General features: G+C 48.1%; 105 protein-coding genes, 3 tRNA genes and 6 pseudogenes (1 of these 114 running past the window's edge). 59 read left to right on the top strand and 55 right to left on the bottom strand.

The window, feature by feature from the left end:
• From yebS to HH682_RS00555, 4 genes are all read left to right on the top strand, one after another.
• Nucleotides 1–223, top strand: partial view of a membrane integrity lipid transport subunit YebS gene (gene yebS, locus HH682_RS00570; protein ID WP_214235226.1) — the end only. It extends 1,022 nt beyond the left edge of the window; only the last 223 of its 1,245 coding nucleotides appear in the window; its start codon lies beyond the left edge, outside the window; the stop codon is at nucleotides 221–223.
• Nucleotides 192–2,825: a PqiB family protein gene (locus tag HH682_RS00565; RefSeq protein WP_214235224.1), complete on the top strand. Its 2,634-nt coding sequence runs from the start codon at nucleotides 192–194 to the stop codon at nucleotides 2,823–2,825. Before yebS ends, HH682_RS00565 begins: the two co-directional genes overlap by 32 nt.
• Before the next feature lie 72 nt (nucleotides 2,826–2,897).
• Complete coding sequence (gene rsmF / locus HH682_RS00560; protein ID WP_338049284.1) at nucleotides 2,898–4,322, top strand: 16S rRNA (cytosine(1407)-C(5))-methyltransferase RsmF; 1,425 nt, start codon at nucleotides 2,898–2,900, stop codon at nucleotides 4,320–4,322.
• Nucleotides 4,323–4,548: 226 nt separating this feature from the next.
• Complete coding sequence (locus tag HH682_RS00555; protein ID WP_214235220.1) at nucleotides 4,549–5,013, top strand: hypothetical protein; 465 nt, start codon at nucleotides 4,549–4,551, stop codon at nucleotides 5,011–5,013.
• Between the two features lie 49 nt (nucleotides 5,014–5,062).
• Here the strand turns inward: HH682_RS00555 and HH682_RS00550 are convergent, their stop codons facing one another.
• Together HH682_RS00550 and HH682_RS00545 are read right to left on the bottom strand one after the other, a co-directional pair.
• Nucleotides 5,063–5,614, bottom strand: coding sequence for a YagU family protein (locus HH682_RS00550; RefSeq protein WP_420826169.1), 552 nt, complete (start codon nucleotides 5,612–5,614; stop codon nucleotides 5,063–5,065).
• Nucleotides 5,615–5,809: 195 nt separating this feature from the next.
• Nucleotides 5,810–6,151 (bottom strand): DUF2511 domain-containing protein, encoded by a 342-nt coding sequence (locus tag HH682_RS00545; RefSeq protein WP_214235216.1) that lies wholly within the window; start codon nucleotides 6,149–6,151, stop codon nucleotides 5,810–5,812.
• A gap of 134 nt (nucleotides 6,152–6,285) precedes the next feature.
• Here HH682_RS00545 and HH682_RS00540 point away from each other — a divergent pair, with 134 nt between their 5' ends.
• Nucleotides 6,286–6,519, top strand: a complete 234-nt coding sequence (locus HH682_RS00540; RefSeq protein WP_214235214.1) for a DNA polymerase III subunit theta — start codon at nucleotides 6,286–6,288, stop codon at nucleotides 6,517–6,519.
• Here HH682_RS00540 and HH682_RS00535 read toward each other — a convergent pair.
• Nucleotides 6,509–8,566, bottom strand: coding sequence for a S9 family peptidase (locus HH682_RS00535; RefSeq protein WP_250318465.1), 2,058 nt, complete (start codon nucleotides 8,564–8,566; stop codon nucleotides 6,509–6,511). The genes HH682_RS00540 and HH682_RS00535 overlap by 11 nt on opposite strands.
• A 153-nt stretch (nucleotides 8,567–8,719) precedes the next feature.
• Here HH682_RS00535 and purT point away from each other — a divergent pair, with 153 nt between their 5' ends.
• Nucleotides 8,720–9,904 (top strand): formate-dependent phosphoribosylglycinamide formyltransferase, encoded by a 1,185-nt coding sequence (gene purT / locus HH682_RS00530; protein ID WP_214235212.1) that lies wholly within the window; start codon nucleotides 8,720–8,722, stop codon nucleotides 9,902–9,904.
• 33 nt (nucleotides 9,905–9,937) lie between these two features.
• Here the strand turns inward: purT and zwf are convergent, their stop codons facing one another.
• Nucleotides 9,938–11,425, bottom strand: coding sequence for a glucose-6-phosphate dehydrogenase (gene zwf, locus HH682_RS00525; RefSeq protein ID WP_214235210.1), 1,488 nt, complete (start codon nucleotides 11,423–11,425; stop codon nucleotides 9,938–9,940).
• Nucleotides 11,426–11,707: 282 nt separating this feature from the next.
• Between zwf and pyk the strand changes: the two genes are divergently transcribed.
• Complete coding sequence (gene pyk / locus HH682_RS00520; RefSeq protein WP_214235208.1) at nucleotides 11,708–13,150, top strand: pyruvate kinase; 1,443 nt, start codon at nucleotides 11,708–11,710, stop codon at nucleotides 13,148–13,150.
• A gap of 29 nt (nucleotides 13,151–13,179) precedes the next feature.
• Here the strand turns inward: pyk and lpxM are convergent, their stop codons facing one another.
• From lpxM to znuA, 3 genes are all read right to left on the bottom strand, one after another.
• Nucleotides 13,180–14,154 carry a lauroyl-Kdo(2)-lipid IV(A) myristoyltransferase gene (gene lpxM, locus HH682_RS00515; RefSeq protein WP_214235206.1) on the bottom strand — a complete coding sequence of 325 codons (975 nt, stop codon included), beginning with the start codon at nucleotides 14,152–14,154 and terminating at the stop codon, nucleotides 13,180–13,182.
• Nucleotides 14,155–14,298: 144 nt separating this feature from the next.
• Nucleotides 14,299–15,621 (bottom strand): murein DD-endopeptidase MepM, encoded by a 1,323-nt coding sequence (gene mepM / locus HH682_RS00510; RefSeq protein WP_214235204.1) that lies wholly within the window; start codon nucleotides 15,619–15,621, stop codon nucleotides 14,299–14,301.
• A 15-nt stretch (nucleotides 15,622–15,636) separates the two neighbouring features.
• On the bottom strand, nucleotides 15,637–16,602 hold the full coding sequence (znuA, locus tag HH682_RS00505; RefSeq protein WP_214235203.1) for a zinc ABC transporter substrate-binding protein ZnuA: 966 nt from the start codon (nucleotides 16,600–16,602) through the stop codon (nucleotides 15,637–15,639).
• A gap of 81 nt (nucleotides 16,603–16,683) precedes the next feature.
• Here znuA and znuC point away from each other — a divergent pair, with 81 nt between their 5' ends.
• Both znuC and znuB read left to right on the top strand, forming a co-directional pair.
• Nucleotides 16,684–17,442, top strand: coding sequence for a zinc ABC transporter ATP-binding protein ZnuC (gene znuC / locus HH682_RS00500; RefSeq protein WP_214235201.1), 759 nt, complete (start codon nucleotides 16,684–16,686; stop codon nucleotides 17,440–17,442).
• Nucleotides 17,439–18,224, top strand: a complete 786-nt coding sequence (znuB, locus tag HH682_RS00495) for a zinc ABC transporter permease subunit ZnuB (RefSeq protein WP_214235199.1) — start codon at nucleotides 17,439–17,441, stop codon at nucleotides 18,222–18,224. Before znuC ends, znuB begins: the two co-directional genes overlap by 4 nt.
• 381 nt (nucleotides 18,225–18,605) lie before the next feature.
• On the opposite strand, the gene ruvB is transcribed toward znuB, so the two are convergent.
• From ruvB to aspS, 6 genes are all read right to left on the bottom strand, one after another.
• Nucleotides 18,606–19,619, bottom strand: coding sequence for a Holliday junction branch migration DNA helicase RuvB (gene ruvB, locus HH682_RS00490; protein ID WP_214235197.1), 1,014 nt, complete (start codon nucleotides 19,617–19,619; stop codon nucleotides 18,606–18,608).
• Between the two features lie 8 nt (nucleotides 19,620–19,627).
• Nucleotides 19,628–20,251 carry a Holliday junction branch migration protein RuvA gene (gene ruvA, locus HH682_RS00485; RefSeq protein WP_214235196.1) on the bottom strand — a complete coding sequence of 208 codons (624 nt, stop codon included), beginning with the start codon at nucleotides 20,249–20,251 and terminating at the stop codon, nucleotides 19,628–19,630.
• 91 nt (nucleotides 20,252–20,342) lie between these two features.
• Nucleotides 20,343–20,864 carry a crossover junction endodeoxyribonuclease RuvC gene (gene ruvC, locus HH682_RS00480; protein ID WP_071429838.1) on the bottom strand — a complete coding sequence of 174 codons (522 nt, stop codon included), beginning with the start codon at nucleotides 20,862–20,864 and terminating at the stop codon, nucleotides 20,343–20,345.
• Between the two features lie 29 nt (nucleotides 20,865–20,893).
• Nucleotides 20,894–21,637 (bottom strand): YebC/PmpR family DNA-binding transcriptional regulator, encoded by a 744-nt coding sequence (locus tag HH682_RS00475; RefSeq protein WP_214235194.1) that lies wholly within the window; start codon nucleotides 21,635–21,637, stop codon nucleotides 20,894–20,896.
• A gap of 66 nt (nucleotides 21,638–21,703) precedes the next feature.
• A complete protein-coding gene (gene nudB, locus HH682_RS00470) occupies nucleotides 21,704–22,141 on the bottom strand; it encodes a dihydroneopterin triphosphate diphosphatase (RefSeq protein WP_214235192.1) in 438 nt (145 codons plus the stop codon).
• Complete coding sequence (gene aspS / locus HH682_RS00465) at nucleotides 22,141–23,919, bottom strand: aspartate--tRNA ligase (RefSeq protein WP_214235190.1); 1,779 nt, start codon at nucleotides 23,917–23,919, stop codon at nucleotides 22,141–22,143. The genes nudB and aspS overlap by 1 nt, the downstream gene beginning before the upstream one ends.
• A gap of 246 nt (nucleotides 23,920–24,165) precedes the next feature.
• Between aspS and cmoA the strand changes: the two genes are divergently transcribed.
• Together cmoA and cmoB are read left to right on the top strand one after the other, a co-directional pair.
• Nucleotides 24,166–24,894 carry a carboxy-S-adenosyl-L-methionine synthase CmoA gene (gene cmoA / locus HH682_RS00460; protein WP_214235188.1) on the top strand — a complete coding sequence of 243 codons (729 nt, stop codon included), beginning with the start codon at nucleotides 24,166–24,168 and terminating at the stop codon, nucleotides 24,892–24,894.
• Nucleotides 24,891–25,871, top strand: a complete 981-nt coding sequence (gene cmoB / locus HH682_RS00455; RefSeq protein ID WP_214235186.1) for a tRNA 5-methoxyuridine(34)/uridine 5-oxyacetic acid(34) synthase CmoB — start codon at nucleotides 24,891–24,893, stop codon at nucleotides 25,869–25,871. The genes cmoA and cmoB overlap by 4 nt, the downstream gene beginning before the upstream one ends.
• On the opposite strand, the gene cutC is transcribed toward cmoB, so the two are convergent.
• Nucleotides 25,839–26,651: a copper homeostasis protein CutC gene (cutC, locus tag HH682_RS00450; protein WP_214235184.1), complete on the bottom strand. Its 813-nt coding sequence runs from the start codon at nucleotides 26,649–26,651 to the stop codon at nucleotides 25,839–25,841. The genes cmoB and cutC overlap by 33 nt on opposite strands.
• A 77-nt stretch (nucleotides 26,652–26,728) precedes the next feature.
• Here cutC and HH682_RS00445 point away from each other — a divergent pair, with 77 nt between their 5' ends.
• Nucleotides 26,729–27,865 (top strand): MalY/PatB family protein, encoded by a 1,137-nt coding sequence (locus HH682_RS00445; RefSeq protein WP_214235182.1) that lies wholly within the window; start codon nucleotides 26,729–26,731, stop codon nucleotides 27,863–27,865.
• A gap of 11 nt (nucleotides 27,866–27,876) precedes the next feature.
• Here the strand turns inward: HH682_RS00445 and HH682_RS00440 are convergent, their stop codons facing one another.
• On the bottom strand, nucleotides 27,877–28,431 hold the full coding sequence (locus HH682_RS00440) for a VOC family protein (protein ID WP_214235180.1): 555 nt from the start codon (nucleotides 28,429–28,431) through the stop codon (nucleotides 27,877–27,879).
• A 228-nt stretch (nucleotides 28,432–28,659) separates the two neighbouring features.
• On the opposite strand from HH682_RS00440, the gene argS reads away from it, so the two are divergent.
• The gene (argS, locus tag HH682_RS00435; RefSeq protein ID WP_214235178.1) at nucleotides 28,660–30,390 is read left to right on the top strand and encodes an arginine--tRNA ligase; all 1,731 of its coding nucleotides are present in this window, start codon (nucleotides 28,660–28,662) and stop codon (nucleotides 30,388–30,390) included.
• Nucleotides 30,391–30,613: 223 nt separating this feature from the next.
• Here argS and HH682_RS00430 read toward each other — a convergent pair whose 3' ends face one another.
• The 16 genes from HH682_RS00430 to otsB form a co-directional block, all read right to left on the bottom strand.
• A complete protein-coding gene (locus HH682_RS00430) occupies nucleotides 30,614–31,024 on the bottom strand; it encodes a flagellar protein FlhE (RefSeq protein ID WP_214235176.1) in 411 nt (136 codons plus the stop codon).
• A 1-nt stretch (nucleotide 31,025) separates the two neighbouring features.
• The gene (flhA, locus tag HH682_RS00425) at nucleotides 31,026–33,101 is read right to left on the bottom strand and encodes a flagellar biosynthesis protein FlhA (protein ID WP_214235174.1); all 2,076 of its coding nucleotides are present in this window, start codon (nucleotides 33,099–33,101) and stop codon (nucleotides 31,026–31,028) included.
• Entirely contained in the window at nucleotides 33,094–34,242 is a 1,149-nt protein-coding gene (gene flhB / locus HH682_RS00420; RefSeq protein WP_214235172.1) for a flagellar biosynthesis protein FlhB, read from the bottom strand. The genes flhA and flhB overlap by 8 nt, the downstream gene beginning before the upstream one ends.
• Nucleotides 34,243–34,391: 149 nt before the next feature.
• Entirely contained in the window at nucleotides 34,392–35,033 is a 642-nt protein-coding gene (gene cheZ / locus HH682_RS00415) for a protein phosphatase CheZ (protein WP_214235170.1), read from the bottom strand.
• Nucleotides 35,034–35,042: 9 nt separating this feature from the next.
• Nucleotides 35,043–35,432: a chemotaxis response regulator CheY gene (cheY, locus tag HH682_RS00410; protein ID WP_214235169.1), complete on the bottom strand. Its 390-nt coding sequence runs from the start codon at nucleotides 35,430–35,432 to the stop codon at nucleotides 35,043–35,045.
• A 47-nt stretch (nucleotides 35,433–35,479) separates the two neighbouring features.
• Nucleotides 35,480–36,529: a protein-glutamate methylesterase/protein-glutamine glutaminase gene (locus tag HH682_RS00405; RefSeq protein WP_214235167.1), complete on the bottom strand. Its 1,050-nt coding sequence runs from the start codon at nucleotides 36,527–36,529 to the stop codon at nucleotides 35,480–35,482.
• Complete coding sequence (gene cheR, locus HH682_RS00400; protein ID WP_420826167.1) at nucleotides 36,526–37,371, bottom strand: protein-glutamate O-methyltransferase CheR; 846 nt, start codon at nucleotides 37,369–37,371, stop codon at nucleotides 36,526–36,528. Before cheR ends, HH682_RS00405 begins: the two co-directional genes overlap by 4 nt.
• 90 nt (nucleotides 37,372–37,461) lie before the next feature.
• Nucleotides 37,462–39,129, bottom strand: a complete 1,668-nt coding sequence (locus HH682_RS00395) for a methyl-accepting chemotaxis protein (protein ID WP_214235163.1) — start codon at nucleotides 39,127–39,129, stop codon at nucleotides 37,462–37,464.
• A 78-nt stretch (nucleotides 39,130–39,207) separates the two neighbouring features.
• On the bottom strand, nucleotides 39,208–39,687 hold the full coding sequence (gene cheW, locus HH682_RS00390; RefSeq protein ID WP_214235161.1) for a chemotaxis protein CheW: 480 nt from the start codon (nucleotides 39,685–39,687) through the stop codon (nucleotides 39,208–39,210).
• 15 nt (nucleotides 39,688–39,702) lie between these two features.
• The gene (cheA, locus tag HH682_RS00385; protein WP_214235159.1) at nucleotides 39,703–41,658 is read right to left on the bottom strand and encodes a chemotaxis protein CheA; all 1,956 of its coding nucleotides are present in this window, start codon (nucleotides 41,656–41,658) and stop codon (nucleotides 39,703–39,705) included.
• A 3-nt stretch (nucleotides 41,659–41,661) separates the two neighbouring features.
• Complete coding sequence (gene motB / locus HH682_RS00380) at nucleotides 41,662–42,606, bottom strand: flagellar motor protein MotB (protein ID WP_214235157.1); 945 nt, start codon at nucleotides 42,604–42,606, stop codon at nucleotides 41,662–41,664.
• Complete coding sequence (motA, locus tag HH682_RS00375; protein WP_214235155.1) at nucleotides 42,603–43,490, bottom strand: flagellar motor stator protein MotA; 888 nt, start codon at nucleotides 43,488–43,490, stop codon at nucleotides 42,603–42,605. Before motA ends, motB begins: the two co-directional genes overlap by 4 nt.
• 86 nt (nucleotides 43,491–43,576) lie before the next feature.
• Nucleotides 43,577–44,161, bottom strand: a complete 585-nt coding sequence (gene flhC, locus HH682_RS00370; RefSeq protein WP_214235153.1) for a flagellar transcriptional regulator FlhC — start codon at nucleotides 44,159–44,161, stop codon at nucleotides 43,577–43,579.
• 13 nt (nucleotides 44,162–44,174) lie between these two features.
• Nucleotides 44,175–44,510, bottom strand: a complete 336-nt coding sequence (flhD, locus tag HH682_RS00365; RefSeq protein ID WP_214235151.1) for a flagellar transcriptional regulator FlhD — start codon at nucleotides 44,508–44,510, stop codon at nucleotides 44,175–44,177.
• A 572-nt stretch (nucleotides 44,511–45,082) separates the two neighbouring features.
• On the bottom strand, nucleotides 45,083–46,462 hold the full coding sequence (gene otsA, locus HH682_RS00360) for an alpha,alpha-trehalose-phosphate synthase (RefSeq protein ID WP_214235149.1): 1,380 nt from the start codon (nucleotides 46,460–46,462) through the stop codon (nucleotides 45,083–45,085).
• Between the two features lies 1 nt (nucleotide 46,463).
• A complete protein-coding gene (gene otsB, locus HH682_RS00355; protein WP_338049283.1) occupies nucleotides 46,464–47,288 on the bottom strand; it encodes a trehalose-phosphatase in 825 nt (274 codons plus the stop codon).
• 219 nt (nucleotides 47,289–47,507) lie between these two features.
• Here otsB and msrA point away from each other — a divergent pair, with 219 nt between their 5' ends.
• The 4 genes from msrA to umuC all read left to right on the top strand — a co-directional run bounded on the left by msrA (nucleotide 47,508) and on the right by umuC (nucleotide 50,198).
• Nucleotides 47,508–48,041, top strand: coding sequence for a peptide-methionine (S)-S-oxide reductase MsrA (gene msrA / locus HH682_RS00350; RefSeq protein ID WP_214235147.1), 534 nt, complete (start codon nucleotides 47,508–47,510; stop codon nucleotides 48,039–48,041).
• 138 nt (nucleotides 48,042–48,179) lie between these two features.
• Nucleotides 48,180–48,267, top strand: a tRNA-Ser gene (locus tag HH682_RS00345).
• 243 nt (nucleotides 48,268–48,510) lie between these two features.
• A complete protein-coding gene (umuD, locus tag HH682_RS00340; RefSeq protein ID WP_214235145.1) occupies nucleotides 48,511–48,933 on the top strand; it encodes a translesion error-prone DNA polymerase V autoproteolytic subunit in 423 nt (140 codons plus the stop codon).
• Complete coding sequence (gene umuC, locus HH682_RS00335; RefSeq protein ID WP_214235143.1) at nucleotides 48,933–50,198, top strand: translesion error-prone DNA polymerase V subunit UmuC; 1,266 nt, start codon at nucleotides 48,933–48,935, stop codon at nucleotides 50,196–50,198. Before umuD ends, umuC begins: the two co-directional genes overlap by 1 nt.
• Here umuC and HH682_RS00330 read toward each other — a convergent pair.
• From HH682_RS00330 to phoH, 3 genes are all read right to left on the bottom strand, one after another.
• A complete protein-coding gene (locus HH682_RS00330) occupies nucleotides 50,171–51,241 on the bottom strand; it encodes an NAD(P)H-dependent flavin oxidoreductase (RefSeq protein WP_214235141.1) in 1,071 nt (356 codons plus the stop codon). The two genes, umuC and HH682_RS00330, sit on opposite strands and share 28 nt — an antisense overlap.
• Before the next feature lie 22 nt (nucleotides 51,242–51,263).
• Nucleotides 51,264–51,743: a GNAT family N-acetyltransferase gene (locus HH682_RS00325; RefSeq protein WP_250318464.1), complete on the bottom strand. Its 480-nt coding sequence runs from the start codon at nucleotides 51,741–51,743 to the stop codon at nucleotides 51,264–51,266.
• A 121-nt stretch (nucleotides 51,744–51,864) separates the two neighbouring features.
• The gene (phoH, locus tag HH682_RS00320) at nucleotides 51,865–52,653 is read right to left on the bottom strand and encodes a phosphate starvation-inducible protein PhoH (RefSeq protein WP_214235138.1); all 789 of its coding nucleotides are present in this window, start codon (nucleotides 52,651–52,653) and stop codon (nucleotides 51,865–51,867) included.
• Between the two features lie 675 nt (nucleotides 52,654–53,328).
• Between phoH and HH682_RS00315 the strand changes: the two genes are divergently transcribed.
• The 4 genes from HH682_RS00315 to efeB all read left to right on the top strand — a co-directional run bounded on the left by HH682_RS00315 (nucleotide 53,329) and on the right by efeB (nucleotide 58,956).
• The gene (locus tag HH682_RS00315) at nucleotides 53,329–54,120 is read left to right on the top strand and encodes an MBL fold metallo-hydrolase (RefSeq protein ID WP_214235136.1); all 792 of its coding nucleotides are present in this window, start codon (nucleotides 53,329–53,331) and stop codon (nucleotides 54,118–54,120) included.
• A gap of 813 nt (nucleotides 54,121–54,933) precedes the next feature.
• On the top strand, nucleotides 54,934–56,460 hold the full coding sequence (gene efeU, locus HH682_RS00310) for an iron uptake transporter permease EfeU (RefSeq protein ID WP_214235134.1): 1,527 nt from the start codon (nucleotides 54,934–54,936) through the stop codon (nucleotides 56,458–56,460).
• Nucleotides 56,461–56,487: 27 nt separating this feature from the next.
• The gene (efeO, locus tag HH682_RS00305; RefSeq protein WP_214235132.1) at nucleotides 56,488–57,693 is read left to right on the top strand and encodes an iron uptake system protein EfeO; all 1,206 of its coding nucleotides are present in this window, start codon (nucleotides 56,488–56,490) and stop codon (nucleotides 57,691–57,693) included.
• A gap of 3 nt (nucleotides 57,694–57,696) precedes the next feature.
• The gene (gene efeB, locus HH682_RS00300; RefSeq protein ID WP_214235130.1) at nucleotides 57,697–58,956 is read left to right on the top strand and encodes an iron uptake transporter deferrochelatase/peroxidase subunit; all 1,260 of its coding nucleotides are present in this window, start codon (nucleotides 57,697–57,699) and stop codon (nucleotides 58,954–58,956) included.
• 81 nt (nucleotides 58,957–59,037) lie between these two features.
• On the opposite strand, the gene putP is transcribed toward efeB, so the two are convergent.
• A complete protein-coding gene (putP, locus tag HH682_RS00295; protein ID WP_214235527.1) occupies nucleotides 59,038–60,519 on the bottom strand; it encodes a sodium/proline symporter PutP in 1,482 nt (493 codons plus the stop codon).
• Between the two features lie 375 nt (nucleotides 60,520–60,894).
• On the opposite strand from putP, the gene putA reads away from it, so the two are divergent.
• Complete coding sequence (putA, locus tag HH682_RS00290) at nucleotides 60,895–64,839, top strand: trifunctional transcriptional regulator/proline dehydrogenase/L-glutamate gamma-semialdehyde dehydrogenase (RefSeq protein WP_214235128.1); 3,945 nt, start codon at nucleotides 60,895–60,897, stop codon at nucleotides 64,837–64,839.
• Nucleotides 64,840–64,877: 38 nt separating this feature from the next.
• Here the strand turns inward: putA and HH682_RS00285 are convergent, their stop codons facing one another.
• Complete coding sequence (locus HH682_RS00285) at nucleotides 64,878–65,594, bottom strand: RNA polymerase sigma factor FliA (protein WP_338049282.1); 717 nt, start codon at nucleotides 65,592–65,594, stop codon at nucleotides 64,878–64,880.
• A 231-nt stretch (nucleotides 65,595–65,825) separates the two neighbouring features.
• The gene (locus tag HH682_RS00280) at nucleotides 65,826–66,662 is read right to left on the bottom strand and encodes a flagellin N-terminal helical domain-containing protein (protein WP_214235124.1); all 837 of its coding nucleotides are present in this window, start codon (nucleotides 66,660–66,662) and stop codon (nucleotides 65,826–65,828) included.
• 176 nt (nucleotides 66,663–66,838) lie between these two features.
• Here HH682_RS00280 and fliD point away from each other — a divergent pair, with 176 nt between their 5' ends.
• The 3 genes from fliD to HH682_RS00265 are packed head-to-tail and all read left to right on the top strand — an operon-like array spanning nucleotide 66,839 to nucleotide 68,956.
• Nucleotides 66,839–68,269, top strand: coding sequence for a flagellar filament capping protein FliD (fliD, locus tag HH682_RS00275; protein WP_214235122.1), 1,431 nt, complete (start codon nucleotides 66,839–66,841; stop codon nucleotides 68,267–68,269).
• A gap of 10 nt (nucleotides 68,270–68,279) precedes the next feature.
• On the top strand, nucleotides 68,280–68,672 hold the full coding sequence (gene fliS / locus HH682_RS00270) for a flagellar export chaperone FliS (protein WP_214235120.1): 393 nt from the start codon (nucleotides 68,280–68,282) through the stop codon (nucleotides 68,670–68,672).
• 5 nt (nucleotides 68,673–68,677) lie between these two features.
• A complete protein-coding gene (locus HH682_RS00265; RefSeq protein ID WP_214235118.1) occupies nucleotides 68,678–68,956 on the top strand; it encodes a hypothetical protein in 279 nt (92 codons plus the stop codon).
• 18 nt (nucleotides 68,957–68,974) lie between these two features.
• Here the strand turns inward: HH682_RS00265 and yedD are convergent, their stop codons facing one another.
• Complete coding sequence (gene yedD, locus HH682_RS00260; RefSeq protein WP_214235116.1) at nucleotides 68,975–69,415, bottom strand: lipoprotein YedD; 441 nt, start codon at nucleotides 69,413–69,415, stop codon at nucleotides 68,975–68,977.
• A 141-nt stretch (nucleotides 69,416–69,556) separates the two neighbouring features.
• Between yedD and HH682_RS00255 the strand changes: the two genes are divergently transcribed.
• Complete coding sequence (locus tag HH682_RS00255; protein WP_214235114.1) at nucleotides 69,557–69,880, top strand: DUF6388 family protein; 324 nt, start codon at nucleotides 69,557–69,559, stop codon at nucleotides 69,878–69,880.
• A gap of 63 nt (nucleotides 69,881–69,943) precedes the next feature.
• Here the strand turns inward: HH682_RS00255 and leuE are convergent, their stop codons facing one another.
• On the bottom strand, nucleotides 69,944–70,582 hold the full coding sequence (gene leuE / locus HH682_RS00250) for a leucine efflux protein LeuE (RefSeq protein WP_214235112.1): 639 nt from the start codon (nucleotides 70,580–70,582) through the stop codon (nucleotides 69,944–69,946).
• 214 nt (nucleotides 70,583–70,796) lie between these two features.
• Here leuE and ggt point away from each other — a divergent pair, with 214 nt between their 5' ends.
• From ggt to HH682_RS00230, 4 genes are all read left to right on the top strand, one after another.
• A complete protein-coding gene (gene ggt / locus HH682_RS00245) occupies nucleotides 70,797–72,560 on the top strand; it encodes a gamma-glutamyltransferase (protein WP_214235110.1) in 1,764 nt (587 codons plus the stop codon).
• 98 nt (nucleotides 72,561–72,658) lie between these two features.
• Nucleotides 72,659–72,757: a YoaK family small membrane protein gene (locus HH682_RS00240; protein WP_214235109.1), complete on the top strand. Its 99-nt coding sequence runs from the start codon at nucleotides 72,659–72,661 to the stop codon at nucleotides 72,755–72,757.
• A 441-nt stretch (nucleotides 72,758–73,198) separates the two neighbouring features.
• The gene (locus HH682_RS00235) at nucleotides 73,199–73,378 is read left to right on the top strand and encodes a hypothetical protein (RefSeq protein WP_214235107.1); all 180 of its coding nucleotides are present in this window, start codon (nucleotides 73,199–73,201) and stop codon (nucleotides 73,376–73,378) included.
• A 227-nt stretch (nucleotides 73,379–73,605) separates the two neighbouring features.
• Nucleotides 73,606–74,496 (top strand): formate/nitrite transporter family protein, encoded by an 891-nt coding sequence (locus tag HH682_RS00230; RefSeq protein WP_214235105.1) that lies wholly within the window; start codon nucleotides 73,606–73,608, stop codon nucleotides 74,494–74,496.
• A gap of 192 nt (nucleotides 74,497–74,688) precedes the next feature.
• Here the strand turns inward: HH682_RS00230 and fliE are convergent, their stop codons facing one another.
• The gene (gene fliE / locus HH682_RS00225) at nucleotides 74,689–74,988 is read right to left on the bottom strand and encodes a flagellar hook-basal body complex protein FliE (RefSeq protein ID WP_338049281.1); all 300 of its coding nucleotides are present in this window, start codon (nucleotides 74,986–74,988) and stop codon (nucleotides 74,689–74,691) included.
• A 221-nt stretch (nucleotides 74,989–75,209) separates the two neighbouring features.
• On the opposite strand from fliE, the gene fliF reads away from it, so the two are divergent.
• The 13 genes from fliF (at nucleotide 75,210) to fliR (ending at nucleotide 85,650) form a co-directional block, all read left to right on the top strand.
• The gene (fliF, locus tag HH682_RS00220) at nucleotides 75,210–76,853 is read left to right on the top strand and encodes a flagellar basal-body MS-ring/collar protein FliF (protein WP_214235103.1); all 1,644 of its coding nucleotides are present in this window, start codon (nucleotides 75,210–75,212) and stop codon (nucleotides 76,851–76,853) included.
• On the top strand, nucleotides 76,850–77,842 hold the full coding sequence (gene fliG, locus HH682_RS00215; RefSeq protein WP_214235101.1) for a flagellar motor switch protein FliG: 993 nt from the start codon (nucleotides 76,850–76,852) through the stop codon (nucleotides 77,840–77,842). Before fliF ends, fliG begins: the two co-directional genes overlap by 4 nt.
• Nucleotides 77,835–78,527, top strand: a complete 693-nt coding sequence (locus HH682_RS00210; protein ID WP_214235099.1) for a flagellar assembly protein FliH — start codon at nucleotides 77,835–77,837, stop codon at nucleotides 78,525–78,527. Before fliG ends, HH682_RS00210 begins: the two co-directional genes overlap by 8 nt.
• Nucleotides 78,527–79,891, top strand: a complete 1,365-nt coding sequence (gene fliI / locus HH682_RS00205) for a flagellar protein export ATPase FliI (protein WP_250318462.1) — start codon at nucleotides 78,527–78,529, stop codon at nucleotides 79,889–79,891. Before HH682_RS00210 ends, fliI begins: the two co-directional genes overlap by 1 nt.
• Entirely contained in the window at nucleotides 79,891–80,334 is a 444-nt protein-coding gene (gene fliJ / locus HH682_RS00200) for a flagellar export protein FliJ (RefSeq protein WP_214235095.1), read from the top strand. The genes fliI and fliJ overlap by 1 nt, the downstream gene beginning before the upstream one ends.
• The gene (locus HH682_RS00195) at nucleotides 80,331–81,416 is read left to right on the top strand and encodes a flagellar hook-length control protein FliK (protein WP_214235093.1); all 1,086 of its coding nucleotides are present in this window, start codon (nucleotides 80,331–80,333) and stop codon (nucleotides 81,414–81,416) included. Before fliJ ends, HH682_RS00195 begins: the two co-directional genes overlap by 4 nt.
• Nucleotides 81,417–81,559: 143 nt before the next feature.
• A complete protein-coding gene (gene fliL, locus HH682_RS00190; RefSeq protein WP_214235092.1) occupies nucleotides 81,560–82,057 on the top strand; it encodes a flagellar basal body-associated protein FliL in 498 nt (165 codons plus the stop codon).
• Nucleotides 82,058–82,062: 5 nt separating this feature from the next.
• On the top strand, nucleotides 82,063–83,067 hold the full coding sequence (gene fliM, locus HH682_RS00185; protein ID WP_214235090.1) for a flagellar motor switch protein FliM: 1,005 nt from the start codon (nucleotides 82,063–82,065) through the stop codon (nucleotides 83,065–83,067).
• Entirely contained in the window at nucleotides 83,060–83,467 is a 408-nt protein-coding gene (gene fliN, locus HH682_RS00180; RefSeq protein ID WP_214235088.1) for a flagellar motor switch protein FliN, read from the top strand. The genes fliM and fliN overlap by 8 nt, the downstream gene beginning before the upstream one ends.
• A gap of 10 nt (nucleotides 83,468–83,477) precedes the next feature.
• Nucleotides 83,478–83,852, top strand: a complete 375-nt coding sequence (locus tag HH682_RS00175; RefSeq protein WP_214235086.1) for a FliO/MopB family protein — start codon at nucleotides 83,478–83,480, stop codon at nucleotides 83,850–83,852.
• Nucleotides 83,853–83,887: 35 nt separating this feature from the next.
• Nucleotides 83,888–84,583: a flagellar type III secretion system pore protein FliP gene (gene fliP / locus HH682_RS00170; RefSeq protein WP_250318477.1), complete on the top strand. Its 696-nt coding sequence runs from the start codon at nucleotides 83,888–83,890 to the stop codon at nucleotides 84,581–84,583.
• A gap of 17 nt (nucleotides 84,584–84,600) precedes the next feature.
• Nucleotides 84,601–84,870 (top strand): flagellar biosynthesis protein FliQ, encoded by a 270-nt coding sequence (gene fliQ, locus HH682_RS00165; RefSeq protein ID WP_214235523.1) that lies wholly within the window; start codon nucleotides 84,601–84,603, stop codon nucleotides 84,868–84,870.
• Nucleotides 84,871–84,873: 3 nt separating this feature from the next.
• Nucleotides 84,874–85,650, top strand: coding sequence for a flagellar biosynthetic protein FliR (gene fliR / locus HH682_RS00160; RefSeq protein ID WP_214235082.1), 777 nt, complete (start codon nucleotides 84,874–84,876; stop codon nucleotides 85,648–85,650).
• Between the two features lie 463 nt (nucleotides 85,651–86,113).
• On the opposite strand, the gene HH682_RS00155 is transcribed toward fliR, so the two are convergent.
• On the bottom strand, nucleotides 86,114–87,067 hold the full coding sequence (locus HH682_RS00155) for a DUF808 family protein (protein ID WP_214235080.1): 954 nt from the start codon (nucleotides 87,065–87,067) through the stop codon (nucleotides 86,114–86,116).
• Nucleotides 87,068–87,090: 23 nt separating this feature from the next.
• Nucleotides 87,091–87,366, bottom strand: a complete 276-nt coding sequence (locus HH682_RS00150; RefSeq protein ID WP_214235078.1) for a hypothetical protein — start codon at nucleotides 87,364–87,366, stop codon at nucleotides 87,091–87,093.
• Nucleotides 87,367–87,546: 180 nt separating this feature from the next.
• Here HH682_RS00150 and shiA point away from each other — a divergent pair, with 180 nt between their 5' ends.
• From shiA to HH682_RS00130, 4 genes are all read left to right on the top strand, one after another.
• Nucleotides 87,547–88,851 (top strand): shikimate transporter, encoded by a 1,305-nt coding sequence (gene shiA / locus HH682_RS00145; protein WP_214235076.1) that lies wholly within the window; start codon nucleotides 87,547–87,549, stop codon nucleotides 88,849–88,851.
• A 142-nt stretch (nucleotides 88,852–88,993) separates the two neighbouring features.
• Nucleotides 88,994–89,650, top strand: coding sequence for a hypothetical protein (locus tag HH682_RS00140; protein ID WP_214235074.1), 657 nt, complete (start codon nucleotides 88,994–88,996; stop codon nucleotides 89,648–89,650).
• A gap of 64 nt (nucleotides 89,651–89,714) precedes the next feature.
• The gene (locus HH682_RS00135; RefSeq protein ID WP_214235072.1) at nucleotides 89,715–90,584 is read left to right on the top strand and encodes an EamA family transporter; all 870 of its coding nucleotides are present in this window, start codon (nucleotides 89,715–89,717) and stop codon (nucleotides 90,582–90,584) included.
• A 171-nt stretch (nucleotides 90,585–90,755) separates the two neighbouring features.
• Nucleotides 90,756–90,831 (top strand) — tRNA-Asn (locus HH682_RS00130).
• 83 nt (nucleotides 90,832–90,914) lie between these two features.
• On the opposite strand, the gene HH682_RS00125 is transcribed toward HH682_RS00130, so the two are convergent.
• From HH682_RS00125 to HH682_RS00110, 4 genes and pseudogenes are all read right to left on the bottom strand, one after another.
• Nucleotides 90,915–91,085: a hypothetical protein gene (locus HH682_RS00125; RefSeq protein WP_214235070.1), complete on the bottom strand. Its 171-nt coding sequence runs from the start codon at nucleotides 91,083–91,085 to the stop codon at nucleotides 90,915–90,917.
• Nucleotides 91,085–91,312, bottom strand: a complete 228-nt coding sequence (locus HH682_RS00120; protein ID WP_214235522.1) for a type II toxin-antitoxin system Phd/YefM family antitoxin — start codon at nucleotides 91,310–91,312, stop codon at nucleotides 91,085–91,087. Before HH682_RS00120 ends, HH682_RS00125 begins: the two co-directional genes overlap by 1 nt.
• Before the next feature lie 193 nt (nucleotides 91,313–91,505).
• A pseudogene (locus HH682_RS00115) lies at nucleotides 91,506–91,655 on the bottom strand (IS1 family transposase); the annotation flags it as partial.
• A gap of 25 nt (nucleotides 91,656–91,680) precedes the next feature.
• Nucleotides 91,681–92,375 (bottom strand): IS1 family transposase gene (locus tag HH682_RS00110; protein ID WP_214235068.1). Its coding sequence is split into 2 segments (ribosomal slippage): nucleotides 91,681–92,129 and nucleotides 92,129–92,375, totalling 696 coding nucleotides; the frame shifts between segments, so codons are not numbered across the junction.
• A 203-nt stretch (nucleotides 92,376–92,578) separates the two neighbouring features.
• Between HH682_RS00110 and HH682_RS00105 the strand changes: the two genes are divergently transcribed.
• The 3 genes from HH682_RS00105 (at nucleotide 92,579) to HH682_RS00095 (ending at nucleotide 95,191) form a co-directional block, all read left to right on the top strand.
• Nucleotides 92,579–92,749, top strand: coding sequence for a hypothetical protein (locus tag HH682_RS00105; RefSeq protein WP_214235066.1), 171 nt, complete (start codon nucleotides 92,579–92,581; stop codon nucleotides 92,747–92,749).
• A 208-nt stretch (nucleotides 92,750–92,957) separates the two neighbouring features.
• Nucleotides 92,958–94,358, top strand: a complete 1,401-nt coding sequence (locus tag HH682_RS00100) for a D-arabinono-1,4-lactone oxidase (protein WP_214235064.1) — start codon at nucleotides 92,958–92,960, stop codon at nucleotides 94,356–94,358.
• Entirely contained in the window at nucleotides 94,355–95,191 is an 837-nt protein-coding gene (locus HH682_RS00095) for a glycosyltransferase family 8 protein (protein WP_214235062.1), read from the top strand. Before HH682_RS00100 ends, HH682_RS00095 begins: the two co-directional genes overlap by 4 nt.
• Before the next feature lie 48 nt (nucleotides 95,192–95,239).
• Here HH682_RS00095 and HH682_RS00090 read toward each other — a convergent pair whose 3' ends face one another.
• The gene (locus tag HH682_RS00090) at nucleotides 95,240–96,988 is read right to left on the bottom strand and encodes a sensor domain-containing protein (RefSeq protein WP_214235060.1); all 1,749 of its coding nucleotides are present in this window, start codon (nucleotides 96,986–96,988) and stop codon (nucleotides 95,240–95,242) included.
• Nucleotides 96,989–97,122: 134 nt separating this feature from the next.
• On the bottom strand, nucleotides 97,123–98,565 hold the full coding sequence (locus HH682_RS00085; protein WP_338049279.1) for an EmmdR/YeeO family multidrug/toxin efflux MATE transporter: 1,443 nt from the start codon (nucleotides 98,563–98,565) through the stop codon (nucleotides 97,123–97,125).
• A 230-nt stretch (nucleotides 98,566–98,795) separates the two neighbouring features.
• Here HH682_RS00085 and HH682_RS00080 point away from each other — a divergent pair, with 230 nt between their 5' ends.
• Nucleotides 98,796–100,241 (top strand): AMP nucleosidase, encoded by a 1,446-nt coding sequence (locus HH682_RS00080; protein ID WP_214235056.1) that lies wholly within the window; start codon nucleotides 98,796–98,798, stop codon nucleotides 100,239–100,241.
• Between the two features lie 38 nt (nucleotides 100,242–100,279).
• On the opposite strand, the gene HH682_RS00075 is transcribed toward HH682_RS00080, so the two are convergent.
• Nucleotides 100,280–101,575 carry an NCS2 family permease gene (locus HH682_RS00075; protein WP_214235054.1) on the bottom strand — a complete coding sequence of 432 codons (1,296 nt, stop codon included), beginning with the start codon at nucleotides 101,573–101,575 and terminating at the stop codon, nucleotides 100,280–100,282.
• Nucleotides 101,576–101,812: 237 nt separating this feature from the next.
• Nucleotides 101,813–102,058 (bottom strand): annotated as a pseudogene (locus HH682_RS00070) (LysR family transcriptional regulator); the annotation flags it as partial.
• A 293-nt stretch (nucleotides 102,059–102,351) separates the two neighbouring features.
• Here HH682_RS00070 and HH682_RS00065 point away from each other — a divergent pair.
• Both HH682_RS00065 and HH682_RS00060 read left to right on the top strand, forming a co-directional pair.
• Nucleotides 102,352–102,427, top strand: a tRNA-Asn gene (locus HH682_RS00065).
• A gap of 179 nt (nucleotides 102,428–102,606) precedes the next feature.
• A pseudogene (locus HH682_RS00060) lies at nucleotides 102,607–103,884 on the top strand (tyrosine-type recombinase/integrase).
• Between the two features lie 411 nt (nucleotides 103,885–104,295).
• On the opposite strand, the pseudogene HH682_RS15640 reads toward HH682_RS00060, so the two are convergent.
• Nucleotides 104,296–104,602, bottom strand: a pseudogene (locus tag HH682_RS15640) (IS3 family transposase); the annotation flags it as partial.
• Between the two features lie 9 nt (nucleotides 104,603–104,611).
• Here HH682_RS15640 and HH682_RS00050 point away from each other — a divergent pair.
• A pseudogene (locus HH682_RS00050) lies at nucleotides 104,612–104,966 on the top strand (MFS transporter); the annotation flags it as partial.
• A gap of 73 nt (nucleotides 104,967–105,039) precedes the next feature.
• Here HH682_RS00050 and HH682_RS00045 read toward each other — a convergent pair.
• The 3 genes from HH682_RS00045 to HH682_RS00035 form a co-directional block, all read right to left on the bottom strand.
• Entirely contained in the window at nucleotides 105,040–105,393 is a 354-nt protein-coding gene (locus HH682_RS00045; protein WP_214235520.1) for an MmcQ/YjbR family DNA-binding protein, read from the bottom strand.
• A gap of 151 nt (nucleotides 105,394–105,544) precedes the next feature.
• A complete protein-coding gene (locus HH682_RS00040; RefSeq protein ID WP_214235050.1) occupies nucleotides 105,545–106,003 on the bottom strand; it encodes a nuclear transport factor 2 family protein in 459 nt (152 codons plus the stop codon).
• Nucleotides 106,004–106,155: 152 nt separating this feature from the next.
• The gene (locus HH682_RS00035; RefSeq protein WP_214235048.1) at nucleotides 106,156–107,091 is read right to left on the bottom strand and encodes an AraC family transcriptional regulator; all 936 of its coding nucleotides are present in this window, start codon (nucleotides 107,089–107,091) and stop codon (nucleotides 106,156–106,158) included.
• A 244-nt stretch (nucleotides 107,092–107,335) separates the two neighbouring features.
• Here HH682_RS00035 and HH682_RS00030 point away from each other — a divergent pair, with 244 nt between their 5' ends.
• The 4 genes from HH682_RS00030 to HH682_RS00015 all read left to right on the top strand — a co-directional run bounded on the left by HH682_RS00030 (nucleotide 107,336) and on the right by HH682_RS00015 (nucleotide 114,233).
• A complete protein-coding gene (locus HH682_RS00030) occupies nucleotides 107,336–108,238 on the top strand; it encodes an alpha/beta hydrolase (RefSeq protein ID WP_214235047.1) in 903 nt (300 codons plus the stop codon).
• A gap of 27 nt (nucleotides 108,239–108,265) precedes the next feature.
• Entirely contained in the window at nucleotides 108,266–109,003 is a 738-nt protein-coding gene (locus HH682_RS00025; protein WP_214235045.1) for an MmcQ/YjbR family DNA-binding protein, read from the top strand.
• An 87-nt stretch (nucleotides 109,004–109,090) separates the two neighbouring features.
• A complete protein-coding gene (locus HH682_RS00020; RefSeq protein WP_214235043.1) occupies nucleotides 109,091–109,441 on the top strand; it encodes a TfoX/Sxy family protein in 351 nt (116 codons plus the stop codon).
• A 7-nt stretch (nucleotides 109,442–109,448) separates the two neighbouring features.
• Nucleotides 109,449–114,233, top strand: a complete 4,785-nt coding sequence (locus HH682_RS00015) for an ATP-dependent helicase (protein ID WP_214235041.1) — start codon at nucleotides 109,449–109,451, stop codon at nucleotides 114,231–114,233.
• 213 nt (nucleotides 114,234–114,446) lie between these two features.
• Here HH682_RS00015 and HH682_RS00010 read toward each other — a convergent pair whose 3' ends face one another.
• The gene (locus tag HH682_RS00010; RefSeq protein WP_214235039.1) at nucleotides 114,447–114,770 is read right to left on the bottom strand and encodes a hypothetical protein; all 324 of its coding nucleotides are present in this window, start codon (nucleotides 114,768–114,770) and stop codon (nucleotides 114,447–114,449) included.
• 56 nt (nucleotides 114,771–114,826) lie between these two features.
• On the opposite strand from HH682_RS00010, the pseudogene HH682_RS00005 reads away from it, so the two are divergent.
• A pseudogene (locus HH682_RS00005) lies at nucleotides 114,827–115,343 on the top strand (transposase); the annotation flags it as partial.

The following is a 115,343-nucleotide window of genomic DNA, read 5'->3' as shown; positions in this document are numbered from 1 at the left end:
AAGGGCAGTAAAGTGGATTGGACGATGGTCTATGCTCGACCTATTTGTTATTTCGTTGATGATGTCATTGGTTGATCGTGACCAACTGCTTGCTTTTACCATGGGACCTGCCGCGCTTTATTTTGGTTCCGCTGTTTTTCTTACCATTCTATCCGTAGAATGGCTCGATAGCCGCTTACTCTGGGATGCCCATGCAACAGGAAATGCCGAATACACCGATTAGCGCCACGGTTAAAAAAAAGCGCAGACTTTCACCTTTTTGGTTTTTACCGATAGTGGCAATCCTTATTACTGGGTGGCTGCTCTGGAAAAATTATCAAGAGAGTGGGACGACCATCACGATAAACTTCCACACTGCAGATGGGATTGTTCCTGGTCGTACGCCTATTCGTTACCAAGGCGTTGAAATCGGTACGGTTCAAGATATCGTCCTGACGGATAACTATCGCGTTATAAAAATCAAAGCCAGTATCAAAAGTAGTATGAAAGATGCATTGCGGGCTAATACTAAATTTTGGTTGGTCACGCCACAGGCTTCATTAGCAGGGGTTTCAGGTTTAGATGCCTTAGTCGGGGGTAACTATATCGGTATGATGCCTGGAGATGGCGCGAGTACAGATAGTTTCACTGCCTCTGACAGCCAACCTAAAAACATTGTAAATAATGGCGGACTGATCATCCAGCTCCACGCGAGCGATTTAGGCTCGCTCAATACTGGCTCTCAAGTTTATTATCAAAAGGTTCCGGTGGGTCGCGTCTATGATTATAGTTTTGCCGCTCAAGGAAAAGGCGTATCGATTGACGTGCTTATTGAAAGACGTTATACCCAACTCGTTAAGAAAAATAGCCGGTTTTGGAACGTATCGGGGTTACAAGCAAAATTAGGCGCTTCAGGAATAAACGTTAACCTAACCAGCGTCCCTGCTTTAATTAATGGTGCCATTGCCTTTGATTCACCTCAAGACTCAGAATCTGCACAAAATCAGGCGCACTACGAGCTCTATCCTACTCTCGCTGAAAGTCAGCGTGGCGTCAATTTCACATTGAAATTACCCAGCGCAGATAACCTTACCGCAGGTTCAACGGCATTGATGTATCAAGGCTTACAAGTCGGTACTCTTACCCATATCACTCTGACCGATCAACAACATGTTACGGGTGAACTAACCGTCGATCCAAGCGTTGTCGGTTTGATGCGTAAAGGTACTCGTATCGAGATGCGCCAACCCAGTTTGCAAAGTGGTAACTTGTCAGTTGGCTCGCTGCTCACTGGAACGGTCTTACAGTTAATCCCTGGTGAGGGCGACGCTGCAACCGAATTCACCGTACTACCCGCAAGTCAATCATTGCTGCAGGTCCCCAACAGCTTAACGGTTGAATTAACGGCGCCAGAAAGTTATGGGATCGATGCAGGCCAACCCCTCATTCTTAATGGAGTGCCAATTGGTAAAATTGCGCAACGTACACTAACTGACCGCGGAGTGGTGTTCCAAGTCTCCATTGAGCCGCAGTATCGTCATTTTATTCATGCAGATAGCCAATTTATCGCGGATAGCCAAATTCGGATTCGGATGGGCCTCGATGGCTTAAAGCTGGTCGGCGCGCCACCGCAACAATGGATTCAAGGCGGTATTCGGGTTAACACCGGTCAGAAAGGACAACCGAGCGCACACTATCCTCTGTATGCTGACGACGATGCAGCAAAAGATAAAACACAAGGCGACAAACCTTCGGTTACGCTCAAACTCGAAGCCTCAAGCTTACCTGATATTCAAGCGGGAAGTATTGTGCTTTATCGGCGTTACCAAGTGGGTGAAATCGTTGACATTACCCCTAACGCTGACAATTTTATAGTGTCGGTGCATATCGCGCCGGAATACAGAAAATTGGTCTCAGATTCTAGCGTTTTCTGGGCAGAAGGTGGTGCTCGAGTCCAATTTAATTCTAACGGTATCACAGTACAAGCCACGCCTTTAAACCGGGCGTTAAAAGGCGCGATCAGTTTCGATAGCCTCTCCGGAGTCACCAAACACCAAGGGAAATATCGGGAGTTATTCGTGAGCCGAAATGCGGCCAATGCGGTAGGTAGTCAAATTATTTTCCATACTTTTGACGGCAGTAAATTGGCGGCAGGGATGCCAATTAAATATTTAGGTATCAATGTTGGACAAGTTGAGAGCCTCTCTCTCAGTCAAAATTTGCATCAAGTTGAGGCTAAAGCAGTACTGTACCCTGAATATGACCAACACTTTGCCCGCAGTGGTAGCCAATTCTCCGTAGTGTCACCGGAAATCTCATCGAACGGTGTCAACCATTTAGAGTCACTATTGCAGCCTTATGTCAACGTCGATCCGGGGACGGGTAGTGTACGACGCAGTTTTGAGCTACAACAAGACACTATTACCGATTCTCGTTACTTAGACGGTCTGAACATCTATGTTGATGCGCCCGATGCAGGGACCTTAACAGTAGGAACTCCAGTGCTATATCGTGGGGTTGAAGTCGGTACCGTTACGGGTACATCCCTCGGTAACTTAGCCGACCGCGTACAGATCGCGATGCGTATTAGTACACGTTATCAACATCTCGTCCGTAATAACTCTGTTTTTTGGCTAGCCTCAGGCTATTCTCTTGATTTTGGACTGACTGGCGGTGTCGTCAAAACGGGGACCTTTCAGCAATTTATTCGCGGGGGAATTCAATTTGCGACACCACCAACGGTGCCTCTAGCCCCTGAAGCTGAATCGAACAAACATTTCCTATTACGCGATGAAGCGCCGGGCGGTTGGCAGAAGTGGGGAACGGCCATTCCTCGCCAAGGATAATCCCAATTATACGGGCAGAATTTCTGCCCGTATTCATGCTACACTGAGCTTTTGACCGCTATGGATCCGATTGTGAGTGCTGAAGTTATCGATTTCCCCGCCCAATTTCTTGCGTTAATGCGTCAAGCACTTCCCAATAACGACGATTTCGCAGAGTTTATCTCTATTAGCCAACGCCCTTTACGACGTGCGATTCGGGTTAACACATTAAAAATAAGTGTGAAGGATTTTCTGGCCTTAACTGCCGAATATCCTTGGCAGCTCACGCCTGTACCTTGGTGCGAAGAAGGTTTTTGGGTTCAGCTCGACGACGAGCAGGTACCGTTAGGTAGCTATGCTGAACACCTGAGTGGACTGTTCTATATTCAAGAACCAAGCTCTATGCTGCCGGTTCAAGCACTCTTTGCTGCGGACGAATCCCCTCTCTCACTGATGGATATGGCCGCAGCGCCAGGATCTAAAACCACTCAGATCGCAGCTAAAATGGCTAACCAAGGTTTGATTGTCGCAAATGAATATGCGGCCAGCCGCGTAAAAGTCTTGCACGCCAATATTAGTCGCTGCGGGGTGACCAATACCGCCCTCACTCATTTCGATGCGCGTGTATTTGGTGCAGCACTTCCTGAACAATTCGAGGCAATCTTATTAGATGCGCCCTGTTCAGGTGAAGGGGTTATCCGTAAAGATCCCCAGGCCTTTGCACACTGGAGCCTAGAAAGTACACAAGAGATTGCTCAGACCCAGCGAGAGCTATTATTTAGTGCCTTCCACGCCCTGAAACCAGGCGGCCGGCTAATCTACTCAACCTGTACACTTAACCACATTGAAAACCAACAGGTGATTGCATCACTTATTGCTGCCTTTCCAGACGCGATAGCGGTCGAGTCCTTAGGTAATCTCTTTCCTGGCGCAGAACGAGTTGTTACGCCAGAAGGTTACCTTCACGTCTTCCCACAACGTTTTGATAGCGAAGGGTTCTTTGTAGCAAGTCTACGCAAAACCGTTGGCGTAACGACTTTAGCTCATCCTGGTTTCAAAGTAGGTAAACTCCCTTTCCAACCGGTACCTCTAAAAATTAAGCAAGCGATTAGTGAACAAGCAATGGCTATCGGGATCCAATGGGATGAATCACTCAGCCTCTGGCAACGGGATAAAGAGCTATGGCTTTTTCCCAAGCAGGTAGAATCGCTGATGGGTAAAGTCAAATTCTCACGCCTCGGCTTTCGATTAGCGGAAATACACAACAAAGGCTATCGCTGGCATCATGAAGCGATAACTGCATTAGCCAAGCCCATGCCGACTACTTTCGAACTGACAGCGGAACAAGCCAGTGAATGGTACCGAGGTAGAGACATCTATCCAGATACCGAATTACCTAAAGGCGACTGTTTGGTGACTTATCAGCAACAAGTGTTGGGGCTCGTAAAAATTATCAATCAGCGTATCAAAAATAGCTTACCCAGAGAGCTGGTACGTAACGGCCCACTCTTTAAGTAATGCTTCCCCAATCACCCTTTCTTGGTTGCGCCGAGAAAGGGACCAAGCTCTGTCAATACAACTATAGTTATGTCAGTTTATCCACGCTTACTTTAGGATACTTTTGATTCTTTACATTCGTGCACCCGACCAACTACAGCTAACTTGATATAATCGCCTAGCCTTTACTTTATAGAGCCTTCTCTCGGTCTTTAATGATTGTTTTATTTATCTTCTGGGAACTACAATGAAAAAAATCGCCCGACCGCTCCTGGTTTTACTGCCGGTGTGCTTGATGACGGTCTCAACGCTCAGCGAGTCTCGCTCATTCTCTTCTAGAGGCTTCGGCTCCTCAAGCATGTTTAAACGCCCTGTGTCGCCTAAAGCCACCCCGGCACCTGCGGTGCAACAAAATTTTGTATCGTCGGGGAAAAAAGGGATCCCTGGTGCAGAACAGTATCGCTCCCTCAGTCAACAAGCCCCGTCACAAAGGCTGAAGAATGCCATCAACACTCGAGCAAATAGCGGTGTTCGCCTTACCCAACTGGCTATGCTCTATTGGTTGTTAAGTAGTAGCAACACCCACGCATCGGAACTGACTGACGAAGATCGTACCTGGGTGAAAAAAGAGATTAAAGAGAAAGAGAAGAACGGGGAAAAACTCGAAGAGAACGCCCCGACTGCAGCCTCTTCCTCATCAGCTAAACCCTAGCACTGGGATTGACACCGAACCTCTTGACGATTCGGTGTCTAGTTCAATCTTAGCGATGCCAAGTGCCTTTAATCGGTTTAGCGAAAAGTGCCAATACCACTATTAGACTGAGCTCAATACTGACCGACCAGCAGATGTGGCCAATGATTTCACTACACAGCTCATAACCATTAAGATTCCATAACCATCCCGTTTTTCCTTCATCGTAAACCGGATTACGAAAACCTAATGCAGGAATAAGGAAACCATGCATTACGACAGTGATCACCACACCATAGGCCGCACCGTAGCCTAAACGGATCTTTGGCCAGTAGTAAGCGCCTGCGACATAAACAAAGGCGAACACAAAGCTAAACAGCCAGTGGTAAAGGGTTACTGCCCCTAAAACTGAATTACCTTGATAAAGATAATCAAGCGAGTGTTGGTTAACGCCTGCCCAACCCAGCCATGTATCGATATGTGCCCCTGGCGGAGAGATCTCTCCCGCAACTCGTGGAGGCATATTAACTTCCGAGCCCCACTTCACTAATGAACTCATAAACCCAGCTAACAGTGTGGCCGAAATGATAAGTTTACAATTTATTTTAGAAAACATACCCATCCCCTTGTTTGTAGAGAGCATAAATAGAGAGTGCTCAATTTGTGCTGATTCTACTGGGTTGGGAGATAATCTGTAGAGAAGTAACTGATTTATTATTGCGTTAGATCAAAGTTTTAGGAAAGATAGAGAGACCTTGTGGCGATCTCCCTTAGTCCTTAACCCTATTGTAATGTTTAACTGTTAGGGTGTCAGTAATCACTGCTTACAGAGTACCTGAGCACGCACAATCAATGGGGCTAGATCCATTTTTTTACCCGGATGCTGTGGGTCATCGGCCTGAATCAAGGTGATTGATTGCCCTTGGCTTTTCTTCTGATCAACATTCTGCTGAGCAATAGTATTAAGCGGGTATTGCATTAGCGTACTGTCATTAATCGCAAACAACCCACCGTCTTTATCACAACTTAGCATGACCTCTTCACGCGTAAGTGGCCACTGTTGTTTGCCTATTTCACGTCGACTCACCGTAATCACCTCCGAAGCGAAGGATTGTGCACTAACGATGGCAAGTAAAAATACGGGAAGGAGTTTTTTCATTGGAATAGCGCCTTAAATTCGTAATAATGAATACGCGATGTAACTTAACGCACAGTGTAGCAAATGACGCTTTTAAGTGGCAGAGGAAAGCGTTTGTTCTGAATGCTTTCCTGCCTAGAAGGAATAACATCACCATGACCTATAATCTCGCTGAACTCAGTCCAGAAGCAAAAGAGCAACTTAATACAGAGTTAGCGGCTGCTGGGGTCGCCTTTAAAGAACGCTATAATATGCCGGTTATCCCAATCCATGTTGAAAATGAGCAACCCGAGTCATTGCGCGCGCATTTTCAACAAAAACTGGCGACCTACCGCCAGTTATCTGTGACGTTGTCACGCTTACCTTACGAGCCTAAACTTAAGACTTAGGCCAGACCCCACTAGCTAGGCCCACCAAAAAACTGCACTCCCGAGCGATGTCAACATAAGCTTGATAGCGCCCGGATTTCCCGCCATGTCCCGCATCAAGGTCGGTATAAAGCAGTAGTTGATGATCGTCTGTTTTCAATTCTCTGAGCTTAGCTACCCATTTAGCGGGCTCCCAATACTGTACTTGCGAATCATGTAAGCCTGTGGTGACGAATAAATGTGGATAGGCCTGTTCACAGACATTGTCGTAAGGGCTGTAGGTGCTAATGATATCGTAATCTGCTTTATTACTTGGGTTTCCCCACTCATCATATTCACCGGTAGTGAGAGGGATCGATTCATCCAACATTGTGGTGACTACATCGACAAAGGGTACCTGAGCGAGAACCCCGTGAAATAACGTAGGCGCAATATTACTGACCGCTGCCACGAGCAAACCGCCTGCGCTCCCCCCCATGGCATAGCAGCGAAGCGGGTCCCCCATCCCTTGGGCTAATAATTGCTGTGTCGAATCGATAAAATCATGGAAACTATTCATTTTATTATTAAGCCGCCCGGCATCGTACCAAGCTCGCCCTAGCTCTCCCCCTCCTCTAACATGCACCATGGCATAAATAAATCCTCGGTCGAGGAGACTTTGCCGCGTAAAGCTAAAGTCAGCATCTAACGCTGCCCCATAAGCGCCATAACCGTAAACGAGTAGTGGATTTTTCCCAGGTTGTAAGCTGTCTTTACGCCAGACGAGAGAGACAGGCACTTTAACTCCATCGCGCATAGTCAACCAGCGCCAGTCACTTTGATAATCATCCTCTTCATAAAGCGGAATATGGACTTGCTTTAACAGTGTAAGCTGGTGCGTATTAAGATCCCATTCATAGGTCGTGGTAGGCGTAGTCAGACTGCTATAACCAAAACGTAAGCGTGAGGTATTGGCTTCGGGATTATGGCCAATCCATACCACGCCATTTTCCGCCTGCTTAGGCAGCTCAAATCGCTGACCGTCGTGAAGTGAATATTGGCAGAGCACCATTTTGCCCTGCTGACGTTCTTCGGTCACCAACCACTGATTAAAAAGCTGAAAATCTTCTAGCACCCTCTCTTCCGTCGCTGCAATAACTCGCTGCCAAGTGTGCTCCGCTGTCTCTGTCTCGACACAACGATAAAGTCCAAAATTGATCCCTTCATGGTTGGAGCGGATGAAATAACTCCCTTGAAAATGATCAACACTGTATTCGTGATTTTCACGTCTTGGCACTATACAGCGCGGTGCCAAGTGCGGCTTATCGGCATCGATTGACCATGCCTCGCTGGTGGTGGAACTATCAAGTAGAATAAACAAGCGTTGTTCAGAACTGCTACCCGTTAAGCTGACATAGTAACTATCGTCTTGTTCTTCATAAATCAAACAATCCTCTGCCGGATCACTCCCTAAAGTGTGGCGCCATACCTGCCAAGGTAATAGCGTCTGTGGGTCTTGCTTAATATAAAACAGAGTCTGTCCATCATTTGCCCAAACAATGGACGGTGAGATCCCTTCGATAACCGTGTCTAACCACGTTTGGCTAGCTAAATCTTGAATACGTAATACATATTCGCGGCGGGAAAGATAATCTTCAGTAACCGCCATGTAACGATGATCGGCGGTAATTTCCAATGCCCCAAGCTCATAATACTCTGCATTGTTGGCGCGTTGATTACAATTGAGTAAGGTTTGCCACTGCGCATCATCTCGATCCTCGCGCCATACCCAGTGTGGGTAATCATCTCCTTCCTGATAGCGCTGTTGATACCAGTGCCCAGCTTTTAAAAAAGGGACCGAATGATCATTTCCAGGGATTCTAGCGGTCATCTCCTGATAAAGTGTTGCTTCAAGACCCGCTAAAGGGGCCAGTTGTTGTTCGCACCACTTATTTTCGGCAATCAAGTAATCAATCACCTCTGGGTCACTCCGCTTATCATCACGCAACCATGCATAGTCATCTTGACGTGCCTCACCGTGCATCTGATGAATGAAAGGAATACGACGAGCTTGTGGACGAGTAATCATGGCGTTAGATACCGATAAAAAGGAGAGTAGAGTAAGTATCGCATGTTTCTCTTCCCCTTACCTACTTTCCCCTAAACCATCGTTACACGTGCCAACGCAAACGTTTTCGTTTAAACTTAAACCGATTAATATCTTTTGTTTAGGAAAGCGATTATGCGAAAATTCGGCACCGCGTTACGTGGCAATGCAACCAAAGTCTTATTATTAGGTTGTGGAGAATTGGGAAAAGAAGTGGCCATTGAATGCCAGCGTCTAGGTGTTGAAGTCATTGGCGTTGACCGTTACGAAAACGCTCCCGCGATGCATGTCGCACATCGTGCGTATGTCATCGATATGTTGGATGCCGACGCACTCACATCGGTTATCACGCTAGAGCAACCCGATTTTATCGTACCGGAAATTGAAGCCATTGCGACGGGTGCACTCGTCAACCTAGAAGCGATGGGCTTAACTGTTGTGCCTTGCGCGCAGGCAACACAACTTACCATGAATCGCGAGGGAATTCGTCAATTGGCGGCTGAGCAGCTGGGCCTCCCGACTTCCACTTATCGTTTTGCCAGCCAGCAACAGGAATTTTTAGAGGCTGTCGATGCCATAGGTTTCCCCTGCTTTGTGAAACCAGTAATGAGTTCTTCAGGCAAAGGCCAGAGCCTACTTCGCCATCGTGAGGCTTGCGCCGCAGCGTGGGACTATGCTCAACAAGGTGGACGAGCTGGCGCGGGACGGGTGATCGTTGAAGGCTTAGTCGATTTTGACTTTGAGATAACCTTACTCACCATCAGTGCGGTCGATGGCATTCACTTCTGTGCTCCTATCGGTCATCGTCAAGAAGATGGCGATTACCGGGAGTCATGGCAGCCGCAACAGATGAGCGCTATAGCACTCACTCGTGCCCAAGATATTGCCCGAAAAGTAGTCACGGCCCTATCCGGTTATGGCCTCTTCGGCGTTGAGTTATTTATCCGGGGTGATGAGGTGATTTTCAGTGAAGTCTCTCCTCGTCCCCATGACACAGGCATGGTTACTCTTATCTCCCAAGATCTCTCTGAATTCGCATTGCATGTTAGAGCATTTCTGGGGCTCCCTATCGGTAGCATCCGTCAATATGGACCTGCTGCCTCGGCGGTTATTTTACCTGATCTGAACAGTGAGGCGATTAGCTTTTCAGGGCTTGAAAATGCCTTAAAGGCGGGTCAACAATTGCGGCTTTTTGCTAAGCCCACTATTGTTGGACGTAGACGTTTAGGGGTGGCACTGGCGATAGGTGAAACCGTTGAGCAAGCCGTTTCGGCTGCATTAGAAAGTGCTGCAGCGATTGAGGTCTCAGACGGAGTGTAACAATAGACCGCCAGCTAAGCTGGCGGTAAATAATTACTCTAATGGGGTTTCAGACTCGTTCCATGAACGCCCATCACGGGTAATCATGGCAACCGAGGAAACTGGGCCCCAAGTCCCTGCTTGGTAAGGTTTGGCTGATTCACCATCCTTCTCCCAAGCTTCAATAATGGAGTCGACCCAAGTCCACGCCGCTTCAACTTCATCACGATGCACAAACAACGCTTGAATACCACGCATTGATTCTAATAATAACCGTTCGTAAGCATCCGCTAGATGACTCTCATTGAAGGTTTCAGAGAAACTCAGATCTAATTTTGTGGTTTGTAGCTTATGCTTGTGATCTAAACCAGGAACCTTGTTAAGAATCTCTATATCAACCCCTTCATCCGGCTGTAAACGGATCGTCAGCTTGTTCTGCGGAAGTTGGGTGTAAGACTCTTTAAAAAGATTCATTTCTGGATTTTTGAAATAGACGACAACCTCAGAGCATTTAGCGGGTAATCTTTTCCCGGTCCGCAGGTAGAATGGTACGCCTGCCCAACGCCAGTTATCAATATCCACACGGATCGCCACAAAGGTTTCCGTGGAGCTGGTTTTGTTAGCGCCCTCTTCATCCAGATAACCGGGTACTTTCTTACCTTGTACAAAACCCGCGGTGTATTGCCCGCGCACCGTTTTCTCACGCACATTGGTATGATCGATTTTACGTAAAGAACGCAGTACCTTGATTTTTTCATCGCGAATGCTGGCTGCGGTTAAATCTGAAGGCGGTGACATGGCAATCATGGTCAACACTTGCAATAGATGGTTTTGAACCATATCGCGCATTTGGCCAGCCTGATCGAAGTAACCCCAACGGCCTTCGATCCCGACCTCTTCGGCAACGGTGATTTGCACATGGTCAATCGTTTTGTTATCCCAATTATTCACGAAGATAGAGTTGGCAAAACGTAGGGCCAATAAATTTAGAACGGTTTCTTTACCGAGATAGTGGTCAATACGGAAAACTTGGCTTTCGTCAAAATACTCACCAACGCTATCGTTAATCTCTTGAGACGTTTCCAGTGACGTCCCTAAGGGTTTTTCCATTACCACACGCGCAGGCTTAGCATTCAACTTAGCTTGGCCTAATCCCTTACAAATTGCACCGAAAGTGCTTGGTGGCATCGCAAAGTAGTTCACGGTCACACGATTTTTCTGATCAAGAAGCTTGCCTAACTTTGTGAAATGCGCCGATTCATTAACATCCAGATTGCAAAAATCTAAGCGCGCACTCAGTTTTGCCCAGATCGCTTGATCGATCTCCTCTTTCATAAAGGTTTTAAGGGCTTTATCAACCTCTTGGGTATAAGCCGCCTTGTCCCACTCTGCCCGACCAACACCGATGATTTTCGTTTCGTCATTAATTTGACCGGCTTTTTCCAATTGGTATAACGAAGGTAATAGCTTACGGCGTGCCAGATCACCCTTGGCTCCAAAAATTACCAGGTCGCAAGCCTGGACTGTTTGCGTTGACGCCATTTTATTCTCCTCGTTCTAACGTAAATTAGCGAAAACCCGCTAAGGAGTTCATTAGATTCATATTATTGCTCACTTTACAGCGATTTGAGTAGTGAGGTAAACAGTTTGCTGTGCGAAATCATTGTCGACTACCGCCAAGACGTTAATCGGTTGTTAAACTGGTCCCTAAAGTTGTACCCTAAAATCATTGCGAGCATTTATCGTTTTCTGCGATATTGAGTGTAATACCCATTCTCAACAACTGAGTTTTGTTCTTCACTTATGTTCTTACTGGAGTTGTCCATGTCACCACGCCTTAGACGAACGAAAATTGTTACTACTTTAGGCCCCGCCACTGATCGCGATAATAATTTAGAAAAAGTGATTGCGGCTGGAGCGAATGTCGTACGACTTAACTTTTCTCATGGTTCTGCTGAAGATCATCTAACTCGCGCCAATAATGTTAGAGCTATCGCGAAAAAATTGGGTCGGCATGTGGCAATTTTAGGTGATTTACAAGGTCCTAAAATTCGAATTTCAACTTTCCGTGAGGGCAAAATATTCCTTAACGTCGGTGATAGTTTCACCCTAAATGCTGCCTTGGCCAAAGGTGAAGGGACCCATCAACAAGTCGGTATCGATTATAAGGCGCTGCCTCAGGATGTTAAGCTTGGCGATATCTTATTACTCGACGATGGCCGTGTACAACTACGCGTCACCGCGGTTGATGGGGATAATATCTTGACTGAAGTCACAGTGGGGGGCCCCCTATCGAATAATAAGGGAATCAATAAACAGGGAGGTGGTCTCTCTGCACAAGCACTTACAGATAAAGATAAAGCCGATATTATTACTGCCGCAAAAATAGGGGTAGACTACCTTGCGATATCTTTCCCACGCTGTGGCGATGACTTGCGATATGCTCGCCAATTAGCGGAAGAAGCGGGTTGCCAGGCGAAAATTGTCGCAAAAGTCGAGCGCGCTGAAGCCGTGGCCACGCAAGCCGCCATGGACGATATAATACTCGCCAGCGATGTAGTAATGGTTGCTCGTGGCGATCTGGGTGTCGAGATTGGCGACCCTGAATTAGTCGGCATTCAGAAAAATTTAATCAGCCGAGCACGTCAATTGAATCGCGCCAGTATCACCGCGACACAGATGATGGAGTCGATGATCACTAATCCGATGCCAACTCGTGCTGAAGTGATGGATGTTGCCAATGCGGTATTAGACGGTACCGATGCAGTGATGCTTTCTGCTGAAACGGCAGCGGGTCAATACCCAGCAGAGACAGTGCAAGCGATGGCTAATGTGTGTGTAGGGGCCGAAAAAATTCCTAAGGTGAATATTTCACGTCATCGTTTAGATATTCAATTCGATAATATCGAAGAAGCTATCGCAATGTCTGCAATGTATGCGGCTAACCATCTTAAGGGCGTCACCGCCATCATCACCATGACCGAGTCTGGCCGTACTGCGTTAATGACCTCTAGAATCACTTCTGGCCTACCCATTTTTGCGCTATCACGACATGAAGCAACACTGAACAGTACAGCGCTCTATCGGGGCGTCACGCCGGTAGCAATTTCTGGGTATACTGATGGCTTACTGGCCGTACATGACGCTGTGAAGCTACTCAAAACCAAAGGGTATCTGCAATCCGGAGATTTAGTGATCGTCACACAAGGCGATGTAATGGGCGCCACTGGCACCACAAATACACAGCGGGTAATCACGGTCGAATAATTCGTACAGCCGCTAACGCGGCTGTTTTTTTATTTATAGGGAAATAGATCTTTGCGGCGGTATGGCTTTTCCTCACCCTCTTGTCGCGTTTTTAATAGTTCAAGGATCCAGGTGTATTGTTCTGGATTAGGCCCTACGAAAAACTCCACTTCTTCATTCATTCGCCGGGCGATCGTATGCTCATCGGCACTCTCAAGGTCATCCATCGGTGGACGCACAAAAATTTCTAATTGGTGGCGGCGGCTATTATAAACAGGAAAAAGCGGCACCACCTTGGCACGACAAACTTTCATCAACCGTCCAATTGCAGGTAACGTCGCTTTATAGGTGGCAAAGAAATCCACAAATTCGCTGTGATCAGGCCCATGGTCTTGGTCTGGCAAATAATAGCCCCAATAGCCTTGTCTTACCGATGCAATAAAAGGTTTGATCCCATCTTTGCGCGCATGCATTCTGCCGCCAAAACGTCGACGTAGTCGGTTCCAAATATAATCCATCAGGGGATCTTTTTGGTTATGGAACATCGCCGCCATTTTTTGTCCTTCCGAGGCGAGTAGCATCGCTGGGATATCGACCGCCCATCCATGAGGTACCAGAAAAATGACATTCTCACCTGATTGCTGGTATTGCTCGATAATATCTTTACCGTGCCAGATAATTTTTTGCTGAATTCGCTGTGGATCACGTAACGCCAACTCAGCCATTAACACCATGGACTGCGGAGCTGTAGCAAACATTTCATCAATAATGCTTTCACGTTCCGCTACAGAAAGATCAGGAAAACAGTAGTGAAGATTGATTTGCGCCCGACGACGTGCCCCTTTTGCACGTTGACCTACCCATTTGCCAAGTCTACCCAGCAGCGGATCACGGATCGTTGCAGGAACATACGCCAACCCGCCTGCCACGCCAATCGCCAACCATTTGCCCCAAAACTGCGGCTTCAGGAAGGAACGCTTAAATACAGGAATGAACTCAGAATGGTTACGTGTCTCGTTAGTCATGCACTCGCCTCTTAAAAGAAGAGGCTAATGATAGTGATGGGGAATAGATTTGCAATAGACTTTTGCTAACAATATGGGATACAGGACGTACCTGTAAGCAGAAAAATAGGGCCAAACATTATATTCAGCCCTGATTAGAAATAATTAGAAGGTAAGTTGGCTCTGCCAAGTTTTAACCTGCGCGAGATAAGTCTTACGATCTTTTCCTGTGAGTCCTTCCATCCGCGGCAGTTTAGCCGTTAAAGGGTTGACCGCTTGGTTATTAATCCAGATTTCGAAATGCAAGTGCGGTCCAGTTGAGCGTCCGGTATTACCGGATAACGCGATACGGTCCCCTCTTTTCACTTTCTGTCCGGGTTTAACCATCACACGGCTAAGATGCATATAACGGGTCATATATTGTCGACCATGGCGAATCGCCACATATTTTCCAGCCGCTCCACCCCGTGCGTTGGCCACCACCACTTCCCCATCTCCAGTCGCTAAAACCGGTGTACCAATGGGCACGGCGAAGTCAACGCCACGGTGCGGAGTAATTCGCCCAGTAACTGGATTGAGTCGCCGAGGATTGAAGTTTGATGATACACGATACATTTTGGCCGTGGGGAAACGTAAAAATCCTTTTGCAAGGCCGGAAGCATTCTGATCATAAAACTTGCCATCTTCAGACCGGAAAGCGTAGTAATCTTTACCGCCTGAGCGCACGCGGACTGCTTGCAGCTGGCTTTGCATACGCTTCCCTTCCAGTACTTCGCGCGAGAAAATAGTGCTAAATTGATCACCACTACGCAGCTTACGAAAATCCATTTGCCATTGTAATGCTTTTATCACGGACGCAATTTCACCAGCAGACAGTCCAGCCTGTTGCGCACTACTCGCAAAGCTCCCTTTAACTGTCCCAGCGAGAGTGTGATCTTGCCATTCTCCCTGTTGTAATTGACGTTCCATACTATAGGTGCCATTGGGCCTACGTGTATAATGTCGCGTTTCGCGACGGGATATTTCCCAATCTAAAGTATCGAGTTCACCGTCGGCATTCACTTGCCAATTGAGGCTTTGTCCAACATTAAGATTACGCAGTGCACTATCACTTCCTACCAACGTATTAATATTAGAAAGGTCAATTCCATATTGATTCAGCACACTGCTAAGCGTATCGCCTGATGTAACAGTATATTCCTTCGCATCTTGAGTGCCTTCGGCCTCTTTTTGGTCTGCCGGCAGATCTTCATCAGGTAAAGGGGTAGTTTGGTCATCGGGTTCGGAAGCATCGCTTCCGTCAAGATGTTGACTGGCTTCGAGTTCAATCTTTCGAACTAAATTTTCTTTAGTGTCATCATGATGATTCATCAGCGGCTGCCAAACGGCAGCAGCAAGTGTCATAGCCATTAATGACCCCAACATAAAACGGTGGGGTCTGGGTAGTGTGTTAAGCGCGAGAGCGACAGAACGAGCAATCTGTTGCACTGTCAATTTTCCTCATTAGTTCATTGGTTTCAGACAGCTCACATACTGGCTCGACAATTGTGAGAGGAATTTCACATAACTGTCTTGTGATAAGCTGATGTTGCTTCCCAATGGATCTAAAGTGCCCTTTCGCACTCCGGTTCCTCGTGAAACAGCGTCGATGACGGCTGGTCTGAATTGTGGCTCAGCAAAAACGCACTGCGCTTTATGCTCAGTCAACTGTGTTCTTATTTCGTGTAGTTTCTGTGCACCTGGCTGAATTTCAGGATTCACCGTGAAATACCCTAGTGGCGACAGGCCATAGTGCTGCTCAAAGTAGGTGTAGGCGTCATGAAAGACATAGTACCTATTATCCTTCACTTTACTAAGCTGCTTGCTTATTTGTTTATCGGCATCTCCCAAACTGTCTTTAAATTGCGACAGATTACTGTCCAATTTTATTTTTTGTGCTGGCATCGATTGAACTAATCGATCATGAATAGCCGTTGCACTCATTAAAGCCATTTCTGGAGACATCCATATATGCAGATTATACGTTCCTTGATGAGAATGACTATCAGACAGTTCCCTATCAGACGAATTTGCGGTATTGATCGCATTCGCTTGCAAAGAAGGATGATCATGATCATCTTCACCGACCAAGTGAGATTGAATCACGGGTAAAGCCGTCAGTTCAAGATTTTTATTAGCCGGAAGTTGGGACGCACTACGAGTAATAAAAGATTCCATTTCAGGCCCCACCCAAACCAACAGGTCAGCGTTTTTGATACGACGTATATCTGAGGGGCGCAAGGCGTAATCATGTTCCGAGGCACCATCCGGTAGCACTACAGTGACTGGCGTCACTCCTTCAGCAATCGCTGCGGCAATAAACCCCAGTGGTTTAATCGATGTCACCACCTCTGCTTGCGTTAGGCTACTCATTGCGAACATGATGGAAAGCCCCAATGCGAGCTTAGGGAAATGATTTTTTCTTTTCATGATTACTGGCGTCTCAGCTATTAACCTTAAATGGATATGTGATAATATAACATCTCTTTTTGAAATGAAAACTGATTAACCATGTCATCGAACTTAGTTACTTTAAAAAATATCGATGTTTCGTTCGGTCAAAAACAGGTCCTGCAAAATATCTCCTTATCGTTGCAGCCGGGTAGGATATTAACCTTATTGGGGCCTAATGGCGCGGGTAAATCGACCTTAGTGAGACTTATTCTCGGGCTGATTACGCCGACCAGAGGCACCATTAATAAAAAATCGGGGTTACATATTGGTTATGTCCCACAAAAATTACACCTCGACACGACCCTCCCCCTTACGGTTGACCGCTTTTTACGTTTAGCGCGTCAGGCTAAAAACGCGGATATCCAGGCCGCCTTACAGCGTGTTAATGCTGGGCATCTTCGTCTTTCAACCATGCAAAAACTTTCTGGTGGCGAGATGCAGCGTGTTCTACTCGCCAGAGCGTTACTCGGTAAGCCCGAATTACTAGTACTTGATGAGCCTACACAGGGTGTCGACGTCAATGGGCAAGTGGCTTTGTACGACTTGATCGACCAGTTACGCCATGAATTAGATTGCGCGGTATTAATGGTGTCTCATGATCTCCATTTAGTGATGGCCAAAACGGATGACGTGCTCTGCCTTAATCATCATGTTTGCTGTTCAGGGCCACCTGAAGTGGTGTCACAACACCCTGAATTTACGGCAATGTTTGGTCCACGCGCTGCTCAACAACTGGCAATTTATCGGCATCATCACAATCATCGTCATGATCTCAAGGGACGGATTGTTTTACGTAAGGAGAATGAGGTCTCATGATTGAACTGTTGCTGCCAGGCTGGCTGGGGGGCATCTTATTAACCCTCACCGCGGGACCTCTCGGGTCTTTTGTTGTCTGGCGTAAGATGTCTTACTTTGGCGATACACTCGCCCACGCCTCCTTATTAGGAGTCGCCATTGGGTTACTGTTACATGTTAATCCTTGGTATGCAGTGATTGCTGTGACGCTAATCCTCGCTATTTTATTAGTCGTTTTAGAGCATCGCCCACATCTTGCCATCGATACATTATTAGGGATTATGGCACACAGCGCCCTCTCACTAGGGTTGGTCGTGGTCAGTTTAATGTCCAATGTTCGTGTCGATTTAATGGCCTATCTGTTTGGCGATCTACTATCAGTCATGCCGGCAGATTTATGGATGATGGCGGCCGGGGTGGTTATTGTTCTTGCTGTGATACTTTCGCAATGGCGTTCTCTACTCTCCATGACAGTCAGCCCAGAACTGGCACAAGTGGACGGCGTCAATTTAGCCAGGACCAGAATGTTATTGATGCTGGTTACTGCCCTAACCATTGGCGTGTCGATGAAATTTGTCGGCGCATTAATTATTACGTCTTTACTGATTATCCCTGCAGCGACCGCACGCCGCTTTGCCCGCTCCCCAGAGCAAATGGCTATTTTTTCGACATTGATTGGTATGGTCGCTGTAACGGGAGGGCTGACCTTTTCGGCTTACTATGATACGCCAGCAGGTCCTTCTGTTGTCCTCACGGCCAGCGCACTGTTTATGTTGAGCGGCTTAAAGAAGATGGCACATTAAGATTAATGCCTCGGCATTGCCGGGGCATTAATTAATACCCTGGATGCCAGAAGCCACGGCTATTTTTTCAGCAATACCGCAAATCGTTGTACACGCTGGTTCATCAGATACTTGAGGTCAACTTTCATTTTTTATAATCCTCTTTTCACCACTCGACTCAATTGGTCTTAAGAGGAGGCTGACAAACAATATGTTAATCCAACCGTTAAAGAGCGATCCACTCTCTGGTTTCCTGTAAAAGAAGACCTTATGCTTTAGCTGATACAGTGAGTCCCTGCGAGGGAGTCGCAAGTATAGCGCCTTGATAGGATTTAAAAACAAAAGAGAAATGCCTAAAGGTGACATTCCTCTGTTGATTGAGCGTTGGATGCTGCAATGTATTCAGTCGTTTTTATATTGATCGATAAGATTAAAATGTTGATAAGCGTGTTGTGTCGCCAGTCTTCCACGCGGCGTGCGCTGGATAAAGCCCTGCTGAATTAAATAAGGTTCGATGACATCTTCAATTGTCTCTCGCTCTTCGCCAATCGCCGCCGCAAGGTTATCTAGCCCGACCGGTCCACCACTGAACTTATCAATAATTGCGAGCAGTAATTTACGATCCATATAGTCAAAGCCTTCACTATCGACGTTCAGTAAATCTAATGCGCTTGCCGTTACTTCACCATTCATATTGCCCCCCGCTTTGACCTCGGCAAAATCACGCACACGGCGCAATAAGCGGTTAGCAATCCTGGGCGTTCCCCGGGAACGACGCGCAATCTCTAGCGCGCCCTCTTGACTGAGTGACAGCCCCAAGCACTCCGCCGCACGGCCAACAATGGACTGAAGATCAGGGACTTGATAAAACTCCAAACGCTGGACGATACCAAAACGGTCACGCAGGGGCGACGTCAAAGACCCAGCACGGGTAGTGGCACCAATCAGCGTAAAGGGGGGTAAGTCAATTTTAATTGAACGTGCTGCTGGCCCTTCTCCTATCATGATATCCAGTTGATAATCTTCCATGGCAGGATAAAGGACTTCCTCAACAACGGGAGAGAGACGGTGAATTTCGTCAATAAACAGCACGTCGTGTGGCTCTAAGTTGGTCAGCATTGCTGCAAGATCACCGGCTTTCTCTAGTACCGGACCAGAAGTCGTACGTAAGTTAACGCCCATCTCGTTTGCAACAATATTAGCTAACGTAGTCTTACCTAGGCCTGGAGGACCGAATATCAGTAGGTGATCCAGTGCATCCCCACGCATTTTTGCCGCGCGAATGAAGATTTCCATCTGCTCTCGAACATGAGGCTGTCCAACATATTCATCCAGTAGACGGGGCCGTAAAGCCCGGTCAAAGCGCTCTTCATCAACAGTCACTTCCGCAGAGACTAGGCGATCCGCATCTATCATAATCTTCCCTATAAAGACGCGCGTAATGCGTCTCTGATCAAGGTTTCACTGTCTGCCCCAGTCTTCACAATTTTACTCACCATCCTTGATGCCTCTTGCGGCTTATAGCCCAAGGCAACTAAAGCGGCCACCGCTTCAGCTTCAGCTTCAGCTTCATTAGTCGATGAGAGAGCAGTAGCCGGTGCGGTGAGTGTGAATTCGCTTTCGGTATTAAACAGATCACCGTGCATGCCTTTAAATCGATCTTTCATCTCGACCACTAAGCGCTCGGCCGTTTTTTTGCCAACACCTGGGAGTTTCACTAACGCGGCAATCTCTTGTTGCTCAACAGCATTAACAAATTGCTGTGCTGACATGCCTGATAGGATAGCTAACGCTAATTTCGGCCCTACCCCATTCACCTTAATCAATTCGCGAAATAGCGTACGTTCTTGCTTATGATTAAAACCGAAGAGTAGCTGCGCATCTTCCCGCACCACAAAATGGGTAAAAATAACGGCGGATTGATCTTTCTCAGGTAGTTCGTAGAAACAGGTCATCGGCATATGCACTTCATACCCTACGCCACCCACCTCAAGCAAAACAAGTGGCGGTTGCTTCTCTATGATGACTCCATTAAGACGTCCGATCATACTATTACCTTTATCTAAGTATTCGCGAGAGTTAATGAGGCGTTTATACCATAAAAAAGGCTGGATGAATATCCAGCCTACTCACAGGAAGTTAACGCAGTCGCCCTCGGGTCAAGACTAATGCTTTATCAGAAATACTCAGCGCATTTTGGCTAATGTGGCAATGAGTGATCGCAATCGCCAACGCATCGGCGGCATCGGCTTGAGGGTTAGCTGGAAGTTTCAACAATGTCCGTACCATATGTTGGACCTGCGCTTTATCCGCCGCGCCCGTCCCTGTGACGGTTTGTTTAACTTGCCGAGCGGCATATTCGAAAACGGGTAGCGTTTGGTTTACCGCCGCCACTATTGCCGCACCGCGCGCTTGACCGAGCTTCAAAGCCGAATCAGCATTTTTCGCCATAAACACTTGCTCAATGGCAAAGTAATCGGGAGAAAATTGCGTAATGATCTCACTGACACCAGCGTAAATCAGCCGTAAACGCTCTGGTAAAGCTGGGGTATTGGTACGAATACAGCCACTCCCCAAGTAGGTCAGCTGACGACCTACTTGGCGTATGACCCCATAGCCGGTTATCCGCGATCCTGGGTCAATACCGAGAATTATTGCCATGATTGACCATTTAGACCCGCGATCAACACTTATAGACTCTCAGCGATTTCGTCGGAAATTTCACCATTATGGTAAACTTCCTGAACATCGTCACAATCTTCAAGCATATCGATCAAACGCAATAGTTTTGGTGCGGTGTCAATGTCCATTTCAGCTTTTGTTGAAGGGATCATTGTTACTTCAGCTTCATCTGGCGTTAAACCCGCCGCGATCAACGCATCTTTTACCGTACCCAACTCTTCCCACGCGGTGAACACATCCATCGCCCCATCGTCGTAGCTGACAACATCTTCAGCACCAGCTTCTAAAGCAGCTTCCATTAATGCATCTTCGTCTTGACCCGGCGCATAGGCGATTACCCCTTTGCGGCTAAATAGGTAGGCCACGGAACCATCGGTTCCTAAATTTCCGCCGGTTTTGGTGAAGGCATGACGCACTTCTGAAACAGTACGGTTACGGTTATCACTCAAACATTCAATCATGATGGCGCTACCGCCTGGACCGTAACCTTCATAGACGATAGTTTCCATATTGGAATTGTCGTCACCACCGACACCGCGGGCAATCGCACGGTCCATGGTGTCACGGGTCATATTGTTGGATAGGGCTTTATCCATTGCAGCACGCAAGCGTGGGTTCGAGCTTGGATCGCCACCGCCTAGTTTTGCCGCGGTGACTAACTCACGAATGATCTTGGTAAAAATTTTACCACGTTTTGCGTCTTGTGCCGCTTTACGGTGCTTCGTATTCGCCCATTTACTATGTCCAGCCATAATCTTATTCTCTCAAACAAATAACGGTAAACAGAACGCGCTCATAGGCGTATTCCAATCGAATTATCACTCGGCAAACAGGCGTTCAATCGCTTGGCGATTACTCCATGATTTGGTTAATGCTGCGGCCTGTTGCCAAGTTAGCCACTGCGCCGCCGTATGCTCGGTCAGGCAAGGTGTTCTTTCGCACTCAATGCCTAAAGTAAACCAATGTTCTTGGTTATGTGTCACTCCCGGTTCATAGCGATGGCGATATTGTTCAAAAATTTCAAAGCTAATCTGTGTTTGACAGTCAGTTAGAAGGTCAATCTGTGGATCATAGACAAATCCCGTTTCTTCCTGAACTTCGCGCAGTGCCGCCTGTTCAGGCGGCTCTGCGCTTTCCAAACTGCCGGTTACCGATTGCCAAAAATGTTCATCATCTTGACGCTGCAACATCAGCACCCGCTTCGTATTTCTTGCATAGATCACGACCAAAACCGAAACGGGATGCTTGTAGATCATTAAGCAGACTCTGTCTTAACTTTTTTCACAACCTGTAGCGCCAGCTCTTGCAGCGCACTTGGGTTTGCCTCGCTTGGCGCATCAGTCATTAAACACGCGGCAGCCGTGGTTTTCGGGAAGGCAATGACATCGCGAATATTGTCAGTACCGGTCAACAACATGGTTAAACGGTCTAAACCAAAGGCTAAACCAGCATGCGGTGGCGCACCGTATTTTAATGCATCGAGTAAGAAACCAAACTTCTCTTGTTGCTCATCGGCACTGATCCCTAAAATGCTAAATACTGCCTGTTGCATAGTGCTGGTATGAATACGAACAGACCCCCCACCGACTTCATAGCCGTTAATCACCATATCGTATGCATTGGCAATCGCTTCGCTTGGTGCATTACTCAGCTCAGTAGGCGTTAAATCACGCGGCGCAGTGAAGGGGTGATGCATTGCTGCTAAATGGCCTTCAGCATCTTGCTCAAACATTGGGAAATCAACCACCCATAATGGTGCCCAGCGACTTTCATCGGTTAAGGCTAAATCACGACCAATTTTCAATCGTAATGCGCCCATAGCGTCAGCAACAACATTGGCTTGATCTGCACCAAATAGCAGGATATCACCAGATTCTGCCGCCGTTCTAACAAGCAGTTGTTCAATGATTTCGGCGTTTAAGAATTTAGCGACTGGACTTTGTATGCCTTCAAGGCCCGCATCGCGTTGATTGACCTTCATCCACGCCATGCCCTTCGCACCGTATAGCCCAACGAATTTGGTGTAATCATCGATCTGTTTACGGGTTAATTGTGCCCCGCCCGGTACGCGTAACACGGCGACGCGCCCTTTTGTATCGTTGGCTGGGCCGGAGAAGACTTGGAATTCAACTTTCGCCAGTAAATCAGCAACGTCCACTAGCTCCATCGGGTTACGTAAATCAGGCTTATCAGAACCAAAACGACGCATCGCCTCGGCCCACGTCATTTGAGGGAACTCGCCTAGGTCCACACCTTTGATGTTTAACCAAAGTTGGCGAATAAGTCGCTCCATAATCTCACGCACTTGTGGTGCGGTCATAAAAGAAGTTTCGACATCAATCTGGGTGAATTCTGGCTGGCGATCAGCCCGCAAATCTTCGTCACGAAAACATTTTACGATCTGATAATAGCGGTCAAAGCCAGACACCATAAGCAGCTGTTTAAAGAGCTGTGGCGATTGGGGCAAGGCGTAAAATTCGCCTTTATGCACGCGGCTTGGCACTAAGTAATCACGCGCACCTTCTGGCGTTGCTTTGGTGAGCATCGGTGTTTCAATATCGAGAAACTCATTCTCTTCCATAAAGCGACGTACAAAAGCAGTGATCTTGGCGCGGGTTTTGAACCGAGACGCCACTTCTGGGCGACGCAGGTCTAAATAACGGTATTTAAGTCGCGCTTCTTCGCTATTTACGTGGTTACTGTCCAGTGGCAGAGGCTCTGAACGGTTAATAATCGTCAACTCTGTTGCAAAAACTTCGACTTCTCCGGTCGCCATCTCTGCATTTTTATTACGCTCTTCGCGCGCGCGCACTTTTCCCGTAACTTGAATACAAAATTCGTTACGTAACTCTGATGCGCGTTGAAAAGCCTGCTGCTCATCCGGATCAAAAAAGACTTGTACAATCCCTTCGCGATCACGCATATCGATGAAAATTAAGCTCCCGAGGTCGCGACGACGATTCACCCAACCGCTTAGAGTGACTTGTTGACCGATGTGGGACACATTAAGTTGTCCGCAATAAAGTGTACGCATTGATTATCCTTTTGGGCCCGGAAGGCATTTAACGTAAGATGCCGCCACTTGGCAATATTGCTGCAAAATGGCTCGCATTATACTGAAAAATAATGTCAAGGATAAGCCTATGAGTGTAATAGCGCTCGATATCTGTGCAATTAACGCTTTTGGTTGTCGAAAATCGCTAAAAATTTGTCTTGTAGATGCGCCGATGAGCGGTTTCTGCGACAATACTTTTTTTTAGCAAGGTTAGCGAACGCCGTTATGTCTCACCGCGATAGTTTATTTTCCGCGCCAATTGAAAAATTAGGCGATTGGACTTTTGATGAACGAGTAGCTGAAGTCTTTCCCGATATGATCCAGCGCTCAGTGCCAGGTTACTCAAATATCATCTCCATGATTGGGATGTTGGCGGGTCGTTTTGTCACGGAAAATAGCCGCGTCTATGATCTTGGCTGCTCTTTAGGGGCGGCAACCTTATCGGTACGTCGTAATATCACGACCAGTGGCTGTGAAATTATTGCCGTGGATAATTCCCCTGCCATGGTCGAGCGTTGTCGCCGCCATATTGACGCCTTTCGTGCGCAGACCCCGGTACAGGTGGTGGAAGCCGATATCCAGAATATCGATATTGCCAACGCCTCACTCGTCGTCCTCAATTTCACGCTACAATTTATTCCACCCGAACAACGTGAAGCGCTACTAGCAAAAATCTGGCAAGGTTTACGGCCTGGTGGCGCGTTAGTGCTTTCTGAGAAATTCAGTTTTGCCGACCAGCAGATGGGAGAGTTACTGTTCGATATGCATCTGGATTTTAAGCGGGCGAATGGTTATAGCGAACTTGAGATTAGCCAGAAACGTAGCATGCTCGAAAATGTGATGCTGACGGATAGCGTCACGACCCATCAACAACGTTTACAGGCTGTCGGCTTTAAGCATGCTGAGCTGTGGTTTCAATGTTTTAATTTTGGATCGTTAGTGGCCATCAAATGATAGATTTTGGAAATTTTTACCAGCAAATTGCGACAGGCCCGTTATCTTCGTGGCTAGAGGGTATTCCTGCACAACTCGCACAGTGGCAACGTGAAAACTTACACGGCCATTTTCGTCAGTGGCACAAAGCCATTCAATACTTGCCGGCATTGACCCCGACAACGCTGGACCTCGTCGATCAAGTCTATGCTGAACATCCCGACCTCACGCCCCGTCAACGGCAAGGCATCGAGTCACTGCTCCGCCAGTTAATGCCATGGCGTAAAGGCCCCTATCATCTCTACGGCACTCATATTGATACCGAGTGGCGTTCAGACTGGAAATGGGATCGTGTATTACCCCATATCAGCCCGCTTAAAGATCGGCTGATCCTCGATGTCGGCTGCGGCAGCGGATATCACATGTGGAGAATGCTTGGTCAAGGGGCAAAAATGGTCGTCGGTATCGACCCAATGCAGTTGTTCCTATGCCAATTCGAAGCCATACGTAAGTTACTGGGTAATTCACAGCAAGCGCATCTGTTACCGCTGGGAATTGAGCAGCTACCCACCTCTGAAGCATTCGATACGGTATTTTCAATGGGGGTGCTCTATCACCGTCGTTCGCCGCTCGATCACTTACTTCAATTGAAAAATCAATTGGTTAATGGTGGAGAGTTGGTTTTAGAGACTCTTGTCACCGAGGGGGATGAACATCAAGTACTAGTACCGGGTGAACGTTATGCACAAATGCGCAATGTTTACTTTCTACCTTCTGCCTTGGCACTGAAAAGTTGGTTGGAGAAAACGGGCTTTATCGATGTACGCATTGTTGACCAAGCGGTAACACCCGTTACAGAGCAACGGCGCACCGCTTGGATGACGAGTGAATCTTTAGCCGAGTTTTTAGACCCGAGCGATCCACAGAAAACCGTTGAAGGCTACCATGCTCCTCTACGAGCAGTATTAATTGCCCGTAAGCCCGGAGAGGTAGTCTAAACGACTAAGGTGATGTTCTGCCGGCGGTAGTGGCGGAACATCGCCTTGTAAGCGAATAAGCGTTTGCATTGCTTCCACTACGCTTGGATCAACCTCAGTCCGTAAATATTCATCAGCCATTTTATCTGAACACATCGAGACCCCCGCCTTGCAATAGCGCATCGCAGAAGGCACTTGCCGACTGGCAGAGCTATGAACTTCTTTGATTCCCGCTTCGAGAAATTTCGGCAAATTGGATAAACGAACGCCGGCTCCGGCCATAATGATTGGGCCAGTTCCTAGCGCGGTAAGTTCTTGTAATAGACTAATTCCCGCCTCCGCCGATTGCTGCTGTCCAGAGGTTAATATCCGCGCCACCCCCAGTTCGGACAATTCGTGATAAGTACGATAAGGGTTGCTGCAAAGATCGAAGGCGCGATGAAAGGTTACCGCCATCCCTTTTGCAACGGTCATCAGCTTTTGCATTCTCGGTTTATCGAGCAGGCCCTCGGGGCAGAGAATTCCAGTTACCACACCAGGAAAGCCCATATCGCGGATCTGCGCGACATCGGACAACATAATCTTAAACTCTTGTTCGCTGTAGCAAAAATCACCGCTTCGGGGCCGTACAATAGGATGCACCGGAATATGAATTTGCGAGCGCGCTTCACGTAATGTTCCAAGCGATGTGGTGAGTCCTCCTTCTTGAGGCGCAGCACAGAGTTCAATACGATCAGCGCCCGCTTGCGTTGCTGCCAGCGCGCAATCCAAACCATAACAGCATATTTCTAAAGTCGGCATAGTCGATTCCTTTGTCAGACCTGATGGATATGCTACTGTGCATAGTGCCTCTTCCTACATACCTGCCTGGAGTACGGATGTCATTCAATTTTGATGAAAGAGTCGAGCGAAATCACACTGACAGTGAAAAATGGCTCAAATATCGAGATCAAGATATCATTCCGCTCTGGGTGGCGGATACCGACTTTCGCGTTGCTCCGGCCATTCAACACGCTTTATTAGCGCGAGTGGAACAGGGTATTTTTGGCTATGCCGATGACCAAGGTGCACTGCCTAATACCACGGTACAGTGGGTAGAAAAACAGTATCATTGGGCGATTAATCCCGACTGGGTTATCCCGCTCTCAGGCATAAAGCCACTTTTCAGTTTACTCCAAGAGTGCCTACTTTCTCGTGATCAAGGGTCTGTATGCCACACGCCGATTTACCCACCCTTCACGCAAAGTGCCACCCACGCTCATCGCTCTCAGCGCTTAATCCCTTATCCGCTTTTTGATGATGCCGATTTCCTCAGTATCCCCCTTCCCGCCTTAACCACACGGGAGCGCTTACTGTTTATCTGTAATCCTCATAATCCAGGCGGGAGGAGTTATTCTCGAGAGGCCTTACAACGTTTGGCGGACTATGCCGAACACTATGATCTCTGGGTCTGTAGCGATGAAATTCATGCTGATTTACTGCTCGACCCCGAACACGCACATACCCCTTTCGCCTCGCTTTCGCCAAGTTGTGCACAGCGTTCTATCACCTTACTCTCCGCCGCGAAGGCCTTTAATCTTGCCGGTTTGGGCTGTGCCGTCGCGATTATTCCCAATAACGCGCTGCGCGAACGCGTACGCCATGCAGTCGCTCAGCGCATGGCTGCCCCCAATAGTCTGGGTATCGTCGCAACCCTTGCCGCATGGCAACAGAGCGAAGATTGGCTCATCGCACAACGTCACTACTTACGAACAAATCGTAATCATTTGGTTGAGTCTTTACAGCATTTACCCGCTTTACGGATGACCGTACCGGATGCCGGTTTCTTAGCTTGGATTGACGCCTCCGGTTTACAGCAAGTCGACCCGCACCGCTGGTTGGAACTGCATGGGCTAGGCCTTACCTCAGGCGCTGCTTTCGGTGATCCCCAAGCCGTACGCCTGAATTTTGGCTGTTGCCGCGCACTGCTTGATCAGGCCTTAACCCGTCTGACCCATGCAGTGACTCAAGCCTGAATCCTTCCTAGTTACTGTTCGCTGGCGACCACGTCATCAATAGGGTAGGTATGAAAATTAAGGGTGATCTCGCCATTAGTGATCGCAAGTGTGGTGTTATCCAGCGCTCCAACTTTAGCCTCAGGCCGACGTGTCTTAACACTAATACCGGGTATCACAAGCCCCCGATCATCAATTAATGCCATTGCGCGTTGGCCAATCTGTTCAGGTGCACCGGGCAGCACTATCTCAATATGCTCCCACCCTTCATGACGGTAACGTTTTTCACCGGGCCAAGGCAGCTCGATAATCGCTATGTGATGGTTGAGCACCCTTAACGGTTGATGCAGGCGATAGAGGTGGATTGGACGCCCACCAATAACGGCCTCGGAGAAACAACTCCCTTGTTGCGATAAGACCTTCGCCCAACGCTCCGCCGTTTGATTTTGGTGACAACGTAACGAAATATGGTCAATGGTTAAATCCGTTAGGGCTAGCCCCAGCTGCTGGGTAAAGGAGGATAATTGCTGTTCGAAATGGGAAAGATCGTCAGCTAATTCAGGGAGAGAAGTAAAGAGTGGGTGCATAATATCCTACTGTCATCAATAACTATTCAGCCATTTTCGCCCTCTGTTCACAGCCTGTAAAGTCGAAAACTGATTAATTTCAACCACTCTACACGACAAATGAAGATGGTGGCTGACGCCTTATGCTTTTTTACGTATACTGCTCGACCATTAAACTTATTACGTATCGATGTTTCGACATCACGTGTTGTGTGGCCTCTCACACACTCAATTGATAAAGGTATACCGGTGAATATTCAGGCTCTTCTCTGCGACAAAGTTAGTCAGGCTATGTTGGCTGCCGGCGCTCCCGCCGATAGCGAACCCCTAATCCGTCAATCTGCTAAGCCACAATTTGGTGACTACCAAGCCAATGGTATTATGGCGGCGGCAAAACGACTGGGTATGCCTCCCCGACAACTTGCAGAAAAGGTTGTCGAGCAACTTTCGCTAACCGGTATTGCCACGAAAACTGAAATCGCGGGTCCGGGCTTTATCAATATCTTCCTAGAGCCACACTGGCTCGCGACAGAAGTTGAACAAGCGCTAAGCTCTGCGCATCTCAACATTGCTCCCATCACGCCGCAGACCATTGTGGTCGACTACTCTGCACCGAATGTCGCTAAAGAGATGCACGTCGGTCACCTACGCTCGACTATCATCGGCGATGCGACGGTACGTACCCTAGAAAAATTGGGCCATAACGTTATCCGTGCCAATCACCTCGGCGATTGGGGCACCCAGTTTGGCATGTTGATTGCCTACCTTGAACAACAGCAAGCGGATCACTGCGAAGAGATTGCTCTGCAAGATTTCGAAACTTTCTACCGTGCCGCAAAAATCGCTTACGATGAAGATGAAGACTTTGCCGCGCGCGCACGCAGCTATGTGGTCAAATTACAGAGTGGCGATGAGTATTGCTTAAAAATGTGGCGTAAGTTGGTTGATATCACTATGGAACAAAACCAACGTAACTACGACCGCTTAAACGTCAGCTTATCCGCTGAAAATGTGATGGGTGAGAGCCTGTATAACAGCATGTTGCCGGGCATTGTCGCTGACCTAAAGCAGAAAGGGTTAGCGGTTGAAAGCGAAGGGGCAACGGTTGTTTTTCTTGATGAGTTCACCAATAAAGAAGGTGAACCTATGGGCGTAATCATTCAGAAGAAAGACGGTGGTTACCTCTACACCACGACTGACATTGCTTGCGCCAAGTACCGCTATGAGACCTTAAAAGCTGAACGTGTGATCTATTATATTGATTCACGTCAACACCAACATCTGATGCAGGCTTGGACCATTGTTCGTAAAGCGGGCTATGTGCCAGAATCGGTGCCGCTAGAACATCATATGTTTGGCATGATGTTAGGTAAAGATGGTCGCCCATTCAAAACCCGCTCTGGCGGCACTATTCGCTTGGCAGACCTGCTGGATGAGGCGCATGATCGTGCATTAACCTTAGTGAAAGAGAAAAATCCTGAGATGGATGCGCAGACGTTGAACCGTCTCGCGGAGGTGATTGGTATTGGTGCAGTGAAATATGCTGACCTCTCTAAAAACCGTACCACGGATTACGTTTTTGACTGGGACCACATGCTCTCTTTTGAAGGCAATACCGCGCCGTATCTGCAATATGCTTATACCCGTGTACTGTCCATATTCCGTAAGGCGGGCATCGATGAACAATCGCTGCAAGGCCCTCTTGCCATAACTGAGCCACGTGAAGCCGCTTTAGCGACGCGTTTGCTGCAATTTGAAGAGACCTTACAGCAGGTCGCACGTGAAGGGACACCACATGTGCTGTGTGCTTACCTGTATGATGTTGCGGTACTTTTCTCCAGTTTCTATGAGCACTGCCCAGTGTTAACCGCACAGGACGAGAATAGCCGCCAATCGCGTCTGAAGCTTGCTGCACTGGCCGCGAGAACCCTCAAAAGTGGCTTAGACCTACTAGGTATTGAAACGGTCGAACGCATGTAAGAGAGTGGACAGGATTTAGCTCCTGTCGGGCCAACAGCCTTTCTACCACGAAACGGTTGTACTCACTCTAGACCGATAAAAAACCGCAACCAGTAATGAACTGCACCCAAAAAGTTGGATACTCAACGAAGTAAGGTGCAGTTTTTTATCTGCGAATTTCCTCTAAGACGTCAAAAGAAGACCTCTTGATCACAGCGTCGCATGACCCGTCAACTCCCCTCACTCATTTTTCAATATGACTATTTACCGTCAGGGTAACGTTGATGACCGGTATAGGGGGTTGCTGTGCTCCATAGCCTGGTAGCTGAATTTTGATCTGCCACTCGCCTCGACTCGCTACGCCTGCGAAACCCATACTGCGTCCAGCGACAGAATCAAGTCGTTGACAGTATTGGTTGAGGCAGAGAAAAATGTCCGGCGGCTGAGGCCATGCTGCTGCGCTCCTAATCTGCCAGGTTAGCGAACGAATTGTTCCGAGATAACTCTCCGGCAGTTCCCCCAAGCGGAAGCTATACCACTGCCCTTTTCGCATCAAGTATTGTCCCGATTGACTTAGCGAGGCGCTGGCCATGGTGGCCTGGGTCTCACCAAACACTAACCCGAAGAGCAGGTACACGCCTACACATCGAAACACCTTAATCCCCCAGTGTTGCCGTTTGGCGTATCGGTTTATCACTGACCAATTCTACGGTCGACATCACCACTAATTGTCTATAATGGCGGCGTAGATATCGAGCCAATAACAGTCGTAAATCGGTATCGACTAATAATACCGGAGTGACACCGAGCGACTCTTGATGGTCAATCGCTTCTCCCGCTTGGCTCACCAGTTGCTCAGCGAGTCCCGGCTCAAGCCCGCCGCCATTACGCATAACTTGTTGTAACAGACCTTCCAGTGCCGGTGAAAGGCCGATCACTTGAATAATCTCATCTTCTTGGAACCATTGCTGTGTAATCGCGCGCCCAAGGGCGACTCGAACGATACTTGTTAACTCCACGCTATTTTGAGTCGTGCTTGCATGTTCGGTCAGTGTTTCCAAAATAGTGCGCATATCACGAATGGAGACTTGCTCACGCAATAAATTCTGTAGCACTTTATGCACCGTAGTTAAAGATAAGAGATCAGGGATGATGCCATCGGTGAGCGTCGGTAAGGTCTTCGCCACATGTTCGATTAATTGTTGCGCCTCTAAGCGTCCAAATAATTCACTCGCATGATGGCTCAGCAGATGATTAAGGTGCGTAGCGATAACGGTACTCGCTTCTACTACTGTAAAACCGAGCGTTTGGGCCTGTTCTTTTAACGCACCATCAATCCACACTGCTGGTAAACCGAAAGCCGGATCTCGCGTTTTTTCGCCCGGTAAATCTGCTTGAGCACTACCCGGATTAATGGCTAACCAACGCCCTGGCCACACATCCCCTGTACCGATGGTGACCCCCTTCAATAAAATACGATAGTGGGCAGGCGCTAGCGATAAGTTATCTGAAATATAAATACCCGGTGGTAGAAAGCCCATACTGGTGGCAAATTTTTTACGAATCCCCCGTATCCGTCCCGGTAGTTCCCCTTGTTGCGACTCATCCACTAGCGGTATGAGCCGATAGCCAACTTCCATGGCGAGCGCGTCTTCAATCACTACATCTTGCCAGCTAGCCTCAATGGGCTGCGTTTGCTGCGGATCTGTTGGGGTGAGCGTTGCTATTTCTGCGCTGACCTCATTGCCTTTTAGCCACCATGCCAGTCCTAACAATAGCGCGGTAAAACCCAGAAAGGTGCCATTCGGCATTCCCGGAACTAATCCTAATAGACCGAGCACTGCAGCACTCAACACCATGACTTGCGGTCGACTGAATAACTGACTGACCATCTGCTCGCTGACATTACTGTCATTACTGACGCGAGTAACAATCACCCCTGCGGCGGTGGAGATCACCAACGCAGGAATTTGTGCCACTAACCCATCACCGATGGTCAACAATGTATAGGTTTCAGCCGCTTGACTCACCGATAGGTCGTGCTGTACGACGCCAATCAAGAGGCCACCCACAACGTTTATTACCATGATAATAATCCCGGCGATGGCATCTCCCCGTACAAATTTACTGGCTCCGTCCATAGAGCCATAAAAATCGGCCTCCTGAGTGACCTCTTGGCGTCGTTGCGTCGCCTGTTCTTCGCCAATAACCCCCGCGTTAAGGTCTGCATCGATTGCCATTTGTTTACCCGGCATACCATCCAGAACGAAGCGTGCACCGACTTCAGCAATACGCCCAGCACCCTTAGTAATCACCATGAAGTTAATCACGATCAGAATGATGAAGACCACAATACCGATAGCAAAATTACCGCCCACCAAGAAATGGCCAAAGGCTTCAATCACATGCCCGGCCGCCGCACCGCCAGTGTGCCCGTCTAATAAAATAATCCGCGTTGAGGCAATATTCAGTGCCAAACGTAGCAGCGTGGCAAAGAGCAGAATGGTGGGGAAAGCGGCAAACTCTAACGTCCTGCGAGTGAACATCGCTACCAGCAATACCATGATTGATAACGCGATATTAAAGGTAAAAAAGAGATCCAGAAGTATTGCTGGAAGAGGCAGGACCATCATCGCTAAAATCAGTAAGATTAAGATAGGACCTGCTAAGATCTGCCAATCCACCTCATTCCAACGGGTTGGTAAACGTAATCGCGCATACAACTTATTCATCATCATTATTCTCTAAGTCAAAAGTCATCTCAGCGGGCACCGCTAATTGCTGAGGCGTATCAGGTTTGCGTCCCCCGACCTTTCGCCAGCGGCGAACCTGCCATACCCATGCCAACACTTCCGCAACGGCGGTATACAGTGCACCGGGAATAGGTTCCCCCACCTCGGTGTGTCGCCATAGGGCCCGCGCCAAAGGAGGTGCTTCAAGGGTGGGGATACGATGTTCACTGCCGAGTTCTCGGATTTTTGCCGCCACTTGTCCACGCCCTTTCGCTACGACTTGCGGCGCATGCATCTTGCCTTCTTCATAGAGCAGTGCGATGGCAAAGTGGGTTGGGTTAGTTAAGATCACATCTGCGCTAGGCACATTAGCCATCATCCGTTGGCGCGCCGCAGCACGCATTTGTTGACGAATACGGCCTTTGAGGTGTGGGTCACCCTCCTGCTGTTTATGCTCATCACGGATCTCCTGACGCGTCATCCGTAATTTTTTGTGGTAGCTGTAGATCTGCCAAAAAACATCAAACGCCACCATCGGGATCATACCCATTACCACCCACAGCCAGAGCATGACCAAGTCATAAGTCCCTTGCGCTAAAGCTGACGATAACGGTTGATGAATAAGACCGAGGATTTCACGTTGCTTGGCCCACAACACCCCGAGCAAGATCGCAATCACGATGCAAGCTTTTAGAAAGGATTTACCTAACTCAGCGCCTGTCTGGGCACTGTAAAATTTTTTCATTCCCGAGAGCGGGTTAAGCCGGGAAAATTTTACTTGCAAGGCTTTCGGACTGAGGTTGATCCCCCCAATAACCAAATTAGCGATAATCGCCACTCCCCACAGGCTCACGCCAAAAGGAAGAAATAGCCGTAGGCTAAGAGGGATGACATCAAAACTATAGGGTCCCCACTTGTAGGCATTGATATGGCTGAGATCGAACTGCCAGCTATAATGAACGATGTGCACCAAGCCTTGCCAACTGATCGGGAGACAAATCGTTAGCGCGAGTAAACCCGTTAGTAATAACAGCATCGATGTCAATTCCCGCGAACGGGGAATATCGCCCTCTTCACGCGCTTTCTCAATGCGGCGACTACTGGGCTCTTCCGTTTTGTCGTCTTTATCTTCTTCAGACACCGGTGCTTCCTCACTGGATAATTACCCGTAGAGTGCCAGAGCCAGCACAAGGCTATCGAGGAAGTAGAGAAGAGAAGAGGTGCTTATTACGCTTATAATAAGCACCTCTGAAGCGCTAGCAATCAGTGATTCACTGACGGGCTTAGCGTTTAAAACCCGAGGCTATCTAACAAGTCATCAACTTGCGATTGATCCGCGATCACCCCGCTTGCCGTCGTATCGATCTGCGGGCCGTTTAATAGACTATTTTTTTGTGTCGGACTCACCCGTGCGTTGTCAGGAATATTATCGAGTAGCACCATTAACAGCTGCGTTTCGATTTGCTCAACGACATGCATCATTTTTTTAATCACTTGCCCGGTTAAATCTTGGAAGTCCTGCGCCATCATAATTTCGAGTAATAGCTGATGAGTTTTACCTGTTATAACCGGAATGCTCGCAAGGTGCTCACGTGTTGCCATCACCAGCTCCTTAGCCTCCTCAAAACTTTTCGGCTCCTCGAACCACTGATCCCAACGCGTTTGTAACGCCTCAGCTTGCTGTTTTAACTGATCTTGTTCGGGTTGTGCTTGCTCAACACAGGTCAATACACGGTTTGCAGCCTGAGTAGTCATCTCGACGACATAGGTTAATCGCCCTCGCGCATCAGGAATGGCATCCGCAGCATCTGCAATGGCTTGCTCAAGTCCTAACTCGTGCAAGCTATCCCGTAGCATCCTTGTCAGAGATCCTAAGCGAACAATGATATCTGACATATGATCATTGTCATTAGGCGGTAAGGAATGGCTCATAGGAACTCCTTACATTCCGTATTTTTCGAAAATTTTGTTTAGCTTTTCTTCTAATATTGCGGCAGTAAAAGGCTTGACCACATAGCCACTGGCTCCAGCTTGTGCCGCCGCAATAATATTTTCTTTCTTCGCCTCTGCCGTAACCATCAAGATGGGTAAGTGAGCAAATCGCTCCTCTGCCCGTAGGGTTTTCAATAGGGCTAAACCGTCCATATTGGGCATATTCCAGTCTGAGATGACAAAGTCAAACTTACCGGCTTGAAGTTTATTTAAGGCATCTTGCCCATCTTCCGCTTCATCGACATTGGTGAAACCAAGTTCTTTTAATAAATTTCGTACAATGCGACGCATTGTCGTGAAGTCGTCAACAACTAAAAAATTAAGAGACTTATCCGCCATGATTATTTCCTTATTTCCGTTAATGTGTCTCTGTTATCCGAACAACCTTAAATGCGTATGGCTTGCACCGAGGCGAGTCGACTTACCATGTGCTGACTGATGTCATCAAGATGGGTGACTTCACTCGCCGCATTCAAAATTACCGCTTCTCGTGGCATGCCATAGACCACACAACTGGCCTCATTCTGAGCAATTGTCCAACTTCCAGCCTTTTTCATTTCTAACAGACCGACCGCCCCATCATTACCCATACCGGTGAGTAGAACGCCCACAGCATTACGCCCTGCACAGGCGGCAACTGAATTAAACAACACATCGACAGCCGGTCGGTGGCGATTGACCGGCGGGGTATTGAGTAACCGAATTTGATAGTTTGCCCCCGACCGCGCTAACTCCATATGCATATCCCCCGGGGCAATATAGGCATGGCCTGGGAGCACACGTTCGCCCTGTTCAGCCTCTTTAACAGTGATCTGACAAATACGGTTCAAGCGCTCAGCAAATGAGTGTGTAAAACCGGCAGGCATATGCTGTGTAATCAATAGTGCTGGACACGCTGGCGGCAGCGGCTCAAGAATTTGTCGGATCGCCTCTGTCCCCCCGGTCGAAGCACCTATTGCGATAATTTTTTCACTACCGATGAGTGTTTTCAGTGAAATCTGTTTAACACTGGTGCGGCCATTAGGATTGGGGAGACGAGCCTGCGCGGCAGATCTGATTTTTTCACAGATTTTTTCACCGTATTGCATAATGCCATCACGAATACCGATTTGGGGTTTAGTGACAAAATCTACCGCACCCAACTCTAACGCCCGTAACGTGACTTCAGATCCACGCTCAGTTAATGATGAAACCATGACGACTGGCATCGGTCTTAAACGTATCAACTTTTCCAAGAAATCTAGGCCATCCATTTTGGGCATTTCCACATCCAACGTCAGTACCATCGGGTTGTATTGTTTAATCAACTCACGGGCAACTAACGGGTCGGGGGCAGTTGCCACCATAAACATATCTTTTTGACTGTTAACAATTTCCGTCATTAATTGCCGTATTAATGCGGAGTCATCAACACACAACACACTTATCTTGTTCATTTTTTCCTCTCCGCAAGTCGGTAAACGGTCTGTCCCTGCAGTGAAAAGTGGGTACTTAATTGACTTAAATTTTCTGAATGGCCCGCGAACAGTAAACCATCGGGCTGAAGGACATTCACCATCCGGCTTAAAATGCTCTGTTGTGTTTCTTTATCGAAATAAATCATTACATTCCGGCAGAAGATCGCATCGACTTTCTCTTTTAGTTTCCACTCAGGTGATAACAAATTTAGCGGGTAAAAGTTTACGGTCGCAGCCAGTTCAGGTCTTACTCTGACGAGTCCACTATGTTCTCCAGTTCCTTTTAAGAAGTAGCGTTGTAACTGCTCAGGGGTCAACATCGACAAGTTCTCTTGTCGATAGATCCCAAGCTTACCTTTCTCCAACACTTGCGTATCAATATCACTGGCGTAGATTTGAAATCGCCCAGGTCCCAACCCTAACGTGTCGGCTAAGGTGATCGCTAGCGACCAAGGCTCCTCCCCGGTAGATGCCGCACAGCACCACAGAGTAAAGCAGCCTTTATGATGCTGAGCGTGTTTTGCTAAAATAGGAAAATGGTGTGCCTCACGAAAAAAAGCGGTCAGATTAGTGGTCAAGGAATTAGTAAATTCTTGCCACTCACTGCTCTGCGTGTTTTTCTCTAAAAACTGAATATACTGACTGAAATTAGCCAGATTAAGTGCTCTTATCCGCTTTAACAGGCGGTTATAGACCATCTCCTGTTTATGTGCGGCCAGCACAATGCCTGCCCGCTGGTAGATTAACGCCGATATTTTCTGGAAATCTTGTGCCGATAATTCATAACGTCCACTTTGCGCCACAGGGGAAGCAGACGTTATATTGGGGGGTTGTTTATGCATGATCCCGTCGCTTTATGGACTCAAAGGGATAAGACCTTTTTACAGGTCTTATCCCAGTGAGTTTATAGATTAAAATGTTTCCCAATCATTATTATTTGTCATTTGGCTAGCACTGACTGAGGCTGTTGCTGGCGAGGAGTGTTTGAGCGTAGCCTGGCTAACCGGTAGGGACGACGAAGCGTGACCGACACGGAATACCGCTACAGCTTGTTTGAGTAATCCAGCTTGCTCTTCTAAGGTTGCTGCAGCCGTCGCAGACTCTTCAACTAATGTGGCATTTTGTTGCGTCACTTGGTCCATTTCAGTCACCGCAGTACTCACCAGATCGATACCGCGACTTTGCTCTTCAGATGCTGAAGCGATCTCTCCCATGATATCGGTGACACGAGTGACTGCATTGACTATTTCGCCCATCGTAACCCCCGCGTTTTCCACCAACTGGGAACCTGAATCGATACGATTTACTGAATCCTCGATCAAGGTTTTGATCTCTTTTGCTGCTTGCGCACTACGTTGTGCTAAGTTGCGAACCTCTCCTGCTACCACAGCAAACCCACGCCCTTGCTCCCCAGCACGGGCAGCTTCGACTGCAGCATTCAGCGCGAGAATATTGGTTTGAAAAGCAATCCCATCAATAACGCTGGTAATATCCGAAATTTTCTTGGAACTATCGGCAATATCTTTCATTGTCGTGACGACCTTATCGACAACGTTCCCACCATGACGCGCAGTCTCTGAAGCATTAAGGGCTAATTGCGAGGCTTGACGAGCATTCTCCGCATTCTGTTTCACCGTCGCGGTCAGTTGCTCCATACTGGAGGCGGTTTCTTCTAAAGAAGCTGCTTGCTGCTCGGTTCGTGCAGACAGATCATTACTGCCATTAGCAATTTCACTCGCCCCACTAAAGATTGACTCTGAGCTATCCCTCACCAAACCTACCGTATGTTTTAACTCATCCTGCATATACTTCATGGTCGTGAGCAGATCCCCCATCTCATTTTTACTCACGATTTCTATCGATTGTGTCAGGTCGCCCCGTGCAACATTTTGAATATGATGAATACACGCATGTAATGGTTTAAGTAATATCCGATGAATACCTACCCAGGCTAAGAAAATAACGAACAAGGTTATCGCAATAAAAACACCGGTTAAGATCAATGCACGCTCATATTGCTGACGACTATGGTCGATACCAATTTCAACCTCTTTCTCGTTTTTGCTATACCATTGATTCATTTTTTTATCGAAATCCTTTTGCTTATCCATGACTGGGGTCGTCATAAATTCTTTTACTTTCCCTTCACGAAGTAAAACTAATAAATTATCTAGCCCATTTCGATAATCAATAAATGCACGACTCATCGCATCAAGTTTTGCATTTTCCCTTTCTTTCTCTACAAAAGTATTCCAGAAGACTTTATATTCATCATCTGCTTGTTGAATATTTTCCTCCGCTCTACTTAAAAACTTTTTAATCTTCTCATCAAACCCTTCCTCTTTGGCATTTTGCAAAGAGTAGATCATGCCAAAATTTATATTTGACCTTGCCTCTAATAAAAACGAAGTGGCATCAGAAATGCTTTGCTGTTGGACCCTTAGTTTTTGGTTTTGAGTGAATATAGTTTGGTTACCTTTCGACATTTCTAAAAAGATTGCACTACTCACAATCTGTAGCACTCCCATAATAGAAAGAATTAGTAATAAACTGCTGACAACTTTAAGCTTGCGTAACATAGGGTCCCCTATTGTCCTTTTATATAATTACCTTATCGGTAATCGCGTCCTTTTCTTTATAGTGGTGACGAACAATGTTTAACCTGCGTGCAGTCGATCGACTAAGGCCATCTCTTCACTATTTAATAATTTCTGGATATCGACAAGAATCAACATTCTGTCACCATGCGCCCCGAGTCCGGTGAGATACTCAGTAGAAAGCGTTACGCTAAATTCCGGTGCTGCACGAATATCTTCAGATGTCAGGGCGAGAACATCGGATACGCCATCGACCACAATACCGACGATACGCTCAGCTAAATTCAGTACAATGACCACGGTATTATCGTTATAAGAGATATTTTCCTGTACAAATTTAACCCTTAGGTCAATAATTGGGACTATTACACCACGTAAATTGGTAACCCCTTTAATAAATTTCGGTGTATTAGCTATCCGTGTAACCTGGTCATAACCTCTAATTTCTTGAACTTTTAATATATCGATACCGTACTCTTCTTTACCCAAGGTAAAAATAAGATACTCTTGGCTCTGGCTCTCTTCATTTTTACTTTCCATAGCTATTCCTAAACATTAACTTTCGATCTGTAATGAAATCTTTTCGCGATTAACCGCTTGCAATACTGAAACGTCAACAATAAAAGCAACACTGCCATCACCCATAATGGTCGCTGCAGAAATACCCTGTACACGGCGATAATTACTTTCTAAGTTTTTCACTACAACTTGATGCTGACCCAATAAATAATCGACTAATAATGCAAAGCGTTTACCTGCATTTTGTAAAATAATGACAATGCCTTCGGTAGGATCTTCGCGGGCAGCCCTAATATCGAATATTTTCGCTAATGAAATAAGGGGGAGGTATTCACCTCGTACTTCCAGCACGCACTCACCACCCGCTAAATACTTTAATTCAACCTTACGGGGTTGTAATGATTCCATTACGGCATTCACCGGAACGATAAATACTTCATTACCACTTTTTACCGACATACCATCTAATATCGCCAATGTCAGTGGGAGTAAAATACGAATAGTCGTCCCTTTCCCTAGTTGCGTAGCAATCTCAACATGCCCACCCATTTCTTGGATATTTCGCTTTACCACATCCATCCCGACCCCACGACCGGAGACATCGGTGACTTGCTCTGCGGTCGAAAATCCTGGAGCAAAAATAAGTTGTGCGATTTCCTCAGGACTCATCGACTCTTGTACCGGAATGCCTGAACTTAAGGCTTTTTGGTAAATTCTGTCTAGATTCAACCCTGCACCATCATCGGTCACTTCAATACAGATACTGCCACCACGATGTTCTGCCGAGAGAATTAAGTTACCTTCCGCCGATTTTCCGGCGGCACGACGCGTGTCTGCAGATTCCACACCGTGATCCAGACTATTACGCACCAGGTGGGTCAGTGGATCGATAATTCGCTCAATTAAACTCTTATCTAATTCCGTCGATCCCCCTTGTAACGTTAGCTCCACTTTTTTCCCGAGCTTTGTCGCCAAGTCTCGAACAAGACGTGGAAAGCGACTAAAGACATATTCCATCGGCATCATACGTATCGACATGACCGACTCTTGTAAATCACGCGCATTACGCTCAAGTTGGTTAACCGTATTAAATAATGCCCCGTGAAGCGTCGGTTCTAATTCTGAGACATGCTGTAATAGCATTGATTGGGTAATGACTAACTCCCCCACCAAGTTAATCAGCTGATCAACTTTCTCCACCGCTACCCTAATACTGCCACTGTCCGGTGCTTTAGTCGCCGTGGCGATAGGTTTACTGCTTACCGGCGGAGGCGCAGTCGCCACCGCTTTGGTACTCGACTCACTGCTTGGCAACGATTGAGGGGGTTCTATCTTGGGAAAACTAATTTGATCTTCATTAATGATAAAACAGAGCACGGCGATTAAGTCATCTCGACTGACGCCCTTCACCATCATATCGACGCTCTTCGCATCCTGTTCGAGCAGCGTCACACTTCCAAGATGTTTAATCTCTTGCAGTAATAGCGTAATTTCTGTGCTTTTCAGCCGCGACAGCTTTATGCGTACCGTCTGCTCGGCGAGTGAGGGCTGTACTGTATCAGCCGCCTCACCCAACGGCGCTGCGGTGTTATTATCTATTTTAGCCGGTTCACTTAGCGCAATCTTGCGTAGCATTTCGCAAATATATTGAAACGTTTCCTCATTCGGTTGTGCTGAGTTTTTATAGGCATTAAGTTGGTCTTGCATGATATCTTTGGTTTCCAGAAAGAGATCAATAAGCTGACTGGTTAATGACAATTCGCCTCGTCGCGCATTATCAAGAATGTTTTCCAAAATATGTGTGGTTTCTTGCAGAATGTTGAAACCAAAGGTTCCAGCACCCCCCTTAATGGAGTGAGCTGCTCGAAATATTGCATTAAGCTGTTCTGAATCAGGATTTGAAGGATCAAGTGCCAGCAGGTGCTGCTCCATATCGGCCAATAATTCATCTGCTTCATCAAAAAATGTTTGAGAAAAATCAGAGATATCCATTCTTTACTCTTTCCTCTCCGTCGGTTTTTTATCTTTTTCATCCTGATCCGTACTTTGCGGCGCAACCGCACGTTGAAGCTCACCCGCGTCGGTGATCACCAGGGCTTGATCTTCATGGTTCTCCTTTTCAATCTCGTCTTCTGCATCATGGGTTAAGATTAACAAACTAATACGGCGATTTTCAGGGGCATCGGAGGGGACATCTTTCATATTCATTGTGTCTGACATACCAGTAATTCGGAGTACTTTTCCTTCGACTAGCCCGGCTTTTACCAGCTCACGCCGTGATGAATTAGCCCGCTGTGTCGATAATTCCCAATTACTAAAACCATGTTCCCCTGTCACATAAGGCGAGTTATCGGTGTGACCGGCAATACTCATTTTATTGGGGACATCGTTTAGAATAGGGGTTAATGCATGCAGAATTTCCGCCATATAGGGCTCAATAACTGCACTGCCCTTAAGAAACATCGGCCGTTGCTGACTGTCCACTATTTGTATCCGTAATCCCTGATTAATCATGGTGAGAAACAAATGGGGGCGTAGGGATTTCAATCGAGGGTCAGTGATCAGCAATTGTTCAATTTTATTTTTAATACCTTGTAATGCTTTACGGTCACGATCTTTATTCTTATGACTCATTGACGGATTTGGTAAGCTTTCGATAGATTCCGTTTTACGACCCGCCTTGCCGCCAGGAATAATATTTGTCGTATCACTTTGGTATTTTCCTGGTGATAGGGCTACCCGTAAGGGCATACGAAAATAGTCGGCTAAAGATTCTAACTTTTGTGGGTCGGCAATGGAGATCAACCACATCACCATAAAAAAAGCCATCATTGCGGTCATAAAGTCAGCATACGCAATCTTCCATGCTCCGTGACTATCATGCCGTGCATGCTTTTTCTTCTTTTTGATCACTATAATTGGAGGCCTAGAGTCCTTCATTCTTCGCCGCCCTCCGAGCTACGCGTGCCTGGTTTATTATTGCGTACGAATTCTTCCAGCTCAGTGAAGGCTGGCCGTTCTGTGGTATAAAGGACTTTGCGGCCAAATTCCACCGCCACTTGCGGGGCATAACCATGCATATTGGCTAATAATGTCACTTTAATACACTGCAACATTTTGATTTTTTCCGCCGATTTTTGACGTAATACCGTGGCGAGGGGGGAGACAAAACCGTAAGAAAGTAGTATCCCTAGAAACGTTCCGACCATCGCGTGGGCGATCAGTTCGCCAAGCTCAGCAGGGGGTCTATCCGCTGAAGCCAGTGCATGAACCACCCCCATTACCGCGGCAACAATACCAAAAGCGGGTAAAGCATCGCCCACTGCCGAGATACTTTGTGCCGGAACATCGCTTTCATGTTCACAGGTCTCAATCTCCTCGTCCATCAGCGATTCGATTTCTAAGGCACTCATATTTCCGCTTATCATCAGCCGCAAGTAATCGGCCAGAAAATGAAGCAGTAATGGATCGGCCGTCAGCTTGGGATATTGGTTAAAGAGCTCACTCGCACTAGGATCTTCAATATCTTTTTCTATTGATAATAGCCCCTGCTGCCTCGATTTAGACATAATATTGAATAACAAACTCATCAGTGAAAGATAATGCTGTTTAGTATAGTTAGAGCCTCGAAATAAGATGGGTATTGATGTAAGTGTCTTTTTTAAGGCTTTACTATTGTTGCCAACAAATAAAGCCCCTACGCCTGCACCGCCAATTATGACTAATTCTGAGGGTTGATATAACGCTCCCATGTGGCCACCTACCATCGCGTAGCCACCGAGGATCGATGCAGTCACTATAATATAGCCGATAATTATAAACACAGTCACTCCCTAACAAGGTACATCTCTGGTATTTTTAAATAAAGGAGTTACTGATAGATATATTGTTGAAATGTTAATTTAATTATTCATAACATTCCATAACGTAACCCTTTATTCTCTTCATACCCTTTATCGGCCTCTGAATAACAAAGTTTACGTTTTTTTATTGCCCTTGAAGGCGGTTGGCATAGACTGCACACAAAGCTCCCTTTAGGCTGGTGAGCGTGATTGATAAACTGCCCCTGACACAGTCGGCAGGCTGATAGTTCGATCATTCCACTCTCAGCAAAACGAATTAATGTCCAAGCGCGTGTTAAACCGAGTAGCGGTTCATTACCCTCCACCTCGACAGGACATTGCTCTAAATACAAGCGATAAGCCAGAATGAGACAATCGACATCTGTTTTATCAGTCGTTTTTCTTAAAAATAGCCACGCATGGTAAAAAACTGTCGCATGAATGTTATGTTCCCAAGTCATAAACCAGTCTGTTGAGAAAGGCAGCATCCCTTTTGGAGGAGGAGATCCCTTAATCTCCTTATACAACCGTATCAAACGCCCTCTACTTAACACGGTTTCATTTTCAAGCAGCTGTAATCTTGCCCCCAGCCTGATAAGGTCCATCGCTACACGAATATCGTGTCCCTCTCTTAATACGCTTTTCTCTTTCATGATTTTCCCACTATTATCTTAGTCGTTTACTGCTGGCCCGAGCTTGTAATAAATTACTGGCTAGCATGATACCGGTATGGATTTGCTGCAGATCATCGACCCGTGAATCTTGCGTTAATTTTTCAATAACATCTGTTTTTTCAAATCGTAACTTGCATATAAGTTGATTAGTTTCTGCGAGCTTGACTAATTCATGTAGACTTAACTCCATTATTTTTTCAGCCAAACTCTCTTCCATACCTAGTCGATAAAATGCTGCATATTTATCTTCTTTTAGCATCCTTTGGGCTAACAGAAGATATGATAAATTAATTCCATAGATTTGTTTTACAATATCTGAATTGTCCACGAAAACCTCAGTTAATTATTTGGTTATAAATGAATCATCGGGCAGTAGTATAAAGAGCTTTTTTATTATTCTTCATAACATTATTAGAAGTTACATTGTTATTAATAATTTCACAATACACATTATTAAACATTAAGTTTCATATTGATTTAGATCATATAGGCAAAGAGTGGTATTAAAGTTTTTGAAAAGCTTTTGCATTGTAAATCAGAAAGAAAATAAATAATAAGTAAAAAATAACTGATCATTTATAGAATGGTAACATTAACGTAGCTTTAATATATATAGACCCAGAAATCATAGGGTTGATTTAAAATACAGCACGGATTGAATATAAAAAAAACTAATCACATGAACTCAATAAGTTTTATATTTATACTTTATTCATTGCCTGGGATATCATTCGGATTGGCTGCTTAAAAAAATAGCAGGGGCGACGATCACTATAAAAACTATAAAGTAAAAATTATAATAGCTGTTATTTTATATAAAAATCATTAAGATTTTTTCATGTTGTAAGATTTTTTTCCCCACCACCGAAGTGATAGGGAAGAAACTGAATGTCTTATTTTTTATTTCGATATTTCATAGAGATCATCTAGAAACGTCTCACGCCAACGAGTGATAGTCTGATAACTGAGTACATTCATCATGACAGCGTGCCGCCGTACTCGTTCTTCTTGCGTCATTGTCGTCGCTTTATAGATTGCATTCGCAACTTCATCGCGATCATAGGGGTTCACTAATAACGCGTCCGTTAGCTCACAGGCTGCTCCAGCAAATTTGGACAAAATGAGTACGCCAGGATTCACAGGGTCTTGCGCAGCAAGGTATTCTTTTGCGACTAGGTTCATCCCGTCGCGTAAAGGGGTAATCAGTGCAATGTCGGTAAGGCGAAAGATCTTCATTAATAAACGACGATCAAAGTGCTGATTTAAGTAATAGAGTGGCGTCCAGCTCATAGTGCCGTATTTACCGTTAATCCTCCCCGCTTCGGTTTCAAGCTGGTGACGTATGGCTTGATATGCTTGGACTTCTCCCCGCGAGGTCGGCGCGATTTGTGTATAACGAACGTTACCGCGTTGCTCTGGGTGCTTTTCTAAAAAGCTTTCGTAAGCAAGAAAGCGTTCAGGAATCCCTTTTGAGTAATCAAGCCGCTCACAGGCGATAATATTTTTAGCATCCCCCAGCCCTTGTCGAATCGCTTGCATCTTCGGCGGTAAAGGGCCTTCTGCCAATTTACGGATACTGTCTGGGTCAATACCAATCGGATAGTCATGTACATGAAAGGTATTACCGTAGGCTTGGTATACGCCTTGTTCTACGGTAACTAACTCGGTTTCATGAGCAATGGCCGATACAAAGGCTTTCGCATCACGCTCTGTTTGGAAGCCTAATAAGCTGTAGGCTGTCATCAAACGTAATATTTCTTGATAGTCAGGTAGCGCCATCAAGACTTCTGGCGCAGGGAAAGGAATATGCAGGAAAAATCCTATCGGCTGTTGGCTATCATGCTCACGCAGTGCTGCAGCGAAAGGAAGTAAGTGATAGTCATGTACCCAAACGACATCATCTTGTTTAAGTAATGGAAAGAGTTTCGCTGCTAACAGTTGGTTGACATGTAAGTACCCTTCCCACGCCTCACGCTGATACTCAACGAGATCGAGACGATAATGGAAGGCGGGCCAAATAACGGTATTAGAGAATTGGCTGTAATACAAATCGTAATCATTTTGGGTAAGTGAACAGGCCGCATAGGTAATATTTTTATCTTGCTCGATCTGCAGAGGCTCCTCTTCTCCTGTGATCTTGCTTATCTCCCCATTCCATCCGAACCATAGCCCCCCTTGCTCTTGTAGCGCATCGAGCAATCCAACGGCTAGACCGCCGGCCCCATTTTTACTGTGGTCAGGGAGTGCTATACGGTTGGAGACAACAACTAATCTTCCCATGCTATACACTCCTCATTGTATCTAGGTTAATGTTATTATTCGCGAGTTGATCCAGCCATTGATAAAGCTGTGTAACGTTATCTATCCGATGCGTTGCTTCACTCTCACCGCAGCCAATTTTAATGGAAATCCCTTGTTGTCGGTTCACATACTGAAAGCCAGCCTCATCAGTCATATCATCGCCAATAAAGACCGGAATGCGGCCAATAAAGGGGGAGGTTTGCATCAGGTAACTTATCGCTTTACCCTTATCGCAGGCTCGCGGTTTGATTTCCCACACACATTTACCAGCTTGAACTTTAAAATCTGGATAGCGCTTCACGATAGTGTTCGCCAGTTCATGCAGAGCCTGTTGCGCGGTTGGAGCTTGTCGATAGTGCAGTGCAAAAGCGATACTTTTCTTTTCCAGCCGTACACCCGGCATAGGTTCTATATCGCGAGATAACTGCTGGTCAATCTCACAAAGCTGCTGCGGGTCGACCCTTGTTGCGATCAGTTCACCGTTGAGTGTTCGGATCTCGGCACCATGAATGCCTGCCGCGGCGCCTCGCAGTGGATAAGTGAGCTCATCAATTTGACTCAACGGGCGCCCGGATACAAAGGCAAGCGCCCCACTCAGGTTTTGCGTTAATAATGTAAGATGAGTAATCACTGGAGCCGGTATAGATACAGCTTCTGGGGTCGCTTGAAGGGTGGCTAGCGTACCATCGATGTCGAAAAAAAATGCGTAGTCATTTTGTCGGCATATCTGCCGCAGTTCGTTCATAAATACTCGCTTTCTTTGGTTACGCATAGCGGTAGAGAGCACGCTTGAGCCGATACTCACTTACCCCTCTTACGGTTATAAAAATGTAATAATTAGGAATATTATCTGATTCATTAATGTTACCAAGTATAGACTCAATCTCGACGATTGCGCGGCGAATCAGAAAGTTACCTAATTTATGCATCACGACTAGCCTTACTGCACAATCTGCTCATAGTCACCGCCAACACATTCCGCTACTCTAGAGCAGTGAAAACTGAAGTTAACAATGAGGTCAATATGGCAACTGAATATGCAATAATTGCAGGCGGCTGTTTTTGGTGTACGGAAGCCGTCTTTCAAAGTTTGAAAGGTGTGCTATCTGTCGAAAGTGGTTATACCGGTGGCACGTCTGCGCAGCCAACTTATGAACAAGTCTGTAGTGGGTCAACTGGCCATGCTGAGGCAATTCGTATCGGTTTTGATCCGGAACTTATCAGCTATGCCGATCTCCTGGCAGTCAGTTTTGCTACGCACGATCCCACCCAGCTTAATCGCCAAGGTAACGATATCGGTACGCAATATCGTTCCGCCATTTTTCCGCTCAATGCTGCACAACAGCAAACAGCTGAACAAGCGATTAATATTGCCCAGCACGATTACCAGCAGCCCATTATGACAACTATCGAAACCTTTACAGAATGGTACCCAGCCGAGGATTACCACCAAGATTATTGGGATCGTGTGGGTGAAAATAATGGTTTCTGTATGGCGGTCATTCCCCCTAAACTGCAAAAGTTACGTAAGAAATTTGCTGATCGGGTTAAGGATTGAACTGAAAAAGTGCGACATTCCGCCGAGTCGCTCAGCTCTTGAGCGGATGAGTAAAAAGCCTGAAATAGTACTTGACCGTTGCGGGGCGACTCCCTATAGTACCGCCCCGTTAGCGCTGCAAAGCATGACAAACAATTTGGTGAGGTGTCCGAGTGGCTGAAGGAGCACGCCTGGAAAGTGTGTATACGGCAACGTATCGAGGGTTCGAATCCCTCCCTCACCGCCATTTTCTGTAGAGGATTGAGTTTTTTACCGCTTATTCTTCTCTTCATTAGCCGGTCCACGCTAATGATAAAACCCAGTGCATAGCACTGGGTTTTTTTTTACCTATAATGCTACCTTTCACTCTAAAAGAAACTAAATCTATCGATCAATCATATCGTTAGTTAAAAGTAGTGCTTTGCTGCTTGCACCTTTCAGTAAAATACAGATACTGTATATATTTACAGTATTAATCTGAGAGATTACGATGCTATGTTATCAACCTGCACGCATTCGTGCGCTCCTTGAGCTTCCTTTGTTTATTAGCCGCATTCCTTGTGGCTTTCCTTCCCCGGCTCTGGACTACGTTGAGCAGCGTATCGATCTTAACCAACTATTGATTCGCCACCCTAGCGCCACCTATTTTGTTAAAGTGAGCGGTGACTCTATGATTGACGGCGGAATCTCTGAAGGTGATATGTTGGTGGTCGATAGTGCATTAACCGCCAAACAGGGGGATATTATCGTCGCTTCCTTAGCGGGAGAGTTTACGGTGAAGCAACTGATGCTACGCCCCACTCTGCATCTTCTGCCGTTAAATACTGCGTACGCCGCAATACCTATAGATGATGCCGACCAATTTGAAATTTTTGGCGTCGTTAAGCATGTTATTAAGACGCTGAACCCCTAATGTTTGCGCTAGTCGATGTGAATTCGTTCTATGCCTCATGCGAAACCATCTTTCGTCCTGATCTTCGTGGTAAGCCAGTTGTCGTCCTAAGCAATAATGATGGCTGTGTTATCGCTCGCTCTGCGGAAGCAAAAGCGCTGAATATCCGTATGGGAGAGCCGTATTTCAAGCTGAACCAGCAAGCCTTTTCACAGAAAATAGCGGTATTTAGCTCTAACTATGCGTTGTATGCCGACATGAGCCATCGCGTCATGACTCTTTTAGAAGAGATGGCCCCTCATGTCGAAATCTATTCGATCGATGAGGCCTTCCTCAATCTTACCGGTATGGAGGGATGTTGTTCGTTGGAGCAATTTGGACAACAGGTGCGACAGCGGATCAAAAATGAGGCGCATCTGATGGTGGGGGTCGGGATAGCACCGACCAAGACTCTCGCGAAATTGGCCAACTATGCCGCGAAAAAATGGGCGAAAACCGCTGGTGTCGTCGATCTCTCCTCGCCACTGCGGCAAAAAAAATTACTCCCTCTGGTACCAGTAGAGGATGTGTGGGGGATTGGGCGTCGACTCAGTAAAAAAATGCAACAGCTAGGCGTTTATACCGCCGCGGATCTCGCCAAACAAGATACTCATTTTATCCGTAAATCTTTTTCCGTCATTGTTGAACGGACAGTACGTGAATTACGTGGCGAGCCGTGTTTGGCCTTAGAAGAGTTTGCGCCAGTAAAACAACAAATACTCTGTTCCCGCTCATTTTCCCAGCGCATCACCGACTATAGTCAAATGCGTGAAGCGATCTGTAATTATGCGGCTCGTGCAGCCGAAAAATTACGAGGAGAAAAACAGTATTGCCGTCAAGTTGGGGTCTTTATCCGTACGAGTCCGCATGCTATCGGAGAAGCTTTTTATGCCAATCAACTCACCGGCCAGCTCCTTACCCCTTCCCAAGATACTCGCGATATTGTCCGACTCGCGCTCTATTTACTTGATCAGATGTGGCGCGACGGGCCCCCCCGCTATATGAAAGCGGGGATTGTCTTAGGCGACTTTTTTCAGCAAGGGGTGGCGCAGCTTAATCTCTTTGACCCGCTAGCGCCGCATGCCAACAGTGATGCGCTGATGCATGTTGTAGATGGTATCAACCAAAGTGGTAAGGGCTCTATTTGGTTTGCGAGTCAAGGTATTCAAAAACCCTGGGCCATGAAACGTGAAAAATTATCCCCCGCCTACACCACCCGCTACAGCGATCTTCCTTGGGTAAAATAAGGATCCTCCTGAAGTTCGGCGATCAGGGTCTCCATTAGCGGAATAGCATCCAGAGGCCGTAACGCCGTAACCCCACATCCGGCCCAACAGATAGTGTAATCTGTCACCCCTTGGGAACAGGCAAGCTTATCCAGTTGCTTGGCGAGTGCGTAACTGTAGGGGTAGCCCGCATGAGGCGGCCGTATCGGACTGTCGATCTCCTGCTGCCAACGTCCAACCACACCGCGAGCGGGACGCCCAGAAATCACATCCGTGATTTGTGTCCCATTCGCTGTGGATAACCGTTGTTTTAGCTGATCGCTGGCGGCAGACTCTTTGCAAGGAATAAATGCGGTCCCTAATTGTGCAGCACTTGCGCCTTGTTTTAACAGCCCATTAATCTGGCTCCCCGTCATAATCCCCCCGGCACTAATAATAGGCAGCGTGATCCGCGGGACTAATTGCTGCAATAATTCGGTGGTACTCAACCCTGAATCGCAAAGTGGATCGAACATGGCTCGATGCCCACCCGCTTCAATCCCTTGTGCAATCACGGCAGAACAGCCCTGTTCCTGTGCGTAGAGCGCTTCGCTAAGTCGAGTAACACTGACCCAGTAAGGGATATTAGCGCGCTGTAATGCTTGCAAGCAGGGTTTAGGCGGTAAACCAAAATGAAAACTGACTACGGCAGGCCGTGTGGCAAGGATTACCTCCAGTAAAGCAGGCGTGTCATTAAACGAGCCATAAGCCGCGAGAAGCTCATTGGGAACATCCTGATTAAATTGCGCAAAATACGAAGCGAGATAATCGCGCCACGCACGACTTTTAACGGGATCCATCGGAGTTGAGCGGTGACAGAAGAAATTCACCTGAAAGGGTTGGCTTGTCTGGTGTTGCGTCGCCCTGATCGCGGCCTCAGCCTGGTAAGCATCACAAGCCCCGAGCCCTAAGGCACCTAGCCCTCCCGCCTCAGAGACTTGGCTTGCCAATACAGGTGTGGTGACGCCAGCCATCGGTGCTAGAAAAATGGGATAGCGAATCCCCAGTTGTGTCAGCAACTGCATACTGATTCCCCTAACATCTTGCTTAACCTAACCGACAAACCATCTCGACACAGTCGAAAGAATAGTCGGCCGAAGGTGAAAAATGGGTGTCCTCACGCACGCGTATAAATCCTTGTTTCTCATAAAATCCCTGAGCATTCGGTGTAGAAGAGAGCGCGATAACGCTCAAACCCTGTTCTCTCGCCTCTTGCTTGATTCTGGCCATAACACGCGAAGCTAAGCCCTGTCGCATGGCTTCCGGTAAGGTAAATATGGCTTCAACACGGTGAGTCTCACTGTCGAGATACCCGGTCGCCAAAAGCTGGCCTTGCCGGTCTTCTGCTACGTAAAACGGATGTTCGAGAATCGCCTGTCGATAACCTACCGGCATAGTTTCTGGTGTCCACGCTGTGATAGCTGATAAGGGGTAGCACACTTGACATTGATCGACTATCGCTAGATTTCGGATACGCCAACATAACTCAGCCTCTTCCACTCGCGCCCTTCTGATCCCTATTGTCATAGGCCTCCCTCTGTTAAGACGTCTCTGGTTACGATTGCCACAAGTAAAAAAACCGCCCAACATGTGAAGTGACCTCATAATGTGAAGTGACCCCATAATGTTGGGCGGTTTCCACGACAGACTATTGATAAGCGAGGAGTGTTCGTTGACAGAGTTCTGAGCGAACACAGTCTTCGGCACCAAAACGTACCACCCCCACCACCTCATCGTCAGAAAAACGCTGCATGGCATCGGCAAGCCCAGAGGTGACACCTACTGGAAGGTCGCACTGGGTAATATCGCCGTTGACAATTACCGTCACGTTTTCCCCTAACCGCGTTAAAAACATTTTCATTTGCGAGGCGGTGACGTTCTGTGCTTCATCGAGAATAACGAAGGCATTCTCAAACGTTCTTCCCCGCATATAGGCAAAGGGCGCGATTTCAACCTTCGCTATTTCAGGTCGTAAACAGTAGTGCATAAAGGAGGAACCCAAGCGTTTGACCAATACGTCATAGACCGGGCGGAAGTAAGGCGCAAATTTTTCAGAAATATCGCCAGGGAGGAAACCCAAATCTTCATCAGCTTGTAAAACGGGGCGGGTCACAATAATCCGCTCAATATCTTTATTAATTAAGGCTTCTGCGGCTTTTGCAGTACTGATCCAAGTTTTGCCACATCCCGCTTCACCTGTAGCAAAAATCAATGACTTAGCGGTTATCGCCTGCAAATAATGAGCTTGTGACTCATTACGTGCAACGATAGGGTGTCGGTCACGCACATCACGCGCCATACCAATTGCATCAAGACCACTCATATGAACCAAAGAGGAAACCGATTCTTCTTCGCGTGAACGATGACTACGTGCATCACTACGAAGAACCCGTTTTGCTTCACGACGTGCTTTGACTACAGCTTTTTGTCTTCCCATGATGGCACCTTACTGTTGGTTTCAGTTACCGTCTGCCTGATGGCGACGTATAGTTGAACGCTTTAGAGGTTAGCTTCCTTATGAGCCTTACTGCCTGAGAGTAGAAGTCGTTGACGTACATTGTCGCAATGTAACAACACATCCGAATAAATCGCGATGAGATGAAAGAAACGGGAGAACTTCCTGTGACAAGAGAAAAGCAGAGTGCAGTGTGAAATTCGTTTACCCACTGACCCAGGTCGTCTCATTCACGATCCCCCAACGGTTGTTATGATAGAACGATGTTGCTCATACATCATGTCTAATAATGATAGAACAAATCAACATTTATCACTTAAAAATGACATTTTTTTGACATTGAAGGGTCAGCAATAAGGAGAAAAGATAATAAAATGTAAAAATATTGGCAAAAACACATAGAAAATTACCCGCTAACGTTTTCACTTTGTTAGACAACGACCCGATGATAGTTATCGTCTATTTATTAAAATAAATTTGATAATAATCTGATTTAAAAGGATTAATTATACATCAACTCCAACTGCCTATTGTTCATCGCCCTACTCTACCTGATGTAATACAAGGGTAACGCACTGAAAGTGCAGCTCTATTTAACAAATGCATAACATTGATAACAGTAGAATATTATGAACATCGGTTTCATTGGAAAAATTTATGATCACCCTATGCAACACTTGCGGTACCTCCTATAACCTAGGCGATCAACATCCAGAAAGTTGTAAAATCTGTGAGGATGAACGTCAATATGTACCGGTTAGCGGACAAAAATGGATCGAATTTTCTACCTTAGTGCACAACCACAGCAATAAATGGAAGCAACATCAGGAAAACCTTTTTAGTTTGCAGACAGTCCCCAGCTTTGCCATAGGCCAACGGGCTTTTCTTATTCGCACTGCAGAAGGGAATATTTTGTGGGATTGTATTGCCTGTTTAGACGAGGCAACCAAAGCCCTGATTCATTCATTAGGTGGACTTAAAGCAATTGCGTTATCTCATCCACACTTCTACAGCACAATGCAAGACTGGGCCGAAGAATTTGACGCTCCCCTCTATCTACATAGCAGTGATCAGCAGTGGATTAACCGCGATCATAAATCCATCACTCTTTGGGAAGGTGACACGTTTCAACTCACCCAAGATATCCATCTACTACGCTTAGGAGGCCACTTTACTGGAGGGAGTGTCCTCTACTGGTCTAAAGACGAGGGGATACTGTTGGCGGGTGATATTATTCAAATTACCCCTGGGGCTGATGCGGTATCCTTTATGTGGAGCTACCCAAACCACCTGCCCCTTTCGGCGAAAAGCGTTAGTCAGATAAACCATCGCTTGCAGCGCATCACCTTCTCCAAAATCTATGGTGCGTTTGAAGATCAGGATATCCTGCGAGAGGGTAACAAAATTGTCAGACAATCGAGTGAGAAATATATTGCCTGTTTAGGATGACCGCTGACCGCCTTCAAGGGCAATGCTTCCCACGCCAAAGACTCAACTGGCATAGCGCCAGACTTATGCAAGCCTGAGTGGGCTTTGACGCCAACTCCTGCCGCCATTAATTCTGTCACACCCTTACTACCTCATGCTGATCGCGGCATTTATGGCGCGGCCATTCACGCACATTTAGCAGCATACTTGCCATCATGTTACTGCAGCAATGGCATGTTTTTAAGCTAGAAAACCGCTGATCAAAATTAACCAAATGCCCCCCGCAGCTTCTGTTTTGCAGGTGAGCTTCTCTACAAATCCAGACCCTACTGTATCGGCTATACGTTTAACAATATGGCGATTTTTCATCAAATTTGCCGATTTTAGCGTTTCCACAATTACCGCTTGGTTTTCGTCAATAATTTGCTTGAAAAATGTATGCTGAAAACCAGATCGCGTATTGGCGACTCGCTCATGCTGCGCTACGAGCCTTTCTTCTGTTTTCGCTAGCGAGGGTTTACGGGGTATTTGTTAAGTTCTCAATACAGTGCCGACACTGATATGGTGTGTTAAAAAAGAACGGTATTGAAAAGCAGCTCTTATCGTAGGGGAAGCGATAAGGGCGAAGACGTAACATCACCGCCTACAACTCACCACGTATTTCGACACTTCTCGCTCCCCCACAATCACTGTTTAGTCAGCAAGCATCTCGCGACATATCCTGATACGAAAAAACGCGTCAACGACGCTCGTAATGGATGAGAATGTTTTTACAGAACTTAATAGAAATGATATTACTAACTATTCCTATTTACATTAATTTACTTAGAGATAGTGACCGTGCTAGCCACCTTGGTCATCGCGTTACGCGAAGGTTTAGAAGCCGTTTTAATCGTCAGTATTATCGCGACCTTTTTACGAAAAAATCATCAGCCATTAGCCCCCATGTGGTGGGGCGTAACGGGTGCCGTATTACTTTCTCTGTTAGTAGGGGTTGGACTGAGTCTGACTGAACAAGCCCTACCGCAAGCAGAGCAAGAAGCGATGGAGGCTATAATAGGGACCATTGCCGTCATATTCGTCAGCAGCATGATTATCTGGATGCAGCAACACGCACCGCAACTACGTCATCAGCTGGAGAATGAGGCAAGCATGGCCTTAGGCCGATCCAGCCGCTGGGCATTGCCTACAATGGCTTTTTTAGCGGTGCTAAAAGAGGGATTTGAAACCAGCGTCTTTATGTTGGCGACCTTTTCAGCCGCACAATCGACGATCTGGGCTGCCGCGGGCGCAGTAGTCGGCCTTTTGCTAGCGCTTATTATCGGCTGGGGTATCTATCGCGGCGGCATCCGACTGAATTTAGGGCGTTTCTTTAAGATTACGGGGATTTTCCTAATCTTCGTTGCCGCAGGCTTAGTGGTCTCAGCCCTGCGCAGTGCCCATGAAGCAGGCTGGCTGTTAATTGGCCAACGCAAGGTACTGGATCTCTACTGGTTACTTCCGGCGGGATCTATTCGTGCCGCACTGGTCACTGGTGTGCTGGGTATCCCAGCCGATCCACGCAGTGCAGAGGTGATTGGCTGGGTCAGCTACCTCAGTCTATTTGTTCTACTGTTTGCTTGGCCCGAACGCTATAAACCAAGCCTGCGCGTGACACGCCGTTTATACCAAGGCTTAAGTTTCGCGACACTGGCTGGCGCAGTATTCTGTGCCAAGGTCGTCTCTCCGCCAAGCTTTGACTTATCGCAGTCTATTCCATTAGTCAATCGACAAGACTCGGTAGAACACGCTGTCGGAACCTTAGAACGGAAGGCCGATGGGCTTGAATTAACCCTTGCTGGACAATCCGCTCGGTTTATCCCCTTCACTGCCACCCAAGCTACCGCGACGGTAGAAGAGAGGCATATCACACTGAAAAGTGAATGGCTTGACGCCCCGTCTCAAGTCACCCTTGATCAAGTGATCGCGCTGTATCACCATCGGGTCCCGCCTGGGCTGCATCCTCAACAGCATCCTGGTCCCTATCAGAGTCAATGGCAGCTGAGTTGTCAGGTGACCCTCACACTACAGCAGGGACAAATCATCGCTGCTGAGGCCACAGCCAATAGCCTACTCACCCTGAGTGGCAGTGGTTTGCAAACACCACGATTGATCAGTGTTACCCTTTCACCGAGTACCGTGGGGTGCCCATGGCAGACCGGTTCTGCATGGCAACAACAGTCAACGCAAGCGTTGGCCTCGTATCAAGAAACCGAGACGCTCTATGATTTCCTGCAACAGAAATTACCCATCGTATTAGTGGTAATCAGTCTCGGTGCAGTGGTGCTGAGTACCGGTAGCAAAAAAAAGTTTAATCCATAACGCTAAAACTATAATGAGATAACGACTATGATGAAACAGCAATTATTATGTCACCCTGCCATGAAAATGAGTGCTTTGGCGTTACTTTTACTGACTGCTGGTGCCTCCCATGCAGCCTCTACTCCTGCAGTCTCCCAAGTTAACATCACCTTAACGGCGGATAACGGTGGCCAATGTCTGGTCGATAGCAATAAGGTCAATGCTGGCCCCGTCACGTTTAATATTGTGAACAAAACCGCCACCGCGATTACGGAGATCGAACTGCTTAATAACAATCGTATTTTAGGTGAGAAAGAGAACTTAGCTCCCGGCTTACCGGCGGTAAAATTCACCCTGAACTTAGAGGGCGGCCATTATCAAATTTATTGCCCGGGTGCGGCTCAGGAATTGGTTAACTTTACCGTAAGCGGCCAAAGAAGTGCGCAATCATCTGACAGCATCAGCGCCCTTCTCAAACAAGGAACAGATGGCTATGGTCGCTATGTAGAGAGTACCGTCGCTGGCATGGTCACCGCGGTAGCAACACTGCAAACTGCCATCAATGCGGGCCAGCTTGAACAAGCAAAAGTGGCCTACGCGCAAGCTCGCCCTTACTACGAACGTATTGAATCTGACGTGGACGGTTTCTTATTACCCGGCTACAAAGCGACTAATAATGCCGGTAACTTAGATTATCTGATTGATATGCGTGCTTCAAACCTCGATCCGGCAGTGGGCTGGCACGGTTTCCATGCCATTGAGCGTGACCTGTTCGAGAAAGGAAAAATTGACAAGAAGACGCAACAAATCGCCAAAGGCCTAGTGACTCACGTTGCGGAATTAAACAAACAAGTGAAAGGCCTGACCTATAAACCAGAAGATTTAGCCAACGGTGCGGCCGACCTACTTGAAGAAGTACAAAATACCAAAATCAATGGTGAAGAAGAAGCTTACAGCCATATTGATCTGGTCGACTTTGCAGGGAATGTTGAAGGGGCGATGCAAGCCTTTGCTTACTTACAACCTGGCTTAGCGAAAATCGACCCGGCCTTAACCCAGCAGGTCAGTCAACAATTTAGCGCAGTGCGTAAATTGCTCGACCAATATCGTGACAGTAACAGCCTGGGAGGCTATCGCCCTTACACCAACGCGCTAAAAGCGGAAAATGCGGCAACATTAAGTCGTGCAATACAAGCCTTACAAGAGCCACTTTCGCATATCGCGGAAAAAGTGGCGACCCACGCTGGAGCCTAAGTAATGAATCGTCACGATAAGTCACTTCTTTCCCACGGCCTCGTTTCTCGTCGTAATATGCTAAAAGGGTCGTTAGCCAGCGCGCTAACGCTCCCTGCCCTGTCCCCGACGCTCGCTTCTGCTGCAGAGGCTAGTGAAAAGGAGAATATTGACCTCTCCCATCAATGGCCATTTTATGGCGATCATGGGCAAGCAGGCGTTACGACACCGCCCCAACGCCATATTATGTTTATGACATTTGATATGACGACACCCACCGCGCAAGCGCTCCAAATTTTACTTGCTCGCTGGTCCGCAGCGATTGCCCAACTCGTCCAAGGCGCGGCAGTGGGAACCGTCGAACCCTCAAGGATCGGAAGCGTTGGCACTGATACGGGAGAGGCAGTCGGGTTGGACCCCGCTTCACTCACAGTGACTATAGGGATGGGACCGTCGCTTTTTACCGATACCTACGGCCTTACCGCAAAGTGTCCGCCGCATTTACGGCCACTTGCCGCCTTACCGAGTGACAATTTACAGCCTGAACTCAGTGGCGGCGATCTTTCCTTACAAGCCTGTGCGGATGATCCGCAAGTTGCCTACCACGCGATACGAGTGTTGGCCCGTATCGCGAAAAGTACTGGCGCCGCGCAGACCCGCTGGACAGTGATGGGCTTTGGCCGCGCTTCTGCCGGGAAAGACCAAGAGACGCCACGCAATTTATTTGGTTTCAAAGATGGTACCCGTAATTTAGTCGATGCGTCAGAATTTAATCAGCACGTTTGGATTAAGGAAGGGCCTGCCTGGCAACAATCAGGAAGCTACCAAGTGGTGCGCAAAATTAAGATGAACATTGAAAACTGGGATACTGATCGCGTCAGTGATCAAAACCAAGTGTTTGGCCGCCATAAACTTTCTGGCGCACCGTTATCGGGAACCCGAGAATTCGACACACCTGACTTTCATAAAAAGGATACCGAGGGCGAATTAGTGATACCCGCAACCGCTCATATTCGGTTAGCCGCACATGAAAATAACCAAGGCGTGAGGATTTTACGGCGTTCTTATAATTATACCGATGGTTTGAACCACTATGGGCAACTCGATGCTGGCTTACTGTTCATCAGTTACCAGAATGACCCGGCCCATTTCGAAACACTCCAACGAAAATTGGGTGCAGCCGATGCGCTAAATGAATATATCTCGCATATCGGTAGTGGGCTATTTTTTGTTCCCCCTGCGGCAAAAGAAGGAAGTTATATTGGCGCAGAGCTATTTAGCTAATACGAGGTAATAGCTGATGAGCACTAACCTGCTCATCAGATAACCGCTTTCGACACATGTCTCGAAAGCGGTGACTAAGAGTTATTTTAAATACTCTTGATTGGCATGATGAAAACGGTCACGCACTTGCTGTGAAGGGCCCTTACCACATAAACTGACGAGGACGATGGCGACAGTCGCGAACAGGAAGCCTGGAATAATTTCATAGAGACCAAACCACGCGAACTGTTTCCAAATGATCACAGTGAGTGTCCCGACAATCATGCCGACCAATGCCCCGTTACGGCTCATCCCTGACCAACAGACACTAAGTAGAATCACTGGCCCAAATGCAGCGCCAAATCCTGCCCAAGCATAGCTAACCAGTCTAAGCACCTTGTTGTCAGGGTTACTGGCTAAGGCTATCGCGATAAGGGCAACAATCAGTACCATTAGACGCCCAACCCATACTTTCTCGAGCTGTCCCGCATTCTTACGGATAAAGCCTTTATAGAAGTCTTCCGTTAATGCACTTGAACACACTAATAGTTGGCAACTCAATGTTGACATCACTGCAGCTAAAATAGCGGAAAGCAAAATACCGGCGATCCAAGGGTTGAACAGAATACGCGTTAACTCAATGAAAATACGCTCACTGTTACCGTTGACTTCTGCTGCTTGTGAGGGGTTATCAGCAAAGTAGGCAATGCCGAAGAAACCGACCGCTACCGTTCCTACCAAGCAGAGGATCATCCACGTCATGCCAATACGACGAGCGCTGTGCATAGAGTGGTGAGAATCTGCGGCCATAAAGCGCGCTAAAATATGAGGCTGGCCAAAATAGCCTAAGCCCCACCCCAGTAATGAGATAATGGCAACCACGCTAAGATTATTGAAGATATTCAAACGCTGCGGATCAATTTGGCGGATCACCTCTATCGAAGTGTCCACGCCACCGACCGCCATAATGACCATAACCGGAGTTAAAATCAGCGCGAAAATCATTAAGCTGGCTTGTACGGTATCCGTCCAACTGACCGCCAAAAAGCCGCCAAGAAAGGTATAAGCGATAGTTGCTGCGGCACCCGCCCATAAAGCAGTGGTGTAGTCCATACCGAAGGTACTTTCAAAAAGTCGGGCACCCGCGACGATCCCTGAAGAACAGTAGATGGTGAAAAAGACGAGAATGATCAGGGCTGAAATCACACGTAAAATTTTACTGCGATCTTCAAAACGGTGAGTGAAATAATCAGGAAGGGTTAAAGCATTACCGTGATGTTCAGTTTGCACTCGCAGACGACCCGCGATAATTTTCCAGTTAACCCAGGCACCAAGCACTAAACCGATGGCTATCCAACTTTCCGAAATCCCTGAAAGGAAAATCGCCCCAGGTAATCCCATTAATAACCAGCCACTCATGTCCGAAGCTCCCGCAGACAATGCGGTCACTACGCTACCTAAACTGCGGCCACCCAAAATAAAATCGTCAAAGTTTTTTGTCGACCGCCATGCCATAAAACCGATAAGTAACATTCCTGCAATATAGATACAGAACGTCACTAACAAGGGAGTACTTACCATGATTAATCCTCTATTTTATTAGTATTATCAATGAGTTTTCCTAATTAAGATATTATTTTTTTTATAGATGCCGTCCACCTTTTAACGCATAAAAGTTGCACCGCCGGTTGCAACGCATACAAACTTTTAACATAAAAGCTAGAGGATTCACTTCAAGATTTACAAAATAGGGATCTAGATCAAATTTTATTATGCTGCAAAGCGTTTTATTTGAACTAAATCGCACTTAGAAGCGCTTTTATTTTAAATAAATCTACTACTAATTATCATTTATTTAATTTTGTTCACTTTTTTACTATAAATGGGTTGCGCTAAAGGTGCAACTCAAGCGATAGTCAAGGTGCAACCTTTTATTGACTTCTATGATGAGGAATTGGCATGGCACACACCACGATGGGCGTGAAACTTGATGAAGAAACCCGCGAACGACTAAAGCGTGCAGCGGTAAAAATAGACCGCACCCCACACTGGCTTATTAAACAGGCTATTTTTAACCTCCTTGCGCAGGTCGAAGCAGGTGAAACCATTTATCCTACTGCTTCCGTCTCATCAACTGAGCCGTCTGCCCATGACACTGCAGACGTTTCAACGCCTTACCAGCCTTTCTTAGAGTTCGCCGAACACGTACTTCCACAAAGCGTCAAACGTTCTGCTGTGACCGCCGCATGGCGTCGTCCAGAAGTGGATATGGTGCCGATGGTGCTTGAACAAGCGAAAGTGAGTCCAGAGGTTGCAGAGAAAGTCCATGCCCTTGCCCTCCACTTAAGCGAAAAACTGCGTACTCAAAAAAACCAAGGTGGCCGTTCAGGATTAGTGCAAAGCCTTCTGCAAGAATTCTCCCTCTCGTCTCAAGAGGGTGTCGCCTTGATGTGCTTAGCTGAAGCGCTACTGCGTATTCCAGATAAGCCGACGCGTGATGCGCTGATCCGCGATAAAATTAGCCATGGTGATTGGTACTCCCACCTAGGACAAAGCAACTCCATGTTTGTCAATGCGGCGACCTGGGGATTGTTGGTCACCGGAAAACTGGTCTCGACCCATAATGAAGTGAATATGTCGCGCTCCCTTAACCGTATTATTGGTAAAAGCGGTGAGCCGTTAATTCGTAAAGGCATCGATATGGCGATGCGCCTAATGGGCGAGCAATTTGTGACCGGTGAATCAATTGCCGAAGCCTTAGCCAATGCCCGTAAGCTGGAAGACAAAGGTTTCCGTTACTCATACGACATGCTGGGCGAAGCCGCTCTGACCGCCGAGGATGCCAAAGCTTATTTACACTCCTACCAACAAGCGATTCACGCTATTGGTAAAGCGTCTAATGGTCGTGGGATTTATGAAGGTCCAGGCATCTCTATTAAACTCTCGGCCCTACACCCACGCTACCAACGTGCTCACTATGACCGAGTCATGGAAGAGCTCTACCCTATTCTTAAGTCACTGACGCTGTTAGCACGCGAGTATGACATTGGTATCAATATTGACGCGGAAGAAGCCGACCGTCTCGAACTCTCTCTCGACTTATTAGAGAAACTCTGTTTTGAACCCGCACTCGCTGGCTGGAACGGTATTGGCTTCGTGATCCAAGCTTATCAAAAGCGCTGTCCATTCGTGATTGATGAGTTAATCGATTTAGCTTCTCGCAGTCAACGCCGCCTAATGATCCGCCTGGTGAAAGGGGCCTATTGGGATAGCGAGATCAAACGTGCGCAAGTCGAAGGGCTTGAAGATTATCCTGTTTATACCCGTAAGGTTTATACTGATGCGGCATACATTGCCTGTGCGAGAAAGCTACTCGCGGCACCCAATCTGATCTATCCGCAATTCGCCACGCACAATGCGCACAGCTTAGCGACGATCTATCAATTAGCCGGTAACAACTACTATCCTGGCCAGTATGAATTCCAATGCCTGCATGGCATGGGTGAGCCTCTTTATGATCAAGTGGTTGGAAAAACTTCCGATGGGAAATTAAACCGCCCATGCAGGATCTATGCCCCGGTCGGCACCCACGAAACCCTGCTCGCTTATTTAGTCCGTCGTCTGCTAGAAAATGGCGCGAACACCTCCTTTGTTAACCGCGTCGCCGATAAATCGTTAAGTGTTGAAGATCTAATCGTCGATCCCGTTGCGACGATTAATACCTTTACACGCGAAGAAGGACAAGTTGGCCTTCCTCACCCACGTATTCCTCTGCCTCGCGACTTGTATGGCAGCCGTGCCAACTCATCAGGCTTAGATATGGCTAATGAGCATCGATTAGCCTCACTTTCAAGCGCCCTTTTAACCACCGCTTCGCAAGCTTGGGTCGCTAAACCGGTTCTAGGTGTAGAGAGCGAGAACGAGGCCGGACAGCCGGTACGTAACCCTGCTTACTTAACAGATATCGTGGGTGAAGTGATTAACGCCAGTGAAGCACAAGTCGATTTAGCGTTGGATGCCAGCCATGAAGCAAGTACTATCTGGTTTGCGACACCTTCTGAAGAACGTGCGGTGATTCTAAAACGTGCCGCAATGTTAATGGAAAGCCAGTTACAAACATTGATGGGGCTATTAGTAAGAGAAGCCGGTAAAACTTATGCAAATGCCATTGCTGAGGTCCGTGAAGCCGTCGACTTCTTAACCTACTACGCTGACCAAGTCACGCAAGATTTCGATAACGAAACACATCGTCCTCTTGGCCCCATCGTCTGTATTAGCCCATGGAATTTTCCACTGGCAATCTTTACCGGTCAAGTCGCTGCTGCGCTCGCCGCTGGGAATACCGTGCTGGCCAAACCCGCTGAACAAACGCCATTAATTGCCTATCAAGCCGTTTCAATCTTATTAGAAGCCGGTATTCCCCGGGGCGTTCTACAATTCCTGCCGGGTGATGGTGAGCGTGTCGGTGCCCGTTTGGTCGCAGATAAACGTACGCGCGGCGTGATGTTTACAGGGTCAACCGCGGTCGCCACCCTCTTACAACGTCAACTTGCACAGCGCCTCGATCCGCAAGGCCGTCCCATCCCGTTAATCGCCGAAACCGGTGGCATTAACGCAATGGTCGTCGACTCATCAGCCCTCACCGAACAAGTGGTGGTGGATATTGTTGCCTCAGCCTTTGATAGCGCGGGTCAACGTTGCTCAGCCTTACGTTTACTCTGTTTACAAGAAGATATCGCTGATCATACTTTAAAAATGTTACGCGGCGCGATGGCAGAGTATCGTGTGGGTAATCCGGAATTACTGACCACAGATATAGGCCCTGTAATCGATGAAGAAGCCCGTAATAACATTGTCAACCATATTGACGATATGCAGCAACGCGGCTTTACAGTCACGCAATTCAGCTGGCATGGAGAGAGCGACGCTCACATCCTCTCCCAAGGAACCTTTGTTCGTCCGACATTGATTGAACTCAACTCTGTTGCAGAGTTAACCCGTGAAATCTTTGGCCCAGTGTTACATGTGGTACGCTACAACAGTAAAAATCTATCTCGTTTGTTGTCTGACATTAATCAATTAGGTTACGGACTGACCTTCGGTGTCCACAGTCGTATCGATGAGACCATTAGCTTGGCGACTGAGCGTATGCATGCAGGAAACCTCTACGTAAACCGGAATATGGTCGGTGCGGTCGTCGGCGTTCAACCTTTTGGCGGCGAAGGATTATCCGGCACCGGCCCCAAAGCGGGTGGTCCGCTCTATCTCACCCGCTTACTATCGAGTGCGCCAAATAACGCCTCTAAAGTGACACTGTCACGATTACCGCTCCATTCCACTGCTGATCAACCTTCTGATGTTGCGCCAGTCAGTGCACTACAGCTGTGGGCCGAACAGAATCAACATAGCGTCTTAGCGCAAGCTTGTGAGACATATCGTGATACCACGGTATCGAACCGTATAGCCTTGTTACCGGGTCCTACTGGCGAGCGTAACACCTATCAATTACTGCCTCGTGCCCGCGTACTCTGTATCGCTAAACAGGCCTCAGATCGGTTAATTCAATTAGCTGCCGTGACCGCTTGCAGCAGTCGTGCGCTGTGGCCCGATGATACTGAGCACCGTCAGCTACTTGCCACATTACCGGATGCGGTACGTAACTGTGTTGACCTATCCGCACAGGCCATTAGTGATCGCTACGATGCAGTCATTTATCATGGAGATACCGATCAGCTCGCCGCGTTGTGTCAACAAGTCGCCGAACGTTCGGGGCCAATTGCTATCGTTCAAAGTTATGATCAGGGTGAAACAAACATTGCGTTGGAGCGTTTTTTATTTGAGCGTTCAGTAAGCATCAATACGGCTGCAGCAGGGGGAAATGCTAGCTTAATGACGATTGGTTAATCGATAATAAACAAGCAAGGCATGTCCCCATGCCTTGCTTATTCGCGTAATCGACTACTCAGCCTTTTGATCGCTTGACTATGGATTTGACTGACCCGCGACTCACCCACTCCCAACGCCGCACCAATCTCTTTTAAATTCAACTCATCCTGATAATAAAGACTGAGAACCTGTTGCTCTCGTTCTGGAAGGAAAGAGATCGCCGCAATAATTTGTTGACGCAAATCTTGATCAATAAGTGAATCAAGTGGGTTCTGGTCTTCCATTACAGCAAAAAATTGGTCGGCGGCATCGCTATGATCTTCATAGAGATTGTCTAACGAAAAGAGCTGGCTATTATTCGTCTCCATCAGGATAGTGCGATACTCTTTCTGGCTGATATCCAACGTTGAAATAATCTCTTTTTCCGTCGCATTACAGCCGGTTTGCTGCTCAATTTTAGCGATTGCGGCGGCAACACTCCGGGCATCACGTCTGACTCGTCGCGGTGCCCAATCAAGATTACGCAATTCATCAAGCATCGCTCCCCGAATACGCTGTGCCGCATAGGTTGTAAAAGCAGTACCTTGTTGCACATCAAATCGCGATATCGCATTCATCAAGCCCATAGCGCCGGCTTGGATTAAATCGTCGAGGTCGACACTAGCTGGCAGGCGAACCTGCAGTCTTAGGGCCTCATGCCGCACTAATTGTAAATATCGCGGCCAATCGATCGCCTCGCTCTGCAGCCCTTCTTGATTATATAGACACTCCACTGTGCATTTCCTATCTCTCAATTTATTCATACTGGATATTATCGAGTCTAAGAACCATTTCTTATCGCAGGAAAAAAACACCGTTTTACGATGAGCTTGTGAAGAAGATTTTGTGTACGAGGAGGTCTTAACTTTTAAGCAGTTGTGGCGTACCAACGGCCCGAATCCATGAGGAATTCGAGCCGTCAGCACTTATACTTCTAGACGTGTTAACACGTCACTCAGTGTTTATTAGCCTTGTAACAGAGACAATACTGTTTGCGGAACTTGGTTGGCTTTCGCTAATACTGAGGTACCCGCTTGTTGTAGGATCTGTGCACGAGACATACTTGACACTTCAGTCGCATAATCCGCATCTTGAATACGAGATTGAGAAGCACTTAAGTTATTAACGGTAGTGTTAAGGTTATTAATCGTTGATTCAAAACGGTTTTGAATTGCACCTAAGCTACTACGTGCGGAGTCAACCGCAGCAATACGCTTATCGATTTCTGCTAATGACGCGTCGCCACCACCTTTGCCATCATCACCACTCACACTGAACGCTGCGCCCAGTTCGCTAGATTTAAATCCATCATCGCTCAGTGAAATAGAAATGACGTTTGCTCCGGCATCATCATTAGCACCTACTTGAATATTGATGCTTTGTGAGCTGTCGAACAGTTTGATGTTGTTAAAGGTGGTTGCCGTACCGATACGCGTAATTTCAGCTAAACGCGCATCGACCTCCGCTTGGATAGACTTGACGTCTTCAGCACTGTTAGTACCATTTTTCGCTTGAACGGTCAGTTCACGAATACGTTGTAAGTTTGAGTTCATTTCGTTTAGCGCACCTTCAGCGGTTTGCGCCAGTGAAATGCCATCGGTCGCATTACGTGAGGCTTGCGTTAATCCACGAATATTAGAAGACATACGGTTCGCGATAGCAGATCCTGCGGCATCATCTTTAGCACTATTAATACGCAGCCCAGAGGAGAGACGTTCGATCGCCGTTCCCAACGCTGATTGTGATTTATTCAGGTTATTTTGTGTGGTGAGAGACATGATGTTGGTATTAATAACAGCCATATTCAGTTCCTTTGCTCTTAGTTAATGGTACGCACTGCGTATCAGTACGTGGTCAAAGGGAATATCGGCGGGTGAAGAATGAACTTTACAAGCAGTGTAAAATTAATTTATCGCCACTAACTCTTTTCGCTGTATTGCCGATAAAGACTTACATTCTGTAAGAAATAAGGGAAATTATGTCAGCGATAAGTGATTTAAATATTGGAAGTAGTGCTTACGATCTTGATGCTCTCTATACTAAATTAGAGACAGTCGAAAAACAGAGCTTAGCGCCAATTACTCAACAAGCAACAACAGTTAAGAGTCAAGTATCGGCATTTGGTCAGTTACGCAGTGCTTTAGAAGCCTTGCAACAAGCAACAAAGAATTTAAGTACAGTCTCGGCATTAAACGCAACCAGTGTTGTCAGTAACAACACCTCTTTCACCGCCAAGAGTAACAGCAATGCGAGTGTCGGCTCTTACCAAGTGAATGTAAAACAACTGGCCACCGCACAAAGTTTACTTTCCAGTAAAATTAGCAGTAATCAAAAGCCCTTAGGCACAGCCGGTGCGCAAGGCAGAACAATTAGTCTCTCAACCGGAAGCGGTGAGCCGGTGACCATCGCGCTGGAGGATGGTGACACCAGCTTAAACGGTATTGTTAATGCCATCAATAAAAGTGGTGCCGGCGTCGTTGCGACCAGTATTAAGTCTAACGACGGGGAGTATTATCTCTCCATTACCGGTAAGCAGACGGGTGCTGATAACACAATAAAAATAAGTGTATCCGGCGATGACGCACTGCAGGCATTAATTGGCTACGACGGATCTTCGACATCAACCGGAATGCAGCAGTCCGCAGCAGGTCAAGATGCATTATTATCTGTGAATGGGATTGACGTCCAAAGTGCCTCCAACACCGTTATTGATGCCCCCTACGGCGTGACCTTAACGTTAAATTCCGTCTCCACTGAAGGTGAACGTTTAGAGATCGGAAATAACACGGCAGATACTGTGAAAAACGTCAAAGCATGGGTCACTGCGTATAACAATGTACAGTCAGTCGTCGCCAATCTTACAAAGTTTGCGGGGAGCGGTGGATTATCGACAGATACCAGCAGTAATGGCCCACTGATTGGCAATGGGACAGTACGCGATATTCAAAATCAGTTGCGAGCCGTATTAAATACGAAACAATCTGGTACGCTGACGATTATGGCTGAATTGGGAATTACCCAGAACACTATTAAAGGGGCGGATGGGAGTGTAGGCACATTAAATATCGATGAGGATAAACTTACCGCGACGTTAACCTCTACTCCGCAAGCCGTATACAACTTCTTCGTAGGCGATGGAAAAACAACTGGCTTCAGTACAGTAGCCAATAATACCCTCAACAATATTCTCAGCGATAGCTATTCACAAAAAGGCACGCTCACTTCTGCCGTCAATGCCTTGAATGACGCTTACGGTAAATTAGAGGATCGTTATGACCAACAACAAGCGCGTATCGATGCAACCATGGCGCGGTATAAGACGCAATTCACGCAACTAAATAAAACACTCGCACAAATGAATGGGACCAAAGAGTACTTGAAATCACAATTCTCAACCTCTTCCGACTAAGGTTATCTCAATGAATAAACATCAACTGGCAAATGTTTATGCACAAGTAGGACTTGAGAGCGCAGTATTGAGTGCGAGTCAACATCAATTGACGACCTTGTTATTCGAAGGAGTACTCAACGCCTTATCACGGGCGACCATATTGATGGAGAATGATGACATCATTAATAAGGGTAATATGATAGCTAAAGCGGTCTCCATCATAGACACCGGCTTAATACAGGCCATTGAACCTTATGCTGAGGAGCCCCTGGCTGGACAACTCCTGTCATTGTTTCATTATGTCGTGCAGCAATTAATGTTGGCCAATCTCCATAATGATCGCGCTAAACTCGGCCATTGCCATGAGTTACTCAAGACAATTGCCGATGCTTGGCAACAAGCACTCATCCAAGAGGGATAAAAGCAATGGTGGTGTTACCTGAAGTTCAGCAGAGTCTTGACCTGCTCGATAAGATCCAGCATGCGGTTGCCGTAAAGGATTTCGTCGCGTTACTGCCGATGACAGAAGCTTATTCGCAATCGATTATGCAATTGGGGAAGATCGAGAATGAGGGCGTAGTTAAGCAGTTATTGGCGGCCCAGGATAGCGTGGAAACATCTCTCCATCAATTACAGAGAGATGTTAAAACGCGGATAGAGCAAGTGACAGAAGATAAAATCAGTCATGCCTATCATGCGGGATAACTTCGTCCAAAAAGATGATTATTGACCGTTAATCTCGATATTTTGAATTGTTTCTGCATGAGGCTGAGCCTTTGCTTCGGCGAGGGCTTTTTGACACTCTTCACTCGCGGAGGAAACCTTAACTAAGGTTAGCCGATCATAATGCAGCATACCGTCTTCACGCTTTAACGGCATGATTCTTACTTGGTGGTTAACATTTACCCATTGGTCATCTATCCGGCTCAATTTCCCTGGTTTAGCAATCACCCGTTGCCATTGACGACAGTCTAAGGTATTACCCGCCTGGTCAATGATCAAATAGCCCACAGCATCCTTACTGACCAATCCCGATTGCGGGCCTGATGTCCGCCATACACCTGCTAGGGATTGCGGCGCTGGGGTCTTGACGATAGTTTGATAATTAGTAATCGGACTACAACCGGCAAGCACGAAAAGAGGCAGTAATAATCGAGTTTTCATATGGCATCCCTACAGAGTTTTTCTGGCGCTAAGGTATAATGTTTCTATAGCACAATGCAAGCTAGCGAAGGACTTCCACTGACATCTGTGCCTGAAACGGGTATAATTGATTCAGATTCTTACAAAAGCTAGAGCCCTTTGATGAAAACCCCAGAACAATACTACGCACAAGCCCGCGATATTTTTTTCTCCGCACACCCTGATTTTCAAGTTGCGCTAGATGAAGTCACTGAAAAAGATGCCCGTGACAATGGAATGACTATCGAACAACTCCGCAATCTCCATGCCGAGCGTATTTACGCCGCATTTATTCGTCAAAAACAGTTAGATGGAATTATCTTTTCCATCCAATTAGTCGAAACTGATAATGCGGTCGCTGCACAAGCGATTGAAAGTTATCTGCGCAGTCACGCCGAGGCGTTAGGGATGACATGGGAAGAGTTCTGCGAAAAGAACCATTTATAGTAAAAAAATCCCCGATAATAGGTTATCCAACTATCGGGGTCACCTCAGTGTGGGCTTTTTTTATCACTGCATGGTGGCGAGACGGGCTGCAAATCCAAGAAATAGCAGGCCTACCATCGAGTTCCCCACCTTAGCTAAATGCTGGCGTGTACCGATAATGCGGGTTAGCGATGCACCACCGAAAATCAGTAAACTTAAATAGCAGAAACTTGCGATTTCTAACACCGTAGCCAAAATGAAGAATGCCACGCCCGGATGGGCGCTCTTGACGTCGATAAATTGCACGAAGAACGACACATAGAATAATATCGCTTTGGGATTGGTCAGGCTTAGCACCAATGCACGCTTGAATACTGCCCCACGGTCTTTCTTACGCTGCTCAATGACGACCTGTTCACGGTGGCTAAAGGTGGTATAGAGCATCTTAATGCCAAGCCAAAGTAAATACCCCGCACCGAGATAACGAACAACATTGAATAAGACCGGTGTGGTATTAATCAAGGTTGCGACCCCTGCATAGGCTAAAAACATCAACACTGCATCACCAATAAAGACTGCCAGTGCCGCTTGGTAACCGCTCTTAACCCCTCGACTCAGACTATTCTTCAAGACAAAAAGCGTATTGGGGCCTGGGATCAGAACTAAAAAAATAGCTCCTGCGACATAGGTCCAAAAATTTAGCACACCATACTCTGCAAACACGATAAACCTCGCTCAATAAACTCTCAGCGTGTCAAAAAATAGCGAATAAAAGGGTACTTATGATAAAGATTGCTAGGCCACAACGCCAGTAATGATGAAGCTTTTTTTAGCGCCATCACAGATATCGTTTTTACTTATGGTAGCCTATTGAATGACTGGCGTTTTTATCTGATCAGGTTATGGTAGAAGGAAATAATCAAAAAGGTACCGTTTAATGTTAAGGAACTACACACTTTCCGCCCTTGCCCTATTTATTTTATCCCCAATCCCCTTCGTACAAGCCGCTTCGGCGCCCGCGGTCGAAGCAAAAAATGGAATGGTCGTCACCTCCCAAGATCTCGCCACACAAGTCGGTATCGATATTCTCAAACAAGGGGGAAACGCGATTGATGCCGCGGTGGCGGTTGGGTATGCACAAGCCGTGGTCAATCCTTGCTGTGGTAATATTGGTGGAGGGGGTTTTATGACCATCCATTTGGCAAATGGTAAAGACACCTTTATTAATTTCCGTGAGATGGCACCGGCCGCAGCCACGGCAGCGATGTATCAAACTCCTCAAGGGGATCTTATTGCCGGTAGCAGTCTCTATGGTTGGAAAGCCACGGGGGTGCCGGGTACAGTGATGGGAATGGAGATGGCTCGCCGTCAATATGGAAAATTAAGTCGGCAAGCGGTGATGGCGCCTGCCATCAAATTAGCCAAGGACGGGTTTATCTTAACCCGAGCGGATACCGATATTCTTGACACCACTGTGGCGCATTTTAAACAAGACCCTACGGTAGCAAAAATCTTTTTACGTCCAAACGGAAGTCCGTTACAACCCGGAGACCGTTTACGACAAACCGATCTCGCACGTACGTTATCGCGAATTGCGAAAGATGGACCTGATGCCTTCTATCATGGCCAATTCCCCAAAGCAGTCGAACAAGCCTCAAAATCGGGCGGCGGCATCATTACTGCGCAAGATTTTGCGCAGTATCACGCTACCGAACTGACTCCTCTCACCTGCACTTATCGCGGCTATACCTTTGTTTCAGCTCCCCCTCCTAGCTCTGGCGGTGTGACACTCTGTGAAACATTAAATATTTTAGAGGGCTATGATCTTAAATCCATGGGCGTTAACTCCGCCGCGATGATCCATACCCTATCCGAAGCGCTTCGCTTCAGCTATGCAGACAGGAATACCTATTTAGGCGACCCTGCTTTTGTACAAAACCCTATTACCAAGTTAATGGATAAACAGTACGCCGCCTCCTTACGCGACAAAATTCAAAAAGATAAAGCGACCCCTTCAACGCAAATCAAACCGCTAGTTGTCACCGGTGAAAAACCTGAAACCACCCATTACTCCATCGTTGATCATTATGGTAATGCCGTGTCGACCACCTATACCGTCAACGGGCGCTTCGGTGCTGTGGTGATGGCACCAGGCACTGGGGTTTTGATGAATGACGAGATGGATGATTTTACGACCAAAATTGGCGCTAAAAACCTTTACGGATTAGTTCAGGGTACTGCTAACAGTATCGCACCCGGTAAGCGTCCCCTCTCTTCCATGAGCCCGACCTTGGTCACTAAAGACGGTAAAATATTCCTCGTACTGGGCTCGCCTGGGGGGTCGCGGATCATCACTATCACCTTAGAGACGGCGCTGAATATTATCGATTTTGGTATGAAACCCCAAGAAGCCGTTGATGCGCCAAGGATCCACCACCAGTGGTATCCAGATGAGGTGTACTACGAGAAAAATGGTCTCTCCGCCGATACGCTTAATGTCCTCAGTAACATGGGCTATCGCACCGTAGAACAAACGCCTTGGGGGGCTGCAGAACTGATTATGGTTGGGTTACCGGGTGCTGCGGGCGTAGGAACACCTACTTCGGGTAACGATAGCGCAGTATCAGGTAACGTCAGACTAGGCTATCTGTATGGTGCGAATGACGTCAGACGTCCAGCGGGATCAGCCCGCGGGTATTAATCTTAGCGACTTTACTGCCATTATCTGGCTGTTTGGGATTGCCTAGGCGTCATAGAGTGGGATAATGGGTATTTTTACCAACCAGAGAAAGCGTCATTATGAAATTAGGCTATCTTTTTCCTGTGGCGATCATTGTTGCGGGCATTGCGTTACTGATTTGGTTTATCGCCAGTGGGGCTTATTTGCCAGGATCGTGATTTTTTCGAAAAAAACTTGTGAACTTAATCAAAAATCGTAAGTCTTAATAGGTATAGCACCTCAATGCTGTTACATCCTGAAAACTGCAATAAAACTTTTCCCGCCGTTAGGCGGGTTTTTTTTGCCCAAAATAAAACCCGTCGTAAGATTTATGTAAGGGGCCTCAAGCAAATAATCATTCACCACGAGACCTATGACGATAGCCTAACGCTCCCGTTCAAATCTCGTTTCTACGATGAACAGAATATTATTTTCTCGAAAAAACTACACCTAGATCGAGAAAATATCATTCCAGTGTTAACTTCTCATTTAGCTGGCCGACAATACACTATACTTAATTCATCTCTTCCGTAAGAAGTTAAGAAGTAGAGATGCCCCCTTTATCATTCTGTTTGGATTGAGGTGTCAATGACCCTTTGCCTGCTTGAAGGAGATCGCATATGACAAAAATCGCGTTCCTCGCCCCCTTTTTCGAGGTGGACATTGTCGATATTCAAATTGTCGAGCTTTATTCCTACCGTATTTATAACGAACAAGATGAAGAACGCCTTCTGGCGCTTTCTACCCTAATTGTTAATAACGCTTTGGTTAAGTTGTACAATCATCCCCTGTCGCCCTAATGAACAGTGATTAACGAGTATTGCCAGGGTACGTGGTTCGAATAGAACCTAGCCTTATTGATCTAACACACTCCATCCGCCAAGAGAGCACTGATCATTTCATAGATTGCTCTCAACCACTCTCATTGTTATTCAGTTGAAAAAACTCTCCATTTCTCTCTTTAATACAGCAATTTGGCTAAACGATGCTAGGCTTGAAGTACTACGCTATTTTCTGGGCAAAGCCGATGAATCAAAAAAATGACCCTTTTTCTCAACAGCGAGAGAATGAAGAAAACAAACTGGATGATGATATCGAACTGAATGAGGAGGATCTGCCCTCTCAAGCCATGGCGACTCATGAGCATATTCGCCAAGAGGGTGAAAAGGAGCTGGAACGGGATATCTGGGCATTACTGTGGTCTGCAATTGCAGCAGGACTATCGATGAGTGCTTCGTTGCTGGCTAAAGGGATTTTTCACGCAGAGTTGGGGCATTTTTCAGGCAGCATGCTGATCGAGAGCATAGGCTACACCTTTGGCTTTATCATTGTCATCATGGCCCACCAGCAACTCTTCACTGAGAATACCATTACCCCAGTGCTATCTGTCATGCAGAAACCCACTGCTAATAATATTTTACTGCTGCTCAGGCTATGGGCTGTGGTGTTGTTAGGGAACTTGATTGGAACCGCTATTGCAGCTTGGGCATTTGGTTATATGCCAGTATTTGACCCCTCCATTCAACATGCCTTCCACGAAATCGGTATGAAGGTGATGGAAAATACGCCTACGCAGATGTTCGCGAAAGCCGTCGTGTCGGGTTGGATTGTCGCTACCATGGTGTGGATGCTGCCCTCAGCAGGTAATGCCAAGATTTTAGTGATCCTGTTTATGACCTGGTTGATCGCTGTGGCAGATACGACTCATATCGTGGTAGGTACTATTGAAGTGCTTTATCTGGTTTTTACTGGCGCGCTACCCTGGCAATCTTTTGTTTGGCCTTTTGCTATTCCAACCTTATTAGGAAATATTTGCGGTGGAACCTTTATTTTTGCCCTACTGAGTCATGCGCAAATTCGTATGGATATGCAAAAAGATCATACAGGTTCTGTTGAACATCAGTCCCACGAACCGTAAAACACGTCAGGCCCAGCTATGGGCCTGATTTCACTGCTTGAAACGACATCATTCCTAAAACGGTCACGCCGATTAACAACTACGAAAAGATGTCGCGCATGAGAACCCCGAATTAAACGACTTTTCCCCGTCAGTGCCCCACACATTAAAAATGGTCAAAACATAACCATATTAATCAGTGAGTTACCATACCTATACCGACATATTCATCACTTCGTTATAAGCCGCAATCATTTTATTACGCACTTGCACGCCAAGTTGTAATGACACAGTGGCTTTTTGTATGGAGACCATCAAGTCATTGATACCTACCTCGCTTTGTCCTAATTCGACATCCCGCACTTGTTGCGCCGCATGATCTTGGTACTGACTCATACCGTTAAGCATCGATGAAAATACCGACGAAAAGGGAGGCTCGGCACTGTCGCCGGTGGCTGAAGGGGTTGATGTTGACGCCGATATTGGCAAGGTAATCGATGATATCGTTGTCACGATAGGTCTCCTAAATAATGAATTTATCGCCACAACTCTAACAGGGTGCTAATGATTCAAATCTAAAAATTAGCCATGAAAAGATCCCCTCATCCGACCATTACTTCTTCTCAGAACTCAAATAATAAGTCTGATAAAGAGTCGTTATTAATTTGTGTCAATGAGGAGAATCATGTGCTGTCACATCACACCAACCGCTGGGCTACGTTAGGAGTGTCTGCATGAGCATAAACACTGCCACCCTGCCCACGACCTTATGGAGTAGAGTCCAGCAATATATTGCAACCTTACGCGACCAACAGAAGGTGGTATTTATCGTGGCTGCCGCTTTTTCTATCGCGGTGGTTGCGGCCCTCACATTATGGGCCCGTAGCCCAGACTATCGAACGCTTTATGGTTCACTTTCGGAAGCTGAGGGGGGGAACATCGTTAGCGTTTTAACCAAAATGAACGTCCCTTACCAACTGGAACCGCATACCGGTGCGATTCTTGTTCCCAGTCAGCAAGTTAGAGAGCTGCGTTTACGCCTTGCTAGTCAAGGGTTACCGAAAAGTAGCACGACCGGTTTCGAGTTATTGGATGAGGAAAAATTCGGTCTAAGCCAATTTAACGAACAAGTTAATTTTCAGCGCGCCTTGGCAGGAGAGCTTTCACGAACCATTGAAACACTGGACCCAGTGGTGACCGCCCGCGTTCATCTGGCTATCCCCCGCCCCAGCGTATTCGTTCGAGAAAAACAACCGCCCACTGCCGCCGTTACCCTAAAACTGCAACCCGGACGCGTACTGGATTCCTCGCAAATTAACGCCATCGTTCATCTTATTGCCAGCAGTGTGGCAGGCATGAGTGCCGATAATGTCACCGTGGTCGATCAAGCAGGGGAACTCTTATCAGGCGCCGGTGTGGCTGCACAAACGCAAAATACCACCCAATTGAAATATACACAGCGTGTAGAAAAGACGGTCCAACAACGGATCGAACAATTACTGCGCCCAATACTTGGACAGCACAACGTGCGAGCGCAAGTCACGGCAGAGATTAATTTTGACCGCCAAGAACAGACAGATGAACGCTATCAACCTAACAATGATTCGGCTAAGCAATCCATTCGCTCCGCCCAGCGTAGCCAAAGTGAACTAAATCAACAGCAAGCCGAAGGGGTGCCCGGTGCGTTGTCGAATCAACCGACGCCTCCCACGCAAGCCAATATTGAAGGAGGTAAAAAGACCACTACCCAAGGAGAGACGGCCTCTACAGTCAAAAAAACGCCGCTACAGATGAACAATGAAAGTACCATTAACTATGAACTCGATAAAACGACACGCCATACACAATTGAGTACTGGCGGGGTTAAGCGTTTATCAGTCGCGGTGGTGGTTAATTATCAGCAAGATAAGGAAGGTAAAGACGAGGCCCTCTCGGCCCAACAAATGAGTCAAATTACCAGTCTGGTTAAGCAAGCGATGGGTTACACAGAGGCCCGCGGCGATAGCGTCAATGTGGTCAATACCCCTTTTACCGCGCACGAATTTGCAGACGATGCTTTACCTTGGTGGCAGCAATCACAATGGATTTCGCTCGCGACACAGGCGTTGCGCTGGCTTGTCGTCATTATCATCGCCACAGTGCTGTACCGTAAGATTGTTTCGCCAGCGTTCAGTCAATTCAAGCAGACGCTTAATTCACCGGTTATCGATACGCCTAAAGAACCAAGTGTGGTCGATCCCACCATTAATGAAGCAGCGCGTAAAGCACAGCTGCGGATAAATTCCGAACAAATGAGTCAACGAATTCGGACAATGTCAGAAAATGAACCACAAGTAGTGGCCTTAGTGATCCGTGATTGGATGGGGAACGAACTATGAAAATGACGGGCACGGATCGTAGTGCAATTTTGATGATGACCCTCGGCGAGGAACGCGCTGCAGAGGTATTCAAGCATCTTAATCAGCGCGAAGTCCAACACCTTAGTAGTGCGATGGCGACCATGCGCCAGGTTTCTCATCAACAGCTTACACATGTCTTGCAGCAATTTGAGCAGGATGCGGAGCAGTATGCTGCACTGTCGATTAACTCGAATGATTACCTGCGCACGGTGTTGATCAAAGCATTAGGAGAAGAGCGCGCCAGTAGTCTACTGGAAGACTTGCTGGAAACGCGCGATACCACATCGGGAATGGATACGCTTAACCTCATGGATCCGACTTCTGCTGCCGATCTTATTCGCGAGGAGCACCCGCAGATTATCGCCACGATCTTAGTCCATTTAAAACGCTCACAAGCTGCCGATATCTTGGCACATTTCGACGAGCGATTACGCCAAGATGTCATGTTACGGATTGCTACCTTTGGGGGTGTGCAACCGGCAGCATTAGCCGAACTGACCGAGGTACTGAATAACTTGCTCGACGGCCAAAATATCAAGCGTGCAAAAATGGGCGGTATTCGTACCGCTGCAGAGATTCTAAACCTGATGAAATCACACCAAGAAGAGACCATTATCGATGCAGTTCGCGCCTTTGATGGCGATCTGGCACAAAAAATTATCGACGAAATGTTCTTATTCGAAAATCTGGTGGACGTTGATGACCGCAGCCTACAACGCTTGATCCAAGAGATCGATGCGGAGCAGTTATTAATTGCCCTGAAAGGTGCCGATAACGCACTGCGAGATAAATTCTTGAATAACATGTCAACCCGTGCTGCGGATATCTTACGTGATGACCTTGTCAATCGTGGACCAATGCGCCTTTCCGATGTAGAAACGGCACAAAAAACGATACTACTGGTCGTCAGACGCCTTGCCGAAAGTGGCGATATGGTAATTGGAGGAGCCGATGAAGCCTATGTCTAAACAAGATCCCTCAATAGCCTGGCAGAAATGGCAGCCGCAACAGTTTGCGGAGCCAGGACAACAAGCGATCACCGTCCCTGCAGACCCTCTACCCATCAGCGCGCCAGAGACGACAGCCCCCCTTGACGCGCAACAAGAGATTGAGGCATTTCGTGCCTCGGTTCGCGATAACGCTTGGGAAGAAGGCTATGCCGCGGGCAAAGCAGAGGGCGAACGTGAAGGCTTACAACAAGGGACCCAGCAGGCGTTAGAACGCGCCACGGTTCAACAGCAACAAGCACTCGCCAGTATTGAAAAGCTGGTGCAACAAGTCACCCTTTCGTTCGATCTGCTCGAAGAAACAGTGAGCTATCGATTGGTACAATTAGCACTAGAAATTGCCCACCAGCTAACAGGAGAAGAGGTCAGCCATGACGCACGAATGGTCATGACGCAAGTGAAGCAGTTGCTGGCACAAGAGACGTTACTGACGGGCACACTCACGCTGAAAATTAATCCGCAGGATCACCAATTTCTTCAAGGACAACTGTCGACGCTCACTGAACACCCACGTTGGGAAGTGGTGGTAGACAGTACCCTACCACGCGGTGACTGCCGTTTAGTCAGTGACGAAGGTGAACTGGAAAGCGCCCTCTCTACACGTTGGCAAAGCTTATGCGAGCTGGCTCAGCAGGGAGCTTACTAATGCTTATGCTACATCGCTGGATGGGACGATTAGATCGCTTCGAACAGAGCCTGAGTACCACGTTTACCCCACGCCACTATGGCTATTTAACTCGCGCAACAGGCTTAGTGCTGGAGGTGAGTGGCTTAAAGCTCTCCTTAGGTAGCCACTGTTGGATTGAACGGGAACACGGCGGCGCAGAGAAAAAATGTGAAGCACAGGTCGTCGGATTTAAAGGGAATCAACTCTTCTTAATGCCTCTTGGGGCAATGGAGGGGATTCGCCCAGGATGCCGAGTCTATGCCTCGCAGGGTAAAACGGGAAGGGAGGGAAGCCTGCCTTTAGGGCCCGCGCTACTCGGGCGGATCCTCGATAGCTGTGGGCGACCCTTGGACAACCGCCCACTATTAACCGTGGAGTCCGGGAAACTCACTACCCCACCACTTAATCCCTTACTGCGTAAACCCATTGATCAGGTTCTGGATACCGGTGTGCGCGCGATCAATGGCTTACTGTCCGTAGGCCGTGGGCAGCGAATGGGGCTTTTTGCCGGTTCAGGAGTGGGTAAAAGTGTGCTGTTGGGGATGATGGCCCGTTATACCAGCGCCGATGTTATTGTTGTTGGACTTATCGGTGAACGTGGTCGAGAAGTGAAAGATTTTATCCAGCAGATCCTGGGTGAAGTAGGATTATCTCGCGCAGTCGTCATTGCCGCACCGGCAGATGTCTCCCCCCTATTGCGTTTACAAGGAGCGAACTACGCGACCCGTATTGCGGAAGATTTTCGGGATCGGGGTTACAACGTACTGCTGATTATGGACTCGTTGACGCGTTATGCCATGGCACAACGTGAAATTGCGCTCGCGATTGGTGAGCCCCCTGCCACCAAAGGCTATCCCCCGTCGGTGTTCGCCAAACTACCTGCCCTCGTTGAGCGCGCTGGGAATAGTGAGAGTATCAACGGCTCAATTACCGCTTTCTACACCGTATTAACGGAGGGTGATGACCAACAAGATCCGATCGCCGATGCTGCACGCGCGATCCTTGATGGCCATATCGTTCTGTCACGGGAGCTCGCTGAATCTGGCCACTATCCCGCCATCGATATTGAAGCGTCGATCAGTCGGGTAATGCATGAAATTGTCTCTCCGGAACAGTTGCAGTATGCCCGTGAATGCAAACGATTATTGGCATTGTACCAGCGTAATCAAGACTTAATCAGTGTCGGGGCCTATACCGCCGGCACTGATCCGAAACTAGATCGCGCGATCGAACGTTACCCAGATATTTGTCGTTATCTCCAACAAGAGATCAGTGAGCGTTGTGATTACACACAGGCGTATACAGAACTTGCTGCGCTGATCTCAGTGAATGAGGAGCAGTAATGAGTCATAAAAGTGTTTTAGAGGTATTAAAGGACAGAGCGACCGTTCAACGTGATAACGTCGCAAAACAACTCGCGACGCTACAACACGAACGTCAACAGGCCAGCGAACAGCAACAGTTGCTGCACCACTACCAACATGATTATCAACAACTATTACGTCACGAGTCTGAAGGGGGGATCTATAGCTATCGACGTGATAATTATTATGCCTTTTTACAGACCGTCGAGCATGCCCTGACCGCCCAATCTGCGGCGGTCGAGGTTCTGGATCAACAACAACAGCATTTACTCGATGATTGGCAACAATCCCGACAGAAAGTTAACGCCTTACAGGTATTGATTGAACGGCGTAATCAGCGCAACTCGCTGTGTCAGGCTCGCGCACAACAGAAATCCAGTGATGAATTTGCTAACCGCCGTTTTCAAGGAAAAGAGTCATGACGATAAGCCTATTACCGTTACTAACGTTATCAGGGAAAGTCGCGAGTTTACCTCATTCGTTGGCGATCAAGCCCGAAAGTCTACTGGCCGATGAAACCATTGCCCCCTCTTTCGGTGAGCTGTTGGCCCCTAAATGCTCGGTAAAAACTGCGCCATTCACTAAATCGATGGCAGAGAATGAACTCACCGACAATAATGAACTCACCGACAATATCGAACATTCTGAGCCAACACAGGCTACATCATTACTGAATCTCGTGTCGTCGATGTTACCCCCCGAGTCACCTCGCTTTACTCTTTCCCCTTCAAGCACCATGCCTCACGACTTGGTAGAAAATGAGGAGCGTTCGGCTAGCTTAACTCACGCGCCTCTCCACTCAGCCCCTTCCCTATCGGGGAGAAAAAGCACCTTCACCGATACTTCCTGTCAACTCTTACAGCACACGACCGCACAAACGCAACTTAACCCTGTTAATCTTCCACCGCCATCGTTAACACCGATCACTGCCCAGTTAAGTGCTCAACCGCCGTTGACAGAGCAAAAAGCCTTGAGCGAATCCCGCGCGCCTCAGGCTCACACTGCGCCACTTTCCCTGACGCAGCCGCCTTCATTTCCTGAACTTAGGGTACAACATGCCAGTGCTCAAGAACTGAAAGCCCCCTTAGGCTCTGCACAGTGGCAACGTGATCTCTCACAACAGATCATTTTCCATAAGCAAGGGCAACAAACTATTCATTTGAAGCTTCATCCTGAAGAGTTAGGCGATGTAAAAATCTCAATGACCGTTAATAAGGATCATGCTGAATTAATCATGCTGTCAAACCATGGGCAGGTCAGAGCAGCCTTAGAAGCGGCCCTTCCGCAACTGCGGCAAGCGCTGGCTGATAACGGTATTCAGTTAGGAAATAGTCAAGTCGGGCACGACTCCGCCTCTGGGCAGCAATACACTCCCTCATCGGATCAGCCTAGGCCCCAGCCCGCGGTGAATTTCACGCAGGGAGACGCCAGTGAGCCCTCGCTTACCACGGAAAACTCGCCCGTAGCACTGCGCGATGGCAGCCAAATAGCGCTTATCGTGTAGGCGCTCGCTCAGTCGATTAAAGACTGAGCGAACTGCGTAATATTCCCGAAAAAATCCCGCTATTCCGCCGATTACCCCCTATTCAACCTTGGATAATAAGCGTCACACCAATTTAATTGCTATTGCAAGGATATCGAGACCCCATGTCGACCAAATCCGAATCACCCCATAAATCCGCTCGAAAATGGATCATTCTCTTAACGGTTATCGCACTTATTGCCTGCGGTGCTGCAGGGTATGCCGTATGGAAACTGCGGGCGTTAAGCACGTCCCCCCAGACACCGACCCTCACTCAGGTCCCTGAGGAGATCACTATCCCACAACCCCTTTTCTATCCGCTCGAACCTTTCACCGTTAATTTAATGGCGTCAGCCTCCCAGGATGAACGCGTTCTTTATATCGGCTTCACCTTACGGCTCAAGGATAAGCAAACGGAAGAGCGTTTAATCAAGTACCTCCCCGCAGTAAGAAGCCGCATTCTATTGTTATTAAGTCATCAAGAACAAACGGCATTGCAAACGGAAGAGGGTAAAACGGCGTTATCCGTACAAATTAAAAAGGTGTTAAAGGACCCTCTCGCTCATGGATTACCTGAGCAAGATATCGCAGATATTCTCTACACCACCTTTATCTTGAGGTAGCAGTAATGGCTGATACAAGTTTATCCCAAGCTGAAATCGACCAATTGCTTAACGGTGATTCCGGCAATACGGAAGCCGCAACCGATGAGGGTGATCCGAATACCATTAGAGATTATGATCCAACGACACAACGTCGCGTGGTACGTGAACGGCTACAAGCCTTAGAAATTATTAATGAGCGTTTTGCCCGTCAATTTCGGATGGCGGTATTCAATCTTCTGCGTCGCAGTCCAGATATCACGGTGGAATCTATCGATATCCAGCCCTATCAAGAATTTGCGCGCAACATGCCCGTACCCACTAACCTCAATCTGCTGCATATGAAACCTTTGCGTGGCACGGCTCTGATTGTCTTTTCACCCAGCTTAGTGTTTATCGTGGTGGATAACTTATTTGGGGGGGATGGACGTTTCCCGACCAAGGTGGAAGGCCGTGAGTTTACCTATACCGAACAGCGGGTGATCCGTCGTTTGTTAAGTCTGGCGTTGGATAATTATCAAGAAGCGTGGCAAGCGATCTACCCCTTGACCATGGAGTATGTGCGTTCGGAAATGCAGGTCAAGTTTACCAATATTACTACCTCACCCAATGACATTGTGATTAATACCACTTTCCAAGTCGAGATCAGTAATTTGGTGGGACATTTTAATATCTGCATCCCTTTCTCGATGATTGAACCCCTGCGTGAGTTATTGGTTAACCCGCCGTTGGAGAACAGTCAGCATGAGGATTGTCTCTGGCGTGAAAACTTGGTCAACGAAGTCCAACAATCTCCCGTAGAAGTCACCGCACGGCTGACCGAACTCTCCATCACACTCCGCCAAATTATGGGTCTACAGGTAGGCGATGTGCTTGCAATAGAGTCGCCCGAAAACATTATTGCGACAGTCGATAATGTGCCGGTGTTTACCGCCTCACACGGTATTCATCACGATCAGTATGCCCTGAGTGTGAATCAACTGATTACGCCACTGCTCTCAACCTTACAACAAGGAACTTCCCATGAGTGATACCCCCTCTACCCCAGAAAATAATGAATTAACCCCTGACCCATGGGCGGAAGCCCTCGCTGAACAACAGGTCAGCGACGGGGAGTCAGATAAGGTTTCACCGCCAGTTTCCCCCCTGCCTGAACCTGTGGATCCGCTACAGGATATTAATCTAATTATGGATATCCCCATTCAACTTACCGTTGAATTAGGCCGAACTCGCATGACAATTAAAGAGCTACTACGGTTAACCCAAGGTTCTATCGTACCGTTGGAAGGGTTGGCGGGCGAACCGCTCGATATTTTAATTAACCATTACCTGATTGCTCAAGGCGAAGTGGTGGTGGTCAATGATAAATATGGCGTTCGGATCACGGATATTATTACGCCTTCTGAGCGCATGCGCCGTTTAAATCGATAGTGAAAAGACAATGACTGCAACTACTGCTGCTCCCCTCGTAGAGATATCGGCTAACCAGATGCTGTTACATTCAGGCGGGGCATTAATCGTGATTATCCTCCTCCTACTCGGGGTTAAAAAGTTACTCAAGCATCTTCCTCAGGGGGGGCGATACAAAGGGGCGCGTTATCTCGCCATAAAAGAGACGCTCGTGATCGGCCCTCGCGAACGCCTGATAATTGCGCAAGTGGGAGAGCAACATATCGTACTCGGGGTGACACCTCAGACTATTCAGTTTCTCTGTACTCTCGCTGAGCCAGCGATGGATGCATGCGCGGAGCCCCCTATCGTTCCCCAGCGCTTTGCTGAGAAATTTGCACAGTTTCGCGCAAGGAAAATACTATGAGTCATTTTACGCGTAATCGAGTGGTTGGGGGGGTGATGGTCAGCCTCCTCCCCCACTGCGCTTGGGCACAGCCCTTCCAACCACTATTCGGTAGCGGGCAAGACTGGGCTATGCCCGTTCAAACACTGGTTCTGGTCGGCGCACTCAGTTTTATTCCTGCTGCCTTATTACTGATGACCAGCTTCACGCGCCTGATCATTGTTTTTGGGTTGCTGCGTAACGCGTTAGGAACTACCGCCGCTCCACCAAATCAAGTGGTTATTGGCTTATCGCTCTTCCTGACCTGGTTCATTATGGGGCCTACTTTTGATCGAATATGGCAAGAGGCTTATTTACCCTATCAACAGCAAAAAGTCACCTTGGTCGAGGCGGTTGATATAGGCAAAAAACCGCTGATGGCGTTTATGCTGCATCAAACACGTGAAACCGATTTAGCGCTCTTCACCCGCTTAGCTCATCTGCCTGCTCCAGAAACCCCCTCTGCGGTGCCTTTTCGCGTTCTGGTGCCCGCCTATGTAACCAGTGAGTTAAAGACCGCTTTTCAAATCGGATTCACGCTTTTTATTCCCTTTTTGATTATCGATTTGGTCGTCGCGAGCGTATTAATGGCATTAGGGATGATGATGGTTCCCCCAGCAACCCTAGCGCTACCCTTTAAGTTGATGCTGTTTGTGATGGCTGATGGATGGCAATTATTGATTGGCTCTTTGGCGCAGAGCTTTATCAGCTAATTAGGGAGAACAGTATGATGACACCAGAAATGATCACGACCTTAGGGCAAGCGGCGATGAAAGTCGCCCTATTTCTCGCCGCCCCGCCACTGCTTGCGGCATTGCTCACCGGGTTGATTATCAGTCTACTGCAAGCCGCGACACAGGTGAACGAGCAAACACTCTCTTTTATTCCAAAAATTATCGCCGTAGTGACCACGCTAATGATTGCCGGGCCATGGATGCTGACGATAATGATCGAATATATTAAGACCCTGCTCACAACCTTTCCTCATTGGGTCGGATAACCTATGGATCTGCTCAGTTTAATCGGCCTACCGGATCGCTTGCCCTCGATTTTCCTGCCTTTTTGTCGAATTATCGCTCTGTTTAGCTTTGCACCCTTGCTGTCAGAGAAATCAATCACCATGCGCTTACGTGTAGCACTGGCTTTGGTAATAAGTCTAGTGATCGCCTTGCCCAGCGCCACTCATCACGTCGCCCTTTTCTCTTCACAGGGCGTACTGACAATCATCAATCAATGTGTGATCGGGGCGGCATTGGGGCTCAGTATGCAGTTTGTATTTGCCGCCATTCGCTTAGCTGGGGAGGTCATTGCGCTGCAAATGGGGCTCTCTTTTGCCTCGTTTTTTGATGCCGGCAGTCATAGCTCACTTTCAGTGGTATCGCGATTACTGACTTATTTTAGTTTGCTGCTGTTTGTGAGTCATGATGGGATAGTGTGGATGATTGAGCAGCTTGCGGACGGTTTTGAGCAGTTGCCTTACGATACACTCAACCCGTTAACGGAGACCTCTATCGGGCTAGCTCAACTTGGTAAAACAATTTTCTCCCACGCTTTACAACTCTCTTTACCGCTTATTTTTATGTTACTGGCGGTAAATTTGGCACTGGGGTTGTTGAATCGTATGACGCCACAGTTTTCGGCGTTCGTTATTGGGTTTCCATTGACGTTGTTGATTGGCATTTTTTCCCTATACCAAAGTATGCCGCTGCTGTTGGATGCAATTCAGAACATGCTGCTGACCCTAAGTCAACAACTCTTGCTGATCTTCGGTGCAACGTAGCGAAAAGCGAAGGGCTGTTCTGGATTTCCCTAATATTATTCAGCATCTTACTTTTCGCTACCGGATGAGCAGCATGGGCTAAGGTGTGTCCAGCCACGAATAAAATACTCTCAATCTTTACCGTACTCTTTATACCTCGATTCATTGATACAAAAAATATTGAAAAGACATCCCCTATCAACGAGTAAAGTAATTAGCTTTTACTTTTTTTTAATAAGCGGTTTGCTTCTCTTACTTTTCTTTAGATATTCATTCGTGAAGTAAAGTGAGGGGAACGATAGCGCTAAAATCCAAACTGAGCTTTTTATTCTGTATTGGATAAGTTGATAGAAGATAGGTTGGAAGGAGGATATTAGGCTAATTACGCTGAGCGGCACTTATTAACTGGCATCCAGTATGTTGCTCCTCCCCCGACGCATCGCGTCGGAGAAAGAGACGATACCTATCACCCTAAACTAATCGCTTATTTTGGCTGCTCTGCTGATTTCTTAGCACCAAACAGCTTGCTCACTGCTTTCACTACCACCAGTACGAGCCCACCTAATAATGCTCCCACCACTAAGCTTGCTAGGTTGGACACCACACTTTCACCAAGGCTACTGATTGCCGCAGGCAAGGCGTGGGTTAAGGTATGCGTAAGGTGTTCAATCCAGTGATGGAGTAAGGGCCAGCCGTGGATAACAATTCCTCCGCCCACTAAAAACATGGCCAAGGTGCCTACCACAGAGAGGAATTTCATTAACTTTGGCGCCAACAGCAGCAAAAACTTACCTAGCCCTTGGGCCACAGCATTTTTACGTTCTTCCAGCCAGTAGCCTGCATCATCAGTTTTAACGATCACCCCCACCAGCCCATAAACGCCCACCGTTACCAGTAAGGCAATGCCTGCCATAATGACAATCTGATTGAGCAATGGCGCTGCCGACACGATCCCCAAAGTAAGGGTGACTATTTCAGCCGATAAAATAAAGTCAGTACGCACCGCCCCTTTAATCTTATCTTGTTCATATTTTGCTGCATCGTCTTGGCTCAGCTTAGCTAAACGCGCTTGCCGAGCTTCAGGGCTTTTCTTATCTTTTTCAGGAAATACCCAGTCGAGTACTTTCTCAATACCTTCAAAACAGAGATAGGCCCCTCCTAACATTAATAAGGGGGTGATTAACCAAGGGGCAAAAGCCGAAATCAACAACGCCAGAGGGACTAAAATAACTTTATTAAGTAAAGAGCCTTTCGCCACGCCCCAGACAACAGGGAGTTCTCGATTCGCTTTAACACCACTGACTTGTTGTGCATTAAGTGAAAGATCATCGCCGAGCACACCAGCGGTCTTCTTCGCTGCGATCTTGCCCATTACCGAGACATCATCAAGTAGGGTTGAGATATCATCTAACAGCGCAAATAAACTTGTTCCAGCCAAAATAGGTATCCTTATCAGTAGCGTTAAATGATGTCACTGTCTTGACAGCATGGGCAGTCATTTTCTTCAACTGCCGTCATATCGGCAAATCCGGGGGTATCCCATTCCACATGAATCGGCATTCCCGCCGGTAAAGCATGGTGGATATATTTATAGACTGGCGTTTCCGTCAAGCCAGAGATCTCTTCCGTCGCGATGCACTCGTCACCCACATAGATTTTTGCAGTGGCTTTGCTTGCCACCATCCGCTCGTCGTTTAAGGCATAGAGACGGGTAACAGTGAGACGTATTCTCGGCATAACTCTCCTCGTTAATGTCGCGATAGTAATTCAATTAACTTTACACAATTCACTGGATCCTGCCAGTTTTCGAGCGAAAACACTGCGTAAAGCCAGCATCCGGCGATTGTTTTTCAATGAGAACTCAGTATTATTTGTCCGCCAATAAAAAACGCTTCGTCGTGGATAACAGATATAATTATGCTAGCAAACACCAACCTTTCAGCACCTGCCCACTCACCTTCACCTTCTCAGGCCAAACGTGCGGCTTGGGGAAGCTTCGCCGGAGCAGTGGTTGATTGGTATGATTTTTTATTATATGGCATAACTGCTGCCTTAGTCTTTAACCATCAATTTTTCCCCGCAATCAGTCCCGCCATGGGAACCTTAGTTGCCTTTGCGACCTTTGGAGTGGGGTTCCTCTTCCGCCCATTAGGCGGCATTGTTTTTGGTCACTTTGGTGACCGATTGGGCCACAAAAAGATGTTGATTATCACCGTCTGGCTGATGGGTATTTCAACCGCGGGGATTGGCCTTCTCCCCTCTTTCGCCACCCTCGGTTGGTGGGCACCGGGATTACTAGTGACCCTTAGGGCTCTACAAGGTTTCGCCGTAGGCGGTGAATGGGGAGGCGCAGCATTACTGGCCGTAGAACACGCACCCAAACACCGTAAAGCGTTTTATAGTAGCGGTGTGCAAATGGGCTATGGTGTTGGACTGTTATTAGCCACCGGCTCAGTCAGCCTAATCAGTGCGTTAACCAGCGAAACCCAATTCGCGAGCTGGGGTTGGCGGCTGCCGTTTTTACTGAGTATTTTATTAGTCGCCGTCACGCTGTGGCTACGTAATGGAATTAACGATACGCCTGCTGCCCCTTCAACAGAAAATAAACCGCGATTACCGGTTATTGAGGCGATGTCTCAACACCCTTCGGCGTTTTTTTTAATCATTGGCTTACGCTTATGTGAGCTGTTGACGATGTATATCGTCACCACCTTCGCCTTAAATTATTCCACGCAAAATCTTGGCTTACCGCGTGAATTATTTCTATCGATAGGCTTAATGGTCGGTGCAGTCAGTTGCCTGACAATTCCCTGTTTTGCATGGCTGGCGGATCGCTTTGGTCGTCGACGGATCTACGTTACCGGCGCAATTATTGGCGCGATAAGTGCTTGGCCTTTTTTCCTGGCCCTCGAACATGGCGCAACCCTACCGATTATTCTGTTTTCGTTACTCTTGGCTAACCTTGCCCACGATATGGTGGTGTGCGTACAGCAACCAATGTTCACTGAGATGTTCGGTGCCCGTTATCGTTACAGTGGCGCAGGGGTCGGCTACCAAGTCGCAAGCGTAGTGGGTGGTGGCTTTACCCCCTTTATTGCAGCGGGTTTAGTCACCTTAACCCATGGCAGTTGGCACGGTGTCGCGCTCTATTTAACATTGGGATGCGTACTTTCGTTGTTGACCGTCTGCTTTATCAAAAAGTCACCCCTTAGTGAGCCATAATCCCACTTATAAAAAGATAGGGGTGAGGCCACCCCTATCTTTTTATAAGACTGTTTCACCACCCACTTAGCTACTTAGCTACTTTGCTAACCTGCTACACTGGCTGAGTTTAGTTCACATCTTATGACAGGTATTCAACACTATGACGATCACCACCGAGTCAGTTTCTCCTACTAATATTGATACCCTTATGGGCTCTCGACCCTCAATGGACGATGACGCATTACAGCGCCTGAATAGCTTGCTTAATACTGCTCGCCAGCAGAAGCAACATGACGAAATCTTGGCAGATAAGCGCACACGCGCTTATTTGGTACTGTTTATGTTTTTATATTTAATGCTCGGGGCATCACTCACCTTACCGACCACGCCGATAAACTTTAGCCATTTCGCTCTACACTATGCGATTGAGTCGATACCTGTACTCATTTCTTTTTCCGGCTTTTTTATCTCCGTACTTTTCTTCTTCTCAACACGTCGGGCCTATCGTCGTCATCTCAGTTGGCATACCACGATTACTGCCTTGGAAGCTCGCTCCGGTCAACAACTCAGCCATTATATTGATAACTTAAATTGTGGCCCGCAAAATTATTCCAATACCGGCATTCAAAGCGCCTTAGCACTATTTATATGTGTAACCTGGGTGGTGCTGTATAACTTTTTCACCTTCACCACCAGTGGCGTGATTGGCAGTGTCATTTCACTGTTTATCAGCACTATGGTGTATGTGATGTTAGATATTCAATTATTGAAAGCCTCGCACGCCACCGTGCAAGAAGAGCATGCCGAGGCGCCTTAAGTCTCTTGTCGTCTTACGTGTTAGCGCGATGAATCAGTGATCATTTTCGTAAAGGTTAATTATTGTGTGGTATATGTTAGCAGTGACCCTACTTTGGGGATCATCATTTAGTCTTACCGGGCATATTCTCGCCGGTCATGTCGATGGCTTTTTTTCTGTGTTTATTCGCACGCTTATCGCGGCGATAGTTTTTGTGCCCATGATGACATGGCGGGGTCTACCGGCGAAATTAATCGCCGGCCTTTGGCTCTGTGGCGCGTTACAATTCGGGATTACTTACGCATTGGCTTACCAAAGCTTCCGTTTATTAACGGTTCCCGAAATGTTACTTTTTACCACCCTAACTCCGCTCTATATAGGCTTGATCAATAACGCGCTAGACCGTCATTTCAATCCATGGACGTTATTGGCTGCCGCGTTCGCGGTATCGGGGGGAATGGTTATTCATTATCATGGCCTTACTGGCGATTTTTGGCGCGGTTTCTGGATTTTACAGTTAGCCAATGCCACCTTCGCCGCAGGACAAGTCATTTGCCGCCGTTTGCTGTTAGCGCGCCATCCTCAGCTGGGGATGACCAAAATATTGGGGCACTTCTTCCTTGGGGCAGTACTGATTTCTGCACTGCTCTTTACGCTATTTGGCCACACAGACCAATTACCCCAAACACCGTTACAGTGGGGTTTGCTGATCTATCTGGGACTGATTGCGACTGCACTCGGCAGCCTGTGGTTAGCAAAAGGCAGTACGCTTGTCAGTGTGACGGCCTTAGCGATTTTTAACGAACTCCATGTTCCCATCGGCTTGGTGATCAACCTGCTGTTTTGGGGAAGTGACGTTCCCTTATTACGCTTGCTCGCGGGTTGTGCGTTAATTGCGGTCGCGGTTGGGGTTAATTATCTCGGGGCATCACGCTACCGTGCCCGTCAAGCCTAAACATACTGGGTACCTTACCGAGATAAGGTGCCCTTACTCCGTCACTACCATGACTTTTTGGCGCGAGTTCTTCTTATTGCTTGTTTTATCAGCAGTTAACCACGCCAAGGTAAAAACAGCTTTGACAAGCCTTAGACGAGACGCTATTATCTGCCCCGTCTTCAGGACAATTCCTCTGTAGTTCAGTTGGTAGAACGGCGGACTGTTAATCCGTATGTCACTGGTTCGAGTCCAGTCAGAGGAGCCATATTAAAGAAACCAGATGTCTACTGACGTCTGGTTTCTTGCTTTCTATCAATTGCTTAACCCTCCAAGCTTGTCTACTCACGTCTAGTAAAAACACTCGAAGCTACACCCTTTTGCTGGTAAAATTTGGGCTTCAAAGCCTTCGATAACGCCCACAATCACCGCTTTAGGATCTTGATTTGTCTTAACAAGAAACCCTTTAACCTCTTCGAGGCACACTTTCACAGTTTGGGCGTATTGAATGACAACCGTCATTAGAGCGCGTCCAACAATTGCGCTTTACTGAGCACCTGACCATCAGCCACATCTTTCTCAGATAAGGTAAGTAGCTTTAGCAGGGCGATAGCTTGAGTACGTTCAATCGATGCCTCGTAGGACTCAATCACATACGCCGGTTTGCCGTTTTGCGTCACAATAATAGGCTCATCGAGATCAAGAGAAGCGGCGTTTTTTTTTATATAGCTAATTGTTTCTACTTTCATCATGTCCTCTCAGTCGCCGGAAAGGGGCTTCACAATAAGACTAAATATAGTCTATATAAAGACTGATAACAACCTTTCACACCGCTGGATTATGTCTTAACTATACGCTTTTCTCGACACAAATTAATGCGTTCCAGGGCTGGAACGATGAACACCGGCTATAGGTGTCGTGCATTCAATATGGTGAATGGCATTACAATACATAGTGCTCACGCTCGATAAATATACCAATGATCCTGTCATGCATTTCTGCAGATTTTGAGTATCCCAGGGTTTTACGGTTCAGCCGTTTCAACCTGTTGCGAAGATTCAGGTTTTCACGCTCAATACGTTGTGTGTAAAGTATCAGAAAAGGGTAATGACTCCAATTAGTAGAACATATATTTTTCAATGAAGGCCCCGATGACTTTTTCATGTAGCTCTATTGTGCGTGAGAAGCAGATTGTTTTTCGGGCTAAACGCTTGATGCGGGTTCTTAGCGTCAGATTGTTACGCTCAATACGCTGAGTGAATAGTTTGCCTGTCAGATGCTTCTCCTTTGGTACTTCTCTGGCATAACTTCCCCAGTCATCGCTTGTTATCATGCCGATATTAAACGGAGTGAGCAGGGCCAGTAGTTCACGACAGGTATCATCCGTCCGTGGTCCGAATGTATAAGCCAGAATGCCGCCTGTTTTGGTATTGTATGCGTACCAAAGCCAGTGCTGCCGGGCTTTACTGCCGACAAAGCTCCATTGCTCATCGAGTTCGCAAATAAGCGCCACATCTGCATGAGCGACCGGAGAGGAAGTTATTCGCTTCGGGGCGAGTTTTTTAAGGTGCGGATGACGGTGTTAATACCGATTTTGAGCGTCCTTGCGGTATCCCGGACACCGGCACCGTTGAATGCCATTTCGGTAATTTGTTCTTTGACGCCGGGCTTGCGGGCTTCATAAGTATAGGTGAGCAGAAAAACGCGGTGGCACTCACGACAGCGAAACCGGTCACGGCCTTTAGGGTTCTGCCCATGACGGTAAACCTGAGCAGACTGACAACGGGGACAATGAACAGTAACGCTGGCCATGAAAAACCTCAAAGCGATGATTATACATCAATTCAACTAATTGGATACATTACCAGCCATTTCGAGGTTTCCCGTAGCTTCAATTCCTGTTTATTTTCCTACCTGCTCTTCCTTTGATGTGGATATCCGCAACGGTAAGAGTGCTTCAGGCCATCAACCACCTACCACACTCAAAACCCGGTATGCATCAGCAGATTATCGTTATGAATATGAAGGTATCGGATGTCGTGCAACTGCGGACGCGGGGGCTAAGCACACCGCAAATGGCCTCGCTCGCACAAATTTCGGTCATTGTTGAACCGTTATTGGACAATATGGCTCGATTGGAACCGCAACACCCTCTGCGTAATCAGGCACGGCTAGTCGTCGTATAGGTCAGCTATGCAGGATGCCACAGGCAAACTATGGCCTGTGACGACCCTCCCCCAACTCACTGGCGAGGACGTCGAGAGGATTCATTGCCCCTTTGCGGAAAAAATTTGTTAAGATCCTTTAGAACAGTGATCTATTTCATATTTTTGATAAAAATCGACTACGCTTAAACGACAATCCTTTTTATGCTAATGAGCGAGTGGAGCGAGAGTGATACAGAACCCAATACTTTACCCCCAGCGTTCAACGGATGAACCTTCTGCAGAGCAGATCTTCAACTGGGCACGGAATGCGCAACTAGGAACCAAACAACAGTTGCATACGCCAAAAGATGAGGCGGCTTTACAGGCACTCCTTCAACAGAGTTCAGGCCCAATTCGTATTATTGGTAGCCGGCTCTCACCTGGACGCATGGTGTCGCCCGAGAGTGACGGGGTACTGCTTGATTTAAAACATCTTCGCGGCGTCTTGGCGATGGATGAGCACAGTGTACGCGTTGCCGCAGGCACGCCTTTACAAGAACTCTTCAAAACCCTGCAGCAGAACGGCAGGATGCTGAATTGCTCCCCCGGGGTCATCGCGGTACAAACTGTCGGTGGGGCGCTGGCGACGGGTACCCATGGTCAGGGCTTACAGCAAAGTGCGATAACCGACGAAGTACTGAGCTTTACCCTTATTCTCGCTAATGGGGAAAAACGGACTTTCCAACGAGGCGACGCCGAGTTTTCTGCAGTGATGGTTAACCTAGGGTGCTTAGGGATCATCACCGAAGTGACACTTGCCACTGTCCCAGAACGCTATTTTACTTGCCAGAAAACAGCGGTGAGCGCAGACAGCCTCGAGACCGATATTATCGAGTGGAATCATCAACATCTTTTTAATAAAGCATGGTGGTTCGTCGATGATAACTTATTACATGTATGGAATATTGACCCCGCTGACGACTCTGCGCTTAAACACTACGAAGACAATGCTCAGCAAGTTGTCCGTCACTCCACTGACCAAGATGAAAGTCTTAACGCAACCATCGACCAAACCCTTGCCCTGATGCATGCGGACACGCAGGTTCATGGTCATGGTGGAAAGCAATTTCGTACTGTCGCCCGCTTCAAAGATTTCACCGATGTGACCGGCGACATTTACCAACTGCTTTGTCGCGGTATTGCTGTGCCACAAATTAACGTTGAGATTGGTGTTCCCTTAGCGCAAACCCCCGCCATTATTCGTCACATCAAACAGTGGTATGCCGAGCAGCAACCGCATATGCATTACCCTATTATCCTGCGTTGCACAGGCGCTTCGGATGCTTGGTTAAGTCCTGCGTATCAACAAGACACCTGCTATTTTGGTTTTGTCGTCTATTACGCAGATGACGGTTCTCTCTCTCAAGACGGCCTGCATTTCCTGACAGAAGTAGAGAAAATACTGGCCACCTATGGCGGGCGGCCTCACTGGGGGAAATATTACGATCCTCAGCATTATGATTGGCCGACACTGTATCCTAAATGGCAAGATTTTTTTGCAGTGAAGCAGCAGCTCGACCCGCAGCAGCGCTTTAGTAATCACTATATTCAGCAACTCTTTCCTTCGACGATAGGAGATCAGGCATGAACGCATGGGCTACCCTTCTCACTCAAGACGCGTATCTGGTTGGGGTGATTGCGCTTCAGCGATCACTTAAACAACAACAGAGCCAATGGCCCTTAGTGGTAATGGTCACGCCGACCATCAGTGAGACGGCACGCGAGCAGTTGGCCGCTGAAGGCTGTCGCTGGGTGGAAATTACGCCGCTTTATCCTAAAGCTGAACTCAGCCAACATTATGCCTCGGCTCAATTCGGTGAAGTCTGGTCGAAATTACGTGTCTGGGGCTTAACAGAATATCGTCGTATCGTTTTTCTTGATGCAGATATGTTGGCCGTGCGCAATATGGATGAGCTATTTGATTTATCTTTAGCCGAAGGCCACATTGCTGCCTGCCATGCTTGTCGCTGTAATCCTAATCAGATCGCCAGCTACCCTGCCAGTTGGCAACCCGAAGCTTGCCACTACACTTGGCAAGAAAGAGACCAACAACCGCCCGAGGCGCTAGATCTTTACTTGAATGGTGGATTTCTGGTGTTAACGCCGGATAAAGAGATGGCTAACCATTTAGTGGAGAAGGTTGAGGGGATTAGCGATCTGAGCCGTTATCCGTTCTCAGAACAAGACTTACTGAATGAAGTTTATGAGCATCGCTGGACACCGCTTTCTTATGGCTATAATGCACTGAAAACATTACCGTTTCAGCATAAGCATTTGTGGAAATTCGATGAAGTGAAGAATATTCATTATATTCTTAAAAAACCCTGGCAGAAGCCTCGTCACCCAAGCTCCGCCGAGCAAGACCGCGATACACCACTGGATAACCTTTGGTGGCAGGTGTACCAGCCGGAAGAAAGTTAAGGCAAGCCTAGACTGGCTAAAGCCTGAAGGGCTTAGCCAGTCTGCGATTTACTCTGCGACGAAGTCTGAATCGAGTAATTTTTCAATCTGTGCGTTGCTGACTGCCGGACTGAATAAAAAGCCCTGACCAATGAGATAGCCTTCTTTTATCAGCGTATCACACTGCTCCTGCTCTTCAACCCCTTCGGCTACGACATCCATACCAAGACAATTCGCCAGTAACAGCAGCGCCTTGATAATCGCTTTGCCTTCACGGCCTTGATGCAAGCTACTTACAAAGCTACGATCGACTTTAATCACATCAACAGAATAATCTTTAATATTACTTAAGGTTGAATAGCCGGTTCCAAAATCATCCAGCGCAATGCGTATACCTTGTTTTCTAAGCCCTTTAATCGCTCGGACCACAAATTCCGCACCGTGACCCACAATCATATGTTCAGTGATTTCAATTTCAATCAGACGGGGATCAATACCATGATGGGCAATCTGCGCGAGGCATTTTTCAGCATAATCATCCCACATAAATTCGACCGGTGAGGCATTGAGTGACACGGGCACCAGCGCTAGGCCTTTCTCAGTCCACGCTTGAATATCCTTAAAGACGCGGGTACGAATTTGCTCACCAATTTTTTCAACTAATGCACGGTTTTCGAACGCCGCCCAAATAGCTCCTGGATAGGCTAACTCCCCTGTAGGAGTGGTAAAACGTAATAAGGCTTCCAGCCCGACCAGTTGACCATCGTGTAATCTCACCTTGGGTTGATAGTAAGGTTCAATTTTATGCTGATCGATGGCGTATTGCGCTAATTCTAATTGTTCGGCGATGCGAGTCACGCTTTTCATCAGCTGACTATGGTACTGCAGCACCCCACCCCCACCATTCTGCTTGATTTCGCTTAATGCGACGTTAGCGGCTTTCGTCAACATATCACTGTTTTCGACCGAGTGAGGCCATGTTGCCGTGCCGATACTCATTGAAAGACGGACAGATTGGCCATGATGACTGATTGGCCGCGCCACAGCATTGATCAGATTTTGAGCGATCTGGGTAACTTCATCGGAACTGACCGTCTGCGGAATAATGATGGCGAATTCATCGCTCGCTAGCCGAGAAACATAGCCCTGACCCGCCAGCATTTTCACTAAGCGCTTGGCGACGACCTTTAAAATATGGTCACCGAAATGGCTTCCTCGGGTATCGTTCACTAATTTAAAGTGATCGAGATCGGCGTGTAATAGCGTGACAGAGTGATAAGTTGCTTTGGCTATGCGCAGCGCTTTTTTTAAATATGACTGGAAATGACGACGATTCGGTATATTTGTCAGCTCGTCAAACTCACTTAAGTGTCGTAATTTCGTTTCTGCTGCACATTGTTGAGTAACATTTCTTGAGACACACAGAATGCTGTCAACTATGCCTTGTTCGTTACGTACTGGCGTGAGTAGGTTATCCCAATAGATTACTGCACCCGATTCACTGATACTTTTCCCGAGGAATTGCGTATTTTCGCCAATAGCGGCTTTTTGCAGCGCCTTTTTAGCCGATTTTCTCACTTCGACAGGAAGTAAGGACAACCACTCCATTCCAAAGCCAGACTGGGGGTCGGCTCCCAAGGCAGTACATGCAGAGTGATTCATATTTTTGATTCGCCCCTCTGGGGTCAAAATTTTAATGCAATCAACACTGGCATCAAGCATCGCTTTGTAAGCATACAAAGTCTCTAAATGACATTTATCATTTTCGCTATCGTCACAACAAGGCGATGAGGCAGCCGGAGGTGAAGTCTTTGTCATTAGTTCCCCAGAAAATTCAAACTTTTCGCTTACCGAGCACGTCCTATTAGCAGGCAAGTATGGTGGTTTTTCGCCATCTTTCCACAATAAGCTCAATCATACAGATAGCGACAGGAATACTCTTATAGCAGAACTTAATTTATTTTAGTTAGTTTTTCATTCATTTTACGATAATTAGTTAACCAAGTACCACTGTGTAATCGCCACCAAAAACAGAGACCGCGCACTGCCCAATCCATGACCATACCTAACCATACCCCTATTACGCCCCATCCTAACCAGATGCCGAGTACATAACCCATCACTACGCGTGCACCCCACATACTGAACATGGACACATACATCGCGAAACGTGCGTCACGAGCGCCTTTAAGACTCGCAGGCAGTACCCAAGAACAGGCCCAAATCGGCATGAAGGCTGCGTTGAGCCATAATAGATGCTGAGTGACCTTAATCACTTCTGGGTCGGCGGTATAGAAACGAGCGAGCAGCCCCGCAAAGGGAATCGTTGACCAAGCAATAAGGGTTAATCCCACCGTTGCCAACCAAAAAACATGACGAATTTGCTTTTCCGCTTGGAAGACCTGATTCAGCCCTAAGCGTTTACCCGTGATAATAGTCGACGACGAAGCAAGCGCGTTCCCTGGCAAATTGATTAAGGATGCTATAGAGAATGCAATAAAATTACCCGCTATATCATTGGTCCCCATACCCGCCACGTAGATTTGGGTTAACAGTTTTCCCCCGTTAAATAATACTGATTCGACACTGGCCGGCACTCCGATACTCAGCACCTCTTTAAGGATGAGTGTATTCCAGCGTGAGAAATAGCTCCTGACCGGAATCAATAATGCCCCGCTAAATCGATTAGCTAACACGATAATAATGATTAATGCACCGATATACCGAGATATCGTTAATCCTAACCCTGCCCCACTGAAACCGAGTCCATTCCAACCTAAACAACCGTAGATAAGCAGTGAACTGATGATAATATTAAGAATATTCATCCCGGCATTAACCAGCATCGGAACTTTAGTATTCCCCGCGCCTCTTAGCGCCCCGCTGCCAATTAACGCGATAGCCGCTGCCGGATAGCTCCATGCCGAAATATGCAAATAATTAAGTGCCATCGCCTTGACCTCAGGCTCAGCGCTGCCAGCAATGACTTGAATAATGTCTTGCCCAAAACATTCAATGATAATGGCCAGGAGAAACCCCATTACCGTCATGAGCCCTAAGGATTGTCGAGCTGCAGCACGAGCACGTTCACCATCTCCTCGTGCCAGGCTAAAGGCCACTACAACTGTCGTCCCCAGATCGATTGCAGCAAAAAAGGCAATCACCACCATGTTAAAGCTATCTGCTAACCCGACCCCTGCCATGGCCGCTTTACCCAGCCAACTGACTAAAAAGGTACTTAACACGCCCATCAATAGGACACAGAGATTCTCAATAAAGATAGGTACGGCAAAGGGGGTAATCTCGCGCCAGAAAAGCGTACGATAGCGACTTCGTTGGGTGTACCAAGGCGTACGTTGAATCACTTGAGCAAGGGGACGAATAAAACGCTGCACAATGCATATCCTTTTTTCGAGCGGAAAAGACAGGGGGGTCATCAACGATTTCAAATTGCTCGATGGGCTATTGATTAACTGTAGTGTTTAAAAATTAATAACTCAATAATATCTAACAATTTAAATACAAGTATGACTTATGCTGTTCTTTGTTTGGCGTTTATAAAAAACACGAGGTAGAGTAAACCTTAGCGTTTTAAGCCCCGCCAGATGAAGAGAGGTTCATGATCATGTCACAACCACCGCTAGCTATTAACCAAGCATTAGACCAACTCGAATCCTACTATGAGAGCGCCGTGAAAGCATTAAGAGCGGCGTTAGAACGTTATATAACGTCTGGCGAAGTACCCAGCAGCGAGTCACGTCCAGCAGGTGTCTTCTCGTATCCAGAGCTGGTGCTACATTGGCAAGGAGAACAAAATCCGATTCAACGGGTTCGCGCATGGGGGCGCTTTACCCATGCAGGCACCTATAGCGCAACAATTACGCAACCCGCGCTATTTCGTCGCTACTTGACGGAACAATTGGAGATGCTTAGCAAAGAGTATCACTTTACGGTAGAAGTACGCCGCTCTAGTGTTGAAATCCCCTATCCTTATGTACTGGATGGCTTGGCGTTGAATATTGATCGCCAGCAAATGGCTACTATTACTCGTTTCTTTCCAACCACCGATCTCGCCAATATCGGCGATGATATTTCTGATGGTTTAGTGACTCATGACCAAGAGCTGCCTCTCGGTCAGTTTGATGCGCTACGGGTCGACTTTTCCTTAGCACGCTTAAAGCATTACACCGGTACTCCCCCAGAAAACGTGCAGCCCTATGTCCTGTTTACTAATTACACCCGCTATGTCGATGAATTTATTCGTTGGGGTAAAGAGCAAGTAGCCGACCCGCATTCGCCTTATACTGCCCTGGTCTGCGCGGGTGGAGAGGTATTGAATACGGAGAACGTTGAGCAAGAGCTTCGCCAAGATGCATGGAAAAAACACCAGATGCCCGCTTGGCATCTTATAACCGCTGATAATCAAGGTATCTCATTGATCAATATCGGTGTTGGCCCTTCGAATGCGAAAACCATCTGTGACCATCTTGCGGTCTTACGGCCACATGCTTGGTTAATGATCGGTCATTGTGGCGGTCTGCGTGAGAGCCAGCGTATTGGTGATTATGTGTTAGCCCACGCATACCTGCGCGATGATCATGTGTTAGACAGTGTGTTGCCAGCGGATATTCCGGTACCTAGCATCGCCGAAGTTCAGCGTGCACTCTATGATGCCATTCGCCATCTTTCCGGTGAGAGCGACAGCGACACCATCAAGCAGCGATTACGTACAGGTACCGTCGTCACCACCGACGACCGAAATTGGGAGCTACGCTACGCGGCCTCGGCCCTGCGTTTCAACTTGAGCCGCGCTATTGCCGTGGATATGGAAAGTGCCACCATTGCCGCTCAAGGTTATCGCTTTCGCGTACCCTATGGCACCCTGCTTTGTGTGTCGGATAAACCCTTACATGGAGAAATTAAATTACCGGGACAGGCAAACCGTTTTTATGACGGGGCGATTTCTGAACATTTACAGATAGGGATTTGTGCGGTAGACCTACTCAGGGCTGAGGGAGATACATTGCATTCTCGTAAATTACGAACCTTTGTTGAGCCCCCTTTCCGTTAAAAAAGAAGCGTTAGGTCATCGACCTAACGCTGATCATGTTAGGCTGTCAACCAACCCAGTTTAATCACAAACAATACCGTCAACACGATTAATGCTGGGTTCAGTTCTTTATATCTCCCCGTACAGAGTTTAATCACTGTCCAGCTGATAAAACCGAAAGCAATACCATTAGCAATAGAATAGGTTAATGGCATCGATAACGCAGTAATGGTAGCCGGTGCTGCCGTAGAGATATCCTTCCAATCGATTTCCGCCAGGCTTGAAGCCATCAAGACAGCGACAAACAGTAATGCCGGTGCCGTTGCATAGACTGGCACACTGCCGGCTAATGGGGAGAAGAATAGGGAAAGCAAAAAGAGGATACCAACAACGATTGCGGTTAACCCGGTACGGCCACCGACGGCGGCTCCGGCACTGGATTCGACAAAACTGGTGGTGGTAGAAGTCCCTAACAACGAACCGAACAGCGCGGCAATACTGTCAGAAAGTAGCGCACGCCCCATCGAAGGAATATTACCCTGCTCGTCAGTCAGCCCCGCTTTACGCGTCACCCCAATCAGCGTACCCGAGTTATCGAAGACATCGACAAATAAGAAGGCAAAAATTACGCTGATCAGTCCAACATTAAAGGCCCCCGCAATATCCAGCTGTAAGAACGTCGGCGCTAAGGAAGGTGGTGAAGAAATCACCCCGCCAAAAGGCGAAAGTCCAGTGAGGATTGAGATAGCCGTGATCACCAATATACCAATTAACACAGCACCCGTTACTCGGCGCGCTTCTAAGATGACAATTAAGAAGAAGCCTGCAATGGCTAACAGCGGACCGGGTTTGGTTAAGTCGCCCATCCCTACCAAGGTCGCAGGATTGTCCACGACGATTCCTGCACCTTCAAGCGCAACAATCGCTAAAAAAAGACCAATACCCGCTGCAATGGCTGAGCGTAACGGTAAAGGAATACTGCGGATAATCCACTCTCTAATTTTAAAAATAGAAAGACAAAAGAAGAGTACAGCAGAGATAAAGACCGCACCTAATGCGACCTGCCAGTGATACCCCATATGTAACACAACGGTATAGGTAAAGAAGGCATTTAACCCCATTCCTGGTGCAAGGGCGATAGGGAGGTTGGCAATCATCCCCATCAGCACTGAGCCAATGGCCGCCGCTAAACAGGTCGCAACAAAGACTGCGCCCTTATCCATACCGGTCTGTCCCAAAATAGAGGGGTTAACGAAAAGGATGTAGGCCATTGCCAAAAAGGTCGTAATTCCGGCAATGATTTCTGTTTTAACGTTGGTGTTGTTTGCCTTTAATTTAAAAAGCTTTTCGAGCATGTTATTTTCTCAAATTATCGTCATTTATACACGATACAATGCAATAGAAAGGATTGATCGCGTGCTCATGGTGTTGGAACGCACTCAGTACGTAAACGTTTTCGTACCGGCGAAGGATCCTAAAGGGGGGAAGCCGCCTGAGCAATAGTTTTTTATCACTTTGTTCAATAAAGTTGCTAGGCGGCTCTGGTTAACAGCAGAGAATTATGCGGTTTGGGTCATCAATTGTGTGGACGATACCGCTACCCGAGCAAACTCACACTGTTTAAGAATCGATTTCGCGTGATGATAAAGCACCTGACCCGCGTCAGTGGGAATGACTCCGCGTTTAGTACGAATCAATAATTGTTGATTAAACTCACCTTCTAAGGTGGCTAATTGTTGACTAAGCGCCGGTTGGGCAATGTGGAGGACTTCACTTGCGCGAGTCAGGCTACCGGTGTCGACAATTTTCACAAAATATTTCAAGCGTCGTAGATTCATGGTTCACTCCTACCAAGGATAAGTGGCGTCGGACTCGCCGCAAGTGAATCTAGAAAGCAATTATTGGGCCAACATTATAAATCCCTTTAAAACGTCACGTCTCCCCCTCTATTTCTCGCGCCACCCAACCTGTTTGCACCTTGATGAGGCAAAGGACGATCTTTTAGTGCAGCTACGATTGGACAGAGTCTAGCCAGCTTGGTTATTTAGCCAGCAAACGCACCGTTTAATGGAAAAAGAGCTTTGACAAGCACCCGGCACGGCACTATTATCTTTCCCGTCTTCACGACAATTCCTCTGTAGTTCAGTTGGTAGAACGGCGGACTGTTAATCCGTATGTCACTGGTTCGAGTCCAGTCAGAGGAGCCAATTTAAGGGAGACAGACGCTCACTCACGTCTGCTTTCTGCATTTCTATCAGTTGCTTATCCCCTTCTTCAGGTTCACCCTCATTCACTAAAAATCACTCGAAGCCATACCCATTTGCTGGTAAAAATGTGGGTAATGGTAGTTCGATTGCGCTTTTACCAACAAACGGGGGATGCCGTCATGCCACTTACTGATACTAAAGCAAAAAATGCCAAACCCCTTGAGAAGGAATACAAGCTGACTGATGGCTTTGGTATGTTCCTTCGCGTTATCCCCAAGGGTTCAAATACTGGCAGATAGCCTACCGTTTCGACGGGAAGCAAAAACTCTATTCGATAGGTGTCTACCCTGTTGTTTTACTTGCTGATGCAAGACAACGCCGTGATGAGGCCAAAAAGCTTTTAGCATCAGGAGTTGATCCCAGCGCTAAAAAACAGGCTGACAACAAAACAAAGCTGGAAAAGCGTAACAATACCCGCGCTTTCAAATCCGTGGCTAAAAACTGGTTTACAACTAAAACCACATGGTCAGAAGATTATCAACGCTCAGTCTGGACTCGTCTTGAAACTTACTTATTTCCTGATATCGGCAACAAAGATATCGGTGAGTTAGATACGGGTGACCTGTTGGTTCCAATTAAGAAGATTGAAGAGCTCGGCTACCTCGAAATCGCTATGCGAGTAAAACAATACGCTACCGCTATCCCGAGATATGCTGTGCAGAAAAAGATTATCCGCTTCAACCCTGCCTATGATCTGGAAAGCGCTATACAGAAGTCTCAGACAGAACACAGCCCTGCAATTGAACTGGAAGAGATGAACAGCCTTACTAAAGCGTATTGATGATTACAAGGGACGGAGCAGGCTCACAGTGCTGGCTATAAAGCTCAACCTATTGACATTTGTTCGTTCCAGTGAACTTCGTTTCGCCAGATGGTCAGAGATCGATTTTAAAAGTGCTTTATGGGTTATCCCGGAACAACGTGAAGCAATTTAAAACGTCAAACATTCGACTCGTGGGGCAAAAATGAAGCGTAAACACTTCGTTCCCCTTTGTAAGCAAGCCATGAGGATACTAAAAAAGATCCGACAACTGACTTATGAAGAAGGTCATGATGACGGATTAATTTTTACTGGCTGTTATGACTCGTTTAAGCCCATGAGTGAAAACACCATCTACAAAGCCCTTCGCAATATGGGCTATGACACGAAGCAGGACATCTGTGGACACGGTTTTCGTATACTGGCCTGTAGTGCCTCAATTGAGTCAGGTTTGTGGTCAGAAGACGCTGTAGAGCTTCAAATGAGCCATAAGGAAAGCAACAGTGTCCGAGCAGCTTATACCCACAAAGCTAAACACTTTGATCAACGCCGCCTGATGCTTCAGTGGTGGGCTGATTTCGTTGATGCTAACAGCAACGATATGGTCAGACCATTTGAGTTTACTCAAAGAAGATAGAAATAGAGGCCAAGGATGGCCTGCCATCATACTTTACCTCTATTTTTTATTATCTAAAATGAAGATTGAGTAGCTAACCTTATTTATTCCTTATCACTTTGATCTGTAACTATTGCCTGAATAGATTTATATTCAGACCTCAAAGAATCGTATTGTGAAACAGTTAGAAGTCTCTTTGAATTTAACACAATAGCATTAGCTATCATGTTTAAATTCATTTAATGAATCATTCTCCATTGCACACAGTATCATCTGATAATCCTGAGGAACGCTACGCATTAATTCTTTAATGACAGTTTCATAACGGTATCCCGCCTGTTCCTGCTGGTTGGGCGTATCGATGACGAAAGGAAGCACTACGCAAGTTTTAGCACCATGAATTCGTTGCAGCACAGAGAGTTGATAAGTAAGTTCTATTTTATCTTGAATTAACAGTAGGTTATGCACACTCATTATCCGGTAAAGCCGTATCGTATTTACCGGCGACAGCCCCTCTATGCGACGTTGTCTACGCAGGAGGCCCCATACGCGTCGGTAGCCGTCGCAGGCATGCCGCTGAAGATATCGAGGATAGCAGGCAGGATTTCGGCATCCGCTTCGTCATTGCGCCGGTTACAGCGGCTGACCTGTGCGATTCTCCGTCCTTTGGTAACCAGGGCGCGTGCGCTATCCATTTTCGCGATTGGCCGTACTCCACGGCCTCTTTGAAGATCTCAACAATACTGCCTCAACCATTCGGGATGTGTATAACGGCGACTACGTTCAGGGTATTGCCGATAAGATAAAAGCCTTTTTCGGGAAAATTGAAGAGCTGGCCTTGCTCAATGCCATTAATGTCCCAACCGGATTTTCGCTTAATAGGATATTTGATGAAGGGGGGCTGTTATGTGATTGGCTCAATGCGCAACAGCAAAATCATTACCGCCTAGCGCATGCTGCTGGTGCGCCTGTACCAGCTGGCAGAAAAGCGCGAGCGGGTTAAAAACGTGCCCCGCCCCATTGCTATTTATCTTTCCGAACTGAAATACCATTTATCCTGGCCAGCGCTGGAAGGTTTGGGCGCGGCACGTGATAAAGGCGTGTCAATGAATATTTAGGGAGATGTGCTATGGCAAAATCACCTTGCACGCGTCTCCCATCTTCTTGAATAAATTGTCAGGAAGTCACTTCATGACTGTCGGCAAGCAACTCATGTATTTCCTTTGCCGACAGCGGTCCGGATAGGATTACACTGACCCAGTGCTCTTTATTCATATGGTAAGCAGGTCGGATACCCTCTTTCTGACGTAATGACCCGATGTGCTCCGGCCGGACCTTAACGTCAAGTATGTCGACTGCATCATCCGTTTTCAGCCCCAGCTTTGTACCGGGTACACTCATCACGATACCAAACCATTTATCACCATTATGATGACGAAGCACGGCATAATCCGGCAGGTTACTCCACAGATATTCCGGCTCCGAATTATAATGCTCCCGTACGTACCTGAATAACGACTCTCTTTTCATCATCACTCCCATATAGTGAACGTATATCTGTCCTGACCCGGCCCTAAACTTTACATTCGTCATTCTGCTCATAACCCGACATTCGGGGAAGACAGGCGGGCCAGAATTTTAACCTTTTATCGTTTGCCCTTTCTCAGAGCATATCGCCATATCAGACGACAGTCGCTATCCCAGGGAATTTTTTATCCATCGGACGGATAAATGACCAGGTGGAGTGGATAACTTTCCAGTTGTCCTCTTCCCGCTGAAAGACCTCGATAACGTTGTATTCCATATCAATCAGGTTCGTTTTCGCGTACAGCTGATAAGTCAGCACGGCCATATCTTTTACCGCCTGTATCCGCGGATGGCGGAAATCATAGCTGTCAGCAAACAGCTTGCCGTCAATGGATTTCAAAAACTCTTTGATCGTTTCATAGTCATCGACCCTTTCGGTCACGACAGCATCAAAGTAACTGAAGCTGCGTTCTGACCAGAGCGATTCATAACCGGATGTGTCTCCCTTGAACCACTTATCCAGTGCTGACTTTTCCAGACCGATAAGATGGTCTGCAAGTTTACGTTCTTCATCACTATAGTGTTGCGCGTAGACGGGTAGTGCGTTTGACATAATTTTCTCCTTTAGTATTTTCGATACGACTAATGGCAAGGTAAGCGAACATCGATTACCGCCGGATAGTGGACTCGATACCAACATGCACCGGGTTTGTGGCGAGCATCGCCTCTATTATGGTGCTGTGAAGCGGGTCGCTCCTCATGCGATCAGGGAATCGTCGCGCGTTTGCGGAAGTCCTTCGGCGTAAAACGAGTTTCCCTCTTGAAGAATTTGCTGAATCTGTCAACCTCACCGAATCCAAGACGTTCTGACAATTCACCGATGGGCAACCCCGTGTGTATGAGTAACCGTTTAGCCTCCAGCACGATCCGTTTTGAGAGGTACGCTTTGGCACTGATCCCCTCGACTGCCAGAGTTGCACGCGTCAGACTCTTCTCAGTACAGCCAAGGTAGCTTGCATAGTCACCAACCTGACTCCACTGCGAGAAACGCTCGTCCACCAGTTCCTGGAACTGCCTGAACCGTAACAACATCCCCGATAGCTGCGATGCAGGATCCTGACGCTGCCCATGCAGGACAGTCAGCCAGGTCAGCAGCGCGCAGAAACGGTAACGCAACAATGCATGCACCTCGACGCTCAGACAGCTTGCCGAAACGTCTTCCGCCTCAGCGCCAAGTTGCTCCTCAGATCGCTTTGGCAACCCCAGGCGGGCATCGTCGTGGAGGCACTGAATATCCTGCGTGGCTCGTTTAAGTTCTGTCGAATCAAGGCTGATGCTTCCCGCAAGGCGATTCAGAACAGGGACTATTTCAGCCTCTGCCGGAAGCAGAAATTCCGGACGAAGCAGTACGATCCATCCATCCCAGTCCTCCTCGGTGCCGAAGTTGTGGGCCTGACCAGGCCGCAATGTGAGCAATGTCCCCGGAATGCATTCAACAGGCTCGAAATCGACGAAGTGCGTGCATTGCCCTTCGGTCACGCAGATCAACATGTAGAATTCATAGCAGTAAGTCCTGCGCATGGCCTGCACCGTCGAGCGACGCTTAAGGTCCGACAAACGGAACACCTCAAGATCAAAGGGATAGGGGCTGGCCGGGCTATACGTCAACCGCTCAACGGCAGGCTGCGACATCGCACTCATCAAATACCTCTTTCACCATCGCAACTTACCCATTAGATGTCCGTTATTTGCAATTAAAAAGCCATTTAACGCTATAAATTATGCCACTTATGGCTCATAATGGCAATTATTAATATGGTCACCGGGGGCGTGGGACACAGATACGGAGGGCAAAAAGAGCCGTCCCGTACTGACATTGCCAGACAAGTCCAGGTGCGTACAACCGTCACCTTCAGACATCCCAATGGACACTTTGGAGAAATGAATGTTATTGAGCCAGGAGTTTCAGAATTTTATCGCGCAACGGCGTGCCAACCCCGTTCCGCTCGATCACTTGACCGACATCGGAAAATTAAGAGCCAGTTTCGATGCGTTAGGCAGTGACCAGTCCTCCTTATCTGACGTCATGTTCCGGCCGGTTGACGCGGCCGGCGTGCCTGCCGAGTGGGTCGAACCGGTAGGATCTGATCCGTCCCGGGTGATTTTCTATCTGCACGGGGGTGGCTATGTAGCGGGTAATCCCGTCGTCTACCGCAACTTCGTCACTGCACTTTGCCGTGCAAGCGGCTACCGGGCACTAATGGTGGATTACCGCCTGGCACCGGAATCTCCCTTCCCGGCCGCGCTCGACGATGCGAAGCGCAGCTATGCATGGCTGCTCACCCAGGGCATCTGTACAGACCAAATCGTGATCGTTGGTGATTCTGCCGGCGGAGGGCTCGCGCTGTCCACGCTCGTATCACTGCGCGAGGGCTGTCAATCACTCCCCGCCGCTGCGGTGCTTATCTCTCCCTGGACAGACCTGACGTTGCAGAGCGGGTCGCATTTCACCAAAATGAAGGACGATCCCATCATCACCCGCACATTCCTCGAACTGTGCCGTCAGCACTACCTCGGTACCGAGGCGAGTGGCATGGATGCCCTGGTGTCGCCGCTGCATGCAGACCTGGCGGGTCTGCCGCCGCTGCTCGTCCTGGTGGGGACGGATGAAGTCCTCTTTGACGATTCCGCAGCACTGGTACACAAGGCACATGAGGCGGGCGTTGACGTCGGATTGATAAAGGGGGACAGAATGATACATACCTGGCCGTTCTTCATTAACAGCTTCCCTGAGGCTGAAAAAGCGGTTCAGGCTATCGGGACGTACATCCGTTCCCGCATCCGCTGAATAGCGCAGAGCGTGTCAGGAGTGCCCATGGATATACAGAACCTCGTTCATCTTGCCGATGACTATGCACGATCGTTAACGGGTGTCACGACCGACCACTCAATGGGGAGCTGTTGGGCGACCTACAAGTTGCAGGGCAAAGTCTTCATGCTGATCGGTGAGGTGGACGGTAAGGCCACCGTTATCGTGAAGGCCGATCCCATTCGGGCCGCTATCCTGCGCGGTCAATTTGAAGAAATCTCACCGGCTCATCGCATGAGCAAGCGCCACTGGCTGTCTGTCGTTGCCGGCAAGTCCATCACGAAGGCATTGTTACATCGAGAGATCAAGGAGTCTTACCTGCTGGTCCAGGCGAATCTGCCGCAAAGGCGTATTGGCAATGCCGCACAGCCGGCACATAAAGGCGTCTCCAGACGTCAGTTGCAGCCTCTGGCACGCCGCCTGGCCACTGAACTGCCTGGCGTCAGCCACGGTCGTCCGTTTGTCGAAAAACTTGACGTCTACAAGGTCGTCAACAAAGTCTTCCTCATCATCACCGATGATCCTGATGAGCCGATCATCACGGTCAAGGCAGAGCCGGGGCAGATAGATTCCCTGTGTGAGCAGTATGAAAACGTGACGCCCGGGAGATACCTCGATAAGCGCCACTGGGTATCCGTCGAAGGGGGCAAAGGCGTGACCCGGGAACTGGCAGAAAAACTGATCAAACAGTCCTACCGGCTGGCGCTCAAAGCAGTGCCTCAACGTTTAAAGCCCTCGGTTTAACGACGCCCAGCAAACCGGATCAGTCACCCTGTGGCCGAGACCCGCCAGCTATCGTCGAAGGCCATTTTCATTAAACAGGAGTAACACATGACCAAACTCACCGGACAAGGTAAAGCGCTGGCCCTGCACTACGCGGGGGAGCTCTCAGGCTGGGCTCCCATCACGACACGCCCCCTGTTTGGCGCTGTCGCACTCTGTCGTGACGGGCTGGTATTCGCGATGGTCTGGAAAGGATCGCTGTATTTCAAGGTGGATAATATAAGCCGTGCCGACTATGAGGCAGCAGGCTCACACGCGCTGGGCTATGTCGCCGGGGGCAACGATCATGCGCTAAAATCGTACTGCGAAGTGCCGGTGGATGTGCTTGAAGATAATGAAACACTGACGGAATGGGCGCAGCGGGCCTGGAACGCAGCTCTCAAAGCGACCCGGGGCTGATTATCTCGTGACGACAAGCTCCCAATCAACCGAATTTCTGTCGGGCGGACAGTTTACAGCAGCCACCCGGGACTGGTTTGTCTCCACGTTCGGTACGCCCACGGCGGTGCAGGATGCTGCGTGGTCGGCAATCGGCGGAGGGCACCATTCGCTGGTCATCGCCCCTACCGGCTCAGGCAAAACGCTGGCTGCTTTTATGCATGCCATCGATCGACTTTTCAGTGAGCAAGCAGCTGCGTTCACTTCGGACCCCGAGAACGCCCGGCGACGTGCAACGAAAACCCGGGTGCTCTACATTTCGCCAGTTAAGGCTCTGGGGGCAGATGTGCAGCGCAACCTGTCTTTGCCGCTCCAGGGGATAATGCAGGAGCGCCAGCGACGGGGCGATGCCAACGTAGTGCTGACAGTCGGCCTGCGAACCGGCGACACGCCGACAGCAGAGCGCGCCCGTCTCGTGCGCAGACCTCCCGACATTCTCATCACGACGCCGGAGTCTCTCTTCCTGATGCTGACCTCCCGGGCAAGAGAAGCGCTGCGCGACGTCAGTACCATCATTATCGACGAGATCCACGCCGTAGCGGGTACCAAACGTGGATCGCATCTGGCTCTAAGCCTGGAGCGGCTGGACGCGCTGCTGGAAACGCCTGCGCAACGCATCGGGTTATCCGCCACCGTACGCCCCGTGGAACGGGTGGCTGAGTTCCTGGGAGGCGAGCGACCTGTCACCGTTGTAGCCCCGCCATCGATGCGCCATCTTGAGGTGCGCATCGTGGTACCGGTAGCAGACATGTCGAACATCCCGGAAAGTGAACCCGGCGAAAACGCGGGCAATGGCCGCCCCGGCTCTGTCTGGCCGCATGTGGAGGCCAGTATTCTGGAGCAGGTGCTTTCACACCGCTCCACTATCGTTTTCGCCAATTCCCGCGGCATGGCAGAGCGGCTCACCGCGCGCCTCAATGAAGCCTATGCAGCAAGACTGGCAGGCGCTGAACAGACTACACCCACAACAGAGGGGGCTCCTCCTGTACAGTACGAATCGACGGCGGGCAGCACCCAGGCGCGCGCCGATGGCGTTGCCGCTGCAATCGCCCGATCTCACCACGGGTCGGTGTCCAAAGAGCATCGTGCTGAGATCGAGCAGGCGCTGAAATCCGGTGAGTTACGCTGCGTGGTCGCCACCTCAAGCCTGGAACTGGGCATTGACATGGGCCTGGTCGACCTGGTGATTCAGGTATCAGCCCCCCCCTCTGTCGCCAGCGCACTGCAACGTGTTGGGCGCGCCGGGCACCAGGTTGGCGGCATTTCAACCGGGCTAGTCTATCCTCGCACACGACGCGACGTGATCGACTCTGCAGTTATCGTCGAGGCGATGCTGAACGGCCGTATTGAGGCCATCGCCCCGCCCCGCAATCCACTGGATGTGTTAGCACAGCAGACGGTCGCCGCCGTTGCGATGGAGCCGCTTGATGTCGACGCCTGGTACGCCACCGTGCGCCGCGCCGCACCCTACCGCACACTCCCCCGCACGGCGTTCGATGCCACGCTGGATATGCTGGCGGGACGCTATCCCTCCGATGATTTTTCCGGGTTCCGGCCCCGGCTGGTCTGGGACCGGGAAACCGGTCAGCTGTCGGCACGTCCGGGCGCACAACAGCTGGCGGTCACCAGCGGTGGCACTATCCCCGATCGCGGCATGTTCAGCGTCGTTCTGCCCGAAGGTGAGGAACGTGCTGGCTCACGCCGGGTGGGTGAGCTCGACGAAGAAATGGTCTACGAGTCGCACATCAACGATGTTATCACTCTGGGGGCGACGTCCTGGCGCATTCAGGAAATCACCCGCGACCAGGTGGTCGTCATCCCGGCTCCGGGTCGTTCCGCCCGCCTGCCGTTCTGGCGCGGAGATGGTATCGGTCGGCCTGCCGAGCTGGGAGAGGCCATCGGTGCTTTCCTAGGCCAGCTCGAACCGGACATCTCCGGAGCCGCTGATGCGCCACTCCCCGGGCCCGGTACACAAAGTCGCCTGAAGGCCATCGGCCTGAACGGAAATGCCATCGGTAACATGCTGGCACTGCTGTCCGAGCAGCGTGCTGCCACAGGTGTGCTCCCCACCGATCGCAGGCTAATCATCGAGCGATGCCATGACGAGCTTGGCGACTGGCGCCTGATCCTGCATTCACCCTATGGGCGTCGGGTCCATGAGCCCTGGGCGTTGGCCATTGCTCAACGCATCCGCGAGCGTTGGAAAATCGATCCGGCCGTGGTGTCCAGTGACGATGGCATTGTGGCGCGCCTCCCGGATACGGGCCGGGTGCCTGGTGCGGAGCTATTCCTTTTCGAACCAGACAAACTGCGACACACCGTTGCCACCGCTGTCGGAAGCTCGGCACTGTTTGCCGCACGGTTTCGTGAGTGTGCCGCGCGTGCGCTACTGCTTTCACGGAGAACGCCTGGCCGACGCTCTCCGCTGTGGCAGCAGCGCCTTCGTGCCGCTCAGTTACTGGAGATCGCCCGGGATTATCCTGAGTTTCCGATACTGATCGAGACCGCACGCGAGTGCCTGCAGGACGTGTACGACCTCGATGCGCTCGATGAGCTCATGCGCCGACTTAATACAGGTACGGTACAGCTGGTTGAAGTCACCACAGAAGTACCGTCCCCTTTCGCCACTGACCTGCTGTTTGGCTATATTGCACAGTTCATGTATGAGACGGATGTGCCGATGGCCGAACGGCGTGCCTCTATGCTTGCCCTGGACAGTGCCTTGCTGGGAGAACTTCTGGGACAAGTTGAGCTGAGTGAACTGCTCGACCCCCTGGTGATAGAACAGCTTGATCAGGAGCTGCAGCGACTGGCGGCTGGCTACAGAGCGAGGGGCAAGGAGGGCGTGGCCGATCTGCTGCGCGAACTCGGGCCACTTTGCACGCAGGACGTTGCCGCGCGCCTGGACAATGGGGCCGACGAAGCCGCCACTTTCCTCAGCAGCCTTGAGGCAGAACGACGTATCATCCGTATCAGGATCGGCACACGAGAGCACTGGGCCAGTATCGAGGATGCCGGACGGTTGCGTGATGCGCTAGGCGTGGCTCTTCCTGACAGGCTACCGGCGGCATTTCTGGAGCCCACCATCAAGCCGCTGCGCGGCCTGCTCGCACGATTCGCCCGCACCCGCGGGCCATTTACCACGGGTGACGCGGCCTCGGCCTTCGGTCTGGGAGTATCGGTGGCCGGTGCTGCGCTGCAGCAGATTGCCGAACAGGGCAAGCTTCTGTCCGGACGTTTCAGGATGAGAGGCAACGTGCAATCCCCCACTCAGGGCAGCAGTGATGCCGGACCGCTCGCGCAGCACGAATGGGTGGGCGACGAGGTATTCCGGCGTTTACGTATCCGGTCATTACAGGCCGCACGCGAGGCCACCCAGCCGGTACCCCGCCAGGCCTACACCCGCCTTCTGCTCGAACGGCAAGGGTTAGTGACTGATGCATCACAACGTGCCGCTGTTAAGGGCTGGAACCCGGCTCGCGGCGCGCTGGAAGGCCAGGAAGGCGTCCTGCAAGTCATCGAGCAACTGGCGGGGATGCCGTTGCCTGCGTCGGTCTGGGAACGACAGATCCTGCCCGCACGCGTACGCGACTACGCGCCTGACATGCTCGACGGACTCCTCTCCAGCGGTACGGTATTATGGTCAGGCCACGGCAGACTGGGTAACGACGACGGTTTGGTGGCTTTGCACCTCCAGGAGTTTGCCCCCGAAACCCTGTCCATGGCGGCACACGCCTCTGGCGCACCAGACATGTCGCCTCTGCAGCATGCGATCCTCGAATTGCTCGCCGACGGGGGCGCATACTTTGTGCGCCAACTGGTTGCGCAGGTACAGATCAAGTTGGCCCGGGAGTATCCCGATCGGCGCGACGCCCCCGACATGTTGTCTGATAATTTACACGCGACCCTGTGGGACCTCGTCTGGGCGGGTTGTATCACCAATGACACCTGGACACCGTTACGCGCACTTGCCCAGGTAGCGCAACAACCCCGGCCCCGGGCACTGTCCTCGCGCAGAAGGCGAGGTCTGCGCGGGTTCTCGTCGGCTGCGGTTTCCGAGGAGTTTCATTCGCTCAATGCGGCGACCCTGGCGGGCCGGTGGTCGCTGATACGCACAGACCCCCTTCCCGATACAGTGCAAGCCCTGGCATGGACCGAAGGTCTCCTTGATCGTTACGCCGTGGTGACGCGCAATGTCACCGTCTATGAAAACGTCCCTGGCGGGTTTTCAGCATTGCAGCCCGTATTCAGAGGCATGGAGGACACCGGGCGAGTGATCCGCGGTCGCTTTGTACTCGGACTCGGGGCTGCCCAGTTCGCCGAGCGTACAACCGTGGACCGCCTGCGCGAACTGGCCGAACAAACGCCTTCGGTACCCACTGCCGTCGCGCTCAGTGCGGTGGATCCGGGTAACCCTTTCGGGACTATTCTTCCCTGGCCTTCTCATGCCTCTCTGATGCGGCCGGCCCGAAGAGCAGGCGCCTTAGTCGTTATCGATGGCGGCCATCTCGTGCTCTACCTGCCGCAAGGCGGCCGCCAGTTGTTCACCTATATCGACCCGGATGATGCAGCACAAACGGAATTCATTGCCGCAGCACTGGCAGCGCTGTCCACTGCACTTGCGCGCGACAAGCGTAACCGGTTTACACTCGAGCTGGTCAACGGTGTGCCGGTCCGCATGAGCAAACTGGCTCCGGCGTTGAAGGTCATTGGCTTCTCCAGTGCATCGAAAGGCTTGTACTGGGGGAACTGAAAATTAACGCGCCACATTGTCTAGTTTCAACATATGTGGAGAGGAAGGTGCGCCCCGGGAATGGCATCAGTCTGTCCCCAGTTAAACCAGGTACAGCTGTCATGACGGCTAATAAAACGTACAGCGACCAATAATCCGACAACGGGAACGGGACGTTTTAGAACTGAGGCGGACGCGCAGATGCACCCGCCATCGGGATATTCAAAATAAGAGTTACCATGTGGCATAAAACCACAGGTGTTCATGTTCAAAATCAAAATTCCTGAGCAGGCTTTCCAGACAGTCACGCACCGCGAAAACGTCTTGCAGCCGGGCCCGAGGCATCAGGCACTTTTCGTTTTTTTCAGCAAAAGTCGTATTGGCACAGTCCAGCCAGTTTTTAAGTTGGTGGATATGCTCGCGTGAGAGTTCCAGACAGGTCGAGTTTTCCACCTCACCGATGTGCTTGCCCACCCACGAGAGCAGTGTGAAATCACGACCAAGTTCGCAAACCGGATAATACGGCTCAGGAAAAGATGTCTGCGCTGGTGCAGCCATGTGCTGACAACGCAGCCTGTTGTAGTGGCACAGTAAATTTGGCCACCTGATCAAAGGTGATATTCTCACCACAACATAAAACAGGTGACTTGATGAACAAAAAAACTAAACGTACTTTTACTCCTGAGTGCAGGCTGGAATGTGCTCAACTGATTGTTGATAAGGGCTACTCATATCGTCAAGCCAGTGAAGCGATGAACGTCGGTTCTACCACCCTCGAAAGTTGGGTACGCCAACTCAGACGAGAGCGCCAGGGGATAAAACCCTCTGCTACGCCCATTACTCCAGACCAGCAACGTATCCGCGAGCTGGAAAAGCAGGTTCGCCGTCTGGAGGAACAAAATACGATATTAAAAAAGGCTACTGCACTCTTGATGTCCGACTCGCTGAACGGTTCACGATAGCGGCCAAACTGAGTGACAGCCATACGGTTGTCAGCCTGTGTTCCGCTCTGGGAATACACCGCAGCAGTTACCGGTACTGGCGAAAACGACACGATACGGTTAATTCTGCACGAGTCAGGTTATGCAGCGAAATACGTCGAGCATGGAACCAAAGCCGGGGCTCTGCAGG

It is taken from the genome of Rosenbergiella gaditana, assembly GCF_018494065.1.
Lineage (GTDB): Bacteria > Pseudomonadota > Gammaproteobacteria > Enterobacterales > Enterobacteriaceae > Rosenbergiella > Rosenbergiella gaditana.
Note: the sequence above shows the minus strand (reverse complement) of the source record. Positions and strands in the feature narration are given on the sequence as shown.

Coding starts and splice junctions, on each gene's coding strand:
- HH682_RS00395 (WP_214235163.1), bottom strand. CDS start 39,129: ATGTTACGCAAGCTTAAAGTTGTCAGCAGTTTATTACTAATTCTTTCT.
- HH682_RS00025 (WP_214235045.1), top strand. CDS start 108,266: ATGGATATACAGAACCTCGTTCATCTTGCCGATGACTATGCACGATCG.
- HH682_RS00090 (WP_214235060.1), bottom strand. CDS start 96,988: ATGACAAAGACTTCACCTCCGGCTGCCTCATCGCCTTGTTGTGACGAT.
- phoH (WP_214235138.1), bottom strand. CDS start 52,653: ATGGGAAGACAAAAAGCTGTAGTCAAAGCACGTCGTGAAGCAAAACGG.
- flhC (WP_214235153.1), bottom strand. CDS start 44,161: ATGAAAGAGAAAAGCGTATTAAGAGAGGGACACGATATTCGTGTAGCG.
- HH682_RS00045 (WP_214235520.1), bottom strand. CDS start 105,393: ATGAAAAGAGAGTCGTTATTCAGGTACGTACGGGAGCATTATAATTCG.
- HH682_RS00030 (WP_214235047.1), top strand. CDS start 107,336: ATGTTATTGAGCCAGGAGTTTCAGAATTTTATCGCGCAACGGCGTGCC.
- fliM (WP_214235090.1), top strand. CDS start 82,063: ATGGCTGATACAAGTTTATCCCAAGCTGAAATCGACCAATTGCTTAAC.
- HH682_RS00265 (WP_214235118.1), top strand. CDS start 68,678: ATGGTGGTGTTACCTGAAGTTCAGCAGAGTCTTGACCTGCTCGATAAG.
- ruvA (WP_214235196.1), bottom strand. CDS start 20,251: ATGATCGGACGTCTTAATGGAGTCATCATAGAGAAGCAACCGCCACTT.
- HH682_RS00405 (WP_214235167.1), bottom strand. CDS start 36,529: ATGAACAAGATAAGTGTGTTGTGTGTTGATGACTCCGCATTAATACGG.
- cmoB (WP_214235186.1), top strand. CDS start 24,891: ATGATAGATTTTGGAAATTTTTACCAGCAAATTGCGACAGGCCCGTTA.
- msrA (WP_214235147.1), top strand. CDS start 47,508: ATGGCAACTGAATATGCAATAATTGCAGGCGGCTGTTTTTGGTGTACG.
- HH682_RS00140 (WP_214235074.1), top strand. CDS start 88,994: ATGACGATCACCACCGAGTCAGTTTCTCCTACTAATATTGATACCCTT.
- HH682_RS00120 (WP_214235522.1), bottom strand. CDS start 91,312: ATGAAAGTAGAAACAATTAGCTATATAAAAAAAAACGCCGCTTCTCTT.
- HH682_RS00440 (WP_214235180.1), bottom strand. CDS start 28,431: ATGCACCCACTCTTTACTTCTCTCCCTGAATTAGCTGACGATCTTTCC.
- HH682_RS00040 (WP_214235050.1), bottom strand. CDS start 106,003: ATGTCAAACGCACTACCCGTCTACGCGCAACACTATAGTGATGAAGAA.
- fliJ (WP_214235095.1), top strand. CDS start 79,891: ATGAGTCATAAAAGTGTTTTAGAGGTATTAAAGGACAGAGCGACCGTT.
- ggt (WP_214235110.1), top strand. CDS start 70,797: ATGTTAAGGAACTACACACTTTCCGCCCTTGCCCTATTTATTTTATCC.
- cheZ (WP_214235170.1), bottom strand. CDS start 35,033: ATGAGCCATTCCTTACCGCCTAATGACAATGATCATATGTCAGATATC.
- HH682_RS00035 (WP_214235048.1), bottom strand. CDS start 107,091: ATGAGTGCGATGTCGCAGCCTGCCGTTGAGCGGTTGACGTATAGCCCG.
- HH682_RS00020 (WP_214235043.1), top strand. CDS start 109,091: ATGACCAAACTCACCGGACAAGGTAAAGCGCTGGCCCTGCACTACGCG.
- znuC (WP_214235201.1), top strand. CDS start 16,684: ATGTCATCGAACTTAGTTACTTTAAAAAATATCGATGTTTCGTTCGGT.
- ruvB (WP_214235197.1), bottom strand. CDS start 19,619: ATGATAGATGCGGATCGCCTAGTCTCTGCGGAAGTGACTGTTGATGAA.
- HH682_RS00010 (WP_214235039.1), bottom strand. CDS start 114,770: ATGGCTGCACCAGCGCAGACATCTTTTCCTGAGCCGTATTATCCGGTT.
- pyk (WP_214235208.1), top strand. CDS start 11,708: ATGTCACCACGCCTTAGACGAACGAAAATTGTTACTACTTTAGGCCCC.
- HH682_RS00175 (WP_214235086.1), top strand. CDS start 83,478: ATGACTGCAACTACTGCTGCTCCCCTCGTAGAGATATCGGCTAACCAG.
- fliN (WP_214235088.1), top strand. CDS start 83,060: ATGAGTGATACCCCCTCTACCCCAGAAAATAATGAATTAACCCCTGAC.
- efeB (WP_214235130.1), top strand. CDS start 57,697: ATGAATCGTCACGATAAGTCACTTCTTTCCCACGGCCTCGTTTCTCGT.
- purT (WP_214235212.1), top strand. CDS start 8,720: ATGCGAAAATTCGGCACCGCGTTACGTGGCAATGCAACCAAAGTCTTA.
- ruvC (WP_071429838.1), bottom strand. CDS start 20,864: ATGGCAATAATTCTCGGTATTGACCCAGGATCGCGGATAACCGGCTAT.
- HH682_RS00445 (WP_214235182.1), top strand. CDS start 26,729: ATGTCATTCAATTTTGATGAAAGAGTCGAGCGAAATCACACTGACAGT.
- HH682_RS00315 (WP_214235136.1), top strand. CDS start 53,329: ATGATCACCCTATGCAACACTTGCGGTACCTCCTATAACCTAGGCGAT.
- nudB (WP_214235192.1), bottom strand. CDS start 22,141: ATGATCTACAAGCATCCCGTTTCGGTTTTGGTCGTGATCTATGCAAGA.
- fliF (WP_214235103.1), top strand. CDS start 75,210: ATGAGCATAAACACTGCCACCCTGCCCACGACCTTATGGAGTAGAGTC.
- fliL (WP_214235092.1), top strand. CDS start 81,560: ATGTCGACCAAATCCGAATCACCCCATAAATCCGCTCGAAAATGGATC.
- HH682_RS00255 (WP_214235114.1), top strand. CDS start 69,557: ATGAAAACCCCAGAACAATACTACGCACAAGCCCGCGATATTTTTTTC.
- lpxM (WP_214235206.1), bottom strand. CDS start 14,154: ATGACTAACGAGACACGTAACCATTCTGAGTTCATTCCTGTATTTAAG.
- HH682_RS00125 (WP_214235070.1), bottom strand. CDS start 91,085: ATGACGGTTGTCATTCAATACGCCCAAACTGTGAAAGTGTGCCTCGAA.
- fliQ (WP_214235523.1), top strand. CDS start 84,601: ATGACACCAGAAATGATCACGACCTTAGGGCAAGCGGCGATGAAAGTC.
- HH682_RS00555 (WP_214235220.1), top strand. CDS start 4,549: ATGAAAAAAATCGCCCGACCGCTCCTGGTTTTACTGCCGGTGTGCTTG.
- cheW (WP_214235161.1), bottom strand. CDS start 39,687: ATGGAAAGTAAAAATGAAGAGAGCCAGAGCCAAGAGTATCTTATTTTT.
- HH682_RS00550 (WP_420826169.1), bottom strand. CDS start 5,614: ATGGGTATGTTTTCTAAAATAAATTGTAAACTTATCATTTCGGCCACA.
- fliD (WP_214235122.1), top strand. CDS start 66,839: ATGTCAGCGATAAGTGATTTAAATATTGGAAGTAGTGCTTACGATCTT.
- fliI (WP_250318462.1), top strand. CDS start 78,527: ATGCTTATGCTACATCGCTGGATGGGACGATTAGATCGCTTCGAACAG.
- HH682_RS00150 (WP_214235078.1), bottom strand. CDS start 87,366: ATGCCGAGAATACGTCTCACTGTTACCCGTCTCTATGCCTTAAACGAC.
- HH682_RS00230 (WP_214235105.1), top strand. CDS start 73,606: ATGAATCAAAAAAATGACCCTTTTTCTCAACAGCGAGAGAATGAAGAA.
- HH682_RS00210 (WP_214235099.1), top strand. CDS start 77,835: ATGTCTAAACAAGATCCCTCAATAGCCTGGCAGAAATGGCAGCCGCAA.
- HH682_RS00235 (WP_214235107.1), top strand. CDS start 73,199: ATGACAAAAATCGCGTTCCTCGCCCCCTTTTTCGAGGTGGACATTGTC.
- HH682_RS00565 (WP_214235224.1), top strand. CDS start 192: ATGCAACAGGAAATGCCGAATACACCGATTAGCGCCACGGTTAAAAAA.
- HH682_RS00325 (WP_250318464.1), bottom strand. CDS start 51,743: ATGACAATAGGGATCAGAAGGGCGCGAGTGGAAGAGGCTGAGTTATGT.
- putA (WP_214235128.1), top strand. CDS start 60,895: ATGGCACACACCACGATGGGCGTGAAACTTGATGAAGAAACCCGCGAA.
- HH682_RS00075 (WP_214235054.1), bottom strand. CDS start 101,575: ATGCTCGAAAAGCTTTTTAAATTAAAGGCAAACAACACCAACGTTAAA.
- fliR (WP_214235082.1), top strand. CDS start 84,874: ATGGATCTGCTCAGTTTAATCGGCCTACCGGATCGCTTGCCCTCGATT.
- motB (WP_214235157.1), bottom strand. CDS start 42,606: ATGAAGGACTCTAGGCCTCCAATTATAGTGATCAAAAAGAAGAAAAAG.
- HH682_RS00545 (WP_214235216.1), bottom strand. CDS start 6,151: ATGAAAAAACTCCTTCCCGTATTTTTACTTGCCATCGTTAGTGCACAA.
- shiA (WP_214235076.1), top strand. CDS start 87,547: ATGCTAGCAAACACCAACCTTTCAGCACCTGCCCACTCACCTTCACCT.
- HH682_RS00280 (WP_214235124.1), bottom strand. CDS start 66,662: ATGGCTGTTATTAATACCAACATCATGTCTCTCACCACACAAAATAAC.
- HH682_RS00535 (WP_250318465.1), bottom strand. CDS start 8,566: ATGATTACTCGTCCACAAGCTCGTCGTATTCCTTTCATTCATCAGATG.
- HH682_RS00475 (WP_214235194.1), bottom strand. CDS start 21,637: ATGGCTGGACATAGTAAATGGGCGAATACGAAGCACCGTAAAGCGGCA.
- cutC (WP_214235184.1), bottom strand. CDS start 26,651: ATGCCGACTTTAGAAATATGCTGTTATGGTTTGGATTGCGCGCTGGCA.
- HH682_RS00240 (WP_214235109.1), top strand. CDS start 72,659: ATGAAATTAGGCTATCTTTTTCCTGTGGCGATCATTGTTGCGGGCATT.
- otsA (WP_214235149.1), bottom strand. CDS start 46,462: ATGGGAAGATTAGTTGTTGTCTCCAACCGTATAGCACTCCCTGACCAC.
- cheA (WP_214235159.1), bottom strand. CDS start 41,658: ATGGATATCTCTGATTTTTCTCAAACATTTTTTGATGAAGCAGATGAA.
- HH682_RS00330 (WP_214235141.1), bottom strand. CDS start 51,241: ATGCAGTTGCTGACACAACTGGGGATTCGCTATCCCATTTTTCTAGCA.
- cmoA (WP_214235188.1), top strand. CDS start 24,166: ATGTCTCACCGCGATAGTTTATTTTCCGCGCCAATTGAAAAATTAGGC.
- umuC (WP_214235143.1), top strand. CDS start 48,933: ATGTTTGCGCTAGTCGATGTGAATTCGTTCTATGCCTCATGCGAAACC.
- fliG (WP_214235101.1), top strand. CDS start 76,850: ATGAAAATGACGGGCACGGATCGTAGTGCAATTTTGATGATGACCCTC.
- HH682_RS00095 (WP_214235062.1), top strand. CDS start 94,355: ATGAACGCATGGGCTACCCTTCTCACTCAAGACGCGTATCTGGTTGGG.
- flhA (WP_214235174.1), bottom strand. CDS start 33,101: ATGAATAAGTTGTATGCGCGATTACGTTTACCAACCCGTTGGAATGAG.
- yedD (WP_214235116.1), bottom strand. CDS start 69,415: ATGAAAACTCGATTATTACTGCCTCTTTTCGTGCTTGCCGGTTGTAGT.
- znuB (WP_214235199.1), top strand. CDS start 17,439: ATGATTGAACTGTTGCTGCCAGGCTGGCTGGGGGGCATCTTATTAACC.
- fliS (WP_214235120.1), top strand. CDS start 68,280: ATGAATAAACATCAACTGGCAAATGTTTATGCACAAGTAGGACTTGAG.
- efeO (WP_214235132.1), top strand. CDS start 56,488: ATGATGAAACAGCAATTATTATGTCACCCTGCCATGAAAATGAGTGCT.
- HH682_RS00105 (WP_214235066.1), top strand. CDS start 92,579: ATGAATATGAAGGTATCGGATGTCGTGCAACTGCGGACGCGGGGGCTA.
- HH682_RS00540 (WP_214235214.1), top strand. CDS start 6,286: ATGACCTATAATCTCGCTGAACTCAGTCCAGAAGCAAAAGAGCAACTT.
- cheY (WP_214235169.1), bottom strand. CDS start 35,432: ATGGCGGATAAGTCTCTTAATTTTTTAGTTGTTGACGACTTCACGACA.
- zwf (WP_214235210.1), bottom strand. CDS start 11,425: ATGGCGTCAACGCAAACAGTCCAGGCTTGCGACCTGGTAATTTTTGGA.
- znuA (WP_214235203.1), bottom strand. CDS start 16,602: ATGAAAAGAAAAAATCATTTCCCTAAGCTCGCATTGGGGCTTTCCATC.
- aspS (WP_214235190.1), bottom strand. CDS start 23,919: ATGCGTACACTTTATTGCGGACAACTTAATGTGTCCCACATCGGTCAA.
- HH682_RS00195 (WP_214235093.1), top strand. CDS start 80,331: ATGACGATAAGCCTATTACCGTTACTAACGTTATCAGGGAAAGTCGCG.
- HH682_RS00080 (WP_214235056.1), top strand. CDS start 98,796: ATGTCACAACCACCGCTAGCTATTAACCAAGCATTAGACCAACTCGAA.
- umuD (WP_214235145.1), top strand. CDS start 48,511: ATGCTATGTTATCAACCTGCACGCATTCGTGCGCTCCTTGAGCTTCCT.
- fliP (WP_250318477.1), top strand. CDS start 83,888: ATGGTCAGCCTCCTCCCCCACTGCGCTTGGGCACAGCCCTTCCAACCA.